Below are 112941 nucleotides of genomic sequence, written 5' to 3' on the forward strand. Positions count from 1 at the left end.
GCGACGCGGGAACGGACGAGGCGAGCCGACCCCGTACGGGAGCGGCGAAGGAGCGGGGCCCACAGTCGGCTGTGCACTCCCGAGCCTGGTGCCCGGCGGGGTTGTTCGACAGGATGTTCCGGTGGCGAACCTGACCCGGATCCTGACGATGACCCGCACCAACTTCCGCGCGGCCGACCCGGTCCAGCGGTGGACCGCGTGTGCGGCCTGGGCCATGCTGACCGCGACGGCCTGGCTGGCGGTGATGTTCACGACCGTCTTCGGAGCCGAGGTCGCCGGGGCTCCCATGGGAGTCGTGAAGTGGCTGGCGATCGTCCTCTCGCCGGCGGTCCCCCTCGTCTCGTGGATCGCCGTCACCTCCGAACCCGGCGGGCGCCCCGGCGCACCGGCCCTGACCGTCGTCCTCCTGCTGGCGGCCGTCCTGCTCGTCATCGCCTTCATCTGAACCGAGGACCCGGGAATCCTGCCGGGCCGGCGTGTGCGACGGCGCACTCAACGCACGGCAGGCTCCTCAGCGTTTCGCGGCGGACGAACCCCGCCACGCCACCGCGGCCGCCCCGGCGCCCAGGGCCGCGCACAGCGGCGAGTAGTACCGCAGGTTCAGCCGCCGGAACCGCTCCGTACGCTCGCTGACCCGCCCGAACACCACCGGCCCGGCCACACCGCGCGCCAACAGCACTCCGGCCACCGCCAGGACCCCGGCCCGCCGCACCGCCGGCGGCCCGACCCGCGGCAGCACCCCTGCCTCCGCTCCCACCAGGCACGACGCCGCCCCCAGCAACCCCGCCACCGCCAGACACGCCCCGGCCGGCGGCACGCCGTCCCCCGTCCCCACCACGACGTCCGCGAACTCCTCCGGCGACCGCAACGGCCACGGCGTCACCACCCACACCGCGTGCAGCGCCCCCACCGCCGCCAACGCCGCCGACACCGCACCCCCGACGACACGCACCGGATCAGCCATGCCCGAACCCCTCCCGCAGCCGTTCACGCTTCTCCCGCCACCGTACGGGTGCTCACACCCGACCCGGCGGGCGCGGTCGGGCTTGATCACCCAGCCGGTGCGGAGGCGCTCCCCTGCTCCGGGGCCTGGCCACGGTCGGCGTATGACGGCAGGCCAGGGAGATTCATCAGCTCCCGGTGAGCCGCGGACAGGAGTCTTCCGAGCCGGTGTCCGCACCTCGCCCCCGGATCCGCGCCCGCCGCTCAGAGGTCCGTTGCACCCGGATAGTGGCGGCGAAGTTCGTCGAGTACTCGCTCGTCGACAGCCCTGACGTCCCACAACGAGCTGTCTACTTCGGTCAGGACGACCCTCACCCCGTCCTCGGCGAACCGGTGCCGGATTTCCGTGCGCCGAAGGGGCCGACGGCCTCGCGGCGCCGGTCCTTCCGGTCGGCACACCGAGTCGGGAGGCGTTGGCCGGAGCGAGTTCCTCGTCACCGGCGAGGCCGATGTGGGACAGACCTTGGAGACGGTCTTCCTCGGGCGCTGGTTCAGGCACTGCGCGGTGGTTCGGCGGCCGCCGAAAACCGGTGGGCCCAGGGGTCTGTCCGCCGACATACTGGGGCGATTGTCCTGCTGCCGGAGGAGATGCGCCCATGGAGGATCCGCAGTTCACCGCGCTGGTGACCGGACCCGGGGACGGGGGGCCGAATGCCCTGCGGGCCGTCAGGGCGGTGACCGGGCTGAGCCTGTGGCATAGCAAGCTGCTCCTGGGCAGCGCCCCTGTGGTGGTTCTGGAGGAAGTCCCGTTCGACACGGCCGTCGTCGCGGCTCGGCGGCTACGGGAGGCGGGTGTGCCTGCGGCTGTCCGGTGCACCTGGTGCGACCGGACAACGCCGGGCGACGAGACGCCGCTCGACCCGGGGCCCTGTGCGTCCCGGTCCTGGCCGACCGCCCATTGCCAGGCGAACTCCCTCACCAGCTGTGACTGCGAGTTCTGCGGCACCTACGGGCCCATCCGCCTCACCTTCTGAACGCCCTGGCGCTCCTGAGGGCAGCAGGGGGCAGAGGGTGGGGCCGGGTGAGCTGGGGCCGTCACGCTGGCGGCCGGCCGTGGTGGGCCAGGCCGCCGGGGTCGGTGAGGGCGCCGTGGATGCCGGCGGCGGGGTACGGGATCAGGTCGTCGGGCAGGCCGTCCTCGCTGAACCAGCGCAGGTCCAGGCACTTCTCGGGCTCGCGGTTGACCGGCTCCCCCTGCCACTCGGCGGCGAGGTAGAACAGCCCGAGGCGCAGGGTCGCCGGGTCGTGGCGGTGCAGGACGGTGTAGGCGAGGTGGAGGTGGGCCGGGTCCACGGTGATCCCGGTCTCCTCCTCCAGTTCGCGGGCGGCGCCGTGGGCGGGCTTCTCGCCGGGGTCGAGTTTGCCGCTGGGGGCGTGCCACTGGCCGTAGCCGTAGGGGCTGCCGCGCTGGGACAGCAGGACCTTGCCGTCCGGGGTGCGCAGGATGACGTGGACGTCCACGACCGGAGACGGGGTTGGACTCGTGTCGCTGGTGCTCATGTTCTCTCTAACTCCCGTACGGGCGTTTGGTGTTGATCGTCCGGGGCGGAACCTGTTCCAGCATGGCCTGTAGGTGGTGTCCACGGTGTGGAGCCGCTGGCCGAGCCGTCAAAGCACGGGGCCGACCTCCTGGTAGAGCCGCAGTTCGCGGGCGGTGGCGGCGTCGGCATCGAGTTCGAAGCGGTGCCGGGTACCGCAGTGGGCGAGGCCGCGCTGCACGGTGTCGGGTTGCGGTGGCGCTGTTCGCGGGAGTCCGATGAGCGCGCGGCGTCGGGGTGCGTGCATCGCAAGGCGGAGGACGGGGGCGCCTCCCGGACGAAGGCTTGGGGAGCGTCGCGCGCCCGGGGAACTGTCGGACACGCCTCAGCCTCCGGCCGGTGGCGGTGGGTGGCGGAGGCCCGGCAGGAAGGCCAGGGCCAGGACGACGGCGAGCACGAGGGTGTGGACCGCCATCGCGCCGCGGACCGAGACGTGTTCGCCGATCCAGCCGGTGGCCGCGGCGGCGAACGGGTAGAGCGAGCCGCCGACGACGAACATCGAGCTCTGCACCCGGCCCATGAGCGCGTCCGGGACCGCGCCCAGGACGCGGGCGTTGGTCCTGACCACCACCGCCGGGCTGACCAGGGCGACCACCGCCAGGCAGCCGGTCATCACGACGGGCGACGGGTGCAGGGCGGCGCCGCCCGCGACGGCGGCGATCAGGGCGGTGACGACGCGCAGCAGCCGGGCGTCCGGGACCCGGGAAAAGCGCGGGGCGAGCACGGCGCCGGCCACGCCCGCGAGCGCCGTGACGGCCAGCGCCAGGCCCAGCGACTGCGGGCGGTCGCGGCCGGCGACGAGGACGAGGACGAAGGCGAGGCCGGCGGTGGCGAAGTTGACCAGGGCGGACCAGGCCAGCAGCGCCCGCAGGTAGCGGGAGCCGGCCACGAACCGCAGGCCCTCGGCGACGGCGGCCCGCAGCCGCGGCCCGGCCGCCCCCTCGCCGCCGCCCAGCGGGCGGCGCACCGTCAGCAGCAGCCCCAGCGACACCAGGTAGGACAGCGCGTCGAGCAGGAACGGCGAGGCGGGGTTCAGCCGGTAGAGGACCGCGCCGAGCAGGGGGCCGACGAACTGGACGAGGTAGGACTGGCCCTGGCCGAAAGCGACGGCCGCGTCGAGCTCCCGCCGGGGCACCAGTCGTGGCAGGGCCGCCGCGCCCGCCGGTATCGCGACCGCGGTCAGCAGGCCCTCCAGCGTGGCGAGCGCGCCGGCGAGCAGGACCGGTCCGCCGCCGCCGAGCACCAGCAGGCCCAGCGCCCCGACGGCGGCCGCCCGGCCCGCGTCCGCGGCGACCAGGACGGTTCGGCGGTGGCGGCGGTCCGCGAGGACGCCCGCCGGCAGCTGGCTCGCGAACACCGCGAGGAGCCGGGCGGTGCCGACCAGGCCGGCCAGGGTGGGCGAACCGCTACGGTCGAGGATCCACAACGGCAGGGCGAGCATGGTGAGCTGCGAGCCGATGCCGGAGAGGCCCGCGCCGAACCAGAGCCGTCTGAAGTCCCGGTGGCGCAGCGGCCCGGCGCGGCGCCACCGGCGGCGGACGCGGGGGCCCGCCCGGGCCGGCCCCCGGTGCTCCCCCTTGGTGAGGTCAACCGACATCGGACCGCTCCCCGGACCGCTCCGCCGCAGGTTCCCCGGGCGCGGGGAGCGTCCGCCACCAGGAGGCGAGCACCTGCGCCGCCCGGTCCGGCGGCAGCAACCCGCGGCCGTCGGCCACCCGGCCGCTCCACAGCTCGTACACCGCGCCGGGCTGCGGGTCCACGACGACGTGCCCCTCGGCGCGCAGGGTGGTGACGTGGCGCCGGGTGGCGGGCTTGTCCCACATGACGGCGTTCATGCTCGGGAAGAACAGCACCGGCCGCGGGTGGGCCAGCAGGGCGGTCTGCGCGGGCGAGCCCGCCAGTCCGAGGGCCGCGCCGGCGAGCATGTTCGCCGTGGCCGGCAACACGGCGAGGCCCCGGGAGCGCAGCGCGAGCTCGGTGGGGTTGAGGAGGTCGCCCGGGCCGTAGCTCTCGTCGGCGTGCCAGGCGAGCGCCTCGGCGCGCAGGAACCGCTCGGCGCCGTGGGTGAGCAGCAGCCGCAGCGGCGCCGACACGCTCTGCCGCAGGCGGACCAGGTAGCCGGGCAGGTCGAGCGCGGCGCTCGCCCCGCAGACGATGACGGACAGCGCGTCGTCACGCATGACGGCCTCCTGCGGACGCCTGCACGGATACTGCCGTCTCCGGGAGGAGGTCGTCCAGGGTGTAGTTGAAGTCCGCCGAGCCCCGGTGCAGCCGGTCGAGGACGAGCGCGATGCCCGCGCTGCCGGTCGCGAAGTCGGTGCTGTAGCGCAGCAGGCTCTCGCCCGGGAACGCCAGGCCCTCCGGCCGGCGGCCGGCCAGGGTGAGGATCGCCCGGGCGCTGCGCTCGGCCGGCTCCCGGAGTTCGGGCCGGCCGAGCAGCTGGGCGCAGTCGAGGGCGAGGTTCGCCGGGCCTGCCATGCCGCGGTACAGGCCCGTGGTGATGGTGATGCCGCCGACCCCGCGGAGCAGGATGCCGTCCAGGGCCCGGTGCAGCGGCGCCTCGTCGGGCAGCAGCCGGCAGTAGCGGACCAGGGCGGTGCCGACGCCCGCCGAGCCGCGCAGCCAGTACGGGGAGTAGACCGCACTGCCCACGCGGCCGGGGACGGCGAGCATCCCGTCGTCCTGGAACACGCCCTGGGCGAGGTCGTGCTCCAGGGCCCGCCTGCCGATGCGCAGGTAGGCGTCGTCGCCGGTGGCGCAGTGCAGGTACAGCAGGAATGCGGCGACGCCCGAGGAGCCGTGGGCGTAGCCGACCTGCGGCGCCCGCCCGCTGCCGTCGGCCCAGTAGAGGCCCTGGCCGGCGTCCTGGGCGGTGGCGACCAGTTGGTCGCCGATCCGGGTGGCCTCGTGGAGGTGACGGCCCTCACGGGTGTGGCGCCAGATGGCGAGGCAGGCCAGGCCGAGCCCGGCCGCACCGGTGGCGAGGTCGGCCGGCGGCGCGGCACCGGCGCTCCCGGAACCGGCCGGGTCCGTCCGCAAGGCGCGGTCGAGGACGGCGGCGCCCCAGTCGCGTTCGCCGGCGTCGCAGAGCGTCCAGGCGACGCCGGCCAGGCCGAAGCAGAGCCCTGGCGGGAGGCGGTCGAGGGCGGGTTCGGCCCGGGTCATCCAGTCCCGGACGGGCTCCGGGAAGCGCCCGGTGATGCCGTGGACGGCCCGCAGGACGCCGGCCGCGCCGTGGGCCACCGACCAGGGGTTGGTGCGGAAGACCGCGGGGTCGGCCGGGAAGGGCCGGTCGTCGCGGTCGGGCGTCATGACCGCCTCGATGAACGCGAGGGTGTCCGTCACGGCGGCGGGCAGGTCGAGGTGGTCGTCGGGGGTCTCGTCGAGGGGCAGTCCGAGGGTGCGGAACAGCCCGTCCACCGGTCGGCGCAGCAGTCCGGCGACGTGCCGGGTGGACCGGGCCAGGGCGGGCGGGTCGAGCGCGAGCAGGGTGTTGCGGGGCAGCAGCATCGCCAGTTCGACTGCGGCCAGGGCATACCCGTCGAACGTCCGGCCGTCGGGGCTGCCGTCCGGTTCGGCGGGTGCGAACCCGGGCGTGCGCGGATACTGGTCCTGACGGGCGTTCAGCGGCCGCACGGACTCGAAGTCGATCAGCCGGACCCGCAGGGTCTCCGGGTCGACGAGGACGTTGGTCAGCGACACGTCACCGTGGACGAGATCGCGCTTGTGGCACGCGTCGAGGGCGGCGCGCAGGCCGTCCAGCACCCTATCGGCGACCTTCGCGTAGTCGGCAGCGGCCTGCGCGGTCAGGGCGTTGGCGGCGATGGGGTTCTTCAGCCCGATGAAGCTCACCAGGGCCAGCCCTTCCACGTGCTCCTCGGCGAGGAAGAGGTGTTCCCACTCCTCGAACAGCTCCAGCGGCTCGGGCGCCACGCCGGTGCCGTGCAGCAGCTTCAGCGCCTCGAACTCGCGGCGCAGCCGGGTCTGGGCGTCGGAGCCGTCCTCGGCGTAGGCGGTGTGCGGGCGGGCCTCCTTCAGCACGACCCGGCGGCCGTCCGAGAGGCGCCGGGCGAGGTAGACCCCGCCGGCCCCGCTGTAGTGCAGCGCGCTCTCGACCTGGTAGCCGTGCAGGACGGGCGGGCCGGCGGCCGCGGGCGGTTCCTCCTCGAACAGCTCGGGCACCCACGACGGCCGCCGGTACACCGGCGCCCGGTCGTCGACCCACTGCCGCCCGCCGGGCCCGTGCAGCACGGGCAGGGTCGTGCCGTCGGCACCGACCGCGCCGGACGAGGTGAACTCGCCGTACCGGTAGTACAGGCAGCCCGAGTCGCCGTAGCGGCGGTCGGTCAGCACGTACGGACCCCGGACGTCCGCGAGCGGACCGGCCAGGCGGGCCAGCAGTTCGCGGCACTCCTCGGCGGAGCGGGTGTAGATGACGACGACCTTGCCGATCTGGCCGGGCGGCCACCACCTGGTCGACCCCAGCCGGACCAGCCGGGTGGAACGGAGGCACTTGAAGTGGAAAGGGGTGCGGCGGAACTCCGCGGCCACCGCGCGCAGCGCCACGGACGCGTCCTCGGGCACCGCCGAGACGTGGATCTTCCAGCCGTGCGCGGGCAGCGGGGGCACGGCCACCGCCCGGCAGCCGGCCCAGACCCCGGAGGCGGTCACCTCCCCGTCGTCGCCGACGAGTCCGGACAGTTCCTGCTGCAGGTCGGCGGTGAACGGGGCCCGTCCCAGGGGCTCGTAGAAGAGGGGATCGGCGACGGAGAAGGCCTGGTACTCGTCCAGTCTGCGCATGACGTACTCCTCGCTGGCGGCAGCATGGGAAGGGGAGCAGGCCCGGGCCGGCCGCAGCGGGCCGGCCCGGGCGCACGGGACCGTCAACAGGCGTTGCTGACGCCGCTGGAGACCGTGCAGGACTGGGCGAGGGGCCCGAACAGACCCCGCTCGGTGTCGTCCTCGTCGAGCGCCAGGCTGATCAGGGAGAGTACGTTCTGCATCCGGAAATTCACCTCCTCCGTGGTGCTTGCCGGGCCGGACGACCCGGTCCTGCCTCACTGTGGCCCGCCCGCGGTCCCGACCGGTTGAGGCAGTAGCCCCGCTCCTGTCCCGCGCCGCACCCGGGACACGGACCGGCACCGGTCGGCGTGCCCCGGGCCGCCGCGGCACCGGTCGGCGTGCCCCGGATCGGCGCGGCACGTGTCGGCGTGGCGCCGGACGGCGTGGCCGCCCCGCGAGCTCGCCCAACCTGTTCCTGCGCTTCCTGCGGGCCAAGGCCGTCCGGTGGGAACGGAGAGCGGGCTCTCGGCGACGGCCGTTGCGTGCCGGCCGCGCTGCCACCGGCCCTCGGGGCGGTGCGGGAGGGGCGGGAGGTACGTCAAAGCATCGGGGAAACCGGGCACGGAGTCGGGCAGGAGAGCGGCACCGCGAGGCTGAACAGCACACGCGGACCGGGCAACGGCTTTGCCGGGCCGAACACCGGAGGCCGGTCTTTCATCGTTCCGCTGACACGTGGGCTCCTCCTGCGGGATCGTCGGTCCCGTGGCCCGGCTGACGGATGCTTCGGACAGGCCTGGCCTCGGAGGAATGCCATGGGCGAGCGGGAGACGTGGACGACGGACGAGTTCGGCGCCTCACACGAAGGCGCCGTGGGCGTACTCCTGCGGAAGGCGGCCCCGGGGATCACCCCGGGGCCGCCGAGCATCGAACTGCCCGGGGGCGCCAAGTTCCAGTACCGGCAGTTGCAGGAGCGTGTGGAAGCGGTCGAACAGCAGGCCGCGGAGGCGCGGCAGGCGGGGGACGAAGCGAGCCGCCAGGCCCGAGTCGCCCTGGTGGCCGGCGGCGAAGGCATTCGCGGTACCGAGGCGGCGGAGGCGGTGGGCCGTCTCGTCGACGAGTTCACGGACCTGCGGCGCGGTGAGCCGTCGGGGCCGGCGCGGACCTACCGTCAGGAGCTGGTCTTCGCCGAGTTGGCCAGACTCACTCCTCTGGTGGCCGACTATGACACCGCCTCCGCGCTCGGCTCCCCCGACGGCGGGACCCGGCTGGCGGCCTACGCCCGTCTGTACGCCCGGCCGGAGGAGGAGTTCCTGCCGGTGCTCGTCGAGACGGCGGTCTCCGAGGAACTGGCGTTCAACCAGTACTGGGCCTTCCACGCGATCGGTTCGATCGTCGACGCCGTCGGGCCGGGGAACGTGCGGCTCGACACCGTGCGACGTCTGCGTGCGTGTCTTCCCCTGCTCCCCCAGGACAGTGACCGCGTCCGGGCGCTGAGGGCAGTCCTTAGACGGCTCGAGAGCGCGGCGGGCTGACGCTGCCCCGGCGGCTCGCCGGTGCATCCTGCTCGGGCAGACCTCGTTCTTCGGGGATGTGGAACACGGACGGGTGGCAACCGGCTCAGCGGGCTCGGACCCTTGTCGTCCCCATCGGCCCGGGGGCCGGTGGACAGGAATCGTGGCCGGGCGAGGCAGGCTCAGGGGTTGGGCGCGGCCGTGGCCGGCGGCACGGGCGGCTGGTTGAGCCGGCCGAAGGGGACGTGGACGCTCGGTGTGGTCCGGGCCGTGCTCTCGAGGTGGCTGGCCTGGTCGTCGAAGAAGATGTGCGGCTTCAGGACGGACATGATCCGGCCCTTGTCTATCCCGCCGAGGAAGAACGCGTCGTTCACGCGCAGGCCCCAGCGGTTCAGGCTGGTCACCGCGCGCTCGTGGGCGGGGGCGTTGCGGGCGGTGACGATGGACACGTGCACGCGGAGCCGGTAGGCGGGGTCCTTGCGCCGTTCCTCCTCCTCGCGCTGCTGGATCCGGTTGACCGCGGCGAGGAACTCCTTGAGCGGGCCGACGTCGTGGGCGACGTCCGCGTTCGCGACCTCGTGGGCACGGAACTCCTCGATGCCGCCGTCCTGGTAGAGCTGCTCGGCGGAGTCGTCGGCGAGGACGCCGTCGAAGTCGAAGGCGATCCGCAGGTCCGTGTCCTCCGGCTCCTCCTCGGCGACCGGGCCCAGGACGTGTCCGGCGGGCAGTCCGAGTGCGACGGCCTCGCGCACGTCGTCCTGGTTCGCCGACAGGAACAGCGACATGTTCAGCGCCGGCATGAAGCGGTACGGCGAGCGGCCCTGCATGAACACCGCCCGGCTGATGGCCAGGCCGTGGGACTGGATGGAACGCATCACCCGCAGGCCGGTGTCCGGGTCGTTGCGGGAGAGCACGATGACCTCGACCAGCGGGTCGTCGGCCTCGGCGAGGTCGTTCAGGGACAGTAGGCGCCGTACGAACGGGAACGCCACGCCCGGTTCCAGGGTGTCGGTGAGGTGCTCGCGCTGGTAGCCGCGGTAGGCCTCCTCGCCCTGCTCACGGAAGACCCGGTCGCTCTCGGCGAGGTCGAACAGGGCGCTGGAGGCGATGCCTACGACGAGCCGGTCCGCGAGTTCGTACGGCACACCGGCCTCTTCCTCAACAGATGAAACGACGGGCACATCGTCCCACCGGCCGAGGCGATGCCGACGCGCGGGGCCTGGCCGTTCGAGGGCCACTCTTGATCATGGAACTGTTCCGGATCGGTGCTGCCCGCCAGAATGATCGGCATGACGATCCGTGGAGTGCTGTTCGATGTCGATGGAACCCTGTACGCCTACGAGGCGGCCGAGGAGGTCGGTCTTCACGAGCACTTGGTTGCCGAAGGACTCTCCGACCGGTTCGCGTCGCCGGCGGAAGCCCTGCGCGTGTGGCGGGACGTCAGGGAGGAGGAGTACCCACGGTTCCTGAGCGGCGAGTTGACGTTCGCCGCCCAGAAGGCCGTACGGATACGGCGATTTCTCGCACAGGCCGGAGTGGGCGGCGCACGTGAGTTGACGGACGAGACGGCTACGGCCTGGTTCGCGAGCTACGCGTTGCGGAGGAACGCGGTCCGGCGCGCGTTCGACGATGCTCAGCCGGCGCTGAACTCGTTGGCGGGTCGATTCCGACTCGGCGTCGTGTCGAACTCGGTGACCGCGCACCAGCGCACGAAGCTGGATGCGATCGGGCTGCTCGGCTACTTCACGGAGCCGTTGGTCTGCTCCCAGGAGCACGGTGCCGCCAAGCCGGCGGCGAGCATCTTCCTGGCAGGCTGCGAGGCCCTGGGGTTGGCGCCCGCCGAGGTGGCCTACGTGGGTGATGACTACGAAAAGGACGCGGTCGGGGCACGGGACGCAGGGTTGCAGGCCATCTGGCTGGACCGCTCGGCTTCCCGAGGGCCCGGTGCCGTGGACGCAGGTATCCGGGTGATCGCCTCGTTGACGGAACTGATGAGTTTGTCTCACGGGACAGAACACCAGGAGGTCGCGCAGACAGCCGCGATAGGCACCTCCGGAGATGAAGAGGCATAGGGCCTGGTGAACGGGTTTGCGACGCTCTCTGATCACCGGGAGACCTGCTTCTTCGTGCCGTGCCCTGGAACTCAGGCAGTGCACGAAGTCGCGGCGGGGCGCCGACCGGCGGTGAACGCGGCCGGTGGGACACCCATGAAGTGGCGGAACTCGGCCGTCATGTGGGACTGGTCGTAGTAGCCGGCCGTCGCGGCGATGTCCGCCCATCGGCCCGCGTCGGCCGCGAGCACGGTGCGGACGCGGTCGAGGCGGGCGAAGTGCTTGGGGGCCAAGCCGGTGGCGTCGGTGAACAGGGTGTGCAGGCGGCGCTCACTGATGTGCAGCCGGGCCGCGGTCGTGGAGACGGTGGTGTCGGCCAGTAGACGCGCCGCCTCTTCGAGCCGCTCCGACGGTTCCGGGCGGTCGGCCACTGCTTCTTCGAGTGCGGCGACCGGGTCGGCGGCGAGCCGGTCGATGTCCAGGCCCGGTAGTTCGCGAAGCGGCAGGACACCGTCGGCGAGCCCGTTCAGCGAACGTCCGAGCAGGGTTTGGGCGCGACCCGGTCGCATACGGATCCGCACGCACGACTGGCCGGGCGCGGCGACGTGGTAAGCGGCCCGGGTGCGGGGGCCCATGACGATCAGTTCGCGCCTGTCCGTGCGCACGATGAGTGTGGTGGCGTGGTCGGGCACGTCGACCGCCGCCGAACCGGCCGCCGTGGCGACGTCGATCCCGGCCACCCACCGCAGAAGGGCGGGCGGCACGACGAGAGAACTCACGCGGCCCACGATAGTGCCGAAACTTCCTATCAGGAGCTGTGGGAGCGCTGTCATCGTCGGGACATGATCCTTGTTACCGGTGCCACCGGCACCATCGGTAGTCACGTCGTGCGTCTGCTCGCCGAGCGGGGCCTGCCGTTGCGGGCGATGTCCCGCCGCGAGCGGCCCGGCGGGGTGCGGGCCGACTTCGCCGACCCGGCGTCGCTGGCGCGCGCGGTGGCCGACGTCGACACGGTCTTCCTCGTCACCGTGCCTCCCGTACCAACCGCGGACCACGACATCGCCCTGGTCGCGGCCGCGCGGGCGGCAGGCGTCCGCAAGATCGTCAAGCTGTCCGCCATCGGCAGCGGCGAGCGGTTCGACGGGGCGACCGTCGGCGCGTGGCACCTCGCCGCGGAGGAGGCGATCGAGGCCAGCGGGCTCGCGTGGACGGTGCTGCGCCCGCCGAGCTTCGCCTCGAACCTCCTGTGGCACCGGGCCCTGATCCAGGCCGGAGAACCGATCCCGAACCTGACCGGCGACTCTCGGCAGGCCGTCGTCGACCCGAGGGACGTGGCCGCGGTCGCCGTCGCCGCCATGACCGGCGATGCCCACGACGGGCAGCGGTACGACCTGACCGGCCCGCAGCTGCTGACGTCCGCGGACCAGGCGGCGATCCTGGCGGGCGTGCTGGAACGGCCGGTCAGGACCGCCGACACGAACGCGCTCGACCGGTTGCCGGCCGAGATGGCCACCGGCATCGGCTGGGCACGCGCGGGCGGTGCGGCCTACGTCACCGACCACGTGCCGCGAATCCTCGGCCGACCGGCGGGCACGTTCGAGCAGTGGGCACGCGACCATCGGGAGGCATTCGCGGCGATACCGTAACCGACCGCCGACGACGGCCCCGACAACGGCCGCCAGGACTCTGGTGGTTGAAGGGACCCGGCCTGTTCTCCTCGGTGCTTCGCTGGAGCTGGTGAGAACTCGCGCAGATGGGTGCGGGGCCGTGGTCGCCGGCCGGGGTGATCGTCCGCCCCGGAGAAGCGTCCCGGGCCTGGGTCAAAAGGTCTACGCGCGTCTGCCGACCTACCAGGCGCTCATCCGCACCGCGGCCGACGCGGTCACCACCCCCGGCCGGGTCCGGCCACGGAGCGGATCAGCTTCACCGTTCTGCTGCGGGCCGCCGCCGATCAGGTCACCACCGCCACCGGCATGCACGCCGCCGGACCCGACCCCTCGCTCGGACCGATCGATCGGATGGTCCTGGACAACCTGCTGCCCACCGCGCGGCGCCGGCGCGTCAAGGCCCGCAGCCGCAAGAACCCAACGAGCAAGTACGGGCCGAACGCAGGAGAACACCCGCAAACCACCCGGACCTACGCTCTTTCTGTCGAGAACCACGCCATGGAGGACGGATCTGCATCACGCCGCCGCCGGTAGACGCAACGGCGTTGAAGTCCTAGTTGTATTCGAACCAGGTCAGGATGGCCTTCACCCGGCGGTTGTCCTCACCGGAGGGCATGCCGAGTTTCAGAAAGACGTTCCCCACATGTTTGGCCACGGCGGCGCCCGAGAGGAACAGCTCTGCCGCGATCTCCGCGTTGGAGCGGCCTTCGGCCATGAGAGCGAGCACCTCCTGTTCGCGGGCCGTGAGCCGGGCGAGCGGGCCCTGCGGCGGGTCGGCGCGGGTGACGTGGCGAACCACCTCGGGGTCGATCACCACTCCGCCGCCGGAGACCGTCTCGACGGCCCGCAGGAAGTCCGCCACTCTGCCCACCTTCTCCTTGAGCAGGTAGCCGACTGCCCCGTCGGCGCCCGGGCCGTTCAGGAGTTCGCGCACGTACGGGCCCGTGACGTAGGCGGAGAGGACCAGTACCGGCAGGCCCTGGTGCCGCGACCGAATGTCGATCGCGGCCCGGAGTCCGTCGTCGGTGTTCCCGGGCGGCATGCGAACATCCGTGATCACCAGGTCGGGGGCGGCTCCGGCCGCGGCGAGGTCGTCGACAGCGGCGACCAGTTCGTCAGCGTCCTCGCATTCGCGGATCACGTCGTGGGCACTGGAAACCAGGATCTCCCGGATTCCGGCGCGTATCAGCAGGCTGTCGTCTGCCAGGATGATTCTCACAATCGATTTCCCATCGCTTTCCCTGTCGAATTCCGTCACCACGGGGGTTGGGCCGGAGCGGATGCCACGACCTCCGTTCCGCCGCCCGGCGGGCTGATGATTTCGAGGTTCCCACCGACGCTTCGCATCCGCTCACGCAGCCCGGAGAGCCCGGATCCGGTGCTGATCCGCGCGCCGCCGGCGCCGTCGTCGCCCACCCGGACACGGACGCCGCTCTCGGTGCACCGCATCTCGATCCGGGCGCTCCCGACGCCCGCGTGCTTGGCGATGTTCGTCAGGGCCTCCGAGACCGTGAAGTACACGGCCGTGGCGATCGTCGAGGAGAGCCAAGCGTCCGTACCGGTGCTGGTCAGTTCGACCTGCAACGGTGATCTGGCCACCAGCTCCCGGACGGCGGCGACGAGACCGAGATCGCTCAGTTCGCTGGGGTGGATGTCGCGCACCGTCTCCCTCAGCCGTTCGAGCGCGCGCTCCGCCTGGCCCTGGGCCTGGCGGGCCAGCTGGACGATCCGTTCCTGGTCGGTGGCTGTCGCTGCGGCTTCCAGGATTCCCAGGCGCATGACGAGGGCGACGAGTTCCTGCTGGGCGCCGTCGTGCAGGTCACGCTCGATGCGCCGGCGCTCGTTCTCGAAGGCCGCCGTCAGCGAGGCCCGGCTGGCGTGGAGTTCCTCCAGTTTCGCGAGCAGGTCGGGGTTCCGGCTCCCCGAGAAGGCCCGCAGGAGCAGGTCGCGGAGCAGGGAGATGCCGGCCAGCGCGCCCACGGTGACCGCACCGAGGGCGATTCCCGCGGGCACCGCCGCGAACGTTTCCCACAGGGCGGCCGGGGTGAACGGGCCGACTTTCGCGGCGATGCCGAAACCCCAGAAGACGGGGGAGAAAACCAGTGCCAGAGCGCCGATGAATCCGAAGAAGCCCACCAACAGCGAGAGCGCGGACAGGAGCGCGGCGGTGACGAACACGGGGAGGTCGGTCCTCCACACCGACCGTGCCCGCAGCCGACCGGCCACCCACTGCGGCCAGCTGCGGTCGGCGGGTCGCAGCGGCATCGTCCGGACTCCGCACCACTGCGCCCTGGAGCGGTCCAGTTCGGCCACCACCGGAACCGAGACCGGCGCAGCGAGAACGGAAATCAGGAGAATCGGAAAGGCGGCCGCTGCGACGAATTCGGTCAGCAGCCTCCGGGCAACACGAATCTGCGCCATGATCAACATTTTCGCACAGTTCGTATCGGTCGGGCGGTAGATCCAAGTCTACCTCCAATAGCAGTGCAGGCACCCGTGCACTCCACTGCCCGGCCCTGCTTTCCTTGATTCATGCCATTTTCCACTACCGCTCCCGTGCCGTGCATTCGTTTGCGCGGCCTTCGGACGGAATTCCCCATTCCCGGCCGCCGGGGCGAGACGACGCGCGTCCTGCACGACATCGACCTGGAGATTCCCGAAGGCCGGCTGACCGCCGTCGTCGGCCCCTCCGGTTCGGGCAAGTCGACGCTCCTGCTCTGCACGGCCGGGCTGGAGCGGGCGACCGCGGGGTCCGTTGAGATCCTCGGGACGGACGTCCGCTCACTCAGCCCCCGCAAGCAGGCTGCTTTCCGCAGCGAGAACATCGGCTTCGTCTTCCAGGAGTACAACCTCGTCAGCTCGCTGACAGTCGAGGACAACATCGCCCTGCCCGCGCGGCTCGCCGGCCGCCGGGTGCCCAGGGCGCGGGTCGAGGACGCCATGGCGCGGCTCGGCATCGCCAAGCACGCGCGGCGACGCCCCGACCGCCTCTCCGGTGGCGAGCGCCAGCGCGTCGCGGTGGCCCGGGTGGTGGCGAACCAGCCGCGGATCGTCTTCGCCGACGAGCCGACGGGTGCGCTCGACCTCAAGTCGGGTCATGTGGTGCTCGACTGGCTGCAGGCGCTTCCCGCGCAGGGGAGCACGGTGCTCATGGTCACCCACGACCCTCATGCGGCCGCGCGGGCCGATCAGGTCGTGGTGATGGGCTCCGGGCGGGTACACGCCATCATCCCCGGTGGCGACTCCCGCGCGGTGGGCGACGCCGTCCTCGCGGCGCAGTCGGCGGACGAAGCGGGCGGGGAGGAGTCGTGATCCGGCTCGTGCTGTCGGACATCCGCCTGCAGGCGTCGATGTGGTGGTGGACGCTCCTGTGCGCCACGGTCGACGCGGCGTGCTCGGCGGGCTCGGCCATCGCGATGTTCACCGCTGTCTCGGCGGCGCGGGCGGCGGGTGACGCACGGATGGTCTCCGCGTCGATCGCCCTCGGCGGCAACATCGTCTTCTTCACGGTGCTCGCCACCGTGGGCATCGTCGCCTCCGCGGTCGGTCTGACGCTGACGACCCAGCGGCGCGAGCACGCCCTGTGGGTGGTCCTCGGGATTCCGCGCCACCGGGTCAGGTTCATCCTGCGGACCGAGCTGGTGGTGCTGGGCGCGGTGGCCGGCGCGCTGGCCGCACCGCTCGCCCTGCTGGTCGCGGGCGTCGCCCTCGCGCAGTGGAAGGGGACGGGTCTCGAACTGCACGGGGCCTCGGTCGGGTTCCGGTTCTGGTACGTCGGCGTGAGCGTGCTGTTCGGACTGGTCCCGTGCCTGCTCGGGGGCTGGGGCGTCACCCGGCGGGCCGCCAGGACGCCGGAGATGCGCGCCTTCCGGGACTTCTCCGATCCCCCGGCGCGGCCGGGCGTCGCCCGCGGTGGCCTCGCCCTGTGCCTGCTTGCCGGTGTGATCGGGATGTGGGTCCCCGGCCTGGGCCTCGAACTCAAGGGCGGGCTCGCCCAGCGGACGGCCTTCGCGTTCGCCGGGAACCTCTTCCTCGTCTGCCTGCTGCTGCTGATGGGGCCGTGGGTGCTCACCCCGCTGATGAAGCTCTGGACGGCGCTGGTGCCCTCGCGCGGCGTCGCCTGGCACCTTGCCGTGCTGTCGTGCCGGGCCCGCGCGACGAGGAGCGTCACCACGGTGCTGCCCTTCGCGCTCTCCCTGTCGTTCGTCGGCCTCTTCATGGTGATGGGGAAGGTCATGCCCGGAGGCAGCGCCGGGCTGGACAACATCCTGGTCGTGCTGGGCTGGGTCTTCGTCGTCTCCTGGGTCGGGGGCCTCGCCGTGATCGCCCTCGTCGGGCGGGAGCGCGCCCGTGACTCCGCCGTCGTGACGGTGGCCGGTGCGCGGCCGGGCGTGGTCACCCGGTCGATGGTCTACGAGGGGGCGATCTACGCGGGGACGGCGATCGTCTTCGGCGCGCTGTTCGTCGCCCTGTCGAGTCTCACCATCGCCCTGGGAGCCCGGATCGACGTCGTCCGGGTCCTGGCGGGCCTCCCCTGGGCCACGCTCGGGGCGCTCGCCGCCGGGACGCTGGTCACCACCTGCCTCGCGCTGGTCCTGCAGGCGGCCCGGGTGTCGCGCACGGTCGCGGTCCGGGCGCTGCGCTCGTGAACCGGGGTGCGGGAATCCACACCACCATGTTCGTTGACGAAGGAAGAATTCGATGGAACTGACCACGCGCACGCTTCTCGCCTTCGGCGGAGCCGCGCTCCTCGGCCTCGCCGCCACGGCCTGCACCACGGACGGCGCATCGGCCGACGCGACCGTGGAATCGAAGTCGTTCGACTTCGCCGGCGGCAGCCTGACCGTCAAGTCCGGTTCCGCCGACCTCGCGCTGGTGGCCGCCGACGTCGAGGGCGTTCAGGTGGAACGACGGGTCAGCGGCAGGAAGGTCGGCGGGGAGGTGGGGTCCGGCTGGCAGCTCGAAGGTGGCACGCTCACACTCTCGCTGGACTGCACGGGGATCTCGGTGGACTGCAGCGCGAAGTACACCGTGAAGGTGCCGCGCGCCGTCGCCGTCACCGTCACCGCCGAGAGCGGCAAGGGGCGCATCGAGGCCACCGGCTTCACCGCGGATTTCTCGGCCAGGACCGCCGGCGGCCGACCGGAGAACCGCACGTCAACCAGCGCGCATGACGACAGGTGGCGTGCTGAGTCACAGGACCCGAGCCGGGACACGAGAGGTGGAACCTGGCCAGGCGTATCGGGGCTACCGGAGACGGGTCGCAGTCCGGACAAGGTCGGCGACGGCTCTGGACCGACTGTGCGGCGGCCAGGCGATCACGGTGGTGACTTTCGGCGCGTCCAGCACGGGCACGGCGGCGAGGTCACCGGGCAGTTGGGCTCGGCACGACTCCGGTGAGACCGCGCAAGCACGGCCGAGCGCGACGAGCTGCAGCAACTGCGCGTGGTCGCGGACCTGCGGGCCGGGGCCGGGCGGGTAGGTGCCGTCGGGGACGGGCCAGCGGGGCAGGGGCAGGCCGGGCAGCGCGGTGATGTCGGCCATGTGCACATGGGTCCGGACGGTGAGCGGATGACCGGCCGGCAGGACCACGACCTGGCCCTCCGTGCCGAGTTCTTCGGCGTGGAACCCGGCCGTCGAGTCGAACGGCCGGTGCAGGAGCGCCACGTCGGCCCGGCCCTCGCGCAGAAGTCGTTCCTGCTCGGCCGGGCCGCACAGGATGACGTCGACGGGGACCGCGCCGGGTTCGGCGGCGTACGCGTCCAGCAGTGTCGCCAGCAGTTCGCGGGACGCGCTGGCCTTCGTGACCAGGACCAGGCCGGGACGGCCGGTCGAGGGACGGGCGGCGCGGCGGGTCCGGCGCTCGGCCGCTTCGACCGCGTCGAGCGCCGCCCGGCCCTCGACCAGCAGCACCGAGCCGGCTTCGGTCAGCGTGACGGTGCGGCTGGTCCGGTCCAGCAGCGCTGCCCCGAGTCGGCGTTCGAGCTGCCGGATCGCCCGGGACAGAGGCGGCTGCGCGATCCCGAGCCGCTGCGCGGCGCGCCCGAAGTGCAACTCTTCGGCGACAGCGACGAAGTAGCGCAGTTCCCTGGTCTCCATCCGGCCACGGTACTCCGGATCAATACCTGGAAGGTATCGCTGCCCACCCGATCGGTCTTGGACCCCGCCGGGATCCGAGAGCAGCATGGTTCCCATGAGCGAACGAACGATTGCGCTGGTCACCGGCGCGAACAAGGGAATCGGCTACGAGATCGCCGCAGGCCTGGGCGCCCTGGGCTGGAGCGTCGGCGTCGGCGCCCGCGACGATCAGCGTCGCAAGGCCGCGGTGGAGAGACTGCGCGCGGCCGGCGTCGACGCGTTCGGCGTACCGCTGGACGTGACCGACGACGCGAGCGCCACAGCCGCCGCACGGCTGATCGAGGAACAGGCCGGGCGCCTCGACGTGCTCGTCAACAACGCCGCCATCGCAGGCCGCATGCCCCAGGAACCCACCCGCGTCGACGCCGCCACCATCCGCACCGTCGTGGAGACCAACGTCATCGGCGTCATCCGCGTCACCAACGCGATGATGCCGCTGCTGCGCCGCTCTGCCTCACCGCGGATCGTAAACATGTCCAGCAGTGTCGGCTCCCTCACCCTCCAGTCAGGGACCGCTGGTGAGCTGACCACAGGTCCAGTGGCCGTGGCGTACGCGCCCTCGAAGACGTTCCTGAACGCCGTCACCCTCCAGTACGCCCGGGAACTGAGCGGCACGAACATCCTGATCAACGCCGGCTGCCCCGGCTACGTCGCGACCGACCTCAACGGCTTCCGAGGCGTGCGCACCCCCGAACAGGGCGCGGCCATCGCCATCAAACTCGCGACCCTGCCCGACGACGGCCCGACAGGCCAGTTCTTCGACGACGCCGGCGTAGTGCCCTGGTGAAGTGCACGGCGGTCATCACCCACGCAGCCACCAGGGTGAGGCCGCCTCGCCCGCGCACCGACAGCAGCATCTGCGCAACCAACCTGGACTGGCCGGAGCTGTCCCCGCGAGCGCGGGGCCGACCAGTCGATCAGCCCGGGCTCGAACTGCGGGCAGTCCGCCCGCTGCCCCGGTGTGACGACCGGGGACAGCGGGCGGCACCGGCCGTCCGCGCTCAGGTGGACCTTGCTGCTGAACCCTCCGCGCGAGCGGCCCAGGCCCTCGCCTCCAGCACCACCTCCACTGCGGCGAGGAGGGCATCCGACGGGGCGGCAGACCCCTCCTCGCCGCATGATCCGGCAACCGGCGAACCCATGCGGTCACAGCACAGCCGTGCTTGGTGCTGGTTGAAGCAACGATCAGGCGAAGGTGTTGGTGGACCAGATGGCGTTGCCGATGCCTTCGCCGCCGTCGGCCTTGTAGACGACGAGGTTGCCGTCGTCCTGGAGCTTCAGGTAGGCGCCCGCCGACCAGAAGGTGCCGGAGGCCCAGAGGCTGCGGCTGCCGTCCGCGGAGTTGACGACGACGTTGCCGTCGGCTTGGACGCGGAGGAAGACGTTGTAGTTGCCGGCGGTGTTGCTGTGCCACAGGACCGTGTTGTCGCTGAGGCGGTAGAGGACGAGGTCGCCGTCCCACTGCATCGCCAGGCGGGTCGTCTTGGCGTACACCTGTTGGCCTGCCACGAGCTGGCTGACGGGCCGGAAGGTGCCGGAGGACCAGATGGAGTTGGCGGCCGTCTCGGCGGAGCCCTTCTTGTACAGCACGAGGCTTCCGTCGTCCTGGAGCTTGAGGAACGCGCCGTTCTGGCCCCAGGTGCCGGATGCCCACAGGGCACCGGTGCCGGCGGACGGGTTGCCGTCGCTCTTGTAGACGACGAAGTTGCCGTCCGACTGCACGTAGGCCCACGCCCCCTTGTTCCCGGGGGTGTTGGTGTTCCAGGTGGGTTCGGCGTCGGCGCGGCGGTAGCGCACCAGGTTGCCGTCCTCCTGCATCTCGACCACGGCGGTCTGCGACTGGAACCACTGACCGGTCTTGATCTTGGTGTCGCCGTTCAGCTTCGGATCCAAGCGGGTGGTGCCGGCGGACCACAGGGTGGAGGTGCCGTCGGCCTTGACCACGGCCAGGTTGCCGTCGTCGCGGAGCTTGAGGAACGCGCCGTTCTGGCCCCAGGTGCCGGATGCCCACAGGGCTCCGGTGCCGGCGGACGGGTTGCCGTCGCTCTTGTAGACGACGAAGTTGCCGTCCGGCTGCACGTAGGCCCAGGCGCCGTTGTTGCCCGAGGTCCCGCTCGACCACAGGATGCCGGCGTCGACCTGCCTGTGGGTGAGGACCAGGTTGCCGTCCGGCCGCATGGTGAGCTTCAGATCCGCACCGGTGATCGACTGGCCGGTCGCCAGTTTCGTGTCCGGCTTGACCGCCACGCCGCCGTTGGCCACGGTCGAGGAGACCCACGCGGTGAGGTCGTCGACGCGGGTGGCGTAGGCGCCGGTGCGGGTCTCGGTGGCGGGGGTGTCGAGACAGCCGCCGCGCCAGGAACGGGAGGCGACGGCGAGCAGCTCGGCCTTGCCGTTGACCTCGCGGACCACGGGGGCGCCGGTGTCGCCCTGGCAGACCGCCGCGCCGCCCGTCCCCGTGATGCCGACGCCGGTCGGGTTCACGGTGTCGAGGCTGAACGAGCCGGTGTGCGCCTGGTCCGGCACCCACTCGGTCTTGGTGCGCCCGAACCCGGTCACCTTCAGCGACTGCCCGGCGACCGGCGCCGAGGTGCCGACCGTCAGCGGGCTGACACCCTGGACGGGCGTGGCCAGGCGGGCCAGCACCAGGTCGCGGCCCTGACCCGGCACCAGCTCGACGACCTCGGTCGACTTCGCGCCGACCGTGGCGGTGGTCTTCCACTTCGGCGCGCCGGCGGCCAGCGCCTGCGGCTGCGCCGGGTCGTCGGAGAAGCAGGACGCGGCGCTGATCACCCAGAGCTGGTCGACCAGCGCACCGGTGCAGCCGCGCAGGCTGTCACCGATCACCAGGCGCGCGGCGGTGGCGGAGGCGCCGGCCGCGGCCGCGTCGCCCACCACGGCGCCGGCCGGGGTCGTGCCGAGGGTGGACAGTGCACCGGCGGCGAGAACGGCGGTCAGCACACCCGCCCGCCGGGACCGGAACCGGGACGTGCGGGACATGGGACTTCCTGTCGTGGATCCTTCCGGCGGCGCGGAGTCGGCGGTCGGGACGGCGTCGGCTGAGGCGGTGAGGGCCCTGCCCCCTGTGATGGGCCGGCGATGCATTTCTGTGCGCATTTCCTTTTCCTGGGTAAGTTTGTGTCAAAGACGGCGCAAACTAGGACAGTCTGTGGGTGATCGATATGAATTGACTTGATATCGACGTCGGTTCGACCTCGACCCGGTTTGTCAAGCCCCCCATTTTCTGAGTGTCCGTCATGCCTGGCGGCGCAGACTCTACCTGACGTCATGAAGGTTCTGTAGGTCGAATATGGGCCGCTCACCAGCAGGCGGGCGATACCTGATCCGATCGACAATTGGGGGGCGAAGCGGTGAAAAACGAAATACCGCGGGCAAACTACAAGGGGGATGGTCTTGCCGCCCCGCGACGATTCTCGCGACCGGCGAGGGCGTCGTTCGGGGCCCGACAGTTGCCGCCGGGCCGGTCGGCGACCACGGTGTTGTGCAGGGTGTGCTCTCCGGTGACCGGGTCGGTCACCTTCACCGTGTACGTGATCCGGGCGGTGTCACTGGCCGGCAGGTCGTGCCCGGTGCGAGGCCGGCGTCGGCCTTGGCCTGGAAGGTGACGGTGGTCTCGGCGCCCGGCGCGAGGTCGGCGGTGGGGCAGCTGACGTTGCGTCCGGTGGCGGTGCAGCTGGTGCCGGAGCCGTCGACGTGGCTGGTTCCCTGGGGCAGCACGCCGGTGGCGGTGTCGAGGGCGGCGGTGGTGCCGGCCGGATTCGCCTGGGCTCCAGACGAACGCGCGCCAAGGACGTGGCGTGTCGCTGCTCCAGTTCCGGAACTCCTCGACCGCTACGTTGTCGGACAGCCGCCATCGGATGGTGCTGCCTGATGCTTCGGGGATGTCGGTGAGGTCGTCGAGTTGCTCGGCGAGTGCGAAGCTGTCGACCCCGGCGGTGGTGCGGTCCCAGGTCGAGACCGTGTCGGTGAGAGCGTGGGATTCGATGAGCGCCGGGACGGACGGGGCGATTCCGAGGAAGGTGCCGCCTCCATCGTCCACTCTGACTCGTCCGTCCGTGTGCACCAGGTAGCGCACTGGGGAGGACACACGCTCCCCGAACCACTCGAAGTACCAGCCGTCGGCGGCGCCGGTGGTGGTGCGGCTCCGGGTCTGCGCCGTTCAGGGCTCGCTCGGGCGGTCAGCTCAGGCTGTTCGACCACGCTGCCAGGTGGGCGAAGTCGGGGGCCGTCAGACCGGCTTTCGGGTCGACGTGGTGGAGCAGAGCCGGGGCGGGGTGGTGGGTTGCGACCCAGGCGCGGTCGGCGTCGGTGATCAGGTCGTCGACCCAGGCGAAGGGGCGGCCCTGGGCCCAGTCGACGATCTGCGGGGTCTTCCAGAAAACGCCGTCGTCGGGCTCGGGCCGCGGTTCGGACCAGGTGATGTAGGGCAGGTCGGGCAGCCCGAGCAGGGGGGCGATGAAAGCGTTGGCTTCCTCCTGCCAGGTCGTTGCCCACGCCAGGTCGAAGGGCAGGGCGGCGAGGGCCGGGCCGTGGGACGGGTCGAGCCAGACCCGCAGGGGTCTCGGCTGCCTGTGGGGAAGGCCCCAGGCCGTGAGGCGGCGGCGTTCGGCCGCCTTCCAGCGGGGTGTCATCAGCCGGTGGGTCTGGTAGCCCTCGGGCCGACGGTAGGGCTTCGCCGCGCACGGGTTCAGCGGGCCGTCGACGTCCAGCAGCAGCAACGGCCGCATCGTCTCGCCTCCTCCTGATCGTCCCCGCACGCTACCGGCGGGGGCGGGGACGGACCAGCGGATTTCCGGCGGCGGGGCCGCACGGGGTGGGGGTCAGCCGATGCTGAAGGCGCCGTCCGGTGGGGGCGGGGAGTCGGTGGCCTCGGCGTCGGTGACCGGGGCGGTCCGGCCGACCAGGTCCGCCAGGTCGTCGCCCTCGGTGAGCCGGGCCGGGAAGATGTCGCCGGCGAGCAGCCGGGTCAGTTCGGCCACCGGCAGCGGCTCCGTCGAACCGGCCAGCAGGATGTTGCCGTACCGGCGGCCGCGCAGCACCGGCGCCTCCGCCACCAGGCAGACGTGCGGGAACACCGCCCGCACCGTCGCCGCCTGCGCCCTGGCGAAGGCCAGGGGCGGGCCGTCCGCCAGGTTCGCCGCGTAGCAGCCGCCGGGGCGGAGCGCGGACGCGGCCAGCCGCAGGAACTCCACCGAGGTGAGGTGGGCGGGGGTGCGCGAGCCGTGGAAGACGTCGGCGATCACCAGGTCCTGCGAGCCGGTCGGGGTCTCGGCGAGGGCCGCCCGGGCGTCGCCGACGGTCGCGGTGATGTCCGCGCCGGGGCCCTGCCAGGGCAGCTGCTCGGCGACCAGCTCCAGCAGCGGCCCGTCCACCTCGACCACCCGCTGCCGGGAGCCGGGCCGGGTGGCGGCCAGGTAGCGGGGCAGGGTGAGGGCTCCGCCGCCGAGGTGCAGCACGTCCAGCGGCTGCCCGGCGGGGGCGAGGGCGTCGGCGAGGTGGCCGAGGCGCCGGGTGTACTCGAACTCCAGGTGGGTCGGGTCGGAGAGGTCGACGTACGACTGCGGGGTGCCGTCCAGGGTGAGCAGCCAGCCGCCGTCCCGGTCGAGGTCGGGCATGAGCTTGGCGAAGCCCAGGTCGGTCCGGCGCCCGACGGGCAGCGGCTCGTCGAGCTCGTCGAGCTCGTCCTGCCCGTCGTGCCCGTCGTGCCCGTCGTGCTGGAAGGTCACGCGTGCTCCCCGACGGGCTCGACGTCGAGGTAGGCGGTCAGCCAGCGGTCGAGCTCGGCGAACACCTCGGCGCGGGCGTCGGCCCCGGACAGCACCAGGTCGTGCATGCCGCCCTTGATCCGCACGACGGTGACGTGCCGGCCCAGCCGCGGCCCCTGCGCGGCGATGTCGTCGGCGCGCAGCACGGCGTCGGCGTGGTGCAGCGCGTTGTGCCACTTGGTGGTGGAGATGGACCGGGTCGAGGCCATCAGCAGCACCGGCACGTCGATCCCCAGCCCGTGCCGCAGCTGCCGGTGGCCCTGGTGGATCGCCGCCAGCCACCCCGCGTACAGCGGGAAGCCCTCGGCGGGCTTGAGGGTGAGGTCGAAGTCCCACTCGCCCTTGTGGTCCTTGTGCAGGCTGTGGGTGTAGTGCGGGTTGAGCGAGGACGGCAGGACGCGGGTCGGCGCCAGCCGCCCGATCGCCGTCACGGCGGGCCCGCCGACCGTACGGACCGCCTGCCCGGTCGGCATCGACAGGAACGGGCTGTTCAGGAACAGCCCGTCCACCACCCCGCGCCCGGCCCGACGGCCGGCCCACAGGGCTCCGATCAGCCCGCCGGTGGAGTGCCCGTTCAGCAGCAGTTGCCGGTGCCCGTCCAGTTCGCGGATGATCCGGACGGCCGCGTCGATCTCCTCGTCGTACTCGGCGAGGTCGCGGACGAAGTTCGGCGACTGGTGGGGGCGCAGGGAGCGGCCGTACTTGCGCAGGTCGAGGGCGTAGAAGGAGAACCCGAGCGCGGTGTAGTGGTCCGCGAGGTTGGTCTGGAAGAAGTAGTCGTTGTACCCGTGGATGTAGAGCACGGCCCGGTCCGCACCGGGGACCAGCCGGCGGACGAGCGTCGCGCACACCGCCCCCTCGTCGTCCGGCCGCAGCGTCAGCTCGGCGGCCTCGTAGGGGGCACCCAGGATGTCTTCACGGAACTCCATCTGCCGCCGCACCCGTCCTCTGCTCTGCCTGCCCGTATCGGCAAGTCACCGCCTGTTTCCGCACCCGACCATACCGGCCGGTAGCTGCGGGCCGCTCGGCGGATCCCATGGAGGCCGCGGGGTGTCACCCGGGAGCGACGGCGAGGCGGTGGCGGGAGGCGGAGGGCCGCAGGAGGCGGTCCCGGCCGGTGAAGGCTGGGGTGAGCGGCGGCAGCCCCGCGATCGTGGGCGGCCGGGCGGTGACCGTGACGTGTGCCGTGTCCGCCTGGACGACCGGGGCGTGGAAGGTGCCCCGCGCATGCTGTCGTGCACCCCGCAAGCGTAGCCGCCCGCTCCTCGTGCGCCTCCTGTGCGCCGGTGGTTCTGTGGAACGCTTCCCGGACAGACAAGGCGAGTTGGGGAGTTTGCATGCAGCACGGGCATATCGATCCGTCGCTCTACCGTTCGGCCGCCGAGGCGATCGCCGCTCCGCCGGAGAAGCTGGCGTACGTGGCCGGGTTCGACCGGTCGGGGCGGCGGCCGGACGCGCTGCTGAGCGTCGACACGGATCCGGACTCGGCGAGCTACGGGAAGGTCCTGAACTTCGCCGAACTGCCCACGCTCGGCGACGAGTTGCACCACTTCGGCTGGAACGCCTGCTCCAGCGCCCTCGCCCACGCCTGCCACGAGAACCCCGAGCGGCGCTACCTGCTGCTGCCCGGGCTGCGTTCCTCCCGGCTGCACGTGCTGGACACCCGGCCCGACCCGGTCCGCCCGCGGCTGGTGAAGACGGTCGAGGCCGAGGAGCTGGCCGCCAAGGCGGGCTACTCGCGCCCGCACACCCTGCACTGCGGCCCGGACGGCGTCTTCCTCTCCTGCCTGGGCGGCGGCGAGGGCGACGGGCCGGGCGGGGTGGCGCTGCTCGACCACACCACCTTCGAGGTGCTGCGCGCCTGGGAGACCGAGCGCGGTCCGCAGCACTTCGCCTACGACGTCTGGTGGCACCTGGGCACCAACGTGGGCATCACCAGCGAGTGGGGCACCCCGTCGATGGTCGAGGACGGGGTGGTGCCGGAGCTCCTGCTCGGACGCAAGTACGGCCACGCGCTGCACTTCTGGGAGCTGGACTCCGGCCGCCACCTCCAGCGGGTGGACCTCGGCGACCAGTACCAGATGGTGCTGGAGCTGCGCCCGGCGCACGATCCGCAGGCGGAGTGGGGCTTCGTCGGCGTGGTCACCAACGTCGAGGACCTCTCCGCCTCGGTCTGGCTCTGGTACCGGGACGGGCCGGCGTTCACCGCGCGCAAGGTGATCGAGATCCCCGCCGAGCCGGCCAAGGCCGAGGACCTGCCGCCGGCACTGCAGCCGTTCGGCGCGGTGCCGCCGCTGGTCACCGACATCAACCTGTCGGTGGACGACCGCTGGCTGTACGTGTCGGCGTGGGGCACCGGCGAGCTGTTCCAGTACGACGTCTCGGACCCGTTCCACCCCCGCCTGGCCGGCTCCGTGCGGCTCGGCGGGATCGCCGCCCGCACCCCGCACCCGGCGGAGCCCGGCCGTCCGCTGAGCGGGGCGCCGCAGATGGTGGAGATCAGCCGGGACGGCCGGCGGCTCTACCTCACCAACTCGCTCTACGGCGCCTGGGACGACCAGTTCTACCCGGAGGGCATCGACCCCTGGATGGTCAAGCTGGACGCCGACATCGAGGCCGGCGGGCTGAGCGTCGACGAGCGCTTCTTCCCGCACGGCGCCGATTTCCGGGGCCTGCGCGTCCACCAGACCCACCTGGCGGGCGGGGACGCCTCCTCCGACTCCTACTGCTTCCGCTGATCCACACACGGAGCGGACGGCCGCCGAGCGGACGGCCGCCGAGCGGACGGCCGTCCGGGCGGCGTCACCGGTACAGCGCCTGGTCGAACCGCACCTGCGCCGTCGGCAGCCCGGCCGCCGTCAGCCGGGTGCGGACGGAGCCGACCATGCCGATCGGACCGGTGACGCAGGCCAGGTGCTCGCGCCAGTCGCCGGCCGACGCGACGGTGTCGGCGAGCTCGCCGAAGGTGACCGGGGTGACGGTCAACCACGGCTTGTGCAGGCCGAGTTCGGCCAGCGCCTGCCAGTCGTAGAGGTCCGCGCGGTCCCGGGCGCCGACGAACAGGTGGACCCGGCGGCCGGTCGGCCGGTGGGCGGCCTGCTCCTCGACGATCGCCTTCATCGGGGCGAGGCCGGTGCCTCCCGCGACCAGCAGCAGGTCGCGTGGGTCGCCGTCGGGCAGCAGGCTGCCGCGCGGCGGGCCGAGGCGCAGCCGGTCGCCGACGGCGGTGTGCTCGACCAGGGCGGCGCTGACCCCGCCGGGGCCGGTGCGGCGGACGTGGAACTCCAGCTCGTTGTCGGCGCGCGGGGCGCAGCCCATCGAGTACTGCCGCCAGGTGTGCGGCAGCGCCGGGTGCTCGACGGTGCCGTACTGCCCGGCCCGGTAGGGGTACGGTTCGCCGGTGCGCACCCGCAGCACGGCGAGGTCGGGGCGGCGCCGCTCGTGGCCGGTCACCACGGCGTGCCAGTACGGCGGTTCGGTGAGCGCGGAGTCGGCGCCGGCCACCATCGCGCCGACGGCGAAGCGCAGCATCCGCACCCAGGCGCCCTCCAGCTCCTCGGTCCAGCGCTCGCCGGCCCGGTGCCGGACGGCCGCGCACAGGGCCTCCTCGAAGGCGTCGTAGTGCACCGGCCGGACGCCCAGCTTCCGGTGGTCGCGGCCGAGTTGGCGGAGCGTCTGCTCCAGTTCGGCCGGGCGGTCGAGGTGGTCGATCAGGTGCTGGAAGATCCGTTCCAGGTGGAGCTGCTGGAACTCCATCGAGGCGGGGAAGATCGGTCGCAGGTACGGGCGACGGCTGAACATCACCGCGTAGAGGTGGTCGATCAGGTCCGCGAGCGGGGAGATCAGGTCGAGGTCGCGCCGGATCAGGCGCTGGTCGGCGGCGCCGTCGTAGCCGCCGTCCTCGCCGTAGGCGCCGTACCCGAAGTCGCCGCCGCCCGAGGCGGACGGGGCGAGGAGTTGGCGCCGCAGGCGCATCGCGTGGTGGCGGGCGATCAGGCGGTCGTACTCGGCGGTGGCGGTGGCGGTGGCGGTGCCAGTGCTCATGCTGCTGCTGTTGTCCATGTCCTGTCCAGTCAACTGCCCGGCCGCCGAGCGCGAAAAGGGCCGATCGCCCCGGACGGACCCGGGACCATCGACCCCTTGCGTTGGTGCGTGCGGACCAGGACGGTTTCGGCCACCTCGGACAGGACCACCCTGACGGCCACCTCGCACAGGACCGCCCTGGAAGGACCGCCCGGAACGGACCGCCCGGAACGAACCCGTACGAGTGGGCCCGCACGAACGGCGGACACGACGGAAGGGTGCCCCGCGCCCCGGTGCTCTCCCACCACCAGGACCCGGGGCACCGCCGTCGTCAGATCCCCGCCCGGCGCGCCTCCCGGCGCTCCAGCCGCCGCTGCCGGCCCTGGCGCAGCGGCTGTTCGGGCAGCCATCCGAAGGTGAGACAGGCGCCGACCACCCCGAGCAGCATCCCGATCACGAAGCCGCCCAGGTTGGAGGTGACCCAGCTGGCCAGCGAGGCCAGCACGGCGAGGATGGAGTAGAACAGCCGCTGCGCCGGGTTGAACAGGATCAGCAGGCCGCACAGCATCATCACCGCCGGCACCAGGTACCCGGCCAGCCCCTGCATCCCGATGTGCAGGATGACGGGCAGCGGGGCCTTCAGGGTGAACAGGATCTCGGCGCCGCCGAGCGTCACCAGCAGCCCGCCCCAGAACGGTCGCTTGCCCCGCCAGTCGCGCCCGACCGGGCGCGCGGCCGGCTCGGCGGCGGGGGCCGCCACGGCGTGGGCGGGCGCGGCCGCCGTCCCCTCGGCGGCCACCCCCTCGGCCCGTGCCGCGGTGCCCTCGCCGGTGTCAGCCGGCTCCGGTACGGACTCCTTCATGATCAGCAGCCCGTGGAGCTGAAGCTCAGCCGCAGGTTGGGCAGTTTGAACCCGACGGCGGTGCTCGCGTAGTTGTGCTGGTTCAGGTTGGTCAGCGTGACGTGGTCGGCCTGCTGGCCGAACACGCCGGGGTTGCCCTTCCCGATCGGGCCGGCCTTGGTGTAGGTACTGGCGTCGCCGCCGATCTCGATGTTCTGGAACTCCGCGTTGCCGGAGAGCAGGTCGGAGTCGGTGGTGAGGTCGGAGGCGGTGACGGGCGTGCCGCCGTCGCCCGCGTGGATCACCAGGTTGATGCCGCCGAGGTCGACGCTCTGGCACAGGTTGGTGATCTCGGCCTTCTTGATCGCCGACACCGCGACCAGCACCTGGCCGCCGGTGGAGCCCTGGTTGGGGCTGTCGGGGATCATCGAGTCCAGCGCGCCGAACTGGGCGAAGCCCTCGCCGTCCAGCTTGTCGGCGGTGATGGTGAACGGCATGCCGGAGATGGAGAACTGGGCGGCGAGCACGCCCTGGGCGGTGAGCGCCATCAGGACACCCCCGGCGGCGACGGCCGGTACGGCCATCAGCACGGTGCGCTTCAGCCGGACCCGGCCTCTTCTCGGCCCGCTCGGCGTCTGCGGGGTCTCGGCCGCCGTGGCGGCGTCCTCGGACATGGCCATGTGTGCTCCCTGTGGGTGGAAATGGGTCTGCAGGCACTTGGCACGTTGTCCTGGCGCGGACAGCGTTCCCCGGCGCGACCGGACCGTCCGCCCCTCGGCAGCGAGGCGGGTCAGGTCAGCACGCGGTAAGTAACTGGGAAGCTACTGCCCGGTATTGGCCGGGTCAATACGGGTGCACGAAGGTTCTTCACCAATCCGCGACCCGCTTCGGCCAGTCCCTCACCCCCAGCCGCTCGGCCGCTTCCGCCGGGCCGAGGAAGGGCGACAGGCAGAACATGCTCAACACCGGCAACAGCTCCAGCAGTTGTTCGGTCCGGTCGGAGTCGATCCACCGGTAGATCGCGCTGTAGACGCCGCCCACCACGGCGTCCACCATCTCCTTCGACTCGACCCCGCCCGGCAGTTGGGGCACCTCGGCGAAGAACCCCCGGAACCTGGTGAGCAGTTGGGCCCGCTCCCGTCGGCCCGCCGGGCCGACCGCCTCCACCTCGATCACCGCCATCGTGGCGAACGCCGGTGTTCCCGCGAGCAGTTGGAGCATCACGCCGAGCGCCTTCCGGATCCCCCGGCACCAGTCGGTTTCGGCCGCGAAGGCCGCCGCCATCCGCCGGATCACCACACCGGTGCCGTGCCGGTGCGCGGCCAGGAAGGCGTCCTCCTTGCCGCTGAACAGCTCGTAGAAGACGGGCCTGGTCACGCCCGCCGCACGGCAGATGTCGCTGATCGTCGCGTGCTGGTAGCCGCGTTCGGCGACGGTCCGCACCAGGCCGTCCAGCAGCCGCTCGCGCTGGGTCGCGGCGACCACGCCGGGGGGCAGCCGGCGCGGCCCGGGTTTGATCGAGCGGGCCGGATCGCGGCCGGTCCGGGCGCCCGGCAGCAGGACCACGTCGGCTCCGCGGAGGTGCTTCCGATCCATCACCAACTCCTGTGTCCTGTATTGACATTGGCGGAACACCGGGTTTACAACACTGACAGGTTTCCAATCGGTGGGCCAGCAGGCCCCCACCGGCCGGACCTCCGGGGGCTCCGAAGGCCGGGGCGAACGCCCGGGCCCACAGAGCCACGGCGGAGGCGGGACCGTGACGGTGGCAGCCGTCGACGCGCCCCCACGACACCGCACGTCCCCGACCGAACGGCGCGGTGCCGTCGGTGTTCCACGCGGCCGTCCGTACGCAAGGCCGTGCCACCGCAACGCCGTACCACCCGCACCGTCGCACCACCATCGCAACGCCGTACCACCGCAACGCCCGTACGCCCACCCTCGCGTACGTCCGCACCGCCGTACCGAACGGACGGGCCCGTGGCGCCGGGCCCGCCCGTCCCTCGGCCCGTGCCGAAATCCGTGGGACGAGGTCCGCGGGACGAAGTCTGCGGGGCACAGCCCACGGGACAGAACCCGCGGGACAGAACCCGCGGGACAAACCTCTGCGCCATGCCACCGGCACGAGCCTCCGGTACGCCATGCACCTCCCCCGTCGTGCACACCACCACACCCGCACACGGGGATTCCCCCACCCGTCCCCCGGACGGAGAGAGGCACCCTCATGCGCATCAGCCGCACCCTCGCCACCGCCGCCCTCGCCGCACTCGCCCTCACCGGCGCGGCCGTCGCCCCCGCCCAGGCCGCCGGCGCGGTCCTGACCACCAACAGCCCGACCGGCCCGGCCGTCGCCGTCGGTGACGTGCTGACCGCCAACCTGGTCTCCGGCACCTCCGCGACGTTCTACAACAGCGCCACCGGGACGACCGGCGTCAAGTGTGCCGCCTCCTCCTTCTCGGCGACGGTGACCTCCAACCCGGCCGCGCCGGGCATCGCCACCGAGCAGCTCAACACCCAGACCTTCGGCTCCTGCACCTCCAACGTCATCGGTGTCACCGGCGTCAAGAGCGTCACGGTCACCAGCCTGCCGTTCACCAACACGGTCAGCGACGCCGCCGGCTTCCCGGTCAAGCTCACCCCCGGCGCGGCCGGCGTGATGGGCACCACGGTGGTGCTCAACACCATCCTGGGCAGCATCAGCTGCAACTACACCAACTCCACCGGGATCAACGGCTCCGCCTCGAACTCCGGCAACACCATCGGGTTCACCGCCCAGCCGTTCACTCTGGCCTCCGGGCCTAGCCTGTGCTTCGCGACGGGCTACTTCAGCGCCACCTACGGCCCGGTCGTCGACAGCTCCGTGGCCGGCAGCCCGGTCCTCGTCGTCAACTGACGTCAGGGCCCACCCGGCCCGTCCTGACGACGGCGGCGTACGGCACCCTCGGCGGGCCGTACGCCGCTCCGTCGATCGACGGAGCGGTCCGCAACCCCGACCCCGGACGCCCACACCCGAGACAGCGAAGTGACCGGCCGGTAGGGTGGCGCCGCACGGAGACGGCGAACCGGAACGGGGCAAGCGGATGAGCGACAACGGCACGGGCTTCTTCACCTCGGTGGCGGACGCCGCCGAGCAACTGGCCGCCACCGGCTACCTGGCGTCCACCGCCGTGGCCACCACCGTCTTCCTCGCCGACCGGCTCGGCAAGCCGCTGCTGGTCGAGGGCCCGGCCGGGGTCGGCAAGACCGAACTCGCCAAGGCGCTGGCCGAGATCGGCCGGGCCCGGCTGGTCCGGCTCCAGTGCTACGAGGGCATCGACGAGGCCCGCGCGCTCTACGAGTGGAACCACGCCAAGCAGTTGCTGCGGATCACCGCCGGCCGCGACGAGGGCTGGCAGGAGGCCCGCACCGACATCTTCGGCGAGGAGTTCCTGCTCACCCGCCCGCTGCTCACCGCGATCCGCGGCGAGGAGCCGACCGTGCTGCTGATCGACGAGATGGACAAGGCCGACGTCGAGGTCGAGGCGCTGCTGCTGGAGGTACTCAGCGACTTCCAGGTCACCGTCCCCGAGCTGGGCACGATCACCGCCACCCGCCGCCCGTTCGTCCTGCTCACCTCGAACGCCACCCGCGAGCTCTCCGAGGCGCTGCGCCGCCGCTGCCTCTTCCTCCACCTCGACTACCCCGAGGCCGAGTTGGAGCGCCGGATCGTCCGACTCAAGGTGCCCGGCCTGGACGAGACGCTGGCCGAGTCGCTGGTCCGCGTCGTCGGCGCGCTGCGCGCGATGGAACTGCGCAAGGCGCCGTCCGTGGCCGAGACCATCGACTGGGCCCGCACCCTGCTCGCCCTCGGCGCCGGCAGCCTGGACGAGACGGTCGTCCGGGACACCCTCGGGGTGATCCTCAAGCACCAGGACGACGTCCGCAAGGCCACCCAGAAGCTCACCCTCGCGTGACCAGCCTTCACGTGACGAGCCCTCCCGTGACGAACCCTCCCGTGACCGCGCCCCCGCCGGCCGACACCGCCGCCCGCCTCACCGGCCTGGTCCGCGCCCTGCGCGGGCACGGCCTGCGGATCGGCCCCGCCGAGACGGTGGACGCCGCCGCCGTGCTGGAGGTCCTCGGCTTCGCCGACCGCGAGCAGATGCGGGCCGGCCTGGCCGCCGCCCTGCTGCGCTCGGAGGGCCAGCGGACCGTCTTCGACGCCACCTTCGACCTGTTCTTCCCGCTCGGTGTCGGCACCCCGGAGGCCGTCCGGGCCGACCCGCCGCCGGTCCCCGACGACCCCGAGCCGCCGCGCTTCGGCCGCCCCGACCCGCTGCGCGAGCAGCTGCGCGAGCGCCTCGCCGCCGCGCTGGCCGACGACGACCGCGCCGCCCAGGCCCGGCTGGCCGGCGAGGTGATGGAGGCCTTCGGACGGTACGGCACCGGCGGCGCGCCCGGTGCCGACGGCTGGTCCGCCCAGCAGGCGCTCGGCCGGCTCGCCCCCGAGACCCTGCTCGCCCGTGTCCTGGCCGCCCTGCGCGAGCGGCGGAGCGCCCCGGACCTCTCCGATCTGGTGCTCGCCGACGAGATCCGCCGCCGCATCCAGGACTTCCGCGCCATGACCGCCGGCGAGGCCCGCCGCCGGGTCGCCGAACTGCGCGGCCCCGAGCGGATCGCCGAACGCGCCGTCGCCCCCACCGCCGACCTGGTCGACTTCCTCTACGCCGGCCGCGGTCAGCTCGCCGAACTGCGCCGCACCGTCCACCCGTTGGCCCGCAAGCTGGCCACCCGGCTGGCCGCCCGGCGCCGCCGCGCCGCCCGCGGCGAGATCGACCTGCGCCGCACCCTGCGCCGCTCGCTGACCACCGGCGGGGTGCCGCTGCGCCCCGCGTACCGGCTGCGCCGACCGGCCCGCCCGGAGCTGGTGCTGCTGTGCGACGTCTCCGGTTCGGTGGCGGGCTTCGCCGACTTCACCATGCTGCTGGTGCAGGCGATGAGCGAACAGTTCAGCAAGGTCCGGGTGTTCGCCTTCGTCAACCGCACCGCCGAGGTGACCGGACTGCTCCGCGGCGGTGACGACCCGGCCCGGCTGGCCGCCCGGATCCTCGCCGAGGCCAAGGTGACGGGCTACCACGGCAACAGCGACTACGGCTCCGCCCTCGGCGGGTTCGCCGAGCGGCACCTGGACGCCGTCGGCCCGCGCACCTGCGTGCTGATCCTCGGCGACGCCAGGAACAACCAGCGCGACCCCAACCTGGACGCGCTGCGCCGGATCGCCGGCCGGGCCCGCCGGGTGTTCTGGCTCAACCCCGAGCAGCCCTCGCTCTGGCCGACCGGCGACTCCGCCGCGCTCGCCTACGCGGGCGTGGTGGAGATGCACTCCTGCCGCAACGCCCGCCGCCTCGGCGAGCTGATCGCCCGCCTGCTGCCCGTCTGACGCCGGTCGCAGCCGGTCGCAGCCGGTCGCAGCCGGTCGCAGCCGGTCGCGGAGGGCCGCGACCGGCTGTGACCGGCGTCGCGTCGACCGGTTACTTGTCCAGGTGCGCCAGGAAGTCCAGCAGCGCCTCGGTGACCTCGGCCGGGCGTTCCTGCTGCGTCCAGTGCCCGGTCTCCGGCAGCCGGACGTGGCGGTGCAGCTTGGGCAGCCGGCCCAGCAGGTGGTCCAGCACCGGCGGCGGGACCAGGGCGTTGACCAGGTCCTCCTCGCCCACCACGAACAGCGCGGGCACCTCGACCGTGATGCCGGTGAAGGCGGCCAGCAGCTCGGCGCTGCGGTCGAGGTTGCGGTACCAGTTGAGCCCACCGGTGAAGGCGTTCGCCCCGTGCCTGGCGTAGTCGGCCGTGAAGACGTCCAGGTCCGCGTCGGTGAGCCAGTCCGGCAGCCGGTCCGGCTCCGGGAGGCTCTCCAGCAGCGTCCTGCCCTCGGGGACGATCCACGGCCGCGGCACGCCGTCCGGCTGCTTGCCGGACAGGATGCGGCGCAGGCTGGACTTCACGTCGGCGGCCAGCTCGGCGTCGGCCTTCCCGGGCTCCTGGAAGTAGACCTGGTAGAAGCCCTCGCCGTAGGCGGCCCGGAGGGCCTGGAGCGGCGGTGGCCCGCCCACCGGCAGCGGCGGCACGCTCAGCCCGGCCACCCCGCGCACGAGGTCCGGCCGAAGCGCCGCGGTGGTCCAGGCCACCGGCGCGCCCCAGTCGTGCCCGACCACGACGGCCCGTTCCTCGCCCAGCGCGCCGATCAGCGCCGTCACGTCGCCGACCAGGTGGAGCAGGGTGTAGGCGTCCACCGGCTCGGGCTGCGCGCTGCGGGCGTACCCGCGCTGGTCCGGCGCGACGACCCGGTAGCCGGCCTCGGCGAGCGGCGCGAACTGGTGGCGCCAGGAGTACCAGCTCTCCGGGAAGCCGTGCAGCAGCAGGACCAGCGGGCCTTCGCCCTGCTCGGCGTAGTGCAGCCGGACGCCGTTCACCTCGACCTCGCCGTGCTTGATCGCGTCGTTCAACTCGCAACTCCCCATCCGGTGAAGACTTTCCTCCACTCCCGACCCTGCCCAGCCGACCACCCCCGGAACCCCGTCCGCGCCCGGCCTCCGAAACGACCGAGGCCGCCCCGGAACTCCGGGACGGCCTCGACCTGGCAAGGGACCTGACGTGGCGTCAGTTCACCGTGTAGCTGTACGGGATCGCCGCGAGCACCGAACCGGTGGTGTTCAGGGCGTTGTTGGCGGTGGCGACGCCGGTCGGGCCGGACACCAGGTACAGCACGCCCTTGACGGTGCTGCCCTTCGGGCCGGTCGGGGTCAGCGTCACCCGGAGCGAGCCGGTGGCGCCGGGGGCGACGGTCACCGGGGTGGCGGCCGAGGCCGAGGCGTTCACCGAGGCGGCGTACGGGTCACCGGTGCTGGAGGTCAGCGCCGGGTCGAAGGCCTGGGTGTGCGCGGTGGCGCTGATGGTGGAGGTGCCGGCCGGCGCGGGGCCGCTGCCGAACGGGCCGATCTGCTGGACGAAGGTGCTCCAGTTGCCGGGGACGACCGGCTGCTCGGCGGTGCCGTTGTCGGTCACCACCGAGACGGTCGAGCCGTCCTGGGCCTTCTTCAGGTCGCCGAACAGGTCCGGCGAGCCGGTGGTGGCGCTCAGCTCGATCTGCGCCGGGGTCGAGGACGCCGCCACGGCCTTGAGCCGGTCGGTGCCCGGCGGCACCAGGAACGACGGCACCGTGGAGCTGAGGCTCAGCGGCAGGTTGACGGTCGCCGAGGTGCCCTGCGGCACCAGCGCCAGGTCCACCCGGCGGTCGAGCCGGCCGTCGGCCGCGATCCGCTGGGTCGCGACGGTGTTGTTGGTGTAGTTCACCTGGACGGTGACCGGCTTGCCGGCCGCCAGCTTGGTGCGGGTGTCGTTCGGCAGACCGGCCGCGGTGGCCTGGTTCCGGTTGAACGCGACGGTGCCGGCGAAGTCCTGGGCGAGCTCCTGGCCGCTGACCGGGCCGAGCACGTTCAGGACGAACCGCCAGCGGCCGGCGGCCGGGTTGACGGCGGTGGCCGAGACGCCGTTGCCGGTGCCGGCCGGGTTGCCCTGGGCGTCGAACTGCCCGTTGCCCTCGATGTCGACCGGGGTGCCGTTCGGGCTGATCAGCGCGCCCTGCATGAGCAGCTTCGGGTCCTTGGCGACGGTCACGCCGACCCGCAGGTCCTTCTGGCCCTTCGGCACGTCGAAGGCGTACGCGAAGCTCTGCGTCGGCGAGGCGCTGCGGCCGTTGCCACCGGTGATGGTGCCGGTGAAGGTGCCCGTGCCCTGGTCGACGGGGACCAGGCTGCGCAGCACGACCGGGACGCTGGTGGTGTTGCCGTCGGAGGCGGAGACGAGGACGGCCTCACTGGAGTCACCGCTGGTGGCCGGGGTGGTGAGCTGGACCTTGAGGGTCTTGGTCTGGCCCGGCTTCAGGTCGGTGGTGCTCGGGCTCACGGTGCCGGCCGGCACCGCGCGCTGGGTGGCGGTGCCGAGCTGGACGGCGCCGCTGTAACCGGCCGCGCCGGCCGGGGTGTAGAGGATCGCGGTCCACTCGCCGGCCACCGGGTGCGGAACGTCCACCAGGCCGAAGTCGGCCGGGGTGGCGCCGCCCTGCGGACGGGTGTTGGTCTCGAAGCGGCCCGAGGGGTCGAGCAGCGTCATCCGGACCACCGGTCCGTTGGTGACCGGGTTGGGCGCGCCCTGCCAGGCGATCGAGGCCGCGAGGCGGTCGGCGCCGGCCGGAACGGTGAACTTGACCTGCTTCTGCACCCAGTCCGCGCCGTTGGTCGCGTACTTGAAGGTGTCCTTCGAGGACGGGTCGAGCTGGACGGTCTGCCGGTCGCTCGACAGCGGGGCGAAGCCGCGGGTCGTGGCGCTCACCGTCTGGGTGCTGTCACTGGTGTTGGTGACGGACACGTCGGCGGTGTGGGTCGAGCCGGGGGCGCCGGCGATGTCGACCTGGCCGGTGTTGACCACGACGGTCCGCGCGCCCTCGGTGCCGTCCCCGTCGTCGTAGCCGCGGGCGGCCTCGACGGCGGCGCGGACGTTCAGCAGGCCGGCGCCCTGCTCCTCGGCCGGCACGCCGAGGTCGGTGGCGGTGCCGGTGAGGAACTTCTTGACCAGCGCCGGGGACGGCGAGTCGCCGCCGTGGGTGTCGCGGTAGGCCTGGATGACCAGGGCCGCGGCGCCGGTGACGAACGGGGCCGACTGGCTGGTGCCGCCGAACGGCTGGATCGGCGAGGGCTGGCCGTTGTAGCCCTTGCAGTCCTCGTACTTGGCGAGGTCCGGGGTGCACAGCGCCCAGTCCGACTCGCCCGGGGCGACCAGGTCGACCGTCCGGCCGGCCTGGGTGAAGCCGCCCGAGGAGAGCGCGGAGATGCGGCTGTTGCTCCAGGTCCGGTTGGAGAACTGGGAGGCCGCGTAACCGGTCTGCTGGTAGTTCTGGTTGTCGGTGGAGGCACCGACCGCGATCACGTACGGGTCGGTGGCCGGGGTGCCGATGGTGCCGCTGATCCCGGCGTCACCGCTGGAGACGGCGACGGTGACCCCGGCCTTGACGGCCTGCTCGTTGAAGAGCGAGATGGTGTCGTGCGCGCCGCTGTCCGGGGTGACGTTGCCGCCGAAGGACTCGTTCAGCACGTCCACGTGGGCGACCCGCACCGCGTAGTCGATCGACTGCAGGATCGAGGAGTTGGACATCATCTCGCCGCCGGCCTTCAGCGCGACCAGGTCGGCGTCCGGGGCGAGGCCACGGATGCGGATGTTGCAGCCGGCCGGGAGCGGGTGCGAGGAGTTCACGAACTTGGAGACGTCGTAGACCTGGCGGCCCTGGGCGATGACCGCCGAGGCGTCGCCGAAGGCCTCGGCCGCACCGGTCGGGGCGTCCCAGCCGTCACCGGCGAAGTCCTGGTAGTCGACCACGGCGTGCGAGCCGTCGGCCCGGATGAAGTCCGGGTTGTTCGGGTCGAGGCCGTCGGCGATGTAGGCGACCTTGACGCCCTTGCCGGTGGCCAGGTCCTCCACGCCGGGCTTGCCGTTGCCGGTGACGGCCCGGGTCGAGTAGAGGCCCTCGGGCTCCAGCAGCGGCTTGCTCGGATCGGAGGGGCAGACCGTGTTGGTCGCGTTCTCCTCCGCGCCCTGGCCGTTGCTGCCCGGAACGGCCTGGGGAGCGGCATCGATCTTGGGCGCCTTGGCGCCGGCGGCACCGGCCCCGGCCCCGGCAGCGACACCGGCGGCGTCCTTGGCCGCCTTCGCCTTGCCGGCAGCCGCCGGGGCGACCTGGACCTGGGTGTCGGCCACCACGGTGGAGACGGCCGGGTCCGCCTGGAGCTGGGCGCGCAGGGCCGGGCTGACGGTGGCCGAGAAGGCGTTGCCGACCACGAAGCTCTTGATGTCGGTGCCGCCGCCCGCCTTGACCTTCTTCAGCAGCGGCGCCTGCGCGTCGGCGGTCTTCTGCTGCCGGGCGCCCAGGTGGCCGTGGTCGGCCGGGGCGTCCGCGATCTGGTCCTTCAGAATCACGATCACCGGCACCGGGGCCCCGTCCGCGGACGCCGCCTGGGCGTTCCGGGGGTCGGGGGCCGGGGCCGCGCTCGCCATGGTCCCGAGGCTCAGGACCATCGACGCGGCGGTGACCGTGACGGCCGCCGCCAGCTGGGTTTTCCTCCAGCCGATCATATAAATCCTCTCGTCAGATGGATAGCTGACGCATTCCAACGCACCTGAGAGGATCACGACAAGGGGGTAAATCCCCATCAGAAAGTAAAGTTGACCATCAATCAGTAAAATTCGGGGAGGAAATCGGGCCGAATCCACATCTTTCAGTCGATCGGCCCTGACCGGAATCCGGGCGCCGCACCGCCGCACCGCCGGAAGGGCGTCGGCGGACTCCCTTCCCGCGGCACCGTCCGGCGAAACGGCCGCCGCGGCGACCGCCCGCCCGTCGACCCACCCGCCCCGGTCAGTACCCGGCCAACCGCTCCTGGGCGTCCGCCAGGTCCTCGGCGGTGGGCGCGTCGTCCTGGGTCAGCCGGTGGCGCCAGTAGCCGGTGAAGTCGATGCTCTCCTTCGCCACCCCCTCCTGCTCGACCAGGTACCGGCGGATCGTCCGGACCGCCCCCGCCTCCCCGGCCAGCCAGACGACGGGCGCACCGGCCGGCAGCACGACGCCCCGGAACGCTGCGGCCAGCACGGAGCCCGGGGCCGCGCCGTCGCGGTGCAGCCACTGCACCTCCAGCTCGGCACGGCTCTCCAGCTCCTGACGTTCCGCCCGGTCGGCGACCTCGATCCAGGCGTACGCCCACACCCCCTCGGGCAGCGCCGCGACCAGCGTCGCGATCGCCGGCAGCGCGGTCTCGTCGCCGGCCAGCAGCACCCAGTCGGCGGCCGCCGCGGCCTCGGCGAACGGGACCGGCGGGGCGTACAGGGCGGAGGGACCAACCATCCCGAGCCGGTCCCCCGGCGCGGCGCGCAGCGCCCAGGAGGCGGCCGGCCCGGTGTCACCGTGCAGCACGAAGTCGATCTCGACCAGCCGGGTGCCGGGGCGCCGGCCGCGCAGGGTGAAGCTGCGCATCACCGGGCGCTCGGCCTCGGGGATCGCCAGGTAGGCCCGGTACCAGCCCGTCGGGTCGTCCTGCCGGGCGGGCAGCACCGGCTCGCGCCGGCCGGGGCGGGGGAAGCAGAGCTTGAGCTGCTGGTCGGGGGTGGTGCCGACGGTGTCGGGCAGCTCCTCGGCGGCGAAGGTGATCCGGGCGGTGCGCGGCGTGATCCGGCGGACCTCGACGACCTCGACGAAGGTGACGGGCAATGTCATCGCGAAACCCCTTCGATTGGTAACCTTACGGCATAAAGAGTTGCCGTCGGAGCGATACTTTACGCCATAAGGAGATGCCGGATGACCGTCTACGCCGGGCAGGGCGACGCCCATCGCTCGCTCGCCCTGCTCTGGGGCGCACCCGAGGAACCGCGCACCGGGCGCAGCGGCCCGAAACCGGGCCTGAGCGTGGACGCGATCGTGTCCGCCGGAATCGCGGTCGCCGACGCCGAGGGAATGGCCGCACTGTCGATGCGCGCCGTGGGCGAACGGCTCGGCCGCACCGCGATGGCGCTCTACACCTATGTGCCCGGCAAGGCCGAACTGCTCGACCTGATGCACGACCGGGCGCTCGCCGAACTCACCGCCGAACCCACGGGCGAGTTCACCGCCGAACCCACGGGTGAGTTCACCGGCGAACTCACCGACGAAGTCACCGGCGAACTCGCGACCGGACACCCCCCGGCCGATGACTGGCGGGAAGCCGTCACCGCCTGGGCCGAGGCCCTGTACGCGTGCTACCTGCGCCACCCCTGGGTGCTCCAGGTCTCGCAGGCCCGCCCAGTGCTCGGCCCCGCCGAACTCGCCGCGATGGAAGCCCTGTTGCGCGCGCTGCGGCCGGCCGGGCTGGCTCCGCGGCGGCTGCGCGGGGCGGTCGCCGCACTCTGGCAGTTCGTCCGCGGCCTGGCCGCCACCACCGCCGACGCACGCGGCGCGGCCGCCGCGACCGGCGTCGCCGACGAGGACTGGTGGGCCGCCCGCTCCGCCCGGCTCATGGAGCTGGCGCCCGACTTCGCTGACCGCTTCCCGCTGCTCACCGCCCTGCAGAGCACGGGCGGCGGCGCCCCGGAGGACAGCCACCGGGAGGCCTTCCGCAGCGGCCTCGCCGTGCTGCTCGACGGCATCGCGGCGGAGGGCCTCCGGGCGGATCCACGGTGACACGATCGCCGGACTCCAAGCGTTCCGCGGTACGGACGTCCTCGTCGACGCCGTCACCCGGGGCGGGCCGACACTCGCCCCGGGCCCGGCATCGACGAGGGTCACCCGTCCGCCTCGGAAAAATTCTTCCGCCCGGCGGGCAACCCGCCTCGACACCCATCGCGTTCAGCAGCCGTGAGAACGACACGACGGACACGGCCGACCAGGCCGCGGCAGCTGACGGGAACGGCACGGACACCATGGCGGGAACAGCACGATGAGGGACGCGACACCGAACTTCGAGGAGTTCGTCTCCGCCTGCGGCCCGAAACTGCTGCGCATGGCCTGGTTGCTGACCGGCGACCGGCACCAGGCCGAGGACCTGCTGCAGACGGCACTCGCCAAGGTCTGGCCCAAGTGGGAGCGGATCTCCCTCGACCGGCCCGAGGCGTACCTGCGCAAGGTCCTGGTCAACTGCCACGTCTCCTGGTGGCGCCGCCGCTGGACTGGGGAACTGCCGCACGACGAACTGCCGGACCGGCCGTCGGCGGGCTCGGACCCGTACGAGGACGTAGTGCTCGGGCAGGTCGTCGCCCAGGCCGTCCGGGCGCTGCCGCCGCGCCAGCGGGCCGTGGTCGTGCTGCGCTTCTTCGAGGACCTCAGCGTGGAGGAGACCGCCGAGGTGCTGCGCTGCTCCACCGGCACGGTCAAGAGCCAGACGCACCACGCACTGGCCGCACTGCGCGGCCGGCTGCCGACCCGGGAACTGCTGCTGGACGGAGGACACCGTGACCGGACGTGACCTGCTGGACCCGGACGCCCACGGGCCCGCCGACGGCGACGAGGAACAGGAGCTGCGGTTCCTGCTCCGGCGGGCCGTTCCGGACCTGGACGCCCCGGAGGACCGCATCGACCGGATCCGCGCCCGCGCCGCCCGCACCCGCTCCCGGCGGCGGGCCGCCACCGTCGGCGCCGGGCTGACCGGCGGGCTGGTCGCCGCGGCGCTGGCGGCCGCACCCGCCCTCGCACCGGCCCCGGACCGAGGGCCGGCCACGGGGCCGGTGGGTACGCCGTCCGCCGTGTCCCCGCTCCCACCCGCCCCGCCGGGCGATCCGGGCGCGGTCCTGCCCTCGGGGACGGCCATCCGCTTCCCGGCCCTGCCGGACGTCGTCGTCGACGTGCCCAACGGCTGGCACACCCGCGACGGCGTCACCGGCGACCCCCGGGAGGGCATCGGCTTCCTCGCCACGCACCCGCTCGACGGGAAGTCCTCCTGCCCGGAGGCCGGCCTCTGCGTACCGGTCGGACCGCTCACCGCCGGCGGCGCCTTCGTCGCGCTCCAGCTGATCGACGACCAGGCCCGGATCGACCAGACCCCGACCCCCGCGGGCCCGGGCACCCTCACCGAGGGCACGCCGAAGGCGTTGTGCACGATGTACGGCGGCACCCGGGAGCTCACCGGGCACCGCGTCGTCGTCCGGGACGGCCGTCCCGCGCTGATCGAGCTGACGGCCTGCCTGCGCGAGCCGTCCGACCGGACGCTGCGGCAGGTGCGCCAGGTGCTCGACTCCCTGCGTACCACCGCCGGGGGCGGAAGCACGCCGGCGAAGACCCCGCGCGGCTGATCCGAAGCCCCTCTCCCTCCCCTGGCGTCCCTCCCCGGGCGCCCCCGAAGCTCCTTTCCCGAAGGCTGAACCGCCATGTCCCTACCCCGTCGCGCCCTGGCCGGACTGGCGCTGCTCCTCGTGAGCTGCGCGCCCAACACCGCCACAGGACCCGTACCGCCGGCCGCGGCCGTCCCCGACACCCCCGACACCTCCGGCGCCCCCGCGTCCGTACCGCCCACGCCGCACCCGCCCGCGGCGGTCACGGCCGGCCGACCCGCGCCGCCCGAGCTGCCGCGGCAGCTCCCCGGGGTCGGGCCCGACCTGCTGGCAGCCGTGCCCGCCGGGACGAGGCAGGCACTGGTCGTCACCGGTGACGGCCCCGACGCCTCGACCGGCCGCGCCGTCCTCTACCGCGACGACGGCACCGGCTGGCTCGCCGGCCCGTCCTGGCCCACCCGCAACGCCCTGCGCGGCTGGTCCTCGGACCACCACGAGGGCGATCTGCGCTCGCCGATCGGCGTGTTCGCCCTCGGCGACGCCGGCGGGCGCCTCCCCGACCCGGGCACCCGGCTCCCCTACGACCGCTCCGACGACTTCAGCATCTCCGGCACCGGCTTCGCGGGCGAGCCGCTCGCCGGGGCCTTCGACTACGTGGTGGCCATCGACTACAACCGCGTGCCCGGAACCTCCCCGCTCGACCGGCGCCGCCCGCGCGGCGGGGAGTACGGCGGAGGCATCTGGCTGCACGTCGACCACGGCGGGCCCACCCACGGCTGCATCGGGCTCACCCCCGACCGCATGCGCGAACTGCTCCTCGCCCTCGACCCCGCACTGCACCCGGTCGTGGTGATGGGCGACGCCCGGGCACTGGCCCGCTGAGGGGCCGGGCGCTCCGGGTCCGGACCGTCAGGAACGGCGGCTGCCACGGGGCGTGCCCGCACCTGCGACCGCGGCAGCCGCCCTAGCCGTGCCGGGCCGCGGGGAGCGCCAGCAGGACGCCGACGACCACCAGGGTGGCGTACCCGGCGGTCTCGTGGCCGGCCGGCACCAGGACCCGGACGAAGCCGAACAGCCGGAAGCCCGCGATCCAGGTGGACAGCAGGCCGGAGGCGCCGCCGACGATCAACACCGAACCGAGGTAGCCGAACAGGGTCTTCATGCTCCCGAGCCTAGGAATCCGGCGCTCCGCCCGGCATCCGACTTTCGGCGCGGTCCGGCACCACCAAAGTCGCACTGGCCGCCGGGTCCCCAGGGGCCAAGGGGTCCACGGGGCCCGGACGGCCCCGCACGGCTCCGCACGGCCCCACACGGCTCCGCACGGCTCCGCACGGCTCCGGACGGAGCAGCCGGCCCGGCGGCCCGGCGGCGGCGCGGGTACGTTCGCGGTGTGCTCCTCACCCGCGTGACGCCGAAGTCGTCTTCCGCCACCAGGGCCGCGGCCGGCACCACCGCCTGCGCCCTCCTGATACTCGTCGCCGCCCCGGCCGCCCTCGCCCAGGACTCCGTCCCCGCCGTCGGCGGGGAGCGGCTCGGCCGCCCGGCCGTCCAGGTCGAACCGCTGGCCGGGGCGCCGGCGCTGCCCGCCGAACTGACCGGCCGCTCCTGGCTGGTCGCCGACGCGGCCACCGGCGAGGTGCTCGCCGCCCGCGACGCCCACCTGCCGCTGCCCCCGGCCAGCACCCTCAAGATGCTGTTCGCGGACACCGTGCTCCCCAAGTTCGACCGGGGGGTGGAACACAAGGTCACCACGGCCGAACTCGCCAGTCTCGGCGCCGGCAGCAGCCTGGTCGGCGTCAAGGAGAACCTGGCGTACCGGGTCGAGGACCTCTGGCGGGGCGTCTTCCTCAGCTCCGGCAACGACGCCGTCCACGTCCTCGCCCACATGAACGGCGGCATCCAGCAGACCGTCACCGAGATGCAGGAGCGGGCCCGGGCCCTCCAGGCCCGGGACACCAAGGTGGTCTCGCCCGACGGCTACGACATGGACGGCCAGGTCTCCTCCGCCTACGACCTCACCCTCTTCGCCCGGGCCGGGCTGCGCAACGCCGACTTCCGCTCCTACTGCGCCACCCGCACCGCGCGCTTCCCCGGCGGGCTGGACAAGCTCACCGGCCAGCGCACCAGCTTCGACATCGCCAACACCGACCGGCTGCTCGGCAAGTACCCCGGCCTGATCGGCGTCAAGAACGGCTACACCACCAACGCGGGCGCCACCTTCACCGGCGCCGCCGAGCGCGACGGCCGCACCCTGCTCGTCACGGTGATGCACCCCGAGGCGCAGGGCCGGGTGTACGACGAGGCCGCCAGCCTGCTCGACTGGGGGTTCGCGGCCGCCGGGAAGGTCCAGCCGGTCGGCAGACTGGTCGACGAGCCCGCCGCCCCCTCGCCCTCCGCCGGGGCCGACGCCGAGGCCGCCGACCAGCTCCCGCCCTGGTCCCGCCCGCCGGTGAGCGGTGCCTCCGGCTCCGGCTCCGACACGGGCTTCGACGCCGCCGTCTGGACCGCCGCCGTCCTCGGCACAGCCCTCGCCGCCTGGGCCACCGCCCGCACCGCCGCCCGCCGGCGCGCCGGCGCGCCGGCCGTACCCGTCGGGGCGCCCGCCGGGGGCGGCGCGAGCGCCGTCGGGGGCGCCACCGGCGTCGGCGGCCGGCGCCGCACGGCCGCCCGCCGCGCCCGCGGCCTGCTGCGAACCGCCCGGTCCCGCCTGCCCCGCTGATCAGGCAGGACGTCCCGATGGAACTCTGGCTGCTGAACACCTTCTCCACCGGTCTGCTCGCCGTCCTGGTGGTCGGCTGCTGCGTCCTGCTGACCCTGCTGGGCAGCATCGTCACCACCCGCCGCTACCCGGCGCTCGTGGGCGGCGAGAACAACGACATGGTCGGCGTGGTGCTCGGCATGTTCGGGGCGATCTACGGCATCATCCTGGCCTTCGTCATCGTCAACCTGTGGACCGAGCTCCAGGACACCCAGAAGGTGGTCGCCAGCGAGGCGACCTCCGTCTCCCAGATCGCCCGCGACGCGCAGGCCTTCCCGCCCGACGCCCGGGCGGCCGTGGACGCGGCCATCCACGACTACGTGCACGCCGTGGTCGAGCTGCAGTGGCCGCTGATGCGCTCCGGGAAGGGCGACTACCAGGTGACGGCCGCCAGGGTCGAGGCGGTCTACCAGGCGCTGCGCGGGTACGAGCCGCAGTCGCAGACCGAGCAGGCCTTCTACGCCAAGGCACTCGACAGCCTCAACGACGTGGTCGCCCAGCGCCGCACCCGGATCGACGTCAGCCGGGAGGAACTGCCCGTGCTGCTCCAGGTGCTGATCGTCGGCGGCGCACTGGTCATCCTGCTGCTGACCCTGCTGTACGGCATCCGCAGCCGCCCGGTGCGGCTGCTGTTCGTCGGGTCGGTGTCCGCTCTGATCGGCTTCAGCCTGCTGCTCGTCCTGGTGCTGGACCGGCCGTTCGCCGGGGATCTCAGCGTCTCGTCGGCCCCCTTCAAGGAGAGCGCGCTCGCGCGGTTCTGGTGACCGGCCTCTAGACTTCCGATCATGACCACGCCCGACCCCTCCGCCGCGGACCGGCTCGCCCGGATCGTCCGGCTCTCCTCCGGGAGCTACCTGCTCGTCACCACGTACAAGAAGGACGGCACCCCGGTGCCGACCCCGGTGTGGGTGGTGCGCGACGGGGAGGCGCTCGGGGTCTGGACGGTCGCGGACTCCTGGAAGGTCAAGCGGATCCGCAACCGCGCCGACGTGCTGGTCGGCCCCTGCGACGTCAAGGGCCGCCCGACCGGCGAGCAGTACCCCGCCACCGCCGAGATCCTCGGCCCCGAGCGCACCGCCGCCTACCGCACGCTGCTGCGCCAGAAGTACGGCCTGGTCGGCGTGCTCACCCTGCTCGGCAGCCGGCTGCGCCGCGGCGAGCGCGGGACGGTCGGCATCCGGATCACGCCGGCCTGAGACCACGGCTACGGGTGCGGGCCCGCCAGCGCGCTGGGCAGCCCGACGAACTCCGACTCCGGACCGAACCGCTCCTCCAGCCCGTCCGCCAGGGCGTTCAGCGCGGCCGCTCCGTCGCCGTGGAAGGACGACCCGTGCATCACCGCCAGGGTGCGCGGGCGCAGTCCGGCGAGGGAGCGCAGCGCGCTCGCGGCGGCCGTCAGACAGGAGGTCTGGCGGAACAGCCGCTCGGACTCCAGGGCCGATTCGACCAGGTCCACGTCGGTGACGGCGGGGCCGTCGCCGAGGTGGGTGAAGAGGTCCCCGCAGAACAGGGTGCGGGTCTGCTCCTCGAACAGCACCCGCGCCTCCCATCCGTGCGGCACGTGCGCGGTGTTGATGTTGCGCATCCGTCGGCGCACCTGGCGCCCGCCGAGGTCCAGCACCTCGCCGTCGTCCATCGGCACCGGCGGGCGGTCGGCCAGGTCGTTCAGCGAGACCAGGCAGCCGAGCGTGTTGTGGGCGACCCGCGCGTGCGGGGCCGCGGCGAGGAACTCGTTCATCGCCCCGCACTCGTCCGCCTCGACGTGCCCGAAGGTCACCCACCGCAGCCGCTCCACCGGCAGCACCCGGCCGACCGCCTCGGACACCGCCGGGAACAGCGAGCGCATCCCGGTGTGGAAGATCAGCGGCTCCTCGGCGTCGACCAGGAACTGGTTGAAGGTGAATCCGGCGGGCGGGGCGATCTCCGGGACGAACGTCGAGACCCGGTAGATGCGCTCGGCGATCTCGTCGATGCGTGTCTCCATGGGCCCGTTGCCTACCGGAGCGGCCCGGGAACGCCGTGCAGGCGGCACCGGACATGCCGCCCCCGTCGCCGGTTCGGCCGAGCCGCGCCCGTACCCGGGAGGGCACGGGCCCGCCGGGCGGCGTGGCAGGCTGGCGGCCATGGAACAGAACGAGGCCGTGCCGCTCCCCCTGCTGGTCGTCGACGGCGCGAACGTGGTCGGCTCCGTGCCGGACGGCTGGTGGCGGGACCGTCGGGGCGCCGCCGAGCGGCTGCGGGACGGGCTGGTCGCGGTCGCCGCCCGGGGCGTGCCGGAGCTGCCCGGGCCGCTGGAGGTGGTCCTGGTGGTGGAGGGTGCGGCCCGGGGCGTCGCCGGGCTGCCGCGGGTGCGGGTGGTCGAGGCGGGCGGCAGCGGGGACGACCGGATCGTGGAGCTGGTCCGCTCCGCCCGTACCGAGGATCCGCGGCGGACCTGCCTGGTCGTCACCGCCGACCGTGAACTACGCTCCCGTGTCGGCGAGTTGGGTGCCGGGGTGACCGGGCCCCGCAGTGTCCGGAGCTGACCTCTCCCAGGGGTGGCCACCGTCCCGGCCGCGCTCCAGCAGCGGGATCAGCGCGAAGGACGCGTCGCTGAGCCCGCCGAGGGTGTAGTGGCGCGGGCCGGGTTCTCCGTGGCCGGTGGCGTAGCCGGCCAGGTTCCAGGTGTAGACCGGGATGTCGTCGGGGACGGGCGCGAACGGGTCCGTCCGCGACCAGTGGGCCTGCTCGTCGGTCACCACGACCACCCGGTCGTGCTCCCGGTAGTGCCGGCGGACCGCGCCGGCCGTGTCGGTGCCGCCCAGGTTGCGGAAGAGCCGCAGGGTCCGGAGCACCGACGGCTCCGGTTCGACCACCCGGCTGCCGGTGCCGAACTGGACCAGGTCGGCCCGCTCGGCCCGCAGCGCCAGCGCGGTGCCGAAGACGGCGGCCGTGTCCGCCCGGCTCAGCTGAGTCCGGGCCGACGGCAGGTCGAACATCGAGCCCGAGCGGTCCACCAACACCAGGGTGCGGCCGGGCAGGGCGGGCACCCTGGCCAGCGAGTGGCCGAGGGCGGTCTCCAGGGGCTCGGACCAGCGCGAGGAGCCGGTGGCGCGGTGGGCGGCGAGGAAGCGGAACGGGAACTGCCGGGAGCGCAGGACCTCCTCCGGGTCGGCGATCCGGCGGGCCACCTCCGCCGCCGCCTCGTCGTGGATCCCGGCCTGGTCGAAGTTGCGGAGGTTGCGCACCAGCGCCATCGGGCCCATCGAGGGGATGACGGCCTCCCAGGCGGCGGCGTCCAGCGGTCCCTGCAGCCAGCCCGCCAGGGCCTCCCAGGTCATCCCGGCCTCGGCGAGGCGCCGCGCGCCGCCGGGCTCGGTGACCAGCGCCCGGCGGCCGGCCGGCGGGACGCCGAGCAGCGCGTGGTGGGCGCCCAGCAGGCGCTGCTCGCCGGTCGGCAGGGCCCGGTCCGGGTGGTGGCGGCGGTCCAGGGCGTACCGGAACAGCGCGCCCTGCCAGGGCTTGTCGGGGTCGGGCGCGGGGTGGGTGAGCTCCAGGACGTCGCCGAAGCGGAAGGTGTGCGAGGGCGTGTCGTACTTCAGCAGCGCGCGGCCGCTGTAGAGCCGGCGGACCGCGTCGCCGAGGCCGCGGCGCAGCGGCTGGGGCAGCCGGCGGCCGTACCGGCCGGTCCAGAGATCCAGCAACTCCCCCGGCTCGTCGGGGCGTTGGAGCACCGCCTCGACGGCCTGGCGGGAGTACCCGGCGGCGCCGGCCGCCGCCCGGGCGTGGACGAACTCGACGGCCCCGACCAGGGCGGCCGTGCGGATGCGGAACTCCGTGCGCAGCCAGCGCAGCAGGCCGAGGGTCCACTCGGGGTCGCTGACGGCGAGTTCGCGGATCAGCCGCACGTACCGCCGGTCGCGTTCGACGGCCGACTCGTAGAAGCTCTCCTGGCCGTACAGGTGGGACACGGCGAGGAGGAAGAGCTCGTCCTTCGGCTCCCGGACGTAGCCGGTGCCGCCCTGGTGGTTGGTGACCGCCGTTCCCGGGGCGGCCGCCCCGCGCCGGGTGGCCGCCGCGCCGCGAACCACCGGCGGCGGCGCCGAGCGCAGGTGCGCGACCGCCGGGATCGGCCACAGGCCGTGGGTGGCGAGCGGGAAGGGCCCCCCTCGCCCGGTGAGTCCCGGTAGTTCTCGCTGGATCTCGGCCCTGGTGGCGGCCTTGCTCCGTTGGCGGTTGAACCGGGTCATGCAGAGGTCCCCCTGGTGGGTGGTCGGGCTGGAGCGGGAGGAGACGGGCACGCGGGAGCGGGCGCGGGCCGAGAGCGGCGTGCGCCGGAACGGGCGCCTCCCGGGATCAGAAGTGGCACCGGTGTCACTTGATGGTTTCGGAAAGGAAGTAACCGGGGCCGGGCGCATCGGGAGGCGCCGTCCCGGACGCTACCCGGTCGGGCCACGGCCCGTCATCCGATTATTCGCGCCCGGTTGTTCCCGCCCCGATTCCCCTGTCCCGATCTCCCTGTCCCGATCTCCCCGCCCCGATTCCGGCGCCCGGATTCCGGCGCCCCGATTTCGGACCGTACGGGAACCACCTCGCGGTCGCGTCCGACTGCTGGGAGGTGAGTGCGAAGTCGCCGGGTGTCCGGCCGTTGAGTGTGCTGGCGGGGTTCCTCCTGCTGCTGGTGGTGGTGTTCGTGGTGGCCTACGGGGTGGGCCGGCAGGTGGGCCCGGTGGCGCCCGGGCTGCGACCGAGCAGCGGTGGCGGGGCGTCGCCCGGAATGGGTGGGCACGACATGGGCGGGATGCGGTGAGCGCCGTCGCCGAGCCCGTGGTCGCCACCGATCTGGCGGTCGGCGGGATGACCTGCGCCGCCTGCGTGGGCCGGGTGGAGAAGCGGCTGGCCCGGCTCGACGGGGTGACGGCCGGGGTGAACCTGGCGACCGGGCGGGCCCGGGTGCTGCACCCGGCCGGGATTCCGGTCGCGGAGCTGGTGGCGGCGGTCGAACGGGCGGGCTACACCGCCGAGCCGCTGCCCGCGGGGGCTCCGGTCATGGCGGCGGCCGAGGAGCCGGACGAGCGGTGGCGGCTGCTGGTCACCGCCCTGCTGGCCGTCCCGGTGCTGGTGCTGTCAATGGTGCCGTCGGCGCAGTTCACCGCCTGGCAGTGGGTCTGCTTCGCACTCGCCGTCCCGGTGGTGACCTGGGGGTCGGCCGGTTTCCACCGCCGGGCCCTGCGGGGCCTGCGGCACGCGGCGGCGACCATGGACACCCTGGTCAGCCTGGGTGTGGTGGCCTCCTTCGGCTGGTCCGCGTACGCGCTGTTCCTCGGCGGGGCCGGCGATCCGGACATGCGGATGCCGTTCTCGCTGACCGCCGACGGCGGCGGCACCGCGCACGTGTACCTGGAGGCGGCGGTCGGCGTGCCGCTGTTCGTGCTGGCCGGGCGGCTGCTGGAGGGCCGGGTGCGCCGGCGCAGCGGGTCCGCGCTGCGGGCGCTGGCCGAGCTGGGCGCCAAGCAGGTGTGCCTGCGCGAGGCGGACGGCGAGGAGCGCCTGGTGCCGATCGAACTGCTGCTGCCCGGGCAGGAGTTCGTGGTGCGGCCGGGTGAGCGGGTGGCCACCGACGGGGTGGTGCTCGAAGGGGGTTCGGCGCTCGACCTGAGTCTACTGACCGGGGAGAGCGTGCCGGTCGAGGTCGGCCCCGGGGACCCGGTGGCGGGCGCGACGGTCAACGTGGGCGGCGCCCTGGTGGTCCGGGCCACCGCCGTCGGCGCGGACACCCAACTGGCCCGGATCACCGCACTGGTGGCGCAGGCCCAGGCCGGCAAGGCGCGGGCGCAGCGGCTCGCCGACGCGGTGGCCGGGGTGTTCGTGCCCTGCGTGCTGGCGATCGCCGCCAGCGTGCTGGGCTTCTGGCTGGGCGCCGGCGCGGCCCCGCAGGCGGCGGTGACGGCGGCGGTCGCGGTGCTGGTGGTGGCCTGCCCGTGCGCGCTCGGCCTGGCCACGCCGACGGCGCTGCTGGCGGCGACCGGGCGCGGCGCCGAGCTGGGCGTGCTGGTGCGCGGCCCGGAGGTGCTGGAGAGCCTGCGCCGGGTGGACACGGTGGTGATGGACAAGACCGGGACGCTGACCACCGGCCGGATGGAGCTGGCGGCCGTCACCACCGCCGACGGCCTCCCCGAGGACGAGGCCCTGCGGTGGGCGGGCGCGGTCGAGCACCGCTCCGAGCACCCGATCGGCCGGGCCGTCGCGGCGGCGGCACGGGAGCGCTGCGGGCCGCCGCCGGCCGTGGCGGGCTTCACGGCCACCACCGGGCTCGGGGTGTCCGGGACGGTCGAGGGCCGGGCCGTGCGGGTGGTACGGCCGGACGACACCGTCCTGCCGCCGGCCCTGGCCGAGGCGGCCGCGCGGGCCGGCGAGGCGGGCCGCACGGCCGTCGCCGTCGAGCTGGACGGGCGGCCGGCGGCCGTCCTGGAGGTCGGCGACACGCTGCGCCCCGGCAGCTGGCGAGCGCTCCACCGGCTGCGCGGGCTGGGCCTGGAGACCGTGCTGCTGACCGGGGACGGCCCCGGCGCCGCCCGGGCGGTGGCGGCCGAGCTGGGCATCGAGCGGGTGCACGCCTCGGCCTCCCCCGAGCGCAAGGCCGAGGTGGTGGCCGAACTGCGGGCCGCCGGACGGACGGTGGCGGTGGTCGGCGACGGCGTCAACGACGCGGTGGCCCTGGCCTCGGCGGACCTCGGGGTGGCGCTGGCCTCCGGCAGTGACGCCGCGATCGGCGCGGCCGGGCTGACCCTGGTGCGCGGCGACATCGAAGCGGTGGTGGACGCCGTACGGCTGGCACGGCAGACCCTCGCGACCATCCGGGCCAACCTGCTCTGGGCCTTCGGCTACAACCTGGTGCTGATCCCGTTGGCGGCGGTCGGACTGCTCAACCCGATGCTGGCGGCGGTCGCGATGTCGCTCAGCTCGCTGCTCGTGGTGGGCAACAGCCTGCGGCTGCGCACCTGGGAGCCGGGGCGGGCGCAGCGCCGGGGAGGACGGCGATGACGGGCCCGAAGGGGAGGCCGGCGGCGAAGGACTCGAAGGTAATGGCGACGGTGAAGGCGTCCGAGCGTCTCAGGGTGGCCGGCCCGCCGGTCGGCGCTGCGGTACTGGCCCTGGTCCTGCTCACCGGGTGGACGGCGGTCGGCGGGGCCGGCCGCGCCCGCCCGGTGGAGGCCGGGCCGGGCTGGGTGCTGCTGCCGGCGGCGGGAGCGGCCTCCGCCACGGCGGCCTTCTTCACGGTCCGCAACCCGGGCGACGTTCCCGACGAACTGACCGGCACCAGTTGGGAGTTCGGCGGCCGGATCACCCCGAAGCGGCACCTGCACCAGGGGGCGGCGGGCCGCTGGGAGCCGGCACCGTCGCTGCCCGTCCCGGGCCGCGGCGAACTGCGGATGACCCCGGAGGACTCCGACCTGATGATCACCGACCCGCCGCCGCTGCGGGCCGGCCAGCGGGTGGAGTTCACCCTCACCTTCCGGCACAGCCCACCGCTGCGGCTCACCGCCCAGGTGCTGCCCGCGGCCGAACGGCCGCGCTGAACGGCCGCCTTGAACGGCTGCGCTGAACGCCCGCCTTGAACAGCCGCCTTGTGCGGCCACACCGAACTGCCTCGCCGAACGGCGTCAGGGCGTGTGCCGCGGGGGTCGTCCTCCGACTCCCGCGGCACACGCCCTGATCCTCCGCTCAGGCAGTCCCCTCCCCGAGCGTCTCCTCGGTGGTCCGGCGCGGGGTGGCCGCGCCGGGCGGGCCGTAGCCGGCCCGCAGCACCAGCTGGACGTGGCCCGGCCCGGTGGCCGGGTCGCGCAGCGCCCAGCGGGTGTCCGGCCACTCGATCGCCTGGTGCCAGACGGTGAGCCGGACGCCGTGCAGCGTGGCCAGCAGCCAGACCCGCTCCAGCGCCTGCCCGGTGCGCAGCCAGTCCAGCGGGCCGTCGCCGGGGGTGGTCAGGGTCCACAGCTGGGGCAGCGCCTCGAACCGCTGGGAGGGCTGCCCGGGCGCCTCCGGCGGGCGGCCGGCGAACTCGCGCATCGGCACCCGGGCGTCGTGGTCCTGCGGGCCGAGCGCGGCCTGCGGGATGCCGTCCTCGGCGGTGCCGTCGTCGCTCCGCAGCCAGGTGCGGGACTCCTCGGTGCGGGCCGGGTCGGCGGCGTTGCGGCGCTCGGCCTCGGCGGTGAGCGCCTGCACCCGCCGTACGCCGTCCTCCTCCAGTGCGGCGAGCGCGACGCCCTCCTCGCGGGCGGCGGCCATCAGCTCGCCGATCACCGCCTCGGGCACGTCGCGCTGGGTGAAGGGCTCGCGGCTGGAGTGCCGGGCGGCGATCGCCGGGTAGAGGTCACGGCCGAAGGGCGCCTCCTCGGCGGCCGGCCGGGAGAGGTCGAGCACGGCGAGCAGGCCGGGATCGGCGATGTCGGGCAGCAGCCGCACCAGCGGCTCCCGGTCCAGCCGCCCGGCCGCCACCCGCAGGTTGAGGACGGCCGCGCCGACCGCGATGTGCACCGCGGCGCCGACCGGGTCGGCCAGCGGGACGGAGCGCCCGGTGTCGGCGTGCACGGCGAGCCCGCGCCCGTCCGGGGTCGGCGCGAAGCGCCAGGGCTGGCTGTTGTGCAGCGACGGCGCCGCTCCGCCGGCGGCGGCGAGCAGGCGCAGGTCGGCCGCGCTGAGCATCTGGGTGAGAGCCGGGTCGAGCGTCATGGCGATCCACTCCTTCAACCGCGAGGCTTCGGCTTCGACCGCGGGGTTCGGCCGCACGGGCCCGCCGGTCCCGCTGTCCACGGTCCCGCTGTTCAGGGGGCCCGCTGTTTCACAGGTCCCCCTGAACAGGGTCCCGCTGTTTACGAGCGTGCGCGCCCCGCGTGGCCGAGGACAGGGCCCTTGGGCCCGTCCTCGGGCCCGTCCGGTGGATCGGGACGGGGGCGGATCCACCGGACGGGCCGTCCGTCACCCGTGCGGGACGACCGCGACGGGAGCCTCGGCGTGGTGCAGGACGGCGTGCGCGATCCGGCCGAGCCGGGGCCCGAACTCGATCGGGCGCCGTCCCCGGCCGACCACGACCAGCGCGGCGCCGGCGGAGGCCTCGACCAGGGCGCGGGCGGCACCGAGCTGCACGTCCTCGACCACGTCGACGTCCGGGTGCTGCTCGCGCGGGCCGGCCAGGGCGAGCGAGAGCAGCTTGGCCTCCAGCGCCTCCAGCTGGGCGAGCTCGGCCGCCGGGACGGCCCCGCCCGCGTAGCCGAACACCGGCGGCAGCTCCCAGCCGTGCACCGCGCGCACTCGGGCGCCGCGCAGGGCCGCCTCGCGGAAGGCGAAGTCGAGCACCTCGGTCTCCGGGTTGTGGACGTCGACGCCGACCACCACCTCGCCCTCGCCGGCCTCGCCCTCCTCGCGCACCACGACCAGCGGCACGGTGCTGTGCCCGGCCGCCGACATGCTGACCGAGCCCAGCAGCAGGCCGGTGAACCCGCCGCGGCCGCGCGAGCCGAGCACCAGCAGGTCCGCCTCCGATGCGGCGGCCACCAGACCGTCCACCGGCGCGTCCAGGACGGCGTCGGTCTCCACGGCCAGGTCGGGGTGCAGGGCGCGGATGTCCTCGGCGGCCTCGGCCAGGGTGCGGCGGACGGCCTGCGGCAGGTCGTCCGCCTCGGCGAAGGAGGACACACCGTCGGTCAGCCACGGCCACGCGTGCACCAGGCGCAGCGAGGCGCCCCGGCGCACCGCCTCGTCGGCGGCCCAGTGGGCGGCCGCGGTGCTCTGCGGCGATCCGTCGACCCCGGCCAGCACGGTTGACGTCATGAGTGTTCCTCCACACTGTCGACACATCGTCGACGCTCGGCGGTTCGGTGCGGGCCGCGGTGCGCTCTGACGCCCCGTCCGCTCCTCCCCCACCCTGGCAGCTCCGCGCCTTCCGGCGGCAGGGGCCCCAGGGCCCTGGACGGCGGGACGAAAGGCCCGCCCGACGGAGCCTACGGCGGACCCCGCCGTCCGGACCACCGACGCATGGGCACTACCGTGAACACGGCAATCCCGCTGGTCGGCGGCCCCGGAGTGGGGCCGGGCGGCGGGGCCGGCCGTCCGCGGGGCGGACGGGGCCCGTCCGGACGGTGGACGGGCCGGTCAGGGCAGCACGACGAGGAGGACAGCGGTGGGCGGAGCGGACGGCGGCGCGGCGGGTGGCGGCGCGCGGATGCCACGGCTGCGCCTGGACGAGCTGCTGGAGGAGCTCCAGTGGCGGATCGACGCGGCGCGCGGCACGCAGAACCGGGTGCACAGCCTGCTGGAGGCGGTGCTGGCGGTCGGGCGGGAGCTGGACCTGGCGCAGGCACTGCACCGGATCGTGGAGGCCGCCGCCGATCTGGTGGACGCCCGGTACGGGGCGCTCGGGGTGATCGGGCCGGACGGGCACACCCTGTCGCAGTTCCTGACGGTGGGCCTGACGGACGAGGAGATCGCCGAGATCGGCCCGCCGCCGTCGGGCCAGGGCATCCTGGGCGAACTGATCCGCGAGCCGCGGCCGCTGCGCTGCCCGGTGCTGTCGGACCACCCGGCCTCGGTCGGGTTCCCGCCGAACCACCCGCCGATGCACACCTTCCTGGGGGTGCCGGTGCGGGTGCACGGCGAGGTGTTCGGCAACCTCTACCTGACCGACAAGCGCGGTGGGCTGGACTTCGACGAGGACGACGAGGCGGTGATCTCCACCCTGGCGGTCGCGGCCGGTGTGGCGATCGACAACGCCCGGCTGTACGAGGAGGCGCAGCTGCGCCAGCGCTGGCTGCGGGCGAGCACCGAGATCACCCGCAGTCTGCTGTCGGGGGCGCCGCGGCTGGAGGTGGTCGAGCTGATCGCCCGCCGGGCGCGGGAGATCTCGGGCGCCGAGCTGGCGGACGTCTCGGTGGCGCTGGCCGGTCCGGAGGAGCGGGCCGAGGAGCTGACGGTGGAGGTCGCGCTGGGCGGCACCCCGTCCGCGCGGCTGGGGGTGACGGTGCCGGTGGACGGCACCCTGTCGGGCGCCGCGTACGCCTCCGGCTCGCCGGCCACCAGTGACGAGCTGGCCTGCGACAGCCGCTTCCCGGCCGGCCCGGCGGGCCGCTTCGACGGGCTGGGCGCGGCGGTGGCGGTGCCGCTGGGCACCGGTCCCGGGTACGGGCGGGGTGTGCTGCTGCTGGCCCGGGCGCAGGGGCAGCCGGCCTTCGGGCCGGAGGAGACCGGCCCGCTGCTGGGCTTCGCCGACCAGGCCGCGCTGGCCCTGGAGCTGGCCGAACGGCGGCGCGACGCCGAGCAGTTGAACCTGCTGGAGGACCGCGACCGGATCGCCCGGGACCTGCACGACCTGGCGATCCAGCGGCTGTTCGCGACCGGGATGACGCTGCAGAGCGCCGGCCGGCTGATCGAGAGCGAGGCCGCGGCGGACCGGGTGGCCCGGGCGGTGGCCGACCTGGACGAGACCATCAAGATCATCCGCTCGACCATCTTCGGCCTGCGCGCCCACAGCGAGCCCGACCGCGGGCTGCGCGCCCGAGCCACCCGGGTGGTCACCGACGCCCAGGGCACGCTCGGCTTCGCGCCCCGGCTGAGCATGGAGGGCCTGCTGGACACCGACGTGCCGCAGGAACTGGCCGGGCACGTGGTCGCGGTCCTCGCCGAGGCGCTCAGCAACGCCGCCCGGCACGCCCGGGCGTCCCGGGTCGAGGTGACGCTGCGTGCCCTGGCCGGGCGGGTGGTGCTGACCGTGACGGACGACGGGGTCGGCGTGCCCGAGGGCGGGCGGCGCAGCGGGCTGCGCAACCTGGCCGAGCGCGCCGACCGGGTCGGCGGCACCTTCACCGTCGACCCGGCCGAGGGCGGCGGCACCCGGCTGGCGTGGGAGGCCCCGATCGGGTCCTGAGGGCCTCTCGGGGGTTTCGGCGCCCCGGTCCCGGCGCCGGGACCGGCCGTCAGCCCCGCAGGGCGCGCAGGAACCCGAGGAGGTGGGCGTTGAACTCCTCGGGCCGCTCCATGTTCGGGTAGTGCCCGGTGCCCTCGACGGTCACCGCGCGACCGTCGACGACGGTGCGCACGACCCGTTCGGCCAGGCCGATGTGGTCCCCGGAATCGATGCCGCCGTTGATCGCCAGCAGCGGGACGGTGATCCCGGTCAGCCGCTTCCAGGTGTCCGACACCGGCACCAGGTACTGGGGCTCGTCGGGGGTGTGCTTGGCGACGGTGCTCCGGGTCATCTCCTTGAGCCGGCGCACCACCTCCGGGTCGACCTCGTCCAGGGCGCGGTACGGCCCGGAGGCGAGGCGGGTGAACGAGTCGAGCCAGCGCTCGGCGTCGCCCTCGGCGAGCGCGGCGGACTGCTCGGCGGCGAGTTCACCGAGCCAGGGGTCGTTGAACTCGGACTCGCTGGTGCCGTTGCCGCTGATCACCAGCGCGCGGACCAGCTCGGGGTGTTCGAGCGCCAGGTCGAGGGCGATCGTGCCGCCCATGGACAGCCCGATCACGGTCACCGGGCCGAGGCCGAGGTGGCGCAGCAGGTCGGCCACGTCGTCGGCGGGGCGGAAGGGCCGGCTCGCGTTGTCGGAGGCGCCGTGGCCGCGGGTGTCCGGTGCGATCACCCGGTGCCCGGGCAGCAGGGCGGGGAACTGGTCGATCCAGCTGCGGTGGTCCAGCAGGCCGCCGTGCAGCAGCACCAGGGGCTCGCCGGTACCGGCGTCGACGTAGGCGAGGCGGCCGTGGCCGCTGTCGAAGGAGCGCGGGTCTAAGGTCGAATCGTGGGCAGCGGAGTACGTCATGACGGACAATGGTAGGTCGGACGATCTCCACGGCTCCGTCGGCATCGGAGGCACCGTCGGTTCCCTCGGCATCGAACTCGCCCGGACGGAGGCGGCGGCCTGAGCGGCGTCCGGGGCCGGCGCGGCGAGGGCGCCCGGCGGCTGGAGCAACTGCCGGACACCGCCGAGGAGTTGCCGGCCACCGCCGATCGAGGACGCCTCGCTCTTCCGGTCCGGCCCGACCGGCGCCCCGGACCGGCTTCGGACACCGAACTCCCGTGCACCGCCTGGGCGTTGCGGGGCCACCGGAAGGCCGCGAGAAGACCGTGGCGGCGCGACCGGATCAGGCCAGGCAGCGGCCGATGACCAGTTCCGGGCGGATGCGGATGCGGACCGTGCCGCCCGGATCGGCCGCCCTGGTGGCCGGGCGGACCTGCGCGCGGCCGAGGACGGTGACGAACCAGCCCGAGCCGTCCCGGCCGTCCACCTCGTCGGCTTCGAAGGCGATCACCGCGCCGTCCACCGCCCGGGCCAGTTCGGAGCCGGCCGGGGCCGAGAGCAGCACGCCGCCGGGGGCCAGCCGGAACGGCACCGGCAGGACGGCCGGGAGGGCGTCGACGGTGTAGACCACCCGGCCGACGTCGGCCCGGGCGAGCAGCTCCAGCGACCGCTTCCGGTCGAGCTCGCGGAGTTCGGGAAGGTCGGGCCGGCCGAACGGGACGGGCCGGTCGTGCGCAGCGGGCCGGTCGTACGGGACGGGCCGGTCGTGCTGGGCGGGCGGGTCGTACGGGACGGGCCGGGGGGACGGGACCTGGTCGCGGTTCATGCGAGCGATGCTCGCCCGCGGCCGGGCCTGATCGCGAGGGCCGATGGTCCCGGCCGGGCCCGGCGAGAGCCCCGACCGGTGGGCCGTCGGCCCCGGGTCACCGGCCCGGAACCGAAGGGCCGTTCGGCGTCGAACGATGCCGAACGGCCCAGGAGGCCCCGGACAGCTCCGGACAGTCTCGGCCGGCCCCGAGCAGCCGGGATCAGCCCCGGCCGGAGCGCAGCACCGACGGCTGCGCGGCCGCGGAGGCCTGGCGCAGCTCGGTGGCGATCAGGGCGGCCTGCACCCGCCGCTCGACGCCGAGCTTGGCGAGCAGCCGTGAGACGTGGTTCTTGACGGTCTTCTCGGCGAGGTAGAGCCGCTCGCCGATCTGCCGGTTGGTCAGGCCCTCGCCGATGAGTTCGAGGACCTCCTGCTCGCGCGCGGTCAGGCCCGGTCCGGTGGTGACCGGCTGGGCGGGTTCGGCGTCGCTGCGCAGGCGGTTCAGGAGGCGGGTCGCGGCGCCGGGGTCGAGCATCGAGCGGCCGGAGGCGACGGTGCGGACGGCGGCGACCAGGTCGGTCCCGCTGATCTGCTTGAGCACGTACCCGGCGGCGCCCGCCATCACGGCGTCCAGCAGCGCCTCCTCGTCGTCGAAGGAGGTCAGCATCAGACAGGCCAGCCCGGGCATCCGCGAGCGCAGCTCACGGCAGACCGAGACGCCGTCGCCGTCGCCCAGCCGGACGTCCAGCACGGCCACGTCGGGCCGCAGCGCGGGCACCCGGACGAGCGCCTGCTCGGCCGTCGCCGCCTCCCCGACCACTTCCAGGTCCGGCTCGCCGTCCAGCAGGTCGTGCACCCCGCGGCGCACCACCTCGTGGTCGTCCAGCAGGAACACCCGGACCGGCGCCGAGACCTCGGCACCCTCCGTCTTGGTCGCCATCACGCGGCTCCACCTTCGTCACACCCCCGCACACTCCAGCGGGGCCCAGGGCATCATCCCCCGGGCCCGGCCGCCGGCCCAGGGCCCAACGGCCCCATTCCGGCCGGGCCACAGGGCCCAGCCGGTCCGGGAGGCCGGTCCGGGGTCGGCGCCGCTCAGCGCCCCTGGCGCCGTACGTTCCCGAGCCCTATCAGCAGGAAGGCGAGCGCGACGCCCGCGCCGCTGACCGCCGCGAGCGCCACCCGGGGCACCACCGCGCCGCCGCCGGACAGCAGGATGGCGACCGCCCCGAGCGAGGCGACGGCCGCGCCGACCACCAGCCACCCGGCCAGGGCCAGCGGCGGCCGGCCGGAGCGCGGGGCGGGCCCCGCGTCCAGGGCGGCCCAGCGGGCCGCGGTCTCCTGCACCTCCCGGCGGCGGTCCCACAGGGCCCGCACCCGCAGTGCCGTGCCGCCGACCAGTCCGGCGAGCGCGATCTGGGCGGCGGGCCGCCAGTCCGACACGACGAGCAGCAGCCCGCCGGCGAGCGCGAGCGCGGCCCACCACAGCACGCAGGCCGCGGCGGCCGTACGGGTGGAGCGGGGCCGGTCGGCGCCGGCCTGGAGGTCGGCGATGGCGGGCAGGTACCAGACACAGCCGCTCGCGGTGAGGGCGGCGGTGCCGATGGCGAGAACGGTGTGGTTCACGACCCGGCCTTCCTGGTCACGAAGGGGAACGGAGGAGAACGAAGCGGTGGGGAGGAGAAGGGGTGGGACGGGCCGTCCCCGCCCGCCCGGGGGCAGCGACGCGGGCGGGGACGGCGTTCGGGGGGAGCGGGCTCAGCCGCCCGAGGAGGGTGAGTCGGTGGACCCCGACGGCACCCGCGCCCGGTCCGCCCGGCTCAGCGGCCGGTCGTACTTCACCGGCTCCACGTCGCCCAGGTGGGTGGCGGGCTTCCCGCTGTGCTCCAGCACGTCCCGGGCCGCGATGTCCGCGTGGTGGAGGTCGAAGGCCGGGGATTCGGAGCGGATCCGCGGCAGCTTGACGAAGTTGTGCCGCGGCGGCGGGCAGGAGGTGGCCCACTCCAGCGAGCGGCCCCAGCCCCACGGGTCGTCCGAGGTGACCTTCTCGCCGTACTTGGCGGTCTTCCAGACGTTGTAGAGGAACGGCAGGATCGACAGGCCCAGCAGGAACGAGCCGATGGTGGAGACGGTGTTCAGGGTGGTGAAGCCGTCCGACGCCAGGTAGTCCGCGTACCGGCGCGGCATGCCCTCGGCGCCCAGCCAGTGCTGGACCAGGAAGGTCGAGTGGAAGCCGACCGTCAGCGTCCAGAAGGTGATCCGGCCGAGCCGCTCGTCGAGCTTCTTGCCGGTCATCTTCGGCCACCAGAAGTGGAAGCCGGCGAACATCGCGTAGACCACGGTGCCGAACAGCGTGTAGTGGAAGTGCGCGACCACGAAGTACGAGTCGGAGACGTGGAAGTCGATCGGCGGGGCCGCGAGCAGCACGCCGGTCAGGCCGCCGAACAGGAAGGTGACCAGGAAGCCGACCGTCCAGAGCATCGGGGTCTCGAAGCTCAGCGAACCCCTCCACATGGTGCCGACCCAGTTGAAGAACTTCACCCCGGTCGGGACCGCGATCAGGAAGGTCATGAACGAGAAGAACGGCAGCAGGACCTGCCCGGTGACGTACATGTGGTGCGCCCACACCGTCACCGAGAGTCCGGCGATGGCCACCGTCGCGGCGATCAGACCGGAGTAGCCGAACATCGGCTTGCGGCTGAACACCGGGATGACCTCGGAGACGATCCCGAAGAACGGCAGCGCCAGAATGTACACCTCGGGATGCCCGAAGAACCAGAACAGGTGTTGCCAGAGCATCGCCCCGCCGTTGGCCGGGTCGAAGACATGGGAGCCGAACTTGCGGTCGCACTCCAGCGCCAGAAGCGCGGCGGCCAGCACCGGGAAGACCAGCAGCACCAGCACCGAGGTGAGCAGCACGTTCCAGCAGAAGATGGACATCCGGAACATGGTCATGCCCGGAGCGCGCATGCAGATGATGGTGGTGATGAAGTTGACGGCGCCGAAGATGCTGCCGAAGCCGGACAGCGTCACGCCCATGATCCACATGTCGGCGCCGACGCCGGGCGAGTGGATCGCGTCGGACAGCGGCGCGTAGAGGAACCAGCCGAAGTCGGCGGCGCCCTGCGGGGTCGCGAAGCCGGCCGCGGCGATCAGCGAGCCGAACATGAACAGCCAGTAGGACAGCATGTTCAGGCGCGGGAAGGCGACGTCCGGCGCGCCGATCTGGAGCGGCATGATCCAGTTGGCGAAGCCGGTGAACAGCGGCATGGCGAACAGCAGCAGCATCACCGAGCCGTGCATGGTGAACGCCTGGTTGAACTGCTCGTTGGAGAGGATCTGCGTTCCGGGCCGGGCGAGTTCGGCGCGCATGACCAGGGCGAGGATGCCGCCGATCAGGAAGAACGCGAACGATGACACCAGGTACATGGTGCCGATCGTCTTGTGGTCGGTGGTGGTCAGCAGTCTGACCAGGGCCGAACCGGGCCTCCTGGCCCTGACCGCCCCTGCCGGGAGGGTCGTTGGCGGTGAGGTGGGGTCGCCCTGTGCCTGGGTGGCGCTCAAGGACGCACTCCTTCGGAACGTCGTGCGAATGGATGGCGATCCATGATCCGAACAGGCCGCCTCCGCACCCCAGGGCCCTTCGACCCGCCCGCCCGGGGCCGCTGGGCCCGAGTTCCCGGCCCCCGACCGGGACCTCCCGACCGGCCACCCGGCCCGCCCGGGCCCCGCCGTCCGCACCGCCGCGCCCGGCCCACCCGCCGACCGAAAGGAGTTGACGATCCGTCAATTCCTCCCAGGGCCACCCACCATGGCGATCTGCCCGCGCTCCAGCGCCGCGTACACCGTGCCGTCCGGGGCGACGGCGATGCCGTGCGGTTCGGCGCCCTCGCCCGGGACGGGGTGGCCGTCGAACCGTCCGTCCGGGGTGAGCTCCCCGATCCGGCCGGCGCCCCACTCGGTGAACCAGAGCCGGCCGTCCGGCCCGGCCGCGATGGCGTGCGGCCTGGCCGAGCGATCGGCCAGCGGATACTCGGTCACCTTCCCGTCCACGGTGATCCGTCCGACCAGCCCGCCGCCGATCCCGACGTACCAGAGGGCGCCGTCCGCCCCGGCGGTGATCCCGACCGGCGCGGTGCCCCCGGTGGGCAGCCGGTGGACGGTCACGGCGCCGTCCGTACCGACCCTCGCCACCGCGTCCGCCTGGTTGAGCGTGCACCACAGCGCCCCGTCCGGCCCGGCCGTGATCAGCGACGGGAACACCCCTTCGACCGGCAGCGGGTACTGGGTCACCTCGCCGTCCAGGGTGATCCGACCGACCCGGTTCGCGTTCAGCTCGGTGAACCAGAGCGCCCCGTCCGGCCCGGGCGTGATCCCGTACGGCCCGGGGTTCTCGCCCGGCAGCCCGAACGACCCGGTCTCCCCGGCCGCGTCGATCCGCCCGATCCGGTGGTCGCGCATCCGGCTGAACCACATCGCCCCGTCCGGCCCGGGCGTGATCACCGAAGGCCCGCACCCCGGCGCCCCGAGCCCGTAGCGCTCCACCGCGCCGTCCGGGGCCAGCCGCCCGATCTCGCCGCTGTGCACCAGCGTGAACCAGACGCCTCCGTCGGCCCCCACCGCGATCCCGTACGGCCCGGCCCCCGCCTCGGCCACCTCGATCAGTTCCATGCGGCCCCTCCCCTCACACTATTGCGACTCATTTCGCATTAGTGATGCTCACATGACGCCCCGCCGGACGGCAACCCGATTTCCGCCCCGCCCCGCCGGGTGCTCAACGCTCCGGCGCCGCCGACCGGTCCGGGTCGCCCCTCAGCACCGAGATGACGCCCATTCCGGCGGCGCAGACCGGCACGGCCAGCAGGGCGCCGATGATGCCGGCGATCCCGGAGCCGGCCACCACGGCGACCATGATGGTGGCCGGGTGCAGCTCCACCGTGCGGCTCTGGATGACCGGCTGGAGGATGTTGCCCTCGATCATCTGCACCGCGAGCACCACCCCGAGCGCCCAGAGCGCCGTACCGACGCCGCCGTCGGCGAGGGCGACCAGGACCGCCGCCGTGCCGGACAGGAAGGCGCCGACGAAGGGGATGTAGGCGCCCATGAAGACCAGCGCGCCCAGCCCCGGCGCGCCCGGCACGCCGAGGGCGAGCAGGCCGATGGTGATGAAGCTCGCGTCGATCAGGGCGATCAGGGTGGTGCCGCGCATGAACCCGGCCATCGCGTCGAAGGCCCGCTCGGCGCAGGCGATCACGGTGGCGGCGCTACGGTCGGGAAGGTAGGAGCGGATGGCCTCGCCGGTGCGGTGGCCGTCCCGGAGGAAGAAGAACACCAGGGCGAGCGCCAGCACCCCGCCGGTGATCAGCTGGGTGAGCAGGCCGAGCCCGGAGAGCACCCCGTTGGTGAGGGTGGAGACCAGCGAGTTGGTCTCGCCCTTGGCGTTGCTCAGCGCGTGCTGGATCTTCGCCCCGAAGGGGCCCAGCCAGCCGGCCAGCCGCCGCCCCGCCTCCGGGAGCAGGACGGCGATCTGCGGGGCGCTGTGCACCAGGGAGTTGACCAGCAGGGCGATCACCCCGCCGACCGCGGCGACCAGCACCGTGCAGGTCAGCCCGGCGGCCAGGCCCCGCGCGACGCCCCGGCGCACCAGCCAGGGCACCACCGGGTAGAGCAGCGAGGTCCCGAGCAGCGCCAGCAGGAACGGCACGGTCGCGGCCCGCAGTTCGACCAGCGCGAAGACCACCAGCGAGGCGACGGCGATCAGCAGGATCACCGCCACCGACCAGGCCGCCGCCTGCCGCAGCGCGGGCGGCAGCATCAGGTACGGCCTGCGGTGGTCCGGCGGCCGCTCCTCGCCGGGCGCGCGCTCCACGGACACGGTCGCCTCCGCCGGGGGTTTCGACGATTCCGAACCGCCCCAGCTCAGCAGAGGTTCCGACGGGCCGCGCGGCGGACCGGCCGGGAGCACCCGAACGAGCTACCCGGGCCCGTCCTCGAACCGCACCGCGCCGTCCTCGCCCGCCCCCGCGAAGGCCAGGACCCGCCGCGCCTCGGCCTCGGCCGCCTGCCGGTCGGCCCGGCACAGCGGAGCGAACGGGACCACGCCCACCTCCCGCTCGCCGGTCAGCCGCCAGGTCCCGGCGACCAGCCCGTCCACCAGGAGCGTCCCGTGCACGATGCCGTTCTGGGTCATCACCCGGCCCCGGTACTCCTCGGGCAACACCCGGGTGCGGTCGGCGTGCGAGAGCAGCAGGTTGTCGAACGGGGCGACCAGCCGGACCGGCGCGGGGGTGTCCTCGTCGGGGCGGGGTGCCTCGGGCAGGTCGTACAGCTGCCGCCCCTGGTCGTCCCGGAAGGCCGCCAGGCGCGGTGCGAGCCGCCGCAGCACCGGGGCGAGGCCGGCCAGGCCGCACCACTTGCGCAGGTCGGCCGCGGAGGCGGGGCCGAAGGCGGCGAGGTAGCGCAGCACCAGGTCGTCCGGGCTGGGTGACGGGTCGAGCGGGCGGCCGAGCCAGGCCTCGGCGGTGGTGTGGGCGGCCGGGCCGCCGCGCCCCCACAGCCCGCGCGGCGGGACCTGCACCAGCGGCAGCCGGCAGCGGGCGGCCTGGGCGAGGGCGGCCGGGTCGCGGTCCGGGCGGCTCTCGGCGAGCAGCGCGCCGAGCTGCTGGAAGGTGCGCGGCCGCTCCTCGACCAGGGCGCGGGCCTCGGCGGCGAGCGCGTCCAGGTCCAGGCCGGTCAGCCGCTTGCCGTAGGTGGTGCGCAGCGCCTGCTCCAGCATCGGCTGGAGGAGCGGGCGCAGCGTCAGGCAGTCCTCGGCGGTGACGAGGTGGATGGTGCCGCGCTGGAGGGCGACGCGGACCACCGCGCGCTGCTCGATCAGCGTGCTCAGCCGCTCGGGCGTGAAGCCGTCGAGCCGGGCGAGCAGGCCGAGGTAGGGCGGCTGGGGCGCGGCCTGGGCCTGGAGGCCGCCGAGGTGGTGGATCAGGGCGGCGGGCGCCTGGTCGGTGCGGGCGAGCAGGTGCTGGCGGGCCAGCAGGGCGCGGCCGAGCGCCCGCCGGCCCAGGACCGGTGCGGTCACCGGCGGCCGTCCAGCACGGAGCGCAGCACGCCGATCCGGTTGGTGGTGATGGAGGCGACGCCGGCCTCGCGCAGTCGGCGCATGGTGCGGCGCAGGTCGGCGGTCCAGGTGGAGACGGCGAGGCCCTGGTCCGCCGCGGCGGCGGTGAACTCGGGGGTGACCAGGCCGAACGGCGGGTTGAGGTAGCGCGGGCGCAGGTCGTCCAGCAGGGCGCGCACGGGCATCCTGGGCTGCTTCCAGGTGAGCGCGATCTCGGCGTCCGGGCTCAGCTCGCGCACCGCGAGCATGGCGGCGGTCGGGCCGCAGAAGGCGACGGCGCGTTCGGCGCCGAGCCCGGTGACCACCGACCAGGTGGCCGCGGCCGGTCCGGCGTCGTCCAGGTCGATCAGCAGTCGGCGGCCGTCGACGGCGGTCACCGCCTTGAGCGCCTCGGCCAACGTGGGGACGGCCAGCGGCCCCTGCCGCAGCTCCTCCAGCTGTTCGGCGGTGACCCGGTCGATCGTCCGGGGGTCCCCCCAGAGCCGCTCCAGGGTGCGGTCGTGCAGCAGCACGGGCACCCGGTCGCGGGTGAGCTGGACGTCCACCTCGACGGCGTCGGCCCCGGCGGCGAGCGCGGACTCGACGGAGGGCAGGGTGTTCTCGCGGTAGCGGTACGGGTCACCGCGGTGGGCGACGGCGAGCGGCTTGGCGACGGTCATCTGATCCTCTCAGCGAGCCAGGGGGTGAGGTCGTGGACGCCGATGCCCTCGCGGTGGCTCGGTTCGCCCGGGACGGTGATGATCAGCGTGGTGGACGGCGGGAAGGTGCGCGCCTTGACGTGCACCAGGTCGGACCAGAGGGCGTTCAGGAAGCCGGGGACGCGGTCGCGGTCGACGTCGAAGGCGATGCCCTCGACGGTCACGGTGACCTCGTCGTGGGTGAACAGCCGGACGGTGACGGCGGGGCGGCCGTCGAACTCCAGCAGGGCCTCGTGCGGGATGGCGTCCGGCTCCCCGTCCGGGCCGCCCGAACCGCCCGGGCCTCCCGGGCCGACCAGACCGGCGAAGGTCTGGTCGCGGCCGATGTCGTGCTGGGCGCGGACGGTGCGGCCGTGCCGGTGGGCCACGGCCTCGATCGCGAGCACGGCGCTCTGGGTGGTCGGCAGGTGCGGGGGTGGCATCCGGGCCTCTCGTTCGGTTCCGGGACTCGGGCGGCTCGTACGGCTCGTACGGCTCGGGCCGCTCGGGCCGCTCATAGGGCTCGTACGGCTGGACCGGTCAGCGTCGTTCGATCATCACATTGGTGGACTTGATGACCGCCGTGGCCGGTGCGCCGGGCACCAGGTTCAGCTCCTCCGCCGACTCCCGGCTGATCAGGGACACCACCCGGAACGGCCCGGCCTGGATCTCCACCTGCGCGGCCACGTCACCGAGCACCACATGGGTGACGATCCCCGGGAAGCGGTTGCGCGCCGAGGACGGCCGGCCCTCGGCCTCGGAGTTCTCCGGCCGGGCCAGCTCCCGGGCGAAGGCGGCGAGCTCGGCCCCCGGGATGATCCGGTGCCCGTTCTCGTCCCGCGCGGCGGCGACCCGCCCGGCGTCCACCCAGCGCCGCATGGTGTCGGCGCTGACGCCGAGCAGCGCCGCGGCCTCGCCGATGCGGTACGGGTTGGCCGGCGCCTCGGGCTGGCCCATGAGCGTCTCCTGACGGTGGTTCGGGATCAGGGGGTGAATGCCCCCGCGCCATCCTGCCGTACGGACGACGAGGGTGATCACCTCAGGGCTTGTCCTCGGGCTCCTGCCCGCGGAAGTCCGCGGACGGGCCCGAGGGCCGTCACGGCTCGCCGAAGAGGTCGCGCCGCACCGCGTCCCCGGCGGTGAGCACCGCCCCGGCGAGCACCGCGCCGCCGCCCGCCGTGCCGGCCCGCACCTCGGTGCTCAGCGGGGAGAGCCGGGCCAGCCGCCGCTCGACCCGGCCGGCCAGCTCCGGCCCGCCGGCCCGGCCGATCTCGCCGCCGAGCACCACGCAGCCGGGGTCCAGCACCACGCAGACGCTCGCCGCTCCGATGGCGATCCGCTCGGCCAGCTCGTCCAGGAAGTCCTCGCCCTCCGCGCCGGCCGCCAGGGCGGCCCGGACGGCGGCCTCGGCGGCGGGGGCGTCCCCGACCGGGTCGGCGGGCAGCCCGTGGGCGCGGGCCAGCGCGCAGATCGCGGCACTGCCGACCAGGCCGTGGAAGCCGCCTTCGCAGCTGTCGGCGCTGGGCAGGCCGACGGTGCCGGGCACGGGCAGGAAGCAGATCTCGCCGGTGCCGCCGGAGAAGCCCCGGCGCAGCCGCCCGTCCAGGATCACGGCGGCGCCGACGCTGTGGCCGAGCCAGAGCAGCACGAAGGTGTCGCGGTCGCGCGCGGCGCCGACCCGGTACTCGGCCCGGCCGGCCAGGTTGACCTCGTTCTCCGGGATCACCTCGGTGCCGGGCAGCTCCCGCAGCGCGGCGAGGAGTTCGGCGTGCCAGGCGGGGAGGTTTCCGGTGCTCTGGAGCCGGCCGGTGGCCGGGTCGACCAGCCCGGGGGCGCCGACCGCGACGGTGTGCAGCCGTTCGACGCCGGCGCCGCGGGCGGTGTCGAGCAGGGTGGCGACGATCGTCCGGGCGGTGTCGGGCCCGCCGTCGCCGTCGACCGGGACCTCGGCGGTCGCCAGGCTGCGCCCGGCGAGGTCGGCGACGACCAGGCTGACGCCGCCGGAGCGGACGTCGAAGGCGGCGAGGTGGGCCCGGGAGGCGACCAGCGCGTAGAGGCGGGCGTTGGGGCCGCGCCGCTGTTCGCCGCGCTCGCCGACGACGGCCACCAGGCCGGTGCGCTGGAGGCGGTCGAGCAGGTCGGCGACGGTCGGCCGGGACAGGCCGGTGAGGTCGCGCAGCTCGGTCGCGGTCAGCGCACCGTGTTCGAGCAGGAAGTTGAGCGCCAGCCGGTCGTTGATCGCCCGGGCGGTACTCGGCGTGGCCGTACGCGCGGTGGTCATGGCAGATCATCCTTCCAGAGCATTTCTATCAGGGTCCCTTCCTGATAATTTATCGACCGTCACAGGGCACTGTCGCGCCCCTCACCGCGCGACCGGGAGGGAACAACCCCATGAGCGGGACCACCGCACCACCACCGCCGGAGCCGCTGACCGCACCGCGCCGGGCCCGGGCGAGCATCGCGCTGGTCTTCGGCGTGCACGGGGCCGTCACCGGCAGCTTCGTCACCCGCATCCCCTGGATCCAGCACCACCTCGACCTCTCGGCCGGCCAGCTCGGCCTGGCCCTGGTCATGCCCGCCGTCGGCTCCTCCCTCGCCATGCCGCTGGCCGGCCGCTTCGTGCACCGCTACGGCGGCCGGGCCGCGGTGCGCGGGCTGATCTCGCTCTGGTGCCTGGCCCTCGCCCTGCCCGCACTCGCCCCCTCGCTGCCGGCACTGTGCGCGGCGCTGCTGGTGTACGGCGCCACGGCCGGGATGGCGGACGTCGCGATGAACGCCCAGGGCGTGGAGATCGAGGAGCGGCTCGGCCGCTCGATCATGTCCGGCCTGCACGGGATGTGGAGCGCGGGCGGCCTGCTGGCCTCCCCCTTCGGCATCCTCGCCGCCCACCTGGACCTCGACGCCCGCATCCAGCTGGCCGTCACCGCGCTGATCCTGCTCGCGCTCGCCCAGCCCGTCTGCCGCGGCCTGCCCGACATCCGGGCGCACGAGGGCGCGGAGGAGCCGCCGCGCTTCGCACTGCCGCCGCGCAGCTCGCTGGTGATCGGACTGGTCGGCTTCTGCGCGGTCTTCGCCGAGGGCGCCTCGATGGACTGGAGCGGCGTCTACCTGCGGGACGTCACCGGAGCCTCCGCCACCGTCGCCGCCGCCTCGTACACCGCCTTCTCGCTCACCATGGCCGTCAGCCGGCTCGCCGGGGACGCGGCGATCCGCCGCCTCGGCGCCGTGCGCGCCACCCGCATCGGCGGCGCCGTCGCCACCGCCGGCGGCCTGCTGGTGGTCGCCGCGGACAGCCCGGCGCTGGCCATCCCCGGCTTCGCCCTGATCGGCGTCGGCATCGCGGTGATCGTCCCGCTCGCCTTCGCCGCGGCCGGCCGGATCGGCACCAACCCCAGCCAGGCCATCGCGGGCGTCGCCACCGTCACCTACACCTCCGGCCTGATCGCCCCCGCGGTCATCGGCACCCTCGCCCAGGCCACCTCGCTGACCGTCTCCTTCGGCCTGGTCACCGCGCTCGCCTTCGCCCTGCTGCTGAGCGCCGGGGCCCTGCGGCTGGCCGAACGGAATTCCGGCGGCGAAAACGTGACCGCGATGTCACCGGAAAAGCCTTCCGGAAAAGATCTCTCCGCGATATGATGGTGAATTCCTGAGGGAATTTCCCGCTAAGGTCTCGAACCGCCGGGCGCACTCCGCGCCCGGCGGTTTTCGCACTCTTGGCGCTTTCGCGCTCTTCATGCTCTCAGCGCTTTCGTGCTCTTCGTGCTCTTCGTGATCCGCGAGAGGGATTCCCCGTGTGCTACGACCCGGACGCCGCCCCGCCCGCCTTCGGCCCCGCCCCGTGGGCCCTGGCCGAGGCCGCCCCACTCACCCTGACCTCGGCTGACGGCACCCGGTTCGGCGCCTTCCTGGCCCGGCCGGAGATCGCCACCGGAGCCGGGGTGCTCGTCCTGCCGGACAACAAGGGCCTCTCCCCGTTCTACCGCCAGACCGCCGCCCGGCTCGCCGAACAGGGCCATCCGGCCCTCGTCCTCGACTATTACGGCCGCACCGCCGGAGCCGTCCCGGAAAAGCGCCCGGCGGAATTCGGCGAACTGCCGAACCTGCTCCCCCACCTGCTCGCGCTCACCCCCGAAGGGCTGGACGCCGACATCACCGCCGCGGTGGAGCGGCTGCGCGCCGTCGGGCCGGCCGAGGTCGTCGCGCTCGGCTTCTGCTTCGGCGGCCGGCAGGCCTTCCGCACCGCAGCACCGCGCTTCGGCCTGGCCGGCGCCATCGGCTACTACGGCTACCCGGACACCCTCAACGGCGCCCCGGGGCCCACCCAGCTCGCCGGGGAGCTGACCGCCCCGATCCTCGCCTTCTGGGGCGGCGCCGACGAGCACATCCCGGCCGACACCGTCGAGGCCTTCGACGCGGCGCTCACCACGGCCGGCTGCCCGCACGAGTTCGTCCGCTATCCGGGGGCACCGCACAACTTCTTCGAGCTCGCCGCCGTCGAACACGCCGACGCGGCCCGGGACTCGTGGCAGCGCCTGCTGGGATTCCTCGCCCGACCGAGCTGAACCCCTCCCCCGGACATCGACCGAGGGCCGGGTCGAGGCGCGGGCGGGGCCGGGGCGAGGGCGGGCCCGGGGCGCGGGTTAGGCTCGGGCGGTGTTCGAGCCCGATGCCGTTCCCGCGCCGCCCGTCGTGCCGCAGGCGCCCGCCGCCGCACCGCGTTCCCCGTGGTGGCGGTTCGCCCTGCTGGTGGTGGTGCTCGCGGCGGCGGCCGGGTCGCTGCTGCTGTGGAGCCCGACGGAGCTGCTGTCCGGCGGGCTGGCGGACCGGATGCCGGGGTACTGGTTCGGCCCGCTGTTCGCGCTGGTCTACGCGGTGGGGACGCTCGCCTTCGTGCCCCGGCCGGCGCTGAACGCGGTGGCCGGGCTGCTGCTCGGCATCCAGCAGGGCGTGCTGCTGGCGGTGCTCGGCACCACCGTGGGCGCGGCCCTGGCCTTCGGGCTCGGCCGGGGCCTCGGCCGCGAGGCGCTGCGCCCGTACCTGCGCGGCAAGGTGCTCGGGGCGCTGGACCGGCGGTTCACCGAGCAGGGCTTCCGCAGCGTGCTGGTGCTGCGGCTGCTGCCGGGCATGCCGTTCCAGGCGGCCAACTACGGCGCCGCCTTCTCCGGGGTCCGCTTCCTGCCGTTCGTGCTGGCCACCGCGATCGGCGTGGTGCCGACCACCGCGGTGTACGTCACGGCGGCGGCCAGCGCGGGCCGGCCGGGCTCGGCGGCCTTCCTGCTGTCGGCGGGGGTGATCGCCCTGCTGGTGCTGGGCAGCGTGGTGGGCCTCTGGCGGACGGCCCGGTCCCACCGCCGGGCGACGGCCGGCTGAGCGGCCCCGCGGGGCCCACTCCACAGGGCCCGTTCCAGAGGGCCCGGGAGCAAAATCGTTCGCGTCCCCGCGCCGCCGGACGCCAGGATGGCGCGCATGACCGAAGCGAACCAGCGGGTGGACCCGCCGATGACGGCCGACGAGGCCGCCACCCTGACCGCCTTCCTCGACTACCACCGCCGCACCCTCGCCCTCAAGACCGAGGGTCTGACCGACGACCAGCTGCGGCTGCGGTCCGTCCCGCCGTCGAACCTCTCGCTGCTGGGCCTGGTCCGGCACATGGCCGAGGTGGAGCGGTACTGGTTCCAGTCCGTCCTGCTCGGCGGGGAGCTCACCTCGGGGCACTTCTGGACCGAGGAGAACGAGGACGCCGACTTCGACGACGTCGACACCGCCGACGTCGCGGCCGACTTCGCCGTCTGGCGGGCCGAGGTCGAGGCCGCCCGCGGTGCCGCCGACGGTCTGCCGCTGGACACCGTCGGCAAGAACCCTCGCCGCGGCGAGCCGGTGACGCTGCGCTGGATCCTCACCCACATGATCGAGGAGTACGCGCGACACAACGGCCACGCGGATCTTCTGCGCGAATTGATCGACGGTTCGACCGGCGAGTGACGAGGCGGGTGACGCGACGGGTGAAATCGTTTCCGCATTGTTGACAGAAGGTCAATTACGCCGTGACCGCGACCGATAAGGTCAACGCGCGCAACCGTACGGTGGCCGCGCCGCGTCACTGGATGTGCCCGGGTTCGCCCGGGTTTCCGGCGCGGCACGACTCGTACGGGGGTTGCGAGCGGGCACGGGACCGGTGAACAGTGCGATACTCGGACAGTTCCGACGAGTGGATGACGTGTCAAGAACGGCACGCGCCCCGGGGGGACCAGGACGGGACGAGGCAGGGAGGCGCGGCATGGGAGCACTTCGCGACGAGCACCACAACGGGTGGCTGATGCCCTCGGGGAACTACCCGGCCGCGGTGTACGACGACGAGTGGGTGGATCAGGAGACGGTTCCGGCCGTCCCCGCGCCCGCGAAGATCGTCTCCCTGCGGCCGACGGGCTTCGAGGCGGCCCGGACGGTCGGTGAGCACATCCGGGCGAGCATCCCGGTGGTCATGGACCTCACCGAGATGGAGGAGCCCGAGGCCAAGCGCATGGTCGACTTCGCCTCCGGGCTGATCTTCGGCACCCGGGGCGGCATCGAGCGGATCGCCCGACGGGTCTTCCTGCTCACCCCGGCCGACGTCGAGGTCATGGTGATCGACCGCCCGATGGACGACACCGGCTTCTACAACCAGAGCTGAGGCCCTGGCCGGTCCGCCGCCGCTGTCCCGCGGCGGCCGGAGCCGGCGGGCACCCCGGACCGGGGACGGTACACCACCGTCCCCGGTTTTTTGCTGCCCGCCCACCGAGACTTCACGCCTCAGATGAGAGCTCGAACAAAAGAATGAGACATCCATGTCTCACATGAACTAGACTCGGCTCATGGCCACCGACCGCGACACCGTCCTGGAAGCCGCCGTCGGCGTGCTCTCCCGCCGCCCAAGCGCCCACCTCGACGAGATCGCGCGCGCCGCCGGCATCAGCCGCGCCACCCTGCACCGGATCTTCCCGGGGCGCGACGCGCTGATCCGCGAGGTCGGCCTGCTCGGGCTGCGCCGCTTCGCCGCCGCGCTGGACACCGCCGAGGTCGAGCAGGGCGACGCCGAGGCCGCACTGCGCCGCCTGGTGGACGCCTCCGTCCCGGACGCCATGCTCTGCGCCTTCCTGGCCGGTGAGAACCAGCTCTACGAGCACGACGACATCAACGACCTCTGGGAGGTCCAGATCGCCCGGCTGCACACGCTCTTCCTGCGCGGTCAGCAGCAGGGCGTGTTCCGCATCGAGCTGAGCGCCGCCTGGCTGAGCGAGGCCTTCTTCGACCTGGTGGCCGGCGTCGGCTGGTCCATCCAGGACGGGCGGCTCGCCCCGCGCGACGCCGCCTTCTCGCTCACCGAGCTGTTCCTCGGCGGCGCGCTGCGCAGACCGGACGTCCGCACCGCCGCGCCCACCGACGGCACCACCGCCGCCGGCACCACCACCCTCAGCACCACCACCCCCAGCACCTCCGCCCACAGGCCGGATACCGATAAGCCATGAACGAGCGAAGCGAGCGAATCATCAAAAGGCGCGCGTTGTGCGAAGCGCCCGCCGAGCGAAGCGAGGTGGGCGCATGAGTACCCTGACCGCCCGCCAGCGCTGGACCGGCCTCGCCGTCCTCGTCCTGGCCGTGACCGTGGTCGCCCTGGACGCGACCGTCCTCTCCCTCGCCATCCCGTCGATCAGCGAGACGCTGAGCCCCAGCGGCACCCAGCTGCTCTGGATCGGCGACGCCTACTCCTTCGTGCTGGCCGGCCTGCTGGTCAGCATGGGTGCCCTGAGCGACCGGATCGGCCGCAAGAAGCTGCTGCTGGCCGGGTCCGCCGCCTTCGGCGCCGCCTCGCTGCTGGCCGCCTACGCGCCGAGCGCCGGCTGGCTGATCCTGGCCCGCGCGCTGCTCGGCGTGGCCGGGGCGACGATCATGCCCTCCACGCTCTCGCTGATCCGCAGCCTCTTCCCGGACGACCGGGAGCGGGCCACCGCGATCGGCATCTGGGGCGCGGCCGCCACCGCCGGCGCCGCCCTCGGGCCGGTGCTCGGCGGGGTGCTGCTGGAGCACTTCTGGTGGGGTTCGGTGTTCCTGATGAACATCCCGGTGGTGATCCTGCTGCTGGTGTCCGGCGCCTGGCTGCTGCCGGAGTCCAAGGACCCGAAGCCGGGCCGCTGGGACGTGCTGAGCGTGCTGCTGTCGATGGCCGGCGTGATCGGCGTGGTGTACGCGATCAAGGAGGCCGCCGCGCACGGCGTGGACCGCTGGGACGTGCCGGTCGCCTTCGTGCTGGGCGCCGCCGCGCTGTTCCTCTTCGTACGCCGCCAGCTGCGGCTGGAGACCCCGCTGCTCGACGTCCGGCTGTTCCGCGACCGGCGGTTCACGGCGGCCGTCTCGGCCTCGCTGATCTCCCTGGTCGGGCTCTCCGGTGTGATCTTCGTGGTCTCGCAGTACCTCCAGCTGGTCCGCGGCTACCAGCCGCTCCAGGCGGGCCTGGCCGAGCTGCCGGCGTTCGCGGGCTCGGTGGCCGGCGGTCTGCTGACCGCCGTGATCGCCCGGCGCTTCGGCGCCCGCAAGGCGCTGACGGCCTGTCTGCTGGCGATGGGGCTGGGCGTGGCCGTGCTGGGCTGGCTGTCGCAGGACACCACCTACCTGCTGCTGGCCGCCTCCTTCCTGCTGGTCGGGACGGCCGAGGGCGTGGTCTACACGCTCGGCGCCGACCTGGTGCTGCGCGCCGCGCCCGCCGACAAGGCCGGGGCCGCCTCGGCGGTCTCGGAGACAGCGTACGAGCTGGGCACCGCGCTCGGCATCGCGCTGGTGGGATCGGTGGTCGGCTCGATCTACGTGAGCGGGCTGGCGGTTCCGGCCGGGACGGACCCGGCGGCCGCCGCCCGGGCCGGCGAATCGCTGGGCGCGGCCGTCGAGACGGCGCACGGCCTGTCGCCGGAGCTCGCCCAGCCGCTGCTGGCGAGCGCCCGGGAGTCCTTCGTCCACGGCATGAACAGCGCCGGACTGCTGGCCGCCGCGCTGCTGGTCGGTGCGGCCGTGATGGCCTGGCGGCTGCTGCGCGGGCTGTCCGGGCCCGCGGGCGCGACGGGCGGCGGTCCGCGGGACGCGGTCGAGGTACCGGCCGCGCAGCCGAGGGTCGACGCGTAGCAGACGCGCGCGAAGGAGCGGGAGAAGTACCCGAGAACGGCCGTTTCCCCCGGGGGAACGGCCGTTCTCGTCCGCGGAACGGCCGTTCCCTACGAGACCCCGAAGGGCATTTCCAGCTCCGCCCAGACCACCTTGCCGTCCCTCGTCAGCCGGCTGCCCCAGCGCTGGGCCAGCTCGCTGACCAGGACCATCCCGCGTCCGCCCTCGTCCTGCTCGGCGAAGGGGCGCAGCTGGGGGGTCTGGCCGCCGGCGTCGGAGACCTCCACGGTGAGCACCCGGTCGCGGAACAGCCGCAGCCGGCGCGGGGCGTCGGCGTGCAGCAGGGCGTTCGTGACCAGCTCGCTGACCAGCAGTTCGGCGTAGTCGGTGAGCGCCGAAAGGCCCCAGGTCTCCAGGGTGGCGCGGGTGAAGCGGCGGGCCTTGCCGGGCAGCCGGCCGCCGCCGGACAGCGGCAGGGTGGCGATCCGGTCGGCGGGCAGCGGCAGCACCCGAGCCATGATCATCGCGATGTCGTCCTCGGTGCCGTCGGTGACCAGCGCCCCGAGGACGGCGTCGCAGCTCTCCTCCAGGGTCCGGCCGGGGCCGGAGAGGGTGCGGGCGAGCAGGTCGATCCCGGCGTCCAGGTCCTGGCCGCGCCGCTCGACCAGTCCGTCGGTGTAGAGCGCGACCATGCCGCCCTCGGGGATGGTGAACTCGATCGACTCGAAGGCCACCCCGCCGACGCCCAGCGGGACCCCGGGCGGCACGTCCACCCGGGCGGCGGTGCCGTCGGGGGCGACCCGGACCGGCGGCAGGTGCCCGGCCGAGGCGATCTGGACGGTGCGCTCCAGCGGGTCGTACACCGCGCAGACGCAGGTGGCGAACTGGCCCTCGCCGATTCCCGTGGCGGTCTCGTCCAGCCGGGTGAGGACCTGCTCGGGCGGCATGTCGAGGGTGGCGAGGGTCCGGGCGACGGTGCGCAGCTGGCCCATGGTGGCGGCGGCCCGGATGCCGTGGCCCATCACGTCGCCGACCACCAGGGCGACCCGCCCGCAGGACAGCGGCACCACGTCGAACCAGTCGCCGCCGACCTCGCTGACCACGCTGCTGGGCAGGTAGCGGTAGGCGATCTCCAGGCCGAGGGTGCGGTGCACCTCCTGGGGCAGCAGGCTGCGCTGGAGGGTGAGCGCGGTCTCCCGCTCGCGGCGGTAGAGCCGGGCGTTGTCGAGCGCCAGCGCGGTGCGGGCGACGAGTTCCTCGGCGAGGGCGACGTCGGCGGCGGTGAACGGCTCGGGGTTGCGCATCCGGATGAACTCGGAGCCGCCGAGCACCATGCCCCGGGCGGTGATCGGCACCATCAGGTACGAGTGGATGCCCGCCGCCATCCCGGGGGCCACCCGGTCCTCGCTGGAGACCAGTCCGCGCAGCACCTCCTCGTCCACGCGGGCGCGCAGCAGCGGCTTCCCGCTGCGCAGGCACTGGGTGTAGCTGCGGTCGGGGGTGTACTCGGAGGTCTCGCCGACCACGTCCACGGCGTGCGCGAGGCCGCTCTCGTAGGACTCCCCGACGGCGACGGCACGCAGGGTGACGTTCCGGTCGGAGGGGATCGGGGTGGGCTCGGCGCCGCGCAGCACCGGCTCCAGCAGGTCGACGGTGGCGAAGTCGGCGAACCGGGGGACGACGGCCTCGATCAGTTCCTCGGCGGTGCGCTGGAGGTCGAGGGTGGTGCCGATCCGGGCGGTGGCCTCGGCGATGGTGGTGAGCCGTTCCTGGGCGCGGGCGGCGCGGGCCTCGGCCTGGAAGCGCTCGGTGACGTCGATGATCGAGGAGCAGACCCCGAAGATCCGGCCGGTGGAGTCCTCCAGCCGGAAGTAGGAGGCGGACCAGGCGTGGTCCCGCTTGGGGTCGCCGGGGACCCTTCCGTGCGAGCGGGCGTCCACCACGGGTTTGCCGGTCTTCAGCACCTGGCGCATGATCTGCTCGATCTCGGTGCTGTTGATGCCGGGCAGGACGGCGGATATCCGGCGGCCGAGGTGGGCGGCGACCGGCACCCCGTTCATCCGGGCCAGCGCCTCGTTGATCCGGATGTAGCGCAGTTCGGTGTCGTAGACGGCCATGCCGATCGGCGAGCGGGCGAAGATGCCGTCCAGCACCGCGAGGTCGGCCTCGACGGCATGCAGGGCGCGGGTGTCGGAGGCGGTGGCGAGCAGCAGCAGGGTGCCGCCCGGGCCGGCGATCGGGTAGGTGCGGAACTCCAGGTCGATCTTGTGGCCGTCGCGGTGGCGCACCGGGAACACGCCGGACCAGCCGGTGCCGCTCATGATCCGCTGGAAGAGGCCGAGCACCTCGGAGCGGTCGGACTCGTCGGTGAGCAGCTGGGCGGCGTAGCTGCCGACGGCCTCCTCGGCGGAGTAGCCGAGCAGGGCCTCGGCGTCCTCGCTCCAGTGCAGGATCAGTCCGTCGTCCTGGAGCAGCGCCGTCGCGAGCGGGACGAGCCGGTGGCCTTCGGGGTGCGCGCCCTCGGGACGTCCGAGATTACCGCCCGGTGCCGGGGCGGCGTCGGTCGCGTCCCACTCGTGTCCGTGCATGATCAGGCAGCACCCCGGTTCGGCTCGTGCCCGGCCGGGTGGGCCTCGCGGTCCGTGCCGGCCGGGGTTCTTCTCCAGACTGCACGGACATCGGCCGCCCGGCGACCCCTTGGTCAGGGGGCGTCCGGCCGCTCCGGTTGTACGGGCGTCATGGGCGTACCGGCCGCAGCGTACTCTCCAGAACGCCCGCCCACTGCCGGATCACTCCGGAACGTCGGTGGCTGTCGTCGGTGAGGAGGTTGGCGAGGCCCAGTCCGCGGGCGAGGTCCAGCGTGGCCTGCACGGATTCGCGCACCCCGGGGCGGCTCTCGTCGGCGCCGAGGAACTCCACGGCGGCCCGGTGGGCCTCCCGGCCGACGTGGCCCTCCAGGGCGATGATCCGTTCACGCAGCGCCTCCTCGGTGGCGGCGGCGGTCCACAGGTGCAGGGCGGCGCGGAACAGCGGGCCGGTGTAGAGGCGCACGATCATGTCGACCACGGCCCGGGTGCGGTCGGGTCCGGCGGCCGGCAGTTCGTCCGCGTGGGCGCGGACGGCTGCCAGTCGCTCGGCGGTGACGTGCTCGACGGCCGCGGTGAAGAGGTCCTCGCGGGTCGGGAAGTGGTGCTGGGCCGCGCCGCGGGAGACGCCGGCCCGTTCGGCGACGACGGTGACGGTGGAGCCGTGCCAGCCGAGCTCGGCCAGGCATTCCACGGCCGCCGCGAGCAGCCGGGCCCTGGTGGCTCGGCTGCGGTCCTGCTGCGGGGTGCGGGCGGCGGGGTGGCTGGTCATGGCGGCGGGCGGTTCCTGTTCGGATCGGGGCGCGGCGGGTCCCGGTCGGGGCGCGGCAGGAAGATCCTCACAGACGGGCGCCGGTCTTCGGCCGCCGGGGCGGGCCCGGGCGGTCAGCGGACGGCGGCGCGCCCGGCCTCGCGGGCACGCAGTTCGCGGCGGAGGATCTTGCCGGCCGCGGACTTGGGGACGGCGTCCACGAACTCCACCACGCGGACCTTCTTGTAGGGGGCGACCTGCCGGGCGACGTACCCGGTGACCTCCTCCTCGGTCAGGGTGCTGCCCGGGGCTCGGACGACGAAGGCCTTGGGGCACTCGGTGCCCTCGGCGTCCGTGATCCCGATGACGGCGGCGTCGGTGATCTGCGGGTGGCCGAGCAGGACGGCCTCCAGTTCGGCGGGGGCGACCTGGTAGCCCTTGTACTTGATCAGTTCCTTGACCCGGTCGACGATGTGCAGGTAGCCGCGCTCGTCCACGAAGCCGACGTCGCCGGTGTGCAGCCAGCCGTCGGCGTCGACCACCGCGGCGGTCTCGGAGGGGCGGCCGAGGTAGCCCTTCATCACCTGCGGGCCGCGGATGAGCAGCTCGCCGCGTTCGCCGGGGCCGAGGTCGCCGTCGGAGCCGTCCAGGGCGGAGATCCGCAGCTCGGTGGAGGGGACCATCCGGCCGACCGAGCCGGGCGAGGGGTCGCCCTCGCGGGGCGAGACGACGTGGGTGACCGGGGAGAGCTCGGTCATGCCGTAGCCCTGGAGCAGGTGCGGCAGACCCAGGCGCCGGGCGCAGGCGTGGGCGAGTTCGTGGTCCAGCGGGGCGGCGGCGCACAGCAGGTACTCGACGGAGGAGAGGTCGTACCGGTCCACGATCGGGTGCCGGGCGAGCGCGAGGGCGATCGGCGGGGCCACCACCAGGGCCTGCACCCGGTGTTCCTGGACGGTGCGGCAGAACTGCTCCAGGTCGAAGCGGGGCAGCACGACCACGGTGGCGCCGCAGCGCAGCGGCTGGTTGAGCAGCGCGGCCTGCCCGTAGATGTGGAAGAACGGCAGGACGGCGAGCACCCGTTCGCCCTCGGCGGGGCGGTAGAGGGCGTCGCACTGGGCGAGGTTGGTGGCGATCGAGCGGTGGGTGAGCATCACGCCCTTGGGCAGGCCGGTGGTGCCGCTGGAGTAGGGCAGCACGGCGATGTCCTCGCCCGGGTCGATGGCGACGTCGGGGGCGGGGCCGGTGGCGGCCAGCAGGTCGGCGAGCGAGCGGTGGCCCTCGGCGCCGTCCAGGACGAGGATCTCGGCCAGCGGGCGGCCCTGTTCGGAGAGGAGTTCGGCGGCCGCACGGGCGGTCGGCAGGAAGGCGGAGACGGTGACCAGCCAGCGGGCGCCGCTGTCGCTCAGCTGGCCGGCCAGGTCGGTGGGCGTGGCGAAGGAGGAGACCGTGGTGACGGTGGCGCCGGCCCTGGTCACGCCGAAGTAGGCCATCGGGTAGGCGGTCGAGTTGGGGCTGAAGAGGGCGACGACGTCACCGTGGCGCACGCCTGTCTCGGCCAGCCCGGCGGCCACCCGCTCGACGGCGGCGGCGAGTTGGGCGTAGCTGGTGCTCTCGCCGGTGACGCCGTCGATCAGGGCCGGGCGGTCGCCGTGCCGCGCCGCGGCGCCGAGCACCGCCTCGTGGATCGGCAGATCGACCTCGGAGACGTCGGGGAACTCGCTTCGGAACACCAAGGTGAGCCTCCAGTAAGGAAGTTGACGTAGCAACAAAACCGGCGAGCAGTTCCGTGCGGGGCGCGTTCAGGAGCATACGGACAGTCGGGGGTCTGGCTCGGCCATTGTGGGGAACCCGCGATGGACCGTTCGTGGCGCGGTCGCTCCCAGGGGTCGCCCGACCGGACGATCGACCAGCAGCCGCCCACCGGCAGCGCGACCGTACTGGCCGGGGCGATCGCGATCACCGACGGCACCGCTGCGACGGGTGTGTCCTCCCTTCCGGACGGGCACGACAAACTCGAATGGATGTTCCGGGGGCGGAAGGGCTTGGCGGAGCAAGGACTTCGGGGCCTCCCGCGGCGCGGCCTTCGGCGGCGTGCTCGCGGTCGGCCGCGCCGAACGGCCGCGGCGGCCCGGCGGTGCACCACCCGCCCGGACCGCCGCGCCCCGCGACTCCGGCCGCACCCGGCCACGGCCGCTCACCCCGCGGCGGCGGAGACCACCGCCGCACCGGCTACCAGCACCGCACCGCCGTTTTCGCACACCCGAGCGCGGTCGCGTTCATCAGTACGACTTCGGCAGCCCGAGGGTGTGCTGCGCCACGTAGTTGAGCACCATCTCCCGGCTGACCGGCGCGACCCGGCCGACCCGGGTGGCGGCCAGCAGCGCGCCCAGCCCGTACTCCTGGGTCAGGCCGTTGCCGCCGAGGGTCTGCACCGCCTGGTCGACGGTCCGGGCGGCGGCCTCCCCGGCCGCGTACTTGGCCATGTTGGCGGCCTCCCCGGCGGCGAGGTCCTCGCCCGCGTCGTAGAGCAGCCCGGCCTTCTGGGTCATCAGCCGGGCCAGCTCGATCTCCACCGCGCACTGGGCCAGCGGGTGGGCCAGGCCCTGGTGGGCGCCGATCGGGGTGGACCAGACCGTGCGGGTCTTCGCGTACTCCACCGCCTTGCCGAGCGCCTGGCGGGCGAGGCCGAGCGAGAAGGCCGCGGTGAGGATGCGCTCGGGGTTGAGGCCGGCGAACAGCTGGAGCAGTCCCGCGTTCTCGTCGCCCACCAGGGCGTCCGCGGGCAGCCGGACGTCGTCCAGGAAGACCTGGAACTGCTTCTCCGGGGCGACGAGCTCCATCGGTATCGCCCGGAACTCGAAGCCGGGGGTCTCGCGCGGGACGACGAACAGGCAGGGCTTCAGCTTGCCGGTGCGGGCGTCCTCGGTGCGGGCCACGAACAGCACCGCGTCGCAGTGGTCGATGCCGGAGACGAAGACCTTGCGGCCGGTCAGCAGCCAGTCCTCGCCATCCCGGCGGGCCACGGTGGAGATCCGGTGCGCGTTGGAGCCGGCGTCCGGTTCGGTGATGCCGAAGGCCATCCTGCGGCTGCCGTCGGCCAGGCCGGGCAGCCAGCGGGTCTTCTGCTCCTCGGTGCCGTAGCGGGCGATCACGGTGCCGCAGATCGCCGGGGAGACGATGAGCAGCAGCAACGGGCAGCCGGCGGTGCCGAGTTCCTCCAGGACGATGGCGAGGTCGGTGATGCCGCCGCCCCCTCCGCCGTACTCGGCGGGCAGGTTGACGCCGAGGTAGCCGGCCTTGCCGGCCTCCGCCCACAGTTCGTCGGCGGGTTCGCCGGCCCGGGCCTTGGCGAGGTAGTAGGAGGAGCCGTAGCGGCGGCCGAGGTCGCCGACGGCCCGGCGCAGGGCCTGGCGTTCGGGGGTCTCCAGGAGCTGACTGCCGATGGTGGACATGCGGGTCCTTCCTCAGGCTTCGATGGGCTGGACGACGGCCAGCAGGGTGCCGGTTTCGACCTGTCGGCCGGGGGTGGCGCGCAGTTCGACAAGGGTGCCGTCGGACGGGGCGGCGACGCGGTGCTCCATCTTCATCGCCTCCAGCACCAGCAGCGGCTGGCCGGCGGTGACGGTGTCCCCGACGGCGGCGACGACCCGGACGACGGTGCCGGGCATCGGGGCGAGCAGCGCGCCGGGATCGGTGCGGACGGCGGGGTCGGGGAAGCGCGGCAGGGCGGTGAGCGCGGTGCCGCCGTCCGGGGTGTCGACGTGCACCCGGTCGCCGTGGCGGGTGACGCGGTAGGTGCGCCGCAGCCCGTCCTCGGACAGCACCACCCGGTCCGGCGCGGCCTCGACGAGCTTGACGCCCACATGGTCCTCGGCCAGCAGGCCGATGCGGGTGAACTGGTAGCGGACGGCCGACTCGGTGCCGTCCTCGGCCCGGTAGCGCTTGAGCTGCGGCTGGGAGGGCAGGTTGCGCCAGCCGGAGGGCAGGGCGCCGCGGCGGCCTGCGGCGTCGGCGAGCGCCGCGGCCAGGGCGGCGCGCTCGACGCCCTTGGTGTCCGGGGCGGTGAGTTCGGCCGTGTGCTCGGCCAGGAAACCGGTGTGCAGGTCCGCGGCCAGGAAGGCCGGGTGGCGCAGCGCGCGCACCAGCAGGTCCCGGTTGGTGGCCGGGCCGTGGACCCGGGCGCGGGCGAGCGCGTCGGCGAGCCGGCGGGCGGCGGCCGCGCGGGTGGGCGCCCAGGCGATCACCTTGGCGAGCATCGCGTCGTAGTGCGGGGTGATCTCGCTGCCGGCCTCCACCCCGGAGTCCAGCCGCAGTCCGGCGCCGGCGCCGGTGCTCGTGCCGCTGCCGGTGAACTCCTGGTGCGGGAGCGTGAGTTCGAGCCGGTGCAGGGTTCCGGTCGCGGGCTGCCAGTCCTTGGCCGGGTCCTCGGCGTAGAGCCGGGCCTCGATCGCGTGGCCGACCGGGGCCGGCGGCTCGGGCGGCAGCGGCTCCCCCTCGGCGACGGCGAGCTGCAGCGCCACCAGGTCCAGGCCGGTGACGGCCTCGGTGACCGGGTGTTCGACCTGAAGCCGGGTGTTCATCTCCAGGAAGTAGAAGCGGCCGTCCTCGGCGAGCAGGAACTCGGCGGTGCCGGCGCCGGTGTAGCCGATCGCCCCGGCCGCGTCGCGGGCCGCCGCGTGCAGTGCGGCACGGACCTCGGCGGGCAGGCCGGGGGCCGGGGCCTCCTCGATCACCTTCTGGTGCCGACGCTGCAGCGAGCAGTCGCGGTCGCCGACCGCCCAGACGGTGCCGTGGGCGTCGGCCAGCAGCTGGACCTCGACGTGCCGACCGGTGGGCAGGTAGCGCTCGCAGAACACCTCGTCCGAGCCGAAGGCCTTGGCCGCCTCGGCCCGGGCGGCCGCCAGCTCGCCGGGGAGCTCCGCCAGGCTCCGGACGACCCGCATGCCGCGCCCGCCGCCGCCGGCCGCGGCCTTGACCAGCAGCGGCAGGTCGGCCTCGGTGGGCTCGGCGAGCGCGCCGAGCACCGGCACCCCGGCCTCGGCCATCAGGCGCTTGGCGGCGGTCTTGGAACCCATCGCGGCGATCGCGGCCGGCGGCGGGCCGACCCAGAGCAGGCCCGCGTCCAGCACGGCCTGCGCGAACTCCGCGCTCTCGGAGAGGAATCCGTAGCCGGGGTGGACGGCGTCGGCCCCGGCGGCGAGCGCGGCCCGGACGATCAGGTCGGCGCGCAGGTAGGTGTCGGCGGGCGCGGCGCCGGGCAGCCGGACGGCGGCGTCGGCCTCGCGCACGTGCGGGGCGCCGGCGTCCGGGTCGGAGTGGACGGCGGTGGTCGCGATGCCGAGCTCCCGGCAGGTGTGGAACACCCGGCGGGCGATCTCGCCCCGGTTGGCGACCAGCAGGTTGGTGATCATTGTCTCGGGAGTCCTTTGCAGCGGAGGTCCTTCACACCGGGGCCTTTGCACGGCGGCCTTTGTACGGGCGGCCCTTGCACGGGCGGCCCTTGCACGGGCGGCCCTTGCACGGGCGGCCCTTGCACGGGCGGCCCTTGCGCGGCGGCCCTTGCGCGGGCGGCCTTCACAGCCGGAAGACGCCGTAGCCCCGCGCGCCCTCGACCGGCGCGTTGTGGATCGCGGACAGGCACAGCCCGAGCACCGTACGGGTGTCGCGCGGGTCGATCACGCCGTCGTCGTAGAGCCGGCCGGAGAGGAACACCGGCAGCGACTCGGCCTCGATCTGCTGCTCGACCATCGCCCGGATGGCCGCGTCCGCGTCCTCGTCGTACGGCTGCCCCTTCGCCGCGGCGGACTGCCGGGCGACGATCGACAGCACTCCGGCGAGCTGCTGCGGGCCCATCACCGCGGACTTGGCGCTCGGCCAGGCGAACAGGAAGCGCGGCTCGAAGGCCCGGCCGCACATGCCGTAGTGGCCGGCCCCGTAGGAGGCGCCCATCAGGACGGACAGGTGCGGGACCTTCGAGTTGGCGACCGCGTTGATCATCATCGCGCCGTGCTTGATGATGCCGCCCTGCTCGTAGTCCTTGCCGACCATGTAGCCGGTGGTGTTGTGCAGGAAGAGCAGCGGGGTGTTCCGCTGATTGGCCAACTGGATGAACTGGGCGGCCTTCTGGGACTCCTGGCTGAACAGCACGCCCTGGGCGTTGGCCAGGATGCCGACCGGGTAGCCGTGCAGGCGGGCCCAGCCGGTGGCCAGGCTGGTGCCGTAGAGCGGCTTGAACTCGTCGAAGTCGGAGCCGTCGACGATCCGGGCGATCACCTCGCGCGGGTCGAAGGGCACCTTGAGGTCGCCGGGGACGATGCCGAGCAGTTCCTCCTCGTCGTACTTCGGCGGCTCGGCGAACCGGTCCGGGTCGGGGCCCGGCTTGCGGTGGTCGAGCCGGGCGACGATCCGGCGGGCGATCCGCAGCGCGTCCGCCTCGTCCACCGCGAAGTGGTCGGCCAGGCCGGAGACTCGGGCGTGCATCTCGGCGCCGCCCAGCGACTCGTCGTCGGCCTCCTCGCCGGTGGCCATCTTCACCAGCGGCGGGCCGCCGAGGAACACCTTGGCGCGCTCCTTGACCAGCACGGTGTGGTCGGACATGCCCGGCACGTAGGCGCCGCCGGCCGTCGAGTTGCCGAACACCACGGCCACGGTGGGGATTCCGGCGGCGGACAGCCGGGTGAGGTCGCGGAAGAGGGCACCGCCGGGGATGAAGATCTCCTTCTGGCTCGGCAGGTCGGCGCCGCCGGACTCCACCAGGTTGACCAGCGGGAGGCGGTTGTTCAGCGCGATCTCGTTGGCCCGCAGGGCCTTTCGGAGGGTCCAGGGGTTGCTGGCGCCGCCGCGCACCGTCGGGTCGTTGGCGGTGATCACGCACTCCACGCCCTCGATCGTGCCGATGCCGGTGACCAGCGCCGCGCCCACCGGGTAGTCGCTCCCCCAGGCGGCCAGCGGGGACAGCTCCAGGAACGGGGAGTCCTCGTCGACCAGCAGCTCGATCCGCTCGCGGGCCAGCAGCTTGCCGCGCCCGTGGTGGCGCTCCACGTACTTGGGACCGCCGCCGTCCAGGGCCTTTTCGTAATCGGCGTCGAGTGCGGTGAGCCGGGCGACCATCGCGGCCCGGTGCTCGGCGTAGTCGGGCCCGGCCGGGTCGACACGGGTGGTCAGGACGGTCACAGCGCGGCCTCCGGGGCGTCCAGGAGCAGGGTCGGGATGTCGAGGTGGCGGGAGCGCAGCCACTCCCCGAGGGCCTTGGCCTGCGGGTCGAAGCGGTGCCGGGCGGCGACGCCCTCGCCGAGCAGGCCGGTGAGGGTGAAGTTGACCGCGCGCAGGTTCGGCAGCACATGCCGGGTGACGGGCAACTCGGCGGCCTCGGGCAGCAGTTCGCGCAGCCGCTCGACGGTGAGGGCGTGCGCCAGCCAGCGCCAGCCGTCCTCGGTGCGGGCCCAGACGCCGAGGTTGGCGTCCCCGCCCTTGTCGCCGCTGCGGGCGCCGGCCACCAGCCCGAGCGGCGCCCGCCGGGTGGGGCCGGCCGGCAGCGGCCGGGGCAACTCGCCCTCCACCGGGCGGGCCTGGGCGGTGACGGGCGCCGGCGGCACGGCGATCCGGCGGCCGTCCGGCAGGACGGCGGTGTGCTCGACGGCCTTCGCGTCGACGTGCGCGGCGCTGAACACGCCGTACGGCGCGCCCGGTCCGGGCGGCGCGGTGAGGTGGAAGCCGGGGTACCCGGCGAGGCCCAACTCGACGGCGGCCTTGCCTAGTTCGCGTCCGACCTTGGCCGGGTCCGGGTCGCGGGCGGCCAGCCGCAGCAGGGCGGAGGCGGCCTCCTCGGTCGGGGCGTCCGGGTCGTCGGTGCGGGCCAGGGTCCAGCGCAGTTCGGCGGGGCGGGCCTCGGGCGGCAGGGCGTCGGCGAACTGCCGCCGCACCAGGTCGGCCTTGGCCTCGATGTCCAGGCCGGTGAGGACGAACACCACCTCGTTGAGGTGGCCGCCGAGCCGGTTGAGGCCCGCCTTCAGGGTGGGCGGCGGGGCCTCGCCGCGCACGCCGTCGATCCGGACCCGGTCCGGGCCCTCCCCGGTGAGCCGCACGGTGTCCAGCCGGGCCGTGACGTCCGGGCCGAGGTAGTGCGATCCACCGGTCTCGTACAGGAGTTGGGCGGTGACGGTACCGGTGGTGACCGCGCCGCCGGTGCCCGGGTGCTTGGTGATCACGCTGGAGCCGTCGGCGCGCAGTTCGGCGATCGGGAAGCCGGGCCGGGTGACGTCGTGCTCCCGGAAGAAGGCGTAGTTGCCGCCGGTCGCCTGGGCGCCGCACTCCAGGACGTGCCCGGCCACCACGGCGCCGGCCAGGGCGTCCAGGTCCTCGTGGGTCCAGCCGAAGCGGGCGATGGCGGGGCCGACGACCAGCGCCGCGTCCGTCACCCGACCGGTCACCACCACATCGGCGCCACCCGTCAGGCAGGCCGCGACACCGAACCCGCCGAGGTAGGCATTGGCCGCCAACAGCCCGCCCGGCAGGCCGAGTTCGGAGCGACGCGGCAGCAGGTCGTCCCCCTCGACATGGGCGACGGCCGCCTCGACCCCGAGCCGGCCGGCCAGCGCCCGCAGCTCCTCGGCGAGCCGGGCCGGATTGAGGCCGCCCGCGTTGACCACGATCTTCACGTCGCGCTCCCGGGCCAGCCCGAGGCACTCCTCCATCTGGCGCAGGAACGTCCGGGCGTAGCCCAGCGACGGATCCCTCAGCCGGTCCCGGGCGAGGATCAGCATGGTCAGCTCGGCCAGGTAGTCCCCGGTGAGCACGTCCAGCGGCCCATCGGTGAGCATCTCCCGCACCGCGTCGAAGCGGTCCCCGTAGAACCCCGAAGCGTTGCCGATCCGCAGTACCGTGCCGTCGTGCACCAATGCGCCTCCCCTGCCGGTGAGTTGGGCGCACCCACGAACGGGTACCGCCGGGCAGCAGCGTGGCACCGCCGCAAGAAAAAAGCAATCATGCTTGCTTGTTTTTCACCGAACAGGCCGGCGAGCAGCGGTCCGCTCCCGCTTCCGTGGCTGGTCAGGGCCCCGTACCGGATCGACGGATCCGGTACGGGACCCTGCCCGTTGGTGTCTCCGGGGGGAGGCGTCGGGTCAGGTCTCGCCCAGCAGGACGCGCACGGAGTCCCAGGCCATCCCCGCCACCGTCCGCAGCGTGGCGACCGTCGCGCCGTCCCGCGCCCGGTGGGACATGCCCTGGACGACCGCCCCGAGGAACTCGGCGACCCCGCGCGCGTCGAGGCCGGCCGGCAGGAAGCCCGCCTCGACGTCGGCCCCGATCCGGGCCTCCAGCCGGTCGATGTTGGCGTTGCGCACCTCGCGGAGGCGGTCGGCGACCTCCTGGCCGGCGTCGGAGACCCGGGTGGCGGAGCTGATGATCAGACAGCCGCCGGGGCAGTCGACGTGGGCGTAGGCGTCGGCCGCCTCGTACAGCAGGCGGCGGATCAGCACGGAGGCGCGCTCCTCCTCCTCGAAGACGCGCTGCATGAAGCCGCCCCAGCCGTTGTTGTAGTGCTCGACGACGGCGAGGAACAGGCCCTCCTTGCTACCGAAGGCGGCGTAGAGGCTGGGGGCGCCGATCCCCATCTCCTTGGTGAGGGCGGAGACCGACGTGCCGTCGTAACCGTGCCGCCAGAAGACGAACATGGCTTTTTCCAGGATGTCTTCGAGATCGAACTTGCGGCCCTGGCCGCGTACACCTGCCATCGATGCTCCCATGTCGTCGGTGGCGCGCTCGGTCGAAAGGCGCGCGCCGAAGGACGGCTTCACACCAGTGAAACATGATATTCATGTAGTGAGCGCTACACGAATGCTAGTATCGCCAAGCCGATGACACGAACCGTCACGCCCACAAGGCTTGACGTTCCGTCATATCACCAGGCGGCGCGGCGAACAGCCGACCGTTGGCCGCGTCGCACCACTCCCCGACCACCGAGGACCGCACATGCATGCCATCGCTCCCTTCACCGAGGGTCTGACCCGCCGCCGCTCCACCGCCCCGTCCTGGACGGTGGAGGCGATCAAACAGGTCCGATACCACATCGTCGAGGCCTCGGGATTATTCGAGCCCGACAGCACCCTGCTGCTCTCCGGCTGCGCCGACGCCCCGTTACGGTCCGGTGACCGACGGCTCGTCGTGATCGACTCCGCCGTGCAGGAGCTCCACGGGGAGCGGATCGCACACTACTTCGACCACCACGGCATCGCCGCCACCCTCCTGCCCGTCCGCGCGGACGAGAGCGTCAAGCGCTGGAACGCGGTCACGGACGTGGTCGACGCGATGAACGACTTCGGCATCGACCGCCGGCGCGAGCCGGTGATCGCGATCGGCGGCGGCGTCCTGCTCGACGTCGTCGGACTCGCCGCCAGCCTCTACCGGCGCGGCACCCCCTACGTACGGATACCCACCACGCTGGTGGGCCTGGTCGACGCCGGGGTCGGCGTGAAGACCGGGGTCAACTACGAACACGGCAAGAACCGACTCGGCACCTACGCGCCGCCGGTCGCGACCTTCGTGGACCGCTCCTTCCTGAGCACCCTCGACGCCCGCCACCTCTCCAACGGCCTGGCCGAGATCCTCAAGATGGCGCTGATCAAGTCGGCCGAACTCTTCGACCTCCTCGAGGACTTCGGGCCGCAGCTGATCGAGGACCGCTTCCAGGGCAGCACGCCGGCCCTGGAGACCGCGGCCCGCCAGGTGGTCTCCGAGGCCATCCACCTGATGCTGGAGGAGCTGCAGCCCAACCTGTGGGAGCAGACCCTGGAACGCTGCGTCGACTACGGGCACACCTTCAGCCCCACCGTCGAGATGGAGGCGCTGCCGGAGCTGCTGCACGGCGAGGCGGTCGCCATCGACATGGCGCTCACCACCGTGATGGGCCGGATGCGCGGCGACGTCACCAAGCACCAGGCCGAGCGCGTCCTGGGCCTGATGGGCCGGCTCCGACTGCCCCTGTGGACCGAGGTCCTGGCCCGCCCCGGCATCCTGGACGGCGCCCTCGCCGACACCGTGCGCCACCGCGACGGACAGCAGCGACTGCCCCTTCCGGTCGGCATCGGGCACCACCGCTTCGTCAACGACGTCACCCCCGAGGAACTGGGCATCGCGCTCAAGGAGCTCGACGCCGCACGGCGGGCCGGTGCCGGACTCCGGGCGGCCACCGGACTCGTCGGGGCCGGTGAGGCGGCGTGAAGTGGGACAACCTCTACATCGAGGGCTTCGCCTCCTACCTGCCCGAGGAGCGTGAGTCCGCCGCCGAGATGGTGGCGGCCGGACGGTACGACGAGATCGAGCACCAGAAGACCGCGCAGGTGTCGGTCGTGGTGGCCCGCCCCGAACGCGGCGAGACCGCCCCCGAGATGGCCGTGACCGCCGGGCGCGCCGCCCTCGCGGACGCCGGCGCCGACCCCGAGGACATCGACCTCCTGGTCCACGCGGTGGTCCTGCACAACGGGCTGGAGGCCTGGAACTGCGGCGCCTACCTGCAGGGCGAACTCGGCATCACCGACTGCATCCCGATCGAGATACGCACCGCCTGCGCGGGCGCCGTCGTCGGGATGGAACTCGTCGGCCGCTGGTGCGCGGGCTCCGGCAAGGGCATGGTCACCGCCTCCGACGCGTGGCAGCTGCCGCTCTTCGACCGCTGGGCCTCCGACAGCGGAGTGGTCTACGGCGACGGCGCGGGCGCCCTGGTCCTCGGCCACGACGGCGGCCCCTTCCGGGTCCTGTCCACCTCCGTGGTCAGCGACCCGCTGCTGGAGCGGATGCACCGGGGCGACGACCCGATGACGATGCCGCAGTACGCCTCCGACACCCCCCTGAACCTGCCCCAGCGGGTCTCCGTCTTCGTCGAGGACCGCGGCACCGAGGAGTTCTGGACCCGCAACGCCGCCGCGCTCTCGCGCTGCGCCGAGACCGCGCTCGCCGACGCCGGCGTGAGCCACTCCGACATCGCCCGCTGGCTGGTGCCGAACTTCGGCAAGGTCCTGCTGCGCAAGCAGTGCTTCGTCCCGCTGAAGATCGACGCCGAGCAGACGCTCGCCGAGCGCGGCTGGGAGATCGGGCACACCGGCGCCGCCGACCCGGTCATCGGGCTCGACCTGCTGCGCCGCTCCGGCACCCTCGTGCCGGGCGACCGGGTGCTGCTCACCGGGATAGGCGTCGGGTTCACCTGGGGCTGCGCGGTCGTGGAGTACACCGGCACCCCCGCGCGCACCGCCGAAGCACGCGCCACCGACACGGGCGCCACCGCGCACACCGCCGACACGGGCGCCACCGACGCACCCACCATCGAGAAGAACGACACGACGGGAGGTGTCCGTTGACCGACACCATCAGGACCGAGACCGCCGCACCCGCCCCCGCACCGGCGACGAAGGCCAACGCCGCGGTCTTATGGATGCTGCTCGCCGTCTTCGGCGTCGGCACGGTCGAGTACCTCGTGGCCGGCGTCCTGCCGGACATCGCGAGCGACGTCAAGGTGTCCGACGCCACCGCCGGCCTCCTGGTGACCGTCTACGCCGTCACCGTGATGATCGGCGGCCCGCTGCTCACCATCGTCACCACCCGGGTGCCGCGCACTCCGCTGATCATCGGCTCCATGGCGGTCTTCGTCGTCGGCACCCTCGGCACCGCACTGGCGAACAGCTTCCCGCTCCTGGTCGTCTTCCGGATCGTCACCGCGCTGCCGCACGCCACCTTCTTCGCCCTCTGCCTGGTGCTCGCCACCTCGCTGGTGCCGCCGGAGTTCCAGGGCCGGGTGATCGCCCGGGTCTCGCTCGGCCTGAACCTGGCCACCGTGCTCGGCGTTCCGCTCGGCACCCTGATCGGCGGCCAGTTCGGCTGGCGGACCTCCTTCGTGGTGGTCGCGGTGTTCCAGACCCTGGCGACCGTGGGGCTGGTGGCCGTCACCCGGCGCGCGCCGACCCGCCCGGCCGGGTCGATCTCCGCCGAACTCACCGTCTTCACCCGCCCCTCGGTGTGGGCGGCCCTCACCCTGACCGCGCTCGCCCAGGCCGCGCTGTTCGTCGTCTTCACCTACATCGCCCCCTTCCTGCGCGACTACACCGGCTTCTCGGCCGGCCACGTCACCGTGCTGCTCTTCGTCTTCGGCGTCGGCTCGGTGGCCGGCAACCAGCTCGGCGGACACTTCGCCGACCGCTCCATCGACCGCACCCTGCTCATCGCGCTCGGCGCGCTCGCCGTCTCGCTCGGCCTGCTCGCGCTCTTCGGCTCCAGCACCTGGTTCACCGCGCCCTGGCTGTTCGTCCTGGGCGCCGCGGGCTTCTCGATCATCCCGCCGCTGGCCTCCAAGCTGATCACCTCCGCGAGCGAGGCTCCCAACCTCGCGGCCACCGTCAACATCGCGGGCTTCCAGCTCGCCAACGCCGCCGGCGCCTGGATCGGCTCCCTCACCCTCTCCACCGGCGGATCGCTGGTCTCGCTGCCCATCGTCGGCGCGGGCCTCGCCCTGGCGGCCGTCCTCGCCCTCGTCGTGGGCACCCGCCGCTCCCGGGCCGTCGGCGGGGGGCGATGATGCGCGCCGCCGTCATCGACAAGCCGCACGCCGCGAGCCTGGTGGAGACCGAACGCCCGGAGGCCGGGCCGGGTGAGGTCCTGGTCAGGATCGCCTACGTCGGCCTCTGCGGCAGCGACCTGGAGATCCTGCACGGCACCTCCGCGTACCTCGTCGACGGGCGGGCCGCCTTCCCGCACCGCTTCGGCCACGAATGGGTCGGCACCGTCGAGGAGTTCGGCACCGGGGTCACCGGACTGCGCCGGGGCGAGGTGGTCACCGGATCGACCATGATCCCCTGTCAGTCCTGCCGCTCCTGCGCCTCCGGCCGCCGCAACCTCTGCACCGAACTGCGCGAGGTCGGCCTGTACGGCTGGACCGGCGCCGCCGCCGAGTACCTGGTGATGCCCCGCCACGCCCTGGTCCCCTTCGGTCCGGGCACGGAGCAGCCGCGTCCGGAGCACGTGCTGGTCGAGCCGCTGGTCACCGTCCTGGAGGCGGTCGACGCGGCCGACCCCCGGCCGGGAGACCGGATCCTGGTCATCGGCGCGGGCACCATGGGCAGCCTCGCCGCCGCCGTCCTCGCCCGCTTCCCGGTGACCCTCGACATCGCCGAACCCGGCACCGTCGGCCACCTGCCGCCCGGCAGCTACCGCGAGCGGTTCACCCGCACCGGCGAGGCCCCCACCGGCTACGACATCGTCGTGGAGTGCTCCGGCGCCCCCGGCACCCTCAACGCCGCGCTGGACCGGCTGCGCCCCGGCGGCCTGTGCCTGCTGGTCGGCGTCCCCGCGCAGACCGAGACCGTCGAACCCGGCCGGATCGCGCTCGACGGCATCCGCATCATCGGAGTCCGGCACGGCGTCGACCACTACGCCCGCGCCGTCGCGCTCGTCGACGAGGTCGGCGCCGGCCTGGTCGACCGGGTGGTGCCGCTCGCCGAGGTCGCCCACGCCTTCGAGGTGCTCCAACTCGGCCGCACCCGGCCCAAGGTGGTGCTGGGCGTTGGCTGACCTCCACACCGTCCTGATCACCGGCGCCAGCAGCGGCATCGGCCGGGCCGCCGCCCGGGCGCTCGCCCGCCCCGGCCACCGGCTGCTCCTCGGCTACGCCAGCGGCGAGGACCGGATCCGCCGGGTCGCCGAGGAGCTGCGGCGGACCACCGGCGCGGAGTGCGTCCCGGTCCGGGCCGACCTGCGCGAACCGCAGGCCGCCGTCGACAGCTGCCTGGCCGCCGTCGAGGAGGCCGGCCGCATCGACTGCCTGGTCAACAACGCCGGCGTCAACGACCGCAGCGCCGCCGACGCCCTCGACCTGAAGCGGGCGGACGAGGTGTTCTCCGTCAACACCCTCGCCCCGATGGCCCTCGCCTCCGCGGTGGGCCACCACATGATCCGCCACGGCGTCCGCGGCAGCATCGTCAACGTCACCTCCGTCCACGAGAGCGTGCCCATCACCGGCGGCGCGCTCTACTGCGCCAGCAAGGCCGCCCTGGGCATGATCACCAAGGTGCTCGCGCTGGAGTTCGGCCCGTACGGCATCAGGGTCAACTCCGTCGCCCCCGGTGAGACCGCCACCGCCATGAACGGCGTCCTCGACGAGGACACCTACCGGGAGATCTCCCGGCCGGACATCCCGCTGGGCCGCCCGGGCGGGGCCGAGGAGATCGGCTCGCTCATCGCCTACCTCGCCGGCCCGGGCGCCGGCTACGTCACCGGCGCCTCGGTCGTCGCCGACGGCGGACTCGTCCTGACCGCGGCGGAGGCCAACGCGCGCCACGCCTTCACCACCGTTCCTCCGAGGGAGAACCCACCGGTATGAAAGCCGTCACCTTCCACCACACCGGCGCCCCGGATGTCCTGACCCTCGGCGAGGTGCCCGAACTGCCCGTCGGGCCGCAGGACATCCGCGTCGTCGTCACCGCGGCCGCCGTCAACCCGGTCGACCTCAAGACCCGCTCCGGCTTCCTCACCCTGAACCTGACCTACCCGTCCGTTCCCGGCTGGGACGTCTCCGGCGTCGTCGCCGAGATCGGCGGCGAGGTCACCCGGTTCACCGTGGGCCAGCAGGTCGTGGGCATGGTCGCCCAGCCGGCCCACCGCTACGGCACCTACGCCGAACAGGTCGTCGCCGACGCGCGCCTGTTCGCCCCCGCCCCCGTCGGGGTGCCGCTGGAGGAGGCCGCCGCGCTCCCGCTCGCCGGGCTCACCGCCGTCCAGACCCTGGACAAGCTCACGCTGGCGCCCGGCGCGCCCGTGCTCGTCACCGGCGCCGCCGGCGCCGTCGGCCGGATCGCCGTCCAGCTGCTGCTCGCCGACGGACACTCCGTCGACGCCCTGGCCCGGGCCGGCGACGCCGAATCCCTGCGGGCCCTCGGCGTCGGCACCGTCCACACCCGGGCGCAGGACCTTCCCGCCGCCACCCACGCGGCCGTCGTCGACACCGCGGGCGTGGCCGCCGCGATCCGCGCGGTCGCCGACGGCGGCCAGTTCGTCGCCATCGACGACAACGACCAGCCGGCCCCCGAGCGCGGCATCACCCCCCGCAAGAGCTACGTCGACGAGAACGGCGACCAGCTCCGCACCCTGAGCGACCTGGTCAGCGCCGGCCGTCTCACGGTGCCGACCGGCCGCCGCTACCCGCTCGCCGACGCGGCCCGCGCCCACCAGGAGTTCGGCGCCGGCGGCCTGCGCGGCAAGGTCCTGCTCCTGCCGTGACCCACCCGCACCCGCACCCGGCACCGGCCCCGCTCCACGGAGGAACCCCCGCATGACCACGACCCCGGACACCGCTCCGGACACCCGCTCACCGGCCCACCGGATCACCGTGGCGGTGCCCGACGTCGCACAGGCCACGGCCTTCCTCGCGGACCTGACCGGGCCCTCCACCGCGCGGCGGGACGGCGGGGCCGGCGCCGTGTCGTTCTCCGCCGGCACCGAGGTGCGGTTCGTCCCCACCGCGCCCCTCGCCGCCCCCGACGCGCCGCCCCGCCTGGTCGACATCGGCACCAACCACCTCTGCCTGCGCGTCGGCGACATCGAGGCCGCCGCCGCCCACCTGGAGAAGGTCCCCGGCGTCGACGTCCTCGGCGACATCATCACCATCCCCGAGGGCCCGATCCGCGGGAACCGCTGGATCTACTTCCGCTCCCCGTGGGGCACCCTCTTCGAACTCCAGCAGTGGCCCGAGACCCCCGGGTACGCCGACACCACCGCCGAGCGGCTCCACCACGGCCAGCGGCCGGCCGAGGACGCGGCCCTGCCCACCCTGCTCGGCCTGGACCACACCGGGTACAGCGTCCGGAGCCTGGACGCCACCGTCGACCACCTGGTCGCCCACCACCGGGCCCGGGTGGTGCTGCGCACCGAGATCGCCGCCGACCGGGACTTCATGCGCCGCCAGTTCGACCTCGACGTCGAGGGCACCTCGGCGATGGCCATGCTCGTCGTCGACGACGCCGTCAACCTCGAACTCTTCGAACACGGCATCCCCGGCCAGCGGGCGCCGCGCCCGCTCGACCGGATCGGCGGCAACCTGCTCGAACTCCACGCCGCGCCGCACCCCGCGACCACGGCCCACCACGCCCCCTTCGGGCTCACCCTCCCCCGGCCGGTGACCGGGTGAAATTCGGCATCAACCTGCCCAACTTCGGTCACCAGATGACCCCCGAGGGCATGCTCACCTGGACCCGCGAGGCCGAACGGCTGGGCTTCGACACCGTCCTGGTCTCCGACCACCTCGCCCTCACCGACGACGCCCACCGGCGCTCGCCCGCACCGTTCTACGAGAGCCTCGCCACCCTGTCCTGGCTGGCCGGGCAGACCGAGACCGTCCGGCTCGGCGCGGGCGTCCTGATCGCCCCGCACCGCCACCCGATCGCGCTCGCCCGGGCCACCGCCACCATCGACCGGCTCAGCGGCGGCCGCCTCGTCGTCGGGTTCGGCGTCGGCTGGGCCCCGCGCGCCTTCGAGGTCCTGGGCGTGGACTTCCACCGGCGCGGCGCCCTCACCGACCGGACCCTGGACGTCCTGGTCGAAGCCTGGACCTCCGACGTCATCACCCACCAGGGCCACCGGGTGCACACCGCACCCCGGCCCCTCCAGGACCCGCACCCCCCGCTGTGGATCGGCGGCAACGGACCGCGGGCCCTGGAGCGCGTCAACCGGATCGGCACCGCCTGGCACCCGCTCCACCCCAGCCGCCAGCTCTGCCTCCAGGCCACCAAGGCCCTCGCGGAGGGCAAGCAGTTCGCACCGAGGATCTTCTTCCTCCCCACCACCGCCCCCGTCGCCACGGAGTCCCGGCCCCTCGGCTACGGCACACCCGACCAGATCCGGGCCGACATCGCCCTGCTCCGCGACAGCGGCGCCGACCACGTGATCCTCGACACCGACCCCGGCGACCAGCGCCTGCGCCGGGGCTGGGAGCAGGACCTCGACCTGATCCGGCTCGCCGCAGACATCCTGGAGATCGGATGACCACCCCCCTCGCCGTGACGGCCCGCGCCCTGCTCTTCGACATGGACGGCACCCTGGTCGACTCCGCGGAATCCATCGACCGCGTCTGGCGGGAGTTCGCCGCCCGCCACGGCCTCGCCCCCGACACCGTGCTCGCCGCGCTGCCCGGCCGCACCGCGCAGGACATCGTCGCCGGCTGCCTGCCCGCCGCCGACGGCGACACCGTCGCCGCCGAGGTCGCCCGGATCCGGGAACGCGAGGAGGCCGCCACCGACGCCATCGCCGAGATCCCGGGCGCCCGCCGGCTGCTCACCTCCCTGCCCCCGGGCGCCTGGGCCGTCGTCACCTCGGCCTCCCGCACCATGACCGAGCGCCGCCTCGCCGCCGCCGGACTGCCCCTGCCCGGGGTCACCGTCTGCGCCGGCGACGTGCTGGCCGGCAAGCCCGACCCGGAGGGCTTCCGCACCGCCGCCCGCCTGCTCGGCGTGGACATCGCCGACTGCCTCCTCTTCGAGGACTCCGCCCCCGGCCTGCTCGCCGCCCGCCGCTCCGGCGGCACCGCCGTCGCCGTCGCCGCCCCGGCCGACGAGGCGGCCCCGTACCGCGTCGACGACCTGACCGCCGTCACCGCGCACCCGCGGGAGGGCGGGATCCGGGTGGAGATCCGGCCGTCGGGGGCGCACGGCGAACCGACCGAGGGGATACGACCGTGAGCCCGCGGGCGGCGACGGGCGGCCAGGACCACCGGGTGCGCACCGAAGTCGCCGTCGACCTCGGCGGGACCTGGCTGCGCATCCGGACCGGGTCCGGGCAGACCGTACGGCTCCCCGCGCCCAGCGTCCTCAACCGGCCCGGGGAGGATCCGGCCGCGCTCCTCGACCTGCTGGTCGAGACCCTGGCCGACGCGGTGCCGGCGGACGCCCGGGTGGCGATGTCCTGCGGCGCCGCGATGGACGAGGAGCGCGGCGTGCTGCACGGCTCGGGCCCGCTCTGGGGCGGCGGCCCCGAGCGGCCCGTACCGCTGCGCGCCCTGCTCACCGCCCGCCGCCCGGACGTCGGCTGGCACCTGTACAACGACGTCACCGCCGCGCTGGCGAGCTTCGTCGAGCGGTTCGCCGAGCCCCACCACCGCCGGGTCGTGTACATCACGGTCAGCAGCGGCATCGCCCTGCGCACCGCCGACCTCACCGAGCGCTCCGTCCCAGTCGACGCCCACGGCCTGCAGGGCGAGGTCGGCCACCTCCCGGCCGTCTCCACCGCGCCCGCGGCCGTCCGTTCGCTGACCTGCCCCTGCGGCGGGACGGGCCACGTGGCCGCGGTGGCCGCCGGCCCCGCGCTGCCGCACGTCGCGGCCGCCCTCGGCATGGAGCGCCCGGAGGCGGTCCGCGACGCCCTCCCCGGCCTGCTGCGCTCCGGGGACCCGGCCGCGCACCGCCTGCTGGCCACCGTCGTGGAACCCGTCGCCGAGATCGTGCGCACCGTGCGCTGCCTCGATCCCCGGACCGACCTCATCGGCATCGGCGGCGGCTACGCGGAAGGCCTCGGCGACCCGTACCGCGCCGAACTGGTCCGCCAGCTGAGCGAGGTGCGCAGCTACGCCGACCGCGACCCCGAGCGGGCCGGCCGCGGTCTGCGGCTCTGCCGCCCCGGCGAGGTCGACCCCATGGCGGGCGCCCTCGCCCTGTCCCGCGGCGCGCTGACCGTCACCAAGCACTGACCGTCGCCGAGAGCTGACCGTCCCCAAGGGCTGACCGTCGCCGAGCGCTGACGAGCAGCCCCTTCGACTTCGACCCACACCCTCCGGAAGGACCTCATGCCGGCCACGGCCACCCATCGCGCGATCGTCCGCCACGGCACCACCTGCCACATCGAGGAGGTCCCCACCCCGGACCCGGGCGAGGGCGAACTCCTGCTCGCGCCCGAGCACGTGAGCCTCTGCGGCACCGACATCCAGATCCTGCGCGGCGACCGCGACGACCCGTCGCCCGTGGTGGGGCACGAGGGCGCCGCCCGGGTCGTCGCCGTCGGGCCCGGCGCCGACGGCTTCGCCCCCGGTGACCGGGTGGTCGTCAACCCGACCCACCCCGGCGACCCCTCCTTCCTGCTCGGCCACAACGTGCCGGGCCTGTTCCAGCAGCGCGTCCTCATCGGCGCCTCGGCCGTCCGCGGCGGCCTGGTCTCCCACCTCCCCGAGGACCTCCCCGCCGCCCGGGCCACCCTCGTCGAGCCGTACGCCGTCGTCCGCTACGCGCTCTCCTGCCTGGCCACCTCGGCGCCCGACACCCTCGTCGTCCACGGTGACGGCCTGACCGGCAACCTCGCCGCCCTGCTCGCGCCCCGCTTCCTCTTCCCGACCGTCCGGGTCGTCGTGGTCCACCGCTCCGAGGCCGGCCTCCGGTGGACCCGGGAGCACGTCCCGCACGCGGTGGGCATCCTGGACACCGACCCGCTCGACCGGTACGCCACCGGCGCCGTCGCGCTCCTCGTCACCACCCACCGCGGCGGGACCGTCCGCGCCGTCGAGGCCGCCCTCGGCTCCCTCGGCGAACGCCTGGTCGCCGTCCACCCCCTAGGCGGCGTCCCGCCCCGTGCCGCCACCCCCCTACTGCCCGGCGTCGACCTCGACGGCGTCCGCCGCGCCAACACCGGCGGCTCCTGGCCGCCGGCCACCACCACCTTCACCCGCCCGGGCCTGAGCCTCACCCTGAGCGGCAACCGGGGCGTCACCAGCCCCCAGCTCGTCGCCGCCGCCGAGGCCCTGCGGACCGACGGCACCGCCGACCCGCTGCTCACCCACGTCCTGGAGCTGGAACCCGGGGTCCGCCACCTCAACCGGATCATCGGCGACCGTACCCGCACCGTCGACGGCGAGCTCGTCGTCCGCCTGGTCATCGACCTGGGCAACGGCCCGGCCCACCCGGGCGCCGGCCGGCCGTAACCGCGCCGTAAACCCGCAGGCACCCCGTCGACATCCCGCCGACGGGGTGCCGCGCAGTTGCCGGTCGCCGTGCCCGTGACCAGTAAACCGGCAACTGTGTGAACCCCAGGAGGTCTGGGGTTCACAACCATTGACCCGGAGTCAGAGGCTCCGGAAAAATCCGCGACCATGACTACGCGCGTAAACCTTCTGTCGCGGTGGCTGGTCGCCCCGCTGCGGTGGGCGGCTCTGCTGTCGGTGCTGGTGTCGGTCGGTGTGTTCTTCGCCGGCGCCGGAACGGCCCAGGCCGCACCCGCCTGCGCGGTGCTCTCCACCGGCGCGGCACCCCAGGCGACCTCCGCCGTCAACTCCGCCTGCGGGCTGATAGGCACCCCGTACTCGTGGGGAGGCGGCCACGGCTCGCAGCCCGGCCCGACCTACGGCCTCTGCGACTCCGCCAACGGCGCCCCCAACGACTGCAACGTCCGCGGCCTGGACTGCTCCGGCATGGTCCGCTACGCCTACTACCTGGCGGTCGGCTCGGACGTCATCAACGGCACCACGCGGACCCAGTGGCCGACCTCCCGGGCCGTCGCCCGCTACTACCGGTCGGACGGAACCGCGCCACTGCTCCCGGGCGACCTGGTGTACTTCGGCAACACCGCCTCCACCATCCACCACGTCGCGATGTACCTCGGGCAGGGCTGGATCGTCGAGGCCCCCTACTCCGGCGGCTACGTCCGGGTCGCGGCGCTCTCCTCGCACGGCGACTACTACGGCGCCATCCGGCTGTACGGCCCGGGCAGCACGACGCCGCCGACCACGCCCCCGACCACCCCGCCCCCGTCGAACAACGGCCAGTACTGGGTGGACACCCTCGCCAACGCTCCGGTGTACGGCTCCCCGACCTCCACCACCAGCACCGGGACGCTGTACCAGGGCACCAACTACGTCTACTGCAAGGCCTGGGGCCGTGAGGTCTCCAACGCCAGCGGCTACAACCACTGGTGGCTGAAGACCGACCCGGACGTGGGCCCGGGCGGCCAGTGGGTGTCGGCCTTCTACCTGTCGCGGTGGGGCAGCGACGTGGCCAAGGACAACAACGGCACGACCATCCCCGACTGCCCGGGCGGCGGCACCCCGCCCGCCACCGGCAAGTACTGGGTGGACACCTTCGCCAACGCGAGCGTCTACGCCTCGCCGACCTCCACCAACGCCACCGGGACGCTGTACCAGGGGACGAACTACGTCTACTGCAAGGCCTGGGGCCGCGAGGTCTCCAGCGGCGGCAGCTACAACCACTGGTGGCTGAAGACCGACTCGGACGGCGGCCCCGCCGGCCAGTGGGTGTCGGCCTTCTACCTGTCGCGGTGGGGCAGCGACACGGCCAAGGACAACAACGGCACGACCATCCCCAACTGCTAGGACCCGTTCGGGACCCGTCCCGCTCGTGCCGGTCGCGGCCCCACGCCGGTGGCCCCCACCGGCACGACCGTCTTCCCGGGGCCGGCCGCGCCCCCTCCCTCGGGGCCGGCCGCCCGGACCGATCAGGATTCGAGAAGCGCCCGGCCGCGGTGCGCGCCTAGCGTTGCGGTCATGAGCGACATCACCATTCACTGGACCTTCCTCCCCCACACCGACCCCGAGGCCTCCCTCACCTTCTACCGCGACCTGCTCGGCTTCGAGGTGCGCAGCGACGTCGGGGGCGGCCCGATGCGCTGGATCACCGTCGGCCCCGCCGGCCAGCCCGACGTCTCCCTGGTGCTGGAGCCGGCGTCCGCCGACCCGGGCCGCACCGAGGAGGAGCAGCGGACCGTCACCGAGATGATGGCCAAGGGCACCTACGCCCGGCTCGTCCTGGGCACCCGCGACCTGGACGGCGTCTACGACCGGCTGAAGTCCGGCGGCGCCGAGCTGGTCCAGGAGCCGACCCGGCAGCCGTACGGCGTCCGCGACTGCGCGTTCCGCGACCCGGCGGGCAACATGGTCCGTTTCAACGAACTGGGCTGAGCCGGACCGGGCTCGCCCGGCCGCCGCCGGCCGTACCCGCGACCGTTCGACCCCGGCCGGACCGACAGCCGGATCAACGGTCGGACCGACGGCCGAACCGATGCTTCGATCGATGGTTGGATCGAAGGGTTCGAGCACACCGACGGCGGCCGCGGGGCGGGCCCGCCCACCGGGCCACTGACGAAGACCGCCGAGACCCAGGGAGCGAAGAGAACGATGCCCAAGCGGACGGACGCGCAGCCGCACGTCGCCGACAGCCACGACCTGATCCGCGTGCACGGCGCACGCGAGAACAACCTCAAGGACGTCAGCGTCGACCTCCCCAAGCGCCGGCTGACGGTGTTCACCGGGGTGTCCGGCTCCGGCAAGAGCTCGCTGGTCTTCGACACCGTCGCCGCCGAGTCCCAGCGGCTGATCAACGAGACCTACAGCGCCTTCGTCCAGGGCTTCATGCCCACCCTGGCCCGCCCCGACGTGGACGTCCTCGAAGGCCTGACCACCGCGATCATCGTCGACCAGCAGCGGATGGGCGCCGACCCGCGCTCCACCGTCGGCACCGCCACCGACGCCAACGCGATGCTGCGCATCCTCTTCAGCCGCCTCGGCACCCCGCACATCGGCTCCCCCAAGGCCTTCTCCTTCAACGTCCCCTCGGTCAGCGGCGCGGGCGCGGTCTCGTACGAGCGCGGCGGGAAGACCGTGAAGGAGCGGCGCAGCTTCAGCGTCACCGGCGGCATGTGCCCGCGCTGCGAGGGCCGCGGCACCGTCTCGGACATCGACCTCACCCAGCTGTACGACGACGGCAAGTCGATCTCCGAGGGCGCGTTCACCATCCCCGGCTGGAAGACGGACAGCTGGTGGACGGTCGGCGTCTACGCCAACTCGGGCTTCCTCGACCCGGACAAGCCGATCCGCGAGTACACCGAGCAGGAGATGCGGGACCTCCTCCACCGGGAGCCGACCAAGGTCAAGGTCAACGGCGTCAACCTCACCTACGAGGGCCTGATCCCCAAGCTCCAGAAGTCCATGCTGTCCAGGGACAAGGACGCGCTGCAGCCGCACATCCGGGCCTTCGTGGAGCGGGCCGTCACCTTCACCGCCTGCCCCGACTGCGAGGGCACCCGGCTCAGCGCGGCCGCCCGCTCCTCCAGGATCGCCGGGACCAGCATCGCCGACGCCTGCGCGATGCAGATCAGCGACCTCGCCGCCTGGGTCCGCGACCTCGACGAGCCCTCGGTGGCGCCGCTGCTCGACACGCTCCGGCAGACCCTCGACTCCTTCGTGGAGATCGGCCTCGGCTACCTCTCGCTGGACCGCCCCTCCGGCACCCTCTCCGGCGGCGAGGCCCAGCGGGTCAAGATGATCCGCCACCTCGGCTCCTCGCTCACCGACACCACCTACGTCTTCGACGAGCCCACCACCGGCCTGCACCCGCACGACATCGACCGGATGAACCGGCTGCTGCTGCGCCTGCGGGACAAGGGCAACACGGTGCTGGTGGTGGAGCACAAGCCGCAGACCATCGCGATCGCCGACCACGTGGTCGACCTCGGCCCCGGGGCGGGCGCGGCCGGCGGCACGGTCTGCTACGAGGGCGACGTGGCGGGGCTGCGCACCAGCGGCACGGTGACCGGCCGCCACCTGGCCGACCGCACGCCGCCGCGGGACACCGTCCGCAAGCCCACCGGCACGCTCGCGATCCGCGGCGCGAACACCCACAACCTGCGGGACGTGGACGTGGACGTCCCGCTCGGGGTGCTCACGGTGGTGACCGGGGTGGCGGGCTCCGGCAAGAGCTCGCTGATCCACGGCTCGCTGTGCCGAGGGTCGGGGGCCGCGCACGAGGGCGTGGTCTCCGTCGACCAGGGGGCGATCAAGGGCTCCCGGCGCAGCAACCCGGCCACCTACACCGGGCTGCTCGAACCGGTCCGCAAGGCCTTCGCCAAGGCCAACGGCGTGAAGCCGGCCCTGTTCAGCGCCAACTCCGCGGGCGCCTGCCCGACCTGCAACGGCGCCGGGGTGGTCTACACCGACCTGGCGATGATGGCCGGGGTGGCCACCACCTGCGAGGACTGCGAGGGGAAGCGGTACCAGCCGGCGGTGCTGGAGTACCACCTGGGCGGGCGGGACATCGCCGAGGTGCTGGCGCTGTCGGTGACGGAGGCGGAGGAGTTCTTCGGCTCGGGCGAGGCGAAGCTCCCGGCCGCGCACCGCGTCCTGGAGCGGCTCGCCGACGTCGGGCTCGGCTACCTCAGCCTGGGCCAGCCGCTCACCACGCTCTCCGGCGGCGAGCGGCAGCGGCTCAAGCTGGCCACCCACATGGCGGACAAGGGCGGCGTCTACGTGCTGGACGAGCCGACCACCGGCCTGCACCTGGCCGACGTCGAGCAGCTGCTCGGCCTGCTGGACCGGCTGGTCGAGTCCGGCAAGTCGGTGGTCGTGATCGAGCACCACCCGGCGGTGATGGCGCACGCCGACTGGATCATCGACCTCGGCCCGGGGGCCGGCCACGACGGCGGGCGGGTGGTCTTCGAGGGCACCCCGGCCGATCTGGTCGCCGCCCGGTCCACGCTGACGGGCGAGGCGCTGGCCCGGTACCTGGGCTGAGCCGTCCCCGGTGAGCCGTGAGCCGTCCCCCGGGCGGGCTGAGCCGGGGCCCTTCCGCCGGGCGGGTCAGTCCAGCGGGAGGGCCATCTCCAGGATCCGGGCCGAGGGGTCCAGCACGTACGGCGTCGCCTCCCCGGTGTAGGCGAACCCGCGCCGCAGGTAGAAGGCGGCGGCGCGGGGGTTCGCCTCGTGCACCCCGAGCAGCATCCGCCCGGCGCCCCGCACCCGTGCCCAGGCGAGCACCGCGTCCAGCAGGGCGTCGGCGACGCCGCGGGCGCGGCCGCGGTGCGCCGGGTCCACCCAGACGCCGATCAGGTCGAGCGCGGCGGGGTTGGCCCGGGTCGGGACGGACAGCATGGTGCCGACCCACTCGCCCGTGGCGTCGACCGCGACCAGGCCGATCCTGTCGGGCTCGTTGACCCAGTCGCACCGGGCCTGCCACCGGTCCTCGCCCAGTCGGCTCGCGTCCTCGTGGGTTTCGCCGAACGCCATTGGTGTGTCGAGGAGTTGGGCCAACCGCACCTTTCGCAGGCGCTGCCAGTCGGTGCGCCCGATCCGTTCGATCCGGTAGTCCGCGGACATCGGCTCCACTCCCCCGTCACACGACGCTGCCTCCCTCGCCGGTGATCACCGGCGAGGGAGGCAGCGTAACCGGTGCCCGGACTACGGCTTGATGCGGACCACCTGCGGGTCGTGGTCGCTGGCCTGCTGGGCGAACTCGGCGTTGATGTGCACCACGTCGTACTTGGCGTAGCCGACCTCGGGACTGACCAGGATGTGGTCCAGCACCTGCGAGTTGCCCTGGTAGACGTACGAGTACTGCTCGGTCTCCGGCAGCTCGTTCACCAGGTCGCGCAGCACGCCGTCCTTGGTGAGCGCGGCGAGCGCGGGCGAGAACTGGTAGTCGTTGAAGTCGCCGAGGGAGACGACCTTGGCCTCCTTGTCGGCGGCCAGCAGCTGGGCGACGAAGGCCTGCTCCACGGTGGCCTGCTTGGTCCGCTGCACCTCGGAGCTGCGGACCGGCTGCTGGAAGCGGCTGTCGATGCCCTGGTCGCCACCCTTGCTGTTGAAGTGGTTGGCGATGACGAAGACCTTCTTGCCGCGGAACGAGAACTGGCCGACCAGCGGCTTGCGGCTGTTGGTCCAGGCCTCGTCGTTCGGCGCGATCCGGCCGGGCGAGGCGGTCAGCGCGGTGGCCGCGCCGGTGCCGGTGACGCCGACGGCGGTGGTGGCGGCGCCGCCGGGGATGTCGGTGAAGGACACCCGCTGCGGGTTGAACAGGAAGACCTGGCGGATGTTGCCGCCGGGCTCGCCGCCGTCCTTGCCGTCCTGCGGGTCGACCGAGCGCCAGTCGTAGGCCGGGCCGCCGGCGGCCTTGATCGCGGCGATGAACTTGGCGACGGTCTGGCTCGCGTCCACCGTGCCGTCGTTCTTGGCGCCGTTGTTGTCCTGGATCTCCTCCAGGGCGATGATGTCGGGCGAGCGCAGGTTGGTGACGACGCCCTGGGCCAGCTCGGCGAACTTGGCGTCCGGGTTGCCCGGGGCCAGGTTCTCCACGTTGTAGGTGGCGAGGGTGAGTTCGCGGTCGGTCGCCTGGGCGGTGACCTCGCGCTGGAGGTGGTTGTCCTTCAGGGTGCCCATGGTGCCGGCGACCAGGGTGTAGCCGCCGAAGTTGTTGTAGTCCAGCGGGCCGCTGGTGGTGCCGGTCAGCTCGTCGCCGACGTTGGCCACCGGGAACGGCTGCTGGGAGACCGCGGCCTGCTGCTGGATCATCAGGCGGCCGACGTTGGGCTCGCGGTAGGACTCGTACAGCACGCCGCCGCGCTTGCTGCGCTGGTCCTGGCGGTCGGCGGCGACCCACAGCTCGTTGTACTTGTCCGTCGCCTGGATCACCCGGACGTCCTGGACCTGGACGAGCATGCCCTCCAGGGACTCGTAGAAGTCCAGGGTGTACTTCTCCGGGTTGAGCTGCACGCCGTCGACGGAGCCGTCGGCGCCGGCCGGCGGGGCGTAGGTGCCGGGGATGTTGCGGGTGTCCACGACCACCGGGGCGGGCAGCGGGTTGCCGGCCGACAGGACGGTGACGCCCGGGGCGGAGATCTCGGTGACGGACTGCGAGCCGCCGTTGAAGTTCGGGTAGTACTCGGTGACCTTGCCGCTCACCAGCACCGAGTCGCCGACCTTGACGGTCGGGTTGCCGCCGGTGAAGACGAAGACGCCCTCGCTGGTGGCCGGGTCGGCGTCCGGGTTCGGGTCCTGGATCCAGAAGCCCTTGGAACTGCCGTACGCGCGCACGCCGGTGACGATGCCGGGCACACCGGTGACGGGCTTGCCCGCCTGCGGGGATATCCGGGTGCCGCCCTGGACGTCGTGGATCCGCAGCGGCCCGGCCTCGGTCGGGGCCGGGGTCGCGGGCGCGGCGGCGCCGGCCACCGGCAGCGGCACGAGCACCAGCGAGGCGGCCAGCGAGGCCGGGATCAGGGCGGCGCGCAGCAGGGCTCTGCGGGGGCGGGGTGCGGGGGCGGTGGTCACCGGGGCTGGACTCCTAGCTCCGCCGTGTGGCACTGGCGTGGCACGGCGGTCCGGGCGGAGGCGCGCTTCGAGCGCGGCTACTCGCGTAGAGAAGAAGCGGAGGACGGGCTCCCGCCCCCCGCGGCGCCCCTCAAGATACGCGCGTAGAAAATGCCCCGACAAGACCCTGACGGTGAACTGTCGGTTCCTCGGAGATGACGTGAGTCACGGTCAGCCCCGACCGCTCACAGTCCGCTCCCAGCCGACTCCCAGGAAGCCCCGATCCGCTCCACGACCAGCTCGCACAGCTCGTGGGTGCGCAGCGCGTCGTGGGCGTCCAGGGTGTGCCCGGCCCGGACGGCCGCCAGGAAGGCGAGCACGCACTGCTCGATGCCGCGCTGACGGGCCACCGGCACCCAGTCGCCGCGGCGGCGGACGGTCGGCTGGCCGCGGTGGTCGATCACCTCGGCCAGGTTGCGCACCTCGCGCTTGGAGTCGCCGCCGGAGACCTCCAGCAGCTCCTCGGTGGAGCCGGAGACCCGGTTCATGATGCCGAGGGCGGTGAACCCCTCGCCGGCCAGGGTGAGCACCACGTGCTCGACCAGGCCGTCCCGGGTGCGGGCCCGCACGTCCACGTGCTCGATCTCGCCGGGGGCCAGGAAGCGCAGGGTGTCCACCACGTGGATGAAGTCGTCGAACACCAGCGGACGCGCCGCCTCGGCCAGGCCCTCGCGGTTCTTCTGCAGCACGATCAGGTCCCGCGGGCGCTCCTTGGCCTGGACGTAGCCGGGCGCGTGGCGGCGGTTGAAGCCGACCATCAGCGAGCGGCCGGTGCGGTCGGCGAGGTCGACCAGCCGGCGGGCGCCGTCCAGGGTCTGGTCGAGCGGCTTGTCGACGTAGACGTCCACCCCGGCGGTGAGCAGCTGCTCGACGATCGGGACGTGCTGGTCGGTGGCGGCGTGCACGAAGGCGGCGCGGATGCCGCCGGCGATCAGGGCGCCGAGGTCGGTGAAGCGGTGCTCGGGGGCGATCCGGTGGGCCTCGCCGAGCCGCTCCAGCTTGGCCGCGTCGCGGGTCATCAGCCGCAGGTCGAGCCCGGGCAGCGCGGTGAGCACCGGCAGGTAGGCCTTCTGCGCGATGTCGCCGAGCCCGATCACCCCGACCGGAAGCAGGTGGCCGTCAGGGACAGGGGTCGAGTTCATCGGATTTCTCCACACGTGCGCCGACACATCGGCCCCACCCTATGCACCGGCTCCCGTACGCCACCAACCCGCCGTCGGCACGCGCTCACTCGTGGGCGCTGATCTCGCCGCCGGCGCTGAGCACGATGGAGATGCCGTTGGCGTCGACGCCGGCGTCCTGCTGGTTCGCCTCCAGCGTGCCGTACACGGCGTTCTCGTTGCCGAGGATCTCCGCGCGGTACCGGAGCTCGCCGGTCTTGGTGACCTTGGCCGTCCAGCCGCCCGCCAGCTTGAAGGTGCCCGGCCCCTGGTGGCTCCCGCCCATCCAGGAGTGGATCCGGCCGTCCAGCGAGAGCATGACGAACATGCCGTTGGCGTCGAGTCCGGCGTCGTGCTCCTTCGTCTCCAGGGTGGCGAGGACCTGGCCCTTGTTGAGGATCCTGGCGACGTAGTGCTGGTTGCCGAGGTCCCGGATCTCGGCCGTGCTGCCGTCCACCAGGGCTTCGGTGCGGACGCCCGAGGCCGCCTTGGGCGGCGTGGTCGGCTTCGTCGCGGCGGGCCCGGTGGGTGCGGCGGCCGGAGCGGTGGCGCCGCGCGTGCCGGGCGTGCCGGGCGTGCCGGTCGCGGCGGGCGTCGTGGCCGGCGTGGTGGCGGCCGGGGTGGCGGCCGGGGTGCTGACCGGCGCGGTGGCGGTCGGCGCGGCCGAGTCGTGCGTGTCCGAGGCGGAGGAGCAGGCCGTTGCGGCGGGCACCAGCAGGGCCACGGTCAGGACGGTTCCGGCCAGCGTACGGGCAGTGGTCGCGCGGCGGATCGTCGAGAGGGGCATGCGGGTTCTCCTGGGCTCGGTACGGGTGAGGAGCACCCGGTGCCGGGCGCAGTTCGAAACTAGTGCGAACAGTCGACGGAATGGAGCCTTCCGTGTCACCGAACGGCAACACGCCGATCGCGTCGCACCGGTAACGGACCATCAGGCCTGGGTGCGCGCCGGCGGCCCGCCGACCACCGGGACCCTCACCCTGGTGGGACGCTCAGCCCGACGGGCGGCGGAGTGCCGCGAGGAAGGCCGCACCCGACGGCAGCAGTGGGGGCAGCGGGGCGGCGGCCGGGTGCCAGGGCGCCTCGTACTCCCAGCAGACCCAGGCGTCCGCCGGCAGCAGGCGCAGGCAGTCGGTGATCGGCAGGACGCCGGCGCCCAGCGGCAGCGGGGTGCGGTCGTGCGGGCCGGCGATGTCCTTGACCTGCACGTGGCCGAGGTGCGGGGCGAGCGCGGCAGAGGTCTCGGCCGGGGTCTCGCCGGCCAGGTGGGTGTGCATCAGGTCCCACAGGGCGCCGACGGCCGGGTGGGCGACCCGGGCCAGCAGCGCGGCCACCGCCCGTCCGCCCCGGTGGGAGTCGTGGGTCTCGACGAGCACCCGCACGCCCAGCGCCCGGGCCTCCTCCGCGACCGCGGCGAGCCGCCGGACGGCGCGGTCGTCGGCCTCGGTCCGCGGGCCGTCGCCGCCGCGCGGGAAGACCCGGACGGAGGCCGCGCCCAGGTCGGCGGCGAGCCGCAGGTGGGTGCGGAGCGCGTCGGCGACCGGGGCGTCCGGCCCTGGGGCGGCGACGCCGATGTAGGAGGCGAGCGCGAGAGGGGTGAGCCCGTGCGCGCGGAGGGTTCGGGCGGCGGCACGGCGTTCCCCGGGGGTCATCGCCGGATGGACGGACTCGCCCTCGGCACAGCGCAGTTCGAGCCCGTCCCAGCCGTGGTCGGCGCCGAGCCGGGTGGCCTCGGCCAGCGGGAGCCCGGGGAGGCCGAGGGTGGAGTAGGCGAGCGGCATGGCGGCTCCGTGGCTTGTCGGACGGCCGGGGAGGGCCGGGCCAAGGATATATTCAAGCTGAGACAAAGTCCTGACCCGCCCGGGCCCGACCCGGTCCGAGGAGCCCGCGATGCCCCCGAGCCGTACCCCCGCCACCGCCACGACGCAGACCGTCGCCCAGGTGAACCAGACCGTCCTGCTGGAGGTGCTGCGGCGGCACGGCACGCTGTCCCGGCAGCGGCTGGCCGCCGAGAGCGGGCTCAGCACCGCGACCGTGCACCGCCTGGTCGAGGTGCTGCGCGCCGAGGGGCTGGTGGAGGTGGAGACGGAACGGGCGCCGTCCAGCGGCGGCCGGCCGCCGCAGCTGATCCGGTACAACGCCCGCGCGCAGACCGTGCTGGCGATCGCGATGCGCCCGCGCCGGATCGTCGGCGTGGTGGCCGCCCTGGACGGCACGGTGCTGCACGAGGCCGAGCACCACTGGGCGTTCCCCGGCCCGGACCGGCCGGGGGAGATCGCGGCCGCCGACCTGACCGACCCCCTGCTCACCCTGGTGGACGGCCTGCGGGACTGGGCCGGACGGCATGCCGGGGCACCCCGCGCGCTCGTCGTGGGCGTGCCCGGGGTGGTCCGGGACCGCACCGGGCTGGTGGAGTTCGCGCCCGCCCTGGACTGGCCCGGGCTGCGGCTGGGCGTGCTGCTCCAGGAGCGCTACGGCGTCCCGGTGGCGGTCGAGAGCAACGTCAACCTGGTCGCGCTGGCCGTGCGGCAGTCGCCGGCCGCGGCCGGCGTGAGCGACCTGGCGGCCGTCGTGGTGGGCATCGAGGTCGGCGCCGGGATCGTGCTGGACGGCCGGCTGCACCGCGGCCGGCTGGGGGCGGCCGGGGCGCTCGGCCATCTGATGTCCGGGCACGCGGCCCTGGACCGGCCGCTCGGGCGGACCGGCGACGCCCAGGCGAGGATCGGCGACCACGCGGTGGACCGGCGGATCACCGAGGCGGGCCTGACGGTGTCCGGCACCCCGGCGGAGCGGGTGTCGGGCCTGTTCCGGCTGGGCCGGGAGGGCGACCCGGCGGCGGTGCGGCTGATCGGCGAACTCACCGACGACCTGGCGCTGCTGGTGGCGAACCTGAGCGTGGTGCTCGCGCCGGAGCTGATCGCCCTCGGCGGGCGGCTGTTCTGGGAGAGCGGGGGCGAGCTCCCGGCCGCGATCGAGAGCCGGCTGCAGGGGCGGGTGCCGGTGCTGCCGCGCCTGGTGGTCGTGCACAGCACCACGACCGAGCTGGTCGGCGCGGCCTCGGCGGCGGTCCGGCTCGCGGACGGGGCGACCTTCATCACCCGGTGAGCGGCCGGGGCCCGCCGCCCCCTCCACTATTTCTCACTGTGATAGAAACTCCTTGTGCGCCGACGATCCGACGTGCGCGTCTGCGACCCGAGGAGAACCGGATGCCCACCGCCGTCTTCGCGATGGACCCGGAACGCTTCCCCGACGTGTACGGCCCACAAGCCCGCGCCCGGGTCGCCGCCCGGGCCGAGGTGCTGGCCGACCCGGCCTCACCCGACGGGGTGTGGAGCGCCGAACGGCTGGCCACGGCCGCACCGGAGGCGCTGCGCGCCGTCGAGGTGCTGTTCACCGGCTGGGGCGGCCCCGTCCTGGACGCCGCCACCCTGGCCCGGCTCCCCCGCCTGCGCCTGGTGCTCTACGCCGCCGGCTCGGTGCGCCGGATCGCCGGCGAGGAATTCTGGGCGGCGGCCGTCCCGATCGTCACCGCCGCGCACGCCAACGCCGTCCCGGTCGCGGAGTTCACCGTGGCCCAGATCGTCTACGCCCTCAAGGGCGGCTGGCGCCACGTCCTCGCCGCCCGGGCCGCCCGCGCCGGCGTCCCGGCCACCGGCACCCCCGGCGCCTACGGCTCCACGGTCGGCGTACTGTCCCTCGGCGCGGCCGGGTGGCTGGTCTGCGAGATGCTGCGCGGCTACGACGTCGAGGTCCTCGCACACGATCCGTACGCCCCGACGCCGCCGCCCGGCGTCCGGGCCGTCGGCCTGGACGAACTCTTCGCCACCGCCGACGTGGTGAGCGTGCACACCCCGCTGCTGCCCGAGACCCGCGGCCTCGTCGGCCGGCGGCTGCTGACCTCGATGAAGCCCGGCGCCACGCTGGTCAACACCTCGC

The 112941-nt window shown here is 73.8% G+C and carries 99 protein-coding genes (1 of these 99 only partly in view); 47 read left to right on the plus strand and 52 right to left on the minus strand.

The window, feature by feature from the left end:
* Positions 1-121 precede the first annotated feature (121 nt).
* Complete coding sequence (locus ACFWP2_RS12105; RefSeq protein WP_380450269.1) at positions 122-445, plus strand: hypothetical protein; 324 nt, start codon at positions 122-124, stop codon at positions 443-445.
* Positions 446-511: 66 nt separating this feature from the next.
* On the opposite strand, the gene ACFWP2_RS12110 is transcribed toward ACFWP2_RS12105, so the two are convergent.
* Entirely contained in the window at positions 512-964 is a 453-nt protein-coding gene (locus ACFWP2_RS12110) for a DUF3995 domain-containing protein (protein WP_380450270.1), read from the minus strand.
* Positions 965-1598: 634 nt separating this feature from the next.
* Between ACFWP2_RS12110 and ACFWP2_RS12115 the strand changes: the two genes are divergently transcribed.
* Positions 1599-1976 carry a ribosomal protein L7/L12 gene (locus ACFWP2_RS12115; RefSeq protein WP_380450271.1) on the plus strand — a complete coding sequence of 126 codons (378 nt, stop codon included), beginning with the start codon at positions 1599-1601 and terminating at the stop codon, positions 1974-1976.
* A 61-nt stretch (positions 1977-2037) separates the two neighbouring features.
* Here the strand turns inward: ACFWP2_RS12115 and ACFWP2_RS12120 are convergent, their stop codons facing one another.
* The 4 genes from ACFWP2_RS12120 to lanKC all read right to left on the minus strand — a co-directional run bounded on the left by ACFWP2_RS12120 (position 2038) and on the right by lanKC (position 7340).
* Positions 2038-2502, minus strand: a complete 465-nt coding sequence (locus tag ACFWP2_RS12120; protein WP_380450272.1) for an NUDIX domain-containing protein — start codon at positions 2500-2502, stop codon at positions 2038-2040.
* A 363-nt stretch (positions 2503-2865) separates the two neighbouring features.
* The gene (locus tag ACFWP2_RS12125) at positions 2866-4137 is read right to left on the minus strand and encodes an MFS transporter (protein ID WP_380450273.1); all 1272 of its coding nucleotides are present in this window, start codon (positions 4135-4137) and stop codon (positions 2866-2868) included.
* Positions 4127-4720: a flavoprotein gene (locus ACFWP2_RS12130; RefSeq protein ID WP_380450274.1), complete on the minus strand. Its 594-nt coding sequence runs from the start codon at positions 4718-4720 to the stop codon at positions 4127-4129. Before ACFWP2_RS12130 ends, ACFWP2_RS12125 begins: the two co-directional genes overlap by 11 nt.
* Entirely contained in the window at positions 4713-7340 is a 2628-nt protein-coding gene (lanKC, locus tag ACFWP2_RS12135; RefSeq protein ID WP_380450275.1) for a class III lanthionine synthetase LanKC, read from the minus strand. Before lanKC ends, ACFWP2_RS12130 begins: the two co-directional genes overlap by 8 nt.
* Before the next feature lie 794 nt (positions 7341-8134).
* Between lanKC and ACFWP2_RS12140 the strand changes: the two genes are divergently transcribed.
* Positions 8135-8854 (plus strand): hypothetical protein, encoded by a 720-nt coding sequence (locus tag ACFWP2_RS12140; protein WP_380450276.1) that lies wholly within the window; start codon positions 8135-8137, stop codon positions 8852-8854.
* A 161-nt stretch (positions 8855-9015) separates the two neighbouring features.
* Here the strand turns inward: ACFWP2_RS12140 and ACFWP2_RS12145 are convergent, their stop codons facing one another.
* The gene (locus tag ACFWP2_RS12145) at positions 9016-9978 is read right to left on the minus strand and encodes a 5'-nucleotidase (protein ID WP_380450277.1); all 963 of its coding nucleotides are present in this window, start codon (positions 9976-9978) and stop codon (positions 9016-9018) included.
* Between the two features lie 144 nt (positions 9979-10122).
* Between ACFWP2_RS12145 and ACFWP2_RS12150 the strand changes: the two genes are divergently transcribed.
* A complete protein-coding gene (locus tag ACFWP2_RS12150) occupies positions 10123-10905 on the plus strand; it encodes an HAD family hydrolase (protein ID WP_380450278.1) in 783 nt (260 codons plus the stop codon).
* A 71-nt stretch (positions 10906-10976) separates the two neighbouring features.
* On the opposite strand, the gene ACFWP2_RS12155 is transcribed toward ACFWP2_RS12150, so the two are convergent.
* Positions 10977-11663, minus strand: a complete 687-nt coding sequence (locus tag ACFWP2_RS12155; protein ID WP_380450279.1) for a helix-turn-helix domain-containing protein — start codon at positions 11661-11663, stop codon at positions 10977-10979.
* A 63-nt stretch (positions 11664-11726) separates the two neighbouring features.
* On the opposite strand from ACFWP2_RS12155, the gene ACFWP2_RS12160 reads away from it, so the two are divergent.
* Positions 11727-12530 carry an NAD(P)H-binding protein gene (locus ACFWP2_RS12160; RefSeq protein WP_380450280.1) on the plus strand — a complete coding sequence of 268 codons (804 nt, stop codon included), beginning with the start codon at positions 11727-11729 and terminating at the stop codon, positions 12528-12530.
* A 574-nt stretch (positions 12531-13104) separates the two neighbouring features.
* On the opposite strand, the gene ACFWP2_RS12165 is transcribed toward ACFWP2_RS12160, so the two are convergent.
* Together ACFWP2_RS12165 and ACFWP2_RS12170 are read right to left on the minus strand one after the other, a co-directional pair.
* The gene (locus tag ACFWP2_RS12165; protein ID WP_380450281.1) at positions 13105-13809 is read right to left on the minus strand and encodes a response regulator; all 705 of its coding nucleotides are present in this window, start codon (positions 13807-13809) and stop codon (positions 13105-13107) included.
* Entirely contained in the window at positions 13806-14972 is a 1167-nt protein-coding gene (locus tag ACFWP2_RS12170) for a histidine kinase (protein WP_380450282.1), read from the minus strand. Before ACFWP2_RS12170 ends, ACFWP2_RS12165 begins: the two co-directional genes overlap by 4 nt.
* A 150-nt stretch (positions 14973-15122) precedes the next feature.
* Here ACFWP2_RS12170 and ACFWP2_RS12175 point away from each other — a divergent pair, with 150 nt between their 5' ends.
* Positions 15123-15863 (plus strand): ABC transporter ATP-binding protein, encoded by a 741-nt coding sequence (locus ACFWP2_RS12175; protein ID WP_380450283.1) that lies wholly within the window; start codon positions 15123-15125, stop codon positions 15861-15863.
* Positions 15860-17200, plus strand: coding sequence for an FtsX-like permease family protein (locus ACFWP2_RS12180; RefSeq protein ID WP_380450284.1), 1341 nt, complete (start codon positions 15860-15862; stop codon positions 17198-17200). The genes ACFWP2_RS12175 and ACFWP2_RS12180 overlap by 4 nt, the downstream gene beginning before the upstream one ends.
* A 598-nt stretch (positions 17201-17798) precedes the next feature.
* On the opposite strand, the gene ACFWP2_RS12185 is transcribed toward ACFWP2_RS12180, so the two are convergent.
* Positions 17799-18650 (minus strand): LysR family transcriptional regulator, encoded by an 852-nt coding sequence (locus ACFWP2_RS12185; RefSeq protein WP_380450285.1) that lies wholly within the window; start codon positions 18648-18650, stop codon positions 17799-17801.
* Between the two features lie 94 nt (positions 18651-18744).
* Here ACFWP2_RS12185 and ACFWP2_RS12190 point away from each other — a divergent pair, with 94 nt between their 5' ends.
* Entirely contained in the window at positions 18745-19476 is a 732-nt protein-coding gene (locus ACFWP2_RS12190; protein WP_380450286.1) for an SDR family oxidoreductase, read from the plus strand.
* 398 nt (positions 19477-19874) lie between these two features.
* On the opposite strand, the gene ACFWP2_RS12195 is transcribed toward ACFWP2_RS12190, so the two are convergent.
* The 5 genes from ACFWP2_RS12195 to ACFWP2_RS12215 form a co-directional block, all read right to left on the minus strand.
* Positions 19875-21689, minus strand: a complete 1815-nt coding sequence (locus tag ACFWP2_RS12195) for a trypsin-like serine protease (RefSeq protein ID WP_380450287.1) — start codon at positions 21687-21689, stop codon at positions 19875-19877.
* 540 nt (positions 21690-22229) lie between these two features.
* Positions 22230-22427: a hypothetical protein gene (locus ACFWP2_RS12200; protein ID WP_380450288.1), complete on the minus strand. Its 198-nt coding sequence runs from the start codon at positions 22425-22427 to the stop codon at positions 22230-22232.
* A gap of 461 nt (positions 22428-22888) precedes the next feature.
* On the minus strand, positions 22889-23437 hold the full coding sequence (locus ACFWP2_RS12205) for a hypothetical protein (RefSeq protein ID WP_380450289.1): 549 nt from the start codon (positions 23435-23437) through the stop codon (positions 22889-22891).
* A 93-nt stretch (positions 23438-23530) separates the two neighbouring features.
* The gene (locus ACFWP2_RS12210; protein WP_380450382.1) at positions 23531-24325 is read right to left on the minus strand and encodes a spermidine synthase; all 795 of its coding nucleotides are present in this window, start codon (positions 24323-24325) and stop codon (positions 23531-23533) included.
* A 107-nt stretch (positions 24326-24432) separates the two neighbouring features.
* On the minus strand, positions 24433-25404 hold the full coding sequence (locus ACFWP2_RS12215; protein ID WP_380450290.1) for an alpha/beta hydrolase: 972 nt from the start codon (positions 25402-25404) through the stop codon (positions 24433-24435).
* 408 nt (positions 25405-25812) lie between these two features.
* Between ACFWP2_RS12215 and ACFWP2_RS12220 the strand changes: the two genes are divergently transcribed.
* A complete protein-coding gene (locus ACFWP2_RS12220) occupies positions 25813-27213 on the plus strand; it encodes a selenium-binding protein SBP56-related protein (RefSeq protein WP_380450291.1) in 1401 nt (466 codons plus the stop codon).
* 64 nt (positions 27214-27277) lie between these two features.
* On the opposite strand, the gene ACFWP2_RS12225 is transcribed toward ACFWP2_RS12220, so the two are convergent.
* The 4 genes from ACFWP2_RS12225 to ACFWP2_RS12240 form a co-directional block, all read right to left on the minus strand.
* Positions 27278-28519 (minus strand): globin domain-containing protein, encoded by a 1242-nt coding sequence (locus ACFWP2_RS12225; RefSeq protein ID WP_380450292.1) that lies wholly within the window; start codon positions 28517-28519, stop codon positions 27278-27280.
* A 310-nt stretch (positions 28520-28829) separates the two neighbouring features.
* Entirely contained in the window at positions 28830-29360 is a 531-nt protein-coding gene (locus tag ACFWP2_RS12230) for a DUF6114 domain-containing protein (RefSeq protein ID WP_380450293.1), read from the minus strand.
* A gap of 2 nt (positions 29361-29362) precedes the next feature.
* Entirely contained in the window at positions 29363-30019 is a 657-nt protein-coding gene (locus ACFWP2_RS12235) for a DUF6230 family protein (RefSeq protein ID WP_380450294.1), read from the minus strand.
* A 187-nt stretch (positions 30020-30206) separates the two neighbouring features.
* Entirely contained in the window at positions 30207-30935 is a 729-nt protein-coding gene (locus ACFWP2_RS12240; RefSeq protein ID WP_380450295.1) for a TetR/AcrR family transcriptional regulator, read from the minus strand.
* A 628-nt stretch (positions 30936-31563) separates the two neighbouring features.
* Here ACFWP2_RS12240 and ACFWP2_RS12245 point away from each other — a divergent pair.
* The 3 genes from ACFWP2_RS12245 (at position 31564) to ACFWP2_RS12255 (ending at position 34758) form a co-directional block, all read left to right on the plus strand.
* Complete coding sequence (locus tag ACFWP2_RS12245) at positions 31564-32232, plus strand: Tat pathway signal sequence domain protein (protein WP_380450296.1); 669 nt, start codon at positions 31564-31566, stop codon at positions 32230-32232.
* Between the two features lie 187 nt (positions 32233-32419).
* Positions 32420-33292: an AAA family ATPase gene (locus ACFWP2_RS12250; RefSeq protein WP_380450297.1), complete on the plus strand. Its 873-nt coding sequence runs from the start codon at positions 32420-32422 to the stop codon at positions 33290-33292.
* Between the two features lie 41 nt (positions 33293-33333).
* A complete protein-coding gene (locus tag ACFWP2_RS12255) occupies positions 33334-34758 on the plus strand; it encodes a VWA domain-containing protein (RefSeq protein WP_380450298.1) in 1425 nt (474 codons plus the stop codon).
* A 91-nt stretch (positions 34759-34849) separates the two neighbouring features.
* Here the strand turns inward: ACFWP2_RS12255 and ACFWP2_RS12260 are convergent, their stop codons facing one another.
* The 3 genes from ACFWP2_RS12260 to ACFWP2_RS12270 all read right to left on the minus strand — a co-directional run bounded on the left by ACFWP2_RS12260 (position 34850) and on the right by ACFWP2_RS12270 (position 40632).
* A complete protein-coding gene (locus ACFWP2_RS12260) occupies positions 34850-35818 on the minus strand; it encodes an alpha/beta fold hydrolase (protein WP_380450299.1) in 969 nt (322 codons plus the stop codon).
* Positions 35819-35972: 154 nt separating this feature from the next.
* Entirely contained in the window at positions 35973-39497 is a 3525-nt protein-coding gene (locus ACFWP2_RS12265; RefSeq protein WP_380450300.1) for a S8 family serine peptidase, read from the minus strand.
* Between the two features lie 283 nt (positions 39498-39780).
* On the minus strand, positions 39781-40632 hold the full coding sequence (locus tag ACFWP2_RS12270) for a siderophore-interacting protein (RefSeq protein WP_380450301.1): 852 nt from the start codon (positions 40630-40632) through the stop codon (positions 39781-39783).
* 81 nt (positions 40633-40713) lie between these two features.
* Between ACFWP2_RS12270 and ACFWP2_RS12275 the strand changes: the two genes are divergently transcribed.
* The 4 genes from ACFWP2_RS12275 to ACFWP2_RS12290 all read left to right on the plus strand — a co-directional run bounded on the left by ACFWP2_RS12275 (position 40714) and on the right by ACFWP2_RS12290 (position 44036).
* Positions 40714-41571, plus strand: coding sequence for a TetR/AcrR family transcriptional regulator (locus ACFWP2_RS12275; RefSeq protein WP_380450302.1), 858 nt, complete (start codon positions 40714-40716; stop codon positions 41569-41571).
* A gap of 256 nt (positions 41572-41827) precedes the next feature.
* The gene (locus ACFWP2_RS12280; protein WP_380450303.1) at positions 41828-42352 is read left to right on the plus strand and encodes a SigE family RNA polymerase sigma factor; all 525 of its coding nucleotides are present in this window, start codon (positions 41828-41830) and stop codon (positions 42350-42352) included.
* Positions 42339-43175 (plus strand): hypothetical protein, encoded by an 837-nt coding sequence (locus tag ACFWP2_RS12285; RefSeq protein WP_380450304.1) that lies wholly within the window; start codon positions 42339-42341, stop codon positions 43173-43175. Before ACFWP2_RS12280 ends, ACFWP2_RS12285 begins: the two co-directional genes overlap by 14 nt.
* A 75-nt stretch (positions 43176-43250) precedes the next feature.
* Positions 43251-44036: a L,D-transpeptidase family protein gene (locus ACFWP2_RS12290; RefSeq protein ID WP_380450305.1), complete on the plus strand. Its 786-nt coding sequence runs from the start codon at positions 43251-43253 to the stop codon at positions 44034-44036.
* 82 nt (positions 44037-44118) lie between these two features.
* Here ACFWP2_RS12290 and ACFWP2_RS12295 read toward each other — a convergent pair whose 3' ends face one another.
* Entirely contained in the window at positions 44119-44316 is a 198-nt protein-coding gene (locus ACFWP2_RS12295) for a hypothetical protein (protein WP_380450306.1), read from the minus strand.
* 228 nt (positions 44317-44544) lie between these two features.
* Between ACFWP2_RS12295 and ACFWP2_RS12300 the strand changes: the two genes are divergently transcribed.
* The 3 genes from ACFWP2_RS12300 to ACFWP2_RS12310 are packed head-to-tail and all read left to right on the plus strand — an operon-like array spanning position 44545 to position 47108.
* Positions 44545-45873: a D-alanyl-D-alanine carboxypeptidase family protein gene (locus tag ACFWP2_RS12300; RefSeq protein ID WP_380450307.1), complete on the plus strand. Its 1329-nt coding sequence runs from the start codon at positions 44545-44547 to the stop codon at positions 45871-45873.
* Between the two features lie 17 nt (positions 45874-45890).
* Complete coding sequence (locus ACFWP2_RS12305; RefSeq protein ID WP_380450308.1) at positions 45891-46676, plus strand: DUF4239 domain-containing protein; 786 nt, start codon at positions 45891-45893, stop codon at positions 46674-46676.
* Between the two features lie 21 nt (positions 46677-46697).
* Positions 46698-47108, plus strand: coding sequence for a PPOX class F420-dependent oxidoreductase (locus tag ACFWP2_RS12310; protein WP_380450309.1), 411 nt, complete (start codon positions 46698-46700; stop codon positions 47106-47108).
* Between the two features lie 8 nt (positions 47109-47116).
* Here the strand turns inward: ACFWP2_RS12310 and ACFWP2_RS12315 are convergent, their stop codons facing one another.
* Positions 47117-47896 carry an MBL fold metallo-hydrolase gene (locus tag ACFWP2_RS12315; RefSeq protein ID WP_380450310.1) on the minus strand — a complete coding sequence of 260 codons (780 nt, stop codon included), beginning with the start codon at positions 47894-47896 and terminating at the stop codon, positions 47117-47119.
* A 139-nt stretch (positions 47897-48035) separates the two neighbouring features.
* Here ACFWP2_RS12315 and ACFWP2_RS12320 point away from each other — a divergent pair, with 139 nt between their 5' ends.
* Entirely contained in the window at positions 48036-48437 is a 402-nt protein-coding gene (locus ACFWP2_RS12320) for an NTP pyrophosphohydrolase (protein ID WP_380450311.1), read from the plus strand.
* On the opposite strand, the gene ACFWP2_RS12325 is transcribed toward ACFWP2_RS12320, so the two are convergent.
* Positions 48375-50141 carry a TROVE domain-containing protein gene (locus tag ACFWP2_RS12325; RefSeq protein WP_380450312.1) on the minus strand — a complete coding sequence of 589 codons (1767 nt, stop codon included), beginning with the start codon at positions 50139-50141 and terminating at the stop codon, positions 48375-48377. The genes ACFWP2_RS12320 and ACFWP2_RS12325 overlap by 63 nt on opposite strands.
* Positions 50142-50539: 398 nt before the next feature.
* Here ACFWP2_RS12325 and ACFWP2_RS12330 point away from each other — a divergent pair, with 398 nt between their 5' ends.
* The 3 genes from ACFWP2_RS12330 to ACFWP2_RS12340 are packed head-to-tail and all read left to right on the plus strand — an operon-like array spanning position 50540 to position 53471.
* A complete protein-coding gene (locus ACFWP2_RS12330; RefSeq protein ID WP_360346285.1) occupies positions 50540-50701 on the plus strand; it encodes a hypothetical protein in 162 nt (53 codons plus the stop codon).
* Positions 50698-52935, plus strand: coding sequence for a heavy metal translocating P-type ATPase (locus ACFWP2_RS12335; protein ID WP_380450313.1), 2238 nt, complete (start codon positions 50698-50700; stop codon positions 52933-52935). The genes ACFWP2_RS12330 and ACFWP2_RS12335 overlap by 4 nt, the downstream gene beginning before the upstream one ends.
* Before the next feature lie 41 nt (positions 52936-52976).
* Positions 52977-53471 carry a copper chaperone PCu(A)C gene (locus tag ACFWP2_RS12340; RefSeq protein ID WP_380450314.1) on the plus strand — a complete coding sequence of 165 codons (495 nt, stop codon included), beginning with the start codon at positions 52977-52979 and terminating at the stop codon, positions 53469-53471.
* Positions 53472-53616: 145 nt separating this feature from the next.
* Here the strand turns inward: ACFWP2_RS12340 and ACFWP2_RS12345 are convergent, their stop codons facing one another.
* Both ACFWP2_RS12345 and ACFWP2_RS12350 read right to left on the minus strand, forming a co-directional pair.
* Positions 53617-54624 carry an Acg family FMN-binding oxidoreductase gene (locus ACFWP2_RS12345; protein ID WP_380450315.1) on the minus strand — a complete coding sequence of 336 codons (1008 nt, stop codon included), beginning with the start codon at positions 54622-54624 and terminating at the stop codon, positions 53617-53619.
* A 246-nt stretch (positions 54625-54870) separates the two neighbouring features.
* Entirely contained in the window at positions 54871-55722 is an 852-nt protein-coding gene (locus ACFWP2_RS12350) for a universal stress protein (protein WP_380450316.1), read from the minus strand.
* Positions 55723-56113: 391 nt separating this feature from the next.
* Here ACFWP2_RS12350 and ACFWP2_RS12355 point away from each other — a divergent pair, with 391 nt between their 5' ends.
* Positions 56114-57811, plus strand: coding sequence for a GAF domain-containing protein (locus ACFWP2_RS12355; protein WP_380450383.1), 1698 nt, complete (start codon positions 56114-56116; stop codon positions 57809-57811).
* A gap of 49 nt (positions 57812-57860) precedes the next feature.
* On the opposite strand, the gene ACFWP2_RS12360 is transcribed toward ACFWP2_RS12355, so the two are convergent.
* The 12 genes from ACFWP2_RS12360 to ACFWP2_RS12415 all read right to left on the minus strand — a co-directional run bounded on the left by ACFWP2_RS12360 (position 57861) and on the right by ACFWP2_RS12415 (position 69559).
* Complete coding sequence (locus ACFWP2_RS12360; RefSeq protein WP_380450317.1) at positions 57861-58700, minus strand: alpha/beta fold hydrolase; 840 nt, start codon at positions 58698-58700, stop codon at positions 57861-57863.
* 322 nt (positions 58701-59022) lie between these two features.
* Entirely contained in the window at positions 59023-59505 is a 483-nt protein-coding gene (locus tag ACFWP2_RS12365; RefSeq protein ID WP_380450318.1) for a pyridoxamine 5'-phosphate oxidase family protein, read from the minus strand.
* A 202-nt stretch (positions 59506-59707) separates the two neighbouring features.
* Entirely contained in the window at positions 59708-60427 is a 720-nt protein-coding gene (locus ACFWP2_RS12370) for a response regulator (protein WP_380450319.1), read from the minus strand.
* 155 nt (positions 60428-60582) lie between these two features.
* Entirely contained in the window at positions 60583-61113 is a 531-nt protein-coding gene (locus ACFWP2_RS12375) for a hypothetical protein (protein ID WP_380450320.1), read from the minus strand.
* 132 nt (positions 61114-61245) lie between these two features.
* On the minus strand, positions 61246-63051 hold the full coding sequence (gene ctaD, locus ACFWP2_RS12380) for a cytochrome c oxidase subunit I (RefSeq protein ID WP_380450321.1): 1806 nt from the start codon (positions 63049-63051) through the stop codon (positions 61246-61248).
* A 222-nt stretch (positions 63052-63273) separates the two neighbouring features.
* Entirely contained in the window at positions 63274-64158 is an 885-nt protein-coding gene (locus ACFWP2_RS12385) for a virginiamycin B lyase (RefSeq protein WP_380450322.1), read from the minus strand.
* A gap of 103 nt (positions 64159-64261) precedes the next feature.
* Positions 64262-65362, minus strand: coding sequence for an AI-2E family transporter (locus ACFWP2_RS12390; RefSeq protein ID WP_380450323.1), 1101 nt, complete (start codon positions 65360-65362; stop codon positions 64262-64264).
* Between the two features lie 99 nt (positions 65363-65461).
* Positions 65462-66562 carry a winged helix DNA-binding domain-containing protein gene (locus tag ACFWP2_RS12395; protein WP_380450324.1) on the minus strand — a complete coding sequence of 367 codons (1101 nt, stop codon included), beginning with the start codon at positions 66560-66562 and terminating at the stop codon, positions 65462-65464.
* A complete protein-coding gene (locus ACFWP2_RS12400; protein ID WP_380450325.1) occupies positions 66559-67260 on the minus strand; it encodes a glycerophosphodiester phosphodiesterase in 702 nt (233 codons plus the stop codon). The genes ACFWP2_RS12395 and ACFWP2_RS12400 overlap by 4 nt, the downstream gene beginning before the upstream one ends.
* Positions 67257-67721: a hypothetical protein gene (locus ACFWP2_RS12405; RefSeq protein ID WP_380450326.1), complete on the minus strand. Its 465-nt coding sequence runs from the start codon at positions 67719-67721 to the stop codon at positions 67257-67259. The genes ACFWP2_RS12400 and ACFWP2_RS12405 overlap by 4 nt, the downstream gene beginning before the upstream one ends.
* Positions 67722-67818: 97 nt before the next feature.
* Positions 67819-68235 (minus strand): molybdopterin-binding protein, encoded by a 417-nt coding sequence (locus ACFWP2_RS12410; protein ID WP_380450327.1) that lies wholly within the window; start codon positions 68233-68235, stop codon positions 67819-67821.
* Between the two features lie 139 nt (positions 68236-68374).
* Complete coding sequence (locus ACFWP2_RS12415; protein WP_380450328.1) at positions 68375-69559, minus strand: ROK family transcriptional regulator; 1185 nt, start codon at positions 69557-69559, stop codon at positions 68375-68377.
* A gap of 110 nt (positions 69560-69669) precedes the next feature.
* Between ACFWP2_RS12415 and ACFWP2_RS12420 the strand changes: the two genes are divergently transcribed.
* From ACFWP2_RS12420 to ACFWP2_RS12450, 7 genes are all read left to right on the plus strand, one after another.
* Positions 69670-70914 carry an MFS transporter gene (locus ACFWP2_RS12420; protein ID WP_380450329.1) on the plus strand — a complete coding sequence of 415 codons (1245 nt, stop codon included), beginning with the start codon at positions 69670-69672 and terminating at the stop codon, positions 70912-70914.
* A gap of 155 nt (positions 70915-71069) precedes the next feature.
* A complete protein-coding gene (locus ACFWP2_RS12425) occupies positions 71070-71840 on the plus strand; it encodes a dienelactone hydrolase family protein (protein ID WP_380450330.1) in 771 nt (256 codons plus the stop codon).
* Between the two features lie 91 nt (positions 71841-71931).
* Positions 71932-72648 (plus strand): TVP38/TMEM64 family protein, encoded by a 717-nt coding sequence (locus ACFWP2_RS12430; RefSeq protein WP_380450331.1) that lies wholly within the window; start codon positions 71932-71934, stop codon positions 72646-72648.
* A gap of 96 nt (positions 72649-72744) precedes the next feature.
* Positions 72745-73260 carry a DinB family protein gene (locus tag ACFWP2_RS12435; protein WP_380450332.1) on the plus strand — a complete coding sequence of 172 codons (516 nt, stop codon included), beginning with the start codon at positions 72745-72747 and terminating at the stop codon, positions 73258-73260.
* 295 nt (positions 73261-73555) lie between these two features.
* Positions 73556-73948, plus strand: a complete 393-nt coding sequence (locus ACFWP2_RS12440) for a cell division protein SepF (protein WP_380450333.1) — start codon at positions 73556-73558, stop codon at positions 73946-73948.
* 181 nt (positions 73949-74129) lie between these two features.
* Positions 74130-74783 carry a TetR/AcrR family transcriptional regulator gene (locus ACFWP2_RS12445; RefSeq protein ID WP_380450334.1) on the plus strand — a complete coding sequence of 218 codons (654 nt, stop codon included), beginning with the start codon at positions 74130-74132 and terminating at the stop codon, positions 74781-74783.
* 73 nt (positions 74784-74856) lie between these two features.
* Positions 74857-76428 (plus strand): MFS transporter, encoded by a 1572-nt coding sequence (locus ACFWP2_RS12450; RefSeq protein WP_380450335.1) that lies wholly within the window; start codon positions 74857-74859, stop codon positions 76426-76428.
* A gap of 89 nt (positions 76429-76517) precedes the next feature.
* Here the strand turns inward: ACFWP2_RS12450 and ACFWP2_RS12455 are convergent, their stop codons facing one another.
* From ACFWP2_RS12455 to ACFWP2_RS12490, 8 genes are all read right to left on the minus strand, one after another.
* Positions 76518-78995: a SpoIIE family protein phosphatase gene (locus ACFWP2_RS12455; RefSeq protein ID WP_380450336.1), complete on the minus strand. Its 2478-nt coding sequence runs from the start codon at positions 78993-78995 to the stop codon at positions 76518-76520.
* A gap of 148 nt (positions 78996-79143) precedes the next feature.
* Entirely contained in the window at positions 79144-79764 is a 621-nt protein-coding gene (locus tag ACFWP2_RS12460) for a TetR/AcrR family transcriptional regulator (protein ID WP_380450337.1), read from the minus strand.
* 113 nt (positions 79765-79877) lie between these two features.
* Complete coding sequence (locus tag ACFWP2_RS12465) at positions 79878-81476, minus strand: 4-coumarate--CoA ligase family protein (RefSeq protein ID WP_380450338.1); 1599 nt, start codon at positions 81474-81476, stop codon at positions 79878-79880.
* A gap of 546 nt (positions 81477-82022) precedes the next feature.
* Positions 82023-83195 (minus strand): acyl-CoA dehydrogenase family protein, encoded by a 1173-nt coding sequence (locus tag ACFWP2_RS12470; protein ID WP_380450339.1) that lies wholly within the window; start codon positions 83193-83195, stop codon positions 82023-82025.
* 12 nt (positions 83196-83207) lie between these two features.
* Positions 83208-85154: a biotin carboxylase N-terminal domain-containing protein gene (locus tag ACFWP2_RS12475; protein ID WP_380450340.1), complete on the minus strand. Its 1947-nt coding sequence runs from the start codon at positions 85152-85154 to the stop codon at positions 83208-83210.
* A gap of 163 nt (positions 85155-85317) precedes the next feature.
* Positions 85318-86916, minus strand: coding sequence for an acyl-CoA carboxylase subunit beta (locus ACFWP2_RS12480; protein WP_380450341.1), 1599 nt, complete (start codon positions 86914-86916; stop codon positions 85318-85320).
* Positions 86913-88637 carry an acyclic terpene utilization AtuA family protein gene (locus tag ACFWP2_RS12485; protein ID WP_380450342.1) on the minus strand — a complete coding sequence of 575 codons (1725 nt, stop codon included), beginning with the start codon at positions 88635-88637 and terminating at the stop codon, positions 86913-86915. The genes ACFWP2_RS12480 and ACFWP2_RS12485 overlap by 4 nt, the downstream gene beginning before the upstream one ends.
* Positions 88638-88865: 228 nt before the next feature.
* Positions 88866-89477, minus strand: a complete 612-nt coding sequence (locus tag ACFWP2_RS12490; RefSeq protein ID WP_380450343.1) for a TetR/AcrR family transcriptional regulator — start codon at positions 89475-89477, stop codon at positions 88866-88868.
* A gap of 238 nt (positions 89478-89715) precedes the next feature.
* On the opposite strand from ACFWP2_RS12490, the gene ACFWP2_RS12495 reads away from it, so the two are divergent.
* From ACFWP2_RS12495 to ACFWP2_RS12560, 14 genes are all read left to right on the plus strand, one after another.
* The gene (locus tag ACFWP2_RS12495) at positions 89716-90963 is read left to right on the plus strand and encodes a sedoheptulose 7-phosphate cyclase (RefSeq protein ID WP_380450344.1); all 1248 of its coding nucleotides are present in this window, start codon (positions 89716-89718) and stop codon (positions 90961-90963) included.
* A complete protein-coding gene (locus tag ACFWP2_RS12500; RefSeq protein ID WP_380450345.1) occupies positions 90960-92096 on the plus strand; it encodes a 3-oxoacyl-ACP synthase III family protein in 1137 nt (378 codons plus the stop codon). The genes ACFWP2_RS12495 and ACFWP2_RS12500 overlap by 4 nt, the downstream gene beginning before the upstream one ends.
* The gene (locus ACFWP2_RS12505) at positions 92093-93307 is read left to right on the plus strand and encodes an MFS transporter (protein WP_380450346.1); all 1215 of its coding nucleotides are present in this window, start codon (positions 92093-92095) and stop codon (positions 93305-93307) included. The genes ACFWP2_RS12500 and ACFWP2_RS12505 overlap by 4 nt, the downstream gene beginning before the upstream one ends.
* On the plus strand, positions 93307-94299 hold the full coding sequence (locus ACFWP2_RS12510) for a zinc-binding dehydrogenase (protein ID WP_380450347.1): 993 nt from the start codon (positions 93307-93309) through the stop codon (positions 94297-94299). The genes ACFWP2_RS12505 and ACFWP2_RS12510 overlap by 1 nt, the downstream gene beginning before the upstream one ends.
* The gene (locus ACFWP2_RS12515; protein WP_380450348.1) at positions 94292-95107 is read left to right on the plus strand and encodes an SDR family oxidoreductase; all 816 of its coding nucleotides are present in this window, start codon (positions 94292-94294) and stop codon (positions 95105-95107) included. The genes ACFWP2_RS12510 and ACFWP2_RS12515 overlap by 8 nt, the downstream gene beginning before the upstream one ends.
* Entirely contained in the window at positions 95104-96003 is a 900-nt protein-coding gene (locus tag ACFWP2_RS12520) for an NADP-dependent oxidoreductase (protein ID WP_380450349.1), read from the plus strand. The genes ACFWP2_RS12515 and ACFWP2_RS12520 overlap by 4 nt, the downstream gene beginning before the upstream one ends.
* A gap of 52 nt (positions 96004-96055) precedes the next feature.
* Positions 96056-96910: a VOC family protein gene (locus ACFWP2_RS12525; RefSeq protein WP_380450350.1), complete on the plus strand. Its 855-nt coding sequence runs from the start codon at positions 96056-96058 to the stop codon at positions 96908-96910.
* On the plus strand, positions 96907-97764 hold the full coding sequence (locus ACFWP2_RS12530) for a TIGR03619 family F420-dependent LLM class oxidoreductase (protein ID WP_380450351.1): 858 nt from the start codon (positions 96907-96909) through the stop codon (positions 97762-97764). The genes ACFWP2_RS12525 and ACFWP2_RS12530 overlap by 4 nt, the downstream gene beginning before the upstream one ends.
* Complete coding sequence (locus ACFWP2_RS12535) at positions 97761-98456, plus strand: HAD-IA family hydrolase (RefSeq protein WP_380450352.1); 696 nt, start codon at positions 97761-97763, stop codon at positions 98454-98456. Before ACFWP2_RS12530 ends, ACFWP2_RS12535 begins: the two co-directional genes overlap by 4 nt.
* Positions 98453-99460 (plus strand): ROK family protein, encoded by a 1008-nt coding sequence (locus tag ACFWP2_RS12540; protein ID WP_380450353.1) that lies wholly within the window; start codon positions 98453-98455, stop codon positions 99458-99460. Before ACFWP2_RS12535 ends, ACFWP2_RS12540 begins: the two co-directional genes overlap by 4 nt.
* A gap of 96 nt (positions 99461-99556) precedes the next feature.
* Positions 99557-100681 carry an alcohol dehydrogenase catalytic domain-containing protein gene (locus tag ACFWP2_RS12545; protein ID WP_380450354.1) on the plus strand — a complete coding sequence of 375 codons (1125 nt, stop codon included), beginning with the start codon at positions 99557-99559 and terminating at the stop codon, positions 100679-100681.
* A 168-nt stretch (positions 100682-100849) separates the two neighbouring features.
* A complete protein-coding gene (locus ACFWP2_RS12550; protein ID WP_380450355.1) occupies positions 100850-102085 on the plus strand; it encodes a C40 family peptidase in 1236 nt (411 codons plus the stop codon).
* Between the two features lie 171 nt (positions 102086-102256).
* Positions 102257-102670: a VOC family protein gene (locus ACFWP2_RS12555; protein WP_380450356.1), complete on the plus strand. Its 414-nt coding sequence runs from the start codon at positions 102257-102259 to the stop codon at positions 102668-102670.
* A gap of 216 nt (positions 102671-102886) precedes the next feature.
* Positions 102887-105277, plus strand: coding sequence for an ATP-binding cassette domain-containing protein (locus tag ACFWP2_RS12560; protein ID WP_380450357.1), 2391 nt, complete (start codon positions 102887-102889; stop codon positions 105275-105277).
* A 66-nt stretch (positions 105278-105343) separates the two neighbouring features.
* On the opposite strand, the gene ACFWP2_RS12565 is transcribed toward ACFWP2_RS12560, so the two are convergent.
* From ACFWP2_RS12565 to ACFWP2_RS12585, 5 genes are all read right to left on the minus strand, one after another.
* Positions 105344-105859, minus strand: coding sequence for a GNAT family N-acetyltransferase (locus tag ACFWP2_RS12565; protein WP_380450358.1), 516 nt, complete (start codon positions 105857-105859; stop codon positions 105344-105346).
* An 81-nt stretch (positions 105860-105940) separates the two neighbouring features.
* Positions 105941-107809 carry an endonuclease/exonuclease/phosphatase family protein gene (locus ACFWP2_RS12570; RefSeq protein ID WP_380450359.1) on the minus strand — a complete coding sequence of 623 codons (1869 nt, stop codon included), beginning with the start codon at positions 107807-107809 and terminating at the stop codon, positions 105941-105943.
* Between the two features lie 224 nt (positions 107810-108033).
* On the minus strand, positions 108034-108990 hold the full coding sequence (locus ACFWP2_RS12575) for a Gfo/Idh/MocA family protein (protein ID WP_380450360.1): 957 nt from the start codon (positions 108988-108990) through the stop codon (positions 108034-108036).
* An 85-nt stretch (positions 108991-109075) separates the two neighbouring features.
* Positions 109076-109795 carry a hypothetical protein gene (locus tag ACFWP2_RS12580; protein ID WP_380450361.1) on the minus strand — a complete coding sequence of 240 codons (720 nt, stop codon included), beginning with the start codon at positions 109793-109795 and terminating at the stop codon, positions 109076-109078.
* Between the two features lie 202 nt (positions 109796-109997).
* Positions 109998-110786: a sugar phosphate isomerase/epimerase family protein gene (locus ACFWP2_RS12585; RefSeq protein ID WP_380450362.1), complete on the minus strand. Its 789-nt coding sequence runs from the start codon at positions 110784-110786 to the stop codon at positions 109998-110000.
* A 109-nt stretch (positions 110787-110895) separates the two neighbouring features.
* Here ACFWP2_RS12585 and ACFWP2_RS12590 point away from each other — a divergent pair, with 109 nt between their 5' ends.
* Entirely contained in the window at positions 110896-112110 is a 1215-nt protein-coding gene (locus ACFWP2_RS12590; protein WP_380450363.1) for an ROK family protein, read from the plus strand.
* A gap of 101 nt (positions 112111-112211) precedes the next feature.
* A protein-coding gene (locus ACFWP2_RS12595) for a hydroxyacid dehydrogenase (protein WP_380450364.1) crosses the window boundary here: on the plus strand, positions 112212-112941 show its 5' portion. The gene runs 275 nt beyond the window's last position; only the first 730 of its 1005 coding nucleotides appear in the window; its start codon is at positions 112212-112214; its stop codon lies off the right edge, out of view.

It is taken from the genome of Kitasatospora sp. NPDC058444, assembly GCF_042721415.1.
In the GTDB taxonomy this organism is placed as follows: Bacteria; Actinomycetota; Actinomycetes; order Streptomycetales; family Streptomycetaceae; genus Kitasatospora.

Bases quoted from the DNA above. Each gene is read 5' to 3' on its own strand.
- ACFWP2_RS12575 (WP_380450360.1), bottom strand. From the start codon at position 108,990: ATGAACTCGACCCCTGTCCCTGACGGCCACCTGCTTCCGGTCGGGGTG.
- ACFWP2_RS12315 (WP_380450310.1), bottom strand. From the start codon at position 47,896: ATGGAGACACGCATCGACGAGATCGCCGAGCGCATCTACCGGGTCTCG.
- ACFWP2_RS12185 (WP_380450285.1), bottom strand. From the start codon at position 18,650: ATGGAGACCAGGGAACTGCGCTACTTCGTCGCTGTCGCCGAAGAGTTG.
- ACFWP2_RS12350 (WP_380450316.1), bottom strand. From the start codon at position 55,722: ATGACGTCAACCGTGCTGGCCGGGGTCGACGGATCGCCGCAGAGCACC.
- ACFWP2_RS12205 (WP_380450289.1), bottom strand. From the start codon at position 23,437: ATGCGGCCGTTGCTGCTGCTGGACGTCGACGGCCCGCTGAACCCGTGC.
- ACFWP2_RS12115 (WP_380450271.1), top strand. From the start codon at position 1,599: ATGGAGGATCCGCAGTTCACCGCGCTGGTGACCGGACCCGGGGACGGG.
- ACFWP2_RS12245 (WP_380450296.1), top strand. From the start codon at position 31,564: ATGCGCATCAGCCGCACCCTCGCCACCGCCGCCCTCGCCGCACTCGCC.
- ACFWP2_RS12420 (WP_380450329.1), top strand. From the start codon at position 69,670: ATGAGCGGGACCACCGCACCACCACCGCCGGAGCCGCTGACCGCACCG.
- ACFWP2_RS12445 (WP_380450334.1), top strand. From the start codon at position 74,130: ATGGCCACCGACCGCGACACCGTCCTGGAAGCCGCCGTCGGCGTGCTC.
- ACFWP2_RS12230 (WP_380450293.1), bottom strand. From the start codon at position 29,360: ATGAAGGAGTCCGTACCGGAGCCGGCTGACACCGGCGAGGGCACCGCG.
- ACFWP2_RS12130 (WP_380450274.1), bottom strand. From the start codon at position 4,720: ATGCGTGACGACGCGCTGTCCGTCATCGTCTGCGGGGCGAGCGCCGCG.
- ACFWP2_RS12435 (WP_380450332.1), top strand. From the start codon at position 72,745: ATGACCGAAGCGAACCAGCGGGTGGACCCGCCGATGACGGCCGACGAG.
- ACFWP2_RS12150 (WP_380450278.1), top strand. From the start codon at position 10,123: ATGACGATCCGTGGAGTGCTGTTCGATGTCGATGGAACCCTGTACGCC.
- ACFWP2_RS12290 (WP_380450305.1), top strand. From the start codon at position 43,251: ATGTCCCTACCCCGTCGCGCCCTGGCCGGACTGGCGCTGCTCCTCGTG.
- ACFWP2_RS12345 (WP_380450315.1), bottom strand. From the start codon at position 54,624: ATGACGCTCGACCCGGCTCTCACCCAGATGCTCAGCGCGGCCGACCTG.
- ACFWP2_RS12240 (WP_380450295.1), bottom strand. From the start codon at position 30,935: ATGGATCGGAAGCACCTCCGCGGAGCCGACGTGGTCCTGCTGCCGGGC.
- ACFWP2_RS12490 (WP_380450343.1), bottom strand. From the start codon at position 89,477: ATGGCAGGTGTACGCGGCCAGGGCCGCAAGTTCGATCTCGAAGACATC.
- ACFWP2_RS12160 (WP_380450280.1), top strand. From the start codon at position 11,727: ATGATCCTTGTTACCGGTGCCACCGGCACCATCGGTAGTCACGTCGTG.
- ACFWP2_RS12120 (WP_380450272.1), bottom strand. From the start codon at position 2,502: ATGAGCACCAGCGACACGAGTCCAACCCCGTCTCCGGTCGTGGACGTC.
- ACFWP2_RS12250 (WP_380450297.1), top strand. From the start codon at position 32,420: ATGAGCGACAACGGCACGGGCTTCTTCACCTCGGTGGCGGACGCCGCC.
- ACFWP2_RS12235 (WP_380450294.1), bottom strand. From the start codon at position 30,019: ATGGCCATGTCCGAGGACGCCGCCACGGCGGCCGAGACCCCGCAGACG.
- ACFWP2_RS12295 (WP_380450306.1), bottom strand. From the start codon at position 44,316: ATGAAGACCCTGTTCGGCTACCTCGGTTCGGTGTTGATCGTCGGCGGC.
- ACFWP2_RS12460 (WP_380450337.1), bottom strand. From the start codon at position 79,764: ATGACCAGCCACCCCGCCGCCCGCACCCCGCAGCAGGACCGCAGCCGA.
- ACFWP2_RS12550 (WP_380450355.1), top strand. From the start codon at position 100,850: ATGACTACGCGCGTAAACCTTCTGTCGCGGTGGCTGGTCGCCCCGCTG.
- ACFWP2_RS12580 (WP_380450361.1), bottom strand. From the start codon at position 109,795: ATGCCCCTCTCGACGATCCGCCGCGCGACCACTGCCCGTACGCTGGCC.
- ACFWP2_RS12560 (WP_380450357.1), top strand. From the start codon at position 102,887: ATGCCCAAGCGGACGGACGCGCAGCCGCACGTCGCCGACAGCCACGAC.
- ACFWP2_RS12215 (WP_380450290.1), bottom strand. From the start codon at position 25,404: ATGGAGTTCCGTGAAGACATCCTGGGTGCCCCCTACGAGGCCGCCGAG.
- ACFWP2_RS12510 (WP_380450347.1), top strand. From the start codon at position 93,307: ATGCGCGCCGCCGTCATCGACAAGCCGCACGCCGCGAGCCTGGTGGAG.
- ACFWP2_RS12360 (WP_380450317.1), bottom strand. From the start codon at position 58,700: ATGACGTACTCCGCTGCCCACGATTCGACCTTAGACCCGCGCTCCTTC.
- ACFWP2_RS12585 (WP_380450362.1), bottom strand. From the start codon at position 110,786: ATGCCGCTCGCCTACTCCACCCTCGGCCTCCCCGGGCTCCCGCTGGCC.
- ACFWP2_RS12225 (WP_380450292.1), bottom strand. From the start codon at position 28,519: ATGAGCACTGGCACCGCCACCGCCACCGCCACCGCCGAGTACGACCGC.
- ACFWP2_RS12220 (WP_380450291.1), top strand. From the start codon at position 25,813: ATGCAGCACGGGCATATCGATCCGTCGCTCTACCGTTCGGCCGCCGAG.
- ACFWP2_RS12305 (WP_380450308.1), top strand. From the start codon at position 45,891: ATGGAACTCTGGCTGCTGAACACCTTCTCCACCGGTCTGCTCGCCGTC.
- ACFWP2_RS12325 (WP_380450312.1), bottom strand. From the start codon at position 50,141: ATGACCCGGTTCAACCGCCAACGGAGCAAGGCCGCCACCAGGGCCGAG.
- ACFWP2_RS12110 (WP_380450270.1), bottom strand. From the start codon at position 964: ATGGCTGATCCGGTGCGTGTCGTCGGGGGTGCGGTGTCGGCGGCGTTG.
- ACFWP2_RS12400 (WP_380450325.1), bottom strand. From the start codon at position 67,260: ATGACCGTCGCCAAGCCGCTCGCCGTCGCCCACCGCGGTGACCCGTAC.
- ACFWP2_RS12265 (WP_380450300.1), bottom strand. From the start codon at position 39,497: ATGATCGGCTGGAGGAAAACCCAGCTGGCGGCGGCCGTCACGGTCACC.
- ACFWP2_RS12190 (WP_380450286.1), top strand. From the start codon at position 18,745: ATGAGCGAACGAACGATTGCGCTGGTCACCGGCGCGAACAAGGGAATC.
- ACFWP2_RS12365 (WP_380450318.1), bottom strand. From the start codon at position 59,505: ATGAACCGCGACCAGGTCCCGTCCCCCCGGCCCGTCCCGTACGACCCG.
- ACFWP2_RS12170 (WP_380450282.1), bottom strand. From the start codon at position 14,972: ATGGCGCAGATTCGTGTTGCCCGGAGGCTGCTGACCGAATTCGTCGCA.
- ACFWP2_RS12270 (WP_380450301.1), bottom strand. From the start codon at position 40,632: ATGACATTGCCCGTCACCTTCGTCGAGGTCGTCGAGGTCCGCCGGATC.
- ACFWP2_RS12590 (WP_380450363.1), top strand. From the start codon at position 110,896: ATGCCCCCGAGCCGTACCCCCGCCACCGCCACGACGCAGACCGTCGCC.
- ACFWP2_RS12410 (WP_380450327.1), bottom strand. From the start codon at position 68,235: ATGGGCCAGCCCGAGGCGCCGGCCAACCCGTACCGCATCGGCGAGGCC.
- ACFWP2_RS12470 (WP_380450339.1), bottom strand. From the start codon at position 83,195: ATGTCCACCATCGGCAGTCAGCTCCTGGAGACCCCCGAACGCCAGGCC.
- ACFWP2_RS12320 (WP_380450311.1), top strand. From the start codon at position 48,036: ATGGAACAGAACGAGGCCGTGCCGCTCCCCCTGCTGGTCGTCGACGGC.
- ACFWP2_RS12535 (WP_380450352.1), top strand. From the start codon at position 97,761: ATGACCACCCCCCTCGCCGTGACGGCCCGCGCCCTGCTCTTCGACATG.
- ACFWP2_RS12140 (WP_380450276.1), top strand. From the start codon at position 8,135: ATGGGCGAGCGGGAGACGTGGACGACGGACGAGTTCGGCGCCTCACAC.
- ACFWP2_RS12275 (WP_380450302.1), top strand. From the start codon at position 40,714: ATGACCGTCTACGCCGGGCAGGGCGACGCCCATCGCTCGCTCGCCCTG.
- ACFWP2_RS12475 (WP_380450340.1), bottom strand. From the start codon at position 85,154: ATGATCACCAACCTGCTGGTCGCCAACCGGGGCGAGATCGCCCGCCGG.
- ACFWP2_RS12565 (WP_380450358.1), bottom strand. From the start codon at position 105,859: ATGTCCGCGGACTACCGGATCGAACGGATCGGGCGCACCGACTGGCAG.
- ACFWP2_RS12415 (WP_380450328.1), bottom strand. From the start codon at position 69,559: ATGACCACCGCGCGTACGGCCACGCCGAGTACCGCCCGGGCGATCAAC.
- ACFWP2_RS12340 (WP_380450314.1), top strand. From the start codon at position 52,977: ATGGCGACGGTGAAGGCGTCCGAGCGTCTCAGGGTGGCCGGCCCGCCG.
- ACFWP2_RS12495 (WP_380450344.1), top strand. From the start codon at position 89,716: ATGCATGCCATCGCTCCCTTCACCGAGGGTCTGACCCGCCGCCGCTCC.
- ACFWP2_RS12520 (WP_380450349.1), top strand. From the start codon at position 95,104: ATGAAAGCCGTCACCTTCCACCACACCGGCGCCCCGGATGTCCTGACC.
- ACFWP2_RS12450 (WP_380450335.1), top strand. From the start codon at position 74,857: ATGAGTACCCTGACCGCCCGCCAGCGCTGGACCGGCCTCGCCGTCCTC.
- ACFWP2_RS12280 (WP_380450303.1), top strand. From the start codon at position 41,828: ATGAGGGACGCGACACCGAACTTCGAGGAGTTCGTCTCCGCCTGCGGC.
- ACFWP2_RS12385 (WP_380450322.1), bottom strand. From the start codon at position 64,158: ATGGAACTGATCGAGGTGGCCGAGGCGGGGGCCGGGCCGTACGGGATC.
- ACFWP2_RS12545 (WP_380450354.1), top strand. From the start codon at position 99,557: ATGCCGGCCACGGCCACCCATCGCGCGATCGTCCGCCACGGCACCACC.
- ACFWP2_RS12210 (WP_380450382.1), bottom strand. From the start codon at position 24,325: ATGCCCGACCTCGACCGGGACGGCGGCTGGCTGCTCACCCTGGACGGC.
- ACFWP2_RS12525 (WP_380450350.1), top strand. From the start codon at position 96,056: ATGACCACGACCCCGGACACCGCTCCGGACACCCGCTCACCGGCCCAC.
- ACFWP2_RS12370 (WP_380450319.1), bottom strand. From the start codon at position 60,427: ATGGCGACCAAGACGGAGGGTGCCGAGGTCTCGGCGCCGGTCCGGGTG.
- ACFWP2_RS12455 (WP_380450336.1), bottom strand. From the start codon at position 78,995: ATGCACGGACACGAGTGGGACGCGACCGACGCCGCCCCGGCACCGGGC.
- ACFWP2_RS12440 (WP_380450333.1), top strand. From the start codon at position 73,556: ATGGGAGCACTTCGCGACGAGCACCACAACGGGTGGCTGATGCCCTCG.
- ACFWP2_RS12195 (WP_380450287.1), bottom strand. From the start codon at position 21,689: ATGTCCCGCACGTCCCGGTTCCGGTCCCGGCGGGCGGGTGTGCTGACC.
- ACFWP2_RS12125 (WP_380450273.1), bottom strand. From the start codon at position 4,137: ATGTCGGTTGACCTCACCAAGGGGGAGCACCGGGGGCCGGCCCGGGCG.
- lanKC (WP_380450275.1), bottom strand. From the start codon at position 7,340: ATGCGCAGACTGGACGAGTACCAGGCCTTCTCCGTCGCCGATCCCCTC.
- ACFWP2_RS12405 (WP_380450326.1), bottom strand. From the start codon at position 67,721: ATGCCACCCCCGCACCTGCCGACCACCCAGAGCGCCGTGCTCGCGATC.
- ACFWP2_RS12355 (WP_380450383.1), top strand. From the start codon at position 56,114: ATGCCACGGCTGCGCCTGGACGAGCTGCTGGAGGAGCTCCAGTGGCGG.
- ACFWP2_RS12310 (WP_380450309.1), top strand. From the start codon at position 46,698: ATGACCACGCCCGACCCCTCCGCCGCGGACCGGCTCGCCCGGATCGTC.
- ACFWP2_RS12555 (WP_380450356.1), top strand. From the start codon at position 102,257: ATGAGCGACATCACCATTCACTGGACCTTCCTCCCCCACACCGACCCC.